We start from the raw sequence: 108,682 nt of genomic DNA on the forward strand, positions 1-108,682 counted from the left end.
AGAACAGCCTGTTCTTCGGAAGCGTGAAAGGAATACAGAACTCCGCAATCTATAATACCTTTATAGAAACCTGCAAACAGGCAGGAGTCTCCTTCAGGGATTACTTCTGCAAGCTGCTCATAGAATTAAAAAAGGGAAGAACGGATTACGAAAACCTGCTTCCCATGACAATATGCAAATAATAATCGTTAAATTTGTGAACTCTTTTTTAGACGGGTGCCTGCTGGCACCCGTCTAAAAGGGGCTACCCTAAAATTGGAAACTTACATGTGGAATTTCTGAGGATGAGCTATGTTCAGAACTTGAAGAGGATATTAGTCTGTTGGCAGAAAATAACGGCATTACGATAGAAGAAACTCATCGGGAGTTGAAGGAATGGTATGACGGTTATCATTTCTCTGAGGATGGTGATGATATCTATAATCCTTTCAGTCTGCTCAATACTTTTGTAAAAATGAAATTCGGAAGTTATTGGTTCGAGACTGGTACTCCTACTTTCCTTGTGGAATTGCTTAAGACTGCCAAATATAATCTTAATAATCTTACAACAGAGGTTGCTTCGTCTGACTCTCTAGCCGGCATTGAGTCGATGTACACTAATCCTGTGCCTATTCTTTATCAGAGCGGTTATTTGACGATAAAGGGATATAATCGTGAGTTTCGTGTATATAATCTTGGCTTTCCGAATAAGGAGGTAGAAGAGGGATTCACAAGGTTTATCCTTCCTCTGATCCAAGGCACTGATAAAGATTGGCGTAAATTTCAATAATGAGATACGCGGTATAGAAAAGTGGATTGTGGAGTAGCCGTCATACCAGTTTATAAACCCCACCCGCCAAAGCACGCACTACACCTTTCATTTCCATTTCGAACAGTATGCCGGTCATCCTGTTTATAGGGATATTGGTATTGACGACAATAGTGTTTATCTGCAGTCCGTCAGGATTCTTTTCCAATTGCGAAGCTACTAGTTCTTCCTCCGGAGTGAGGTCGGGGAACAGCTGGCGCTGTATGCCTTCGCGTGGACTGGACACAGGGGTATAATCCCAGTTCATTGCTTTTACCAGTTCTTCTGCGCTTTGTAGTAGTGTCGCCCTGTTGTTGCGGATAAGGGCATTGCAGCCTATTGAGAATTCGTCGCCTATACGACCGGGGAAAGCGAAACAGTCGCGGTTATAGCTTTCGGCTATGTCGGCAGTGATCAGTGCGCCGCCTTTGGCTGCCGATTCCACTACTATGGTGGCATCGCTCATTCCGGCTACTATCCTGTTGCGCTTTATGAAGTTCTGTCTGTCGGGATTTGTTCCGCTTGGGTATTCGGTCAGCAGTCCGCCATGATTGAGCATTTCGGCTGCCGTACGTCGGTGGACTGCCGGATAGATTCTGTCGAGGCCGTGTGCAAGTACGCCCACTGTGTCCATACCGTATTGGAGTGCTGCTCTATGGGCGTTTATGTCGATGCCGTATGCCAGGCCGCTTACAATAAGCACGTCGGGCATTATTTCATGCAGTTCGCTGATGAAGCGTTGGCAGATGTCTCTGCCGTATTCGGTGGCATGGCGTGTGCCTACCAGATTGATTATATGCAGGCTGTTCAGGTTGGCTGTACCTTTATAGAATAACAGCAATGGCGCGTCGTCACATTCGCGCAGGCGCGACGGATAGTCCTCGTCGTTAAGTGTAAGACATCTGATGCCGTTCTTCTCGGCAAAACGTATCTCTGCTTCACACAGGCGCAGCACATCGCAGTTGACTATCGCGTCAATCACTTTCTGTGATACATCGGGCACGATGTCTTTAAGATTCTTGGCATTGCTGAATATTGTTGTGGCCGAGCCTGCCGCCTCCATCAGACGGTGTGCGCCTATCATGCCGAGTCCGGGCAGACGGGTGAGTGCCATTGTGTAAAGCAGTTCTTCGTTCATGGTGGTGTTATTCGCTGAAATATGGTGAGAAGATAGTGTCGAATACCTCGCTGTCGCCCAAGCGGCCGTTTATCACGCATACGGTTTCCACTGTGGATTTGATTACAGGTTTCATGTCGGGCAGACGGAAGATGTCCTGATAGAACACGTATTTTATTCCTTCCTTCTTGATGTAGAGTTTGGAGATGAATTCGTCGCCACTCTTCAGCGGTGTCTTGAAAGCCATGTTCAGTCTTGCCACTACAGGGTCTATGCCTTCATCGTGAAGGCGTGCGAAACTTACTCCCAGTGAAGAGAGGAATTCGTGGCGGGTGTGCTCGATGTAGTGCTGGTAATTGGCATTGTTCACTATGCCCTGAAGGTCGCATTCGTAGTCGCGCACTTTCATTTGCAGTTCGAAGATATATTTCATTTGAGTTTTAAAATTAGTTACTAGTTGACTAGTTGACAAGTTGACGAGGTTACCATCCGGATGGAGAACCTTGTCAACTTGTAACTGAAGCCTTGTCGCCTTTTATTATCACAAACATACGGAAAAATCCTCTTATATCTATCGTTGCAAGGAATATTCTTCATATTTTTGCATCTATGGATAAGGAACTTAAGATTTTTGCGGCTCCGTTGCAGGGCTTTACGGAGGCTGCATGGCGTGTGGCACATAATGAAGTGTTTGGCGGGGTGGATGCTTATTTCACTCCCTTCATTAGATATGAGAAAGGCGGACTGCGCAATAAGGACAGGCGCGAGGTATTGCCTGAGAATAATCGTGGCATAAGGCTGATTCCTCAGATTATGGCTTCCGAGCCGGAAGAAATGAAGGCTTTGGCAGATTTCATTGTTTCTTTAGGATATAAGGAGATTGACCTCAATATGGGTTGCCCTTTTCCGCTGATAGCGAACAGGGGGAAGGGTAGCGGCATATTGCAATATCCTGAAAAGGTGGCTGCGCTTATGGAGTGCATTAATGCTTATGTGGCTGACGGTATAAGCTTCAGTGTGAAGATGAGGCTTGGACAGGCTTCTGCAGATGAATGGAAAGAGATACTTCCTGCAATAAATGCATCCGAGGTGAAGATGGTTACTCTTCATCCTCGTATTGGCAAGCAGCAGTATAAGGGTGAGGTTGATATGGATGCTTTTGCGGAGTTCTATAATGAATGTAGCAAACCGTTGGTGTATAATGGCAATTTGTGCAGTGTGGCAGATATAAACAGGATTGTCGAACAGTTCCCTGACTTGTATGGAGTGATGATAGGTCGCGGACTGCTTGCCGACGGTGCTTTGGCTGCCGGATATAAATCAGGTTCGGAACTTAAACAGGACGAGCTGTATGTCAAGGTGCGCCGTATGCACTCTCTGATGTATCAAAGATATTCGGAAACTATCGAGGGCGGCGATGCACAGCTTCTTCTTAAAATGAAGTCGATGTGGGAATATTGGCTTCCCGAACTTGACAAGAAGAAAAGGAAAGCCATTCACAAGGCAAACAAGCTGTCAGTCTATCTGAACGAAGTAGAGGGAGTTAGGTAACAAGTAAACAAGTTGACTAGGCCCTCCATCCGGTTGGGATCCTTGTCAACTTGTCAACTGAAGCCTTGTCAACTCTTTTTCAAATACTCAAACCCGATGCGGCAGTACAGGCATTTCTTCGGGTCGCAGTAACTCTTTTTCAGCTGTATCAGAGCCTGGCTGTCGCCTGCATGTGCGGCTTCCACTCCGCATTCTTTCCACATTCGTGTGATGAAATTGTTTTCCGGTTTCAGAGTTTCAAGCATCTCTGATGCGCGGGCTGTAAGGCGGTTTATTCCTCTGTGCTTGCCGTAGGCATAGAGAAACGGTATTACAGTGTTTATAATAAGCAGGTTAATTGATGATGTGCTGAGGCTTTTCTTTACGGGAGTGGATACTTCGCCAAAGGTATAGTGCGTAATCCAGTATTCCGAGGTGTCTGTTTCAAGCATAGGCCTCAGTTGTTCTATCGTTTCTGCTTCGAGAATTCTAGACAGCAGTCCCTGAGATGTGTGATACAGTTTTGCCAGCTGTGCAATCCTTACGTGAGGAAAATTTCCCGGGCGCATGCGCAGCAGTTTCCAGCGGCAGTTGTCCGAGGTTGTGAAACCGAACTTGTGTTTCAGGTATGTATATTCTTTCAGTAATTTGTCGGTATATTCATCGTATGTGGCATCAAGCAGTCCTGCCTGTCCGAAGAAGATGGCCTCTATCTGGAACAGACTGTCGCGATGTTTATCTACTGCCCTTAGCGGAATGGTCTGTGCCCACAGTTCGAATGCTTCGCTGTTGGTCCCGAAGCCGAAATTGCGCGCCAGGGTGATGAAGAACACGTCTTCCCAGTTATTGTTATATTTTTCCATCAGTCTCATTATACGTTCCGTCTTTTCTTCGAAACGCTCTATCTGGAGTGTGTTCAGCCAACTGTGCATCAGTAGTTTGGACAGCGACGGGATGAGCCTGTAGCAGGCAGGATAGTGTGCCGTGCGTATCAGCTCGTTGTAGCTATCTACAAGGTAAGTGGGGTAGTGCAGCTCCATCTGTGGAATCTTCTCGCCGTTCGGTCGGCATGGTTCATAGTCGATGTCGGACGCTATGTGGAGAATTACATTGTCGTAATCGGAATTGGTGTCATGATGATGTAGCTTCCAGTCGGAAGCTTTGAGGTGTATCTCTATGTTTCCCACCCATAACACACCGCCTATCTTTATTTTGGCATTGAAGAAGTCGGGACCGGCGTTGGTGTTCCATAATCCAGGGTCGATGACTTCCACTTCCATGCCGTCGGTGGTACGTAACGGCTTAAGCGGGAAAAGTTTGTGTTTCCATACGTAATGTAAAAGTTGTTCCATGCTAACGAGTGTAAATATTGCCTAAATGTAATGATTTATAATGAAAAGCATTATCTTTGTCGGGAAAATATTTTATTCTTAAGTTGACAAGGCATCAGTTACAAGTTTACAAGGCTTCCGTCCGGACGGAGAACCTTGTCAACTCGTCACTCGTCAACTAGTAACTAAAAAGCTTAAGAACTTACAAACTTACAAATATGAAGATAGCATTAATTGGATATGGAAAAATGGGCAAAGAGATAGAAAAGATTGCCCTTTCACGCGGACATGAGATTGTTAGCATCATAGATATAAACAATACACAGGATTTCGAGTCGGAAGCGTTCCGTTCGGCTGATGTGGCAATAGAGTTTACAGCTCCTTCTGTGGCTTACAACAACTGCTTGTCGGCTTTCAAGAATGGTGTAAAGGTGGTTTCAGGCAGTACAGGATGGATGGGCGAACATGGTGATGAGATGCGCCGCATGTGTGCCGAAGAAGGTGCCACTCTGTTCTGGTCGTCAAACTTCAGCCTTGGCGTGGCTATATTCTCAGCCGTAAACAAATATCTAGCTCGCATAATGAATAATTTCCCGGGATATGATGTGTCAATGGTGGAAACTCATCACATTCACAAGCTTGACGCTCCAAGCGGTACTGCCATTACTTTGGCTGAAGGTATTCTGGAGAACCTTGACCGCAAGGACAAATGGGTGATGGGAACACTTACCGCACCGGACGGAACTGTGACAGGTACCACTGAGTGTGCTCCAAACGAAATGCCGGTGAGCGCTATACGTCGCGACGAGGTGCCTGGTATTCATACAATAACATACGAATCTGAAGCTGATTCTATCATAATCACTCACGATGCAAAGAACCGTAAGGGATTTGCCCTTGGTGCTGTGCTTGCAGCTGAATATACTGCTGAACATACAGGATTCCTGGGTATGAATGATTTGTTTAACTTTTAATTTTCAGTTGACAAGGCTTCAGTTACAAGTTGACAAGGTCTCCGTCCGGATGGTAACCTCGTCAACTCGTCAACTTGTCAACTCGTTAACTAACTTAAAAACTTAAAAACTCAAAATGATACAGGCATCACGCAAACAATGGATAAAGTTCGCCATAGCAATGGTTCTTTATCTGGCATTCATCATCTGGCTGAAGAGCTGGCTTGGTATAGTTGCCATACCGTTTATCTTCGATGTTTATATAACCAAGAAAATACCTTGGACATGGTGGAAGAAATCTACCAATCCGCTTGTCGTAACCGTGATGAGTTGGGTGGATGCCATCGTATTCGCTTTGGTTGCAGTATATTTCGTCAATTTGTATTTCTTCCAGAATTACGTCATTCCTTCGTCTTCGCTGGAGAAGTCGTTGCTTGTGGGAGATTATCTGTTTGTAAGCAAGATGAGCTATGGAGCAAGAATTCCGCAGACTCCGCTTCATATGCCGCTTACTCAGCACACTCTTCCGGTGTTCAACTGCAAGTCGTATCTGGAATGGCCTAAATGGGACTATAAGCGTGTGGAAGCTCTCGGCCATGTGCAGCTTAACGATATCGTGGTGTTCAACTTCCCTGCAGGTGATACTGTGGCTACAGCCATGCCGGCAGAGGATATCTACCGCATAAGCTATCAGGCTGGTAAGGAACTTTCCAAACCTATCGATATGTCAACGCTCACTCCGCTGCAGCAGCGTGATGTGTATGACTATTATTATGCAGTGGGCCGCAGATATATTGATGAAAACAAGTCTATGTTCGGCGAAGTTGTGAGCCGTCCTGTTGACAGACGCGAGAACTATGTGAAACGCTGCGTAGGACTTCCTGGACAGACTCTTGAAATAAAAAACAAGATAGTTTATCTTGACGGTAAGGCAAACAAGGAGCCGGACAATGTACAGTACAGATATTTCGTACAGACCACACGTCAGCTTCCTGATGAACTGTGCAAAGAACTTGGCCTAAGTCAGGAAGACCTTATGGCTTACTATCCGCAAGAATCGGTTTATAACATTCCGCTTACAGAGAAAGCCAAGGCTGCTTTGCTTGCACGCAAGGATCTTGTGAAATCAATAACAGATGTTCCGGGTGATGATGCGGGAGGCTTGTATCCTGTAAATAAGCTCACTGGATGGACAACCGACAACTATGGACCTGTATGGATCCCTAAGAAGGGTGAGACAATAGAACTGACAATAGACAATCTTCCTATATACGAGCGCCCTATACATGTGTACGAAGGCAACAAACTGGAAGTGAAGGACGGCAAAATTTATATCAACGGCGAGGAAACAAACAAATATACCTTCCGTATGGACTATTACTGGATGATGGGTGACAACCGTCATAATTCAGCCGACTCACGTTTCTGGGGATTTGTTCCTGAGGATCATATCGTGGGTAAGCCTATCTTCATCTGGCTGTCGCTCGACAAGGACAGAGGATGGTTTGACGGAAAAGTACGCTGGAACAGATTGTTTAAGTTCGTAGATAATATAAAATAATAGGAACAAGGTTTCAGTTACAAGTTGACAAGGCTTTACCCCCGAATGACGACCATAGGTCAGCGAAGCTAAACCTTGTCAACTTGTTAACTTGTCATCTTGTTAACTAATTAATAATGAAACCCTGGCTGACATATATCAGAGTCATAGTCATAGCCGTACTGGCGGTGATTATAGTCAGAACCCTGTTTGTCACATCATGTTTTATACCTTCTTCAGGCATGGAGAACACACTTTACCGAGGAGAGGGAGTCCTGGTGGGCAAATGGAGTTACGGCTGGCGTGTGCCTCTGCAGTCGGTGTTCGGCTATAAAAGACTGCTTCCTTCGGAAGTCAGACAGGGTGATATAGTGGTATTCAATAATCCTATGCCTGCGGATACGTCATTGTCAATAGACAGGAGAGAACTCTATATCAGCAGATGCATAGGAACTCCGGGTGATACGCTGATGCTGAACAATCAGCTTATTGCTGAGGGAACGGATGTTTTCAGTCCTGATACAAAGGCGCTTTATTCCTATCCTGCAGACAGTGAAGAGGTTATGGACAGTGTGCTTCATTCTCTTGGAATAACGGACAACCAGCTTGCAGGATATACTCCGGAAGGTAATTATATCAGGAGTTTCAGTTATTACGAACATTATCTCATCACACAAAGGCTTGGCAGAAAGGTGAAGCTTGTGCCACTTTATCCGGAGAACAGCCGTAAGGCATATCCTTTCGTGGTTCCACAGAAAGGAACTCCGGTAAAGATATATCCGTGGAATGCAGCTTTGATAGGTAATATGATAACTCTGCATGAGAAACGTAATGCATCCATGAAGGGCGACACGGTGTTTGTGAACGGAAGGCCGGTGAAAGAATATACATTCTCGCAGGATTATTATTGGATGGTGTCCAACGATCCTGTAAACATTAACGATTCGCGCCTGTTTGGCTTCGTGCCGGAAAGTCACATCATAGGCAAGGCATTAAGAATATGGTATCCTTCGAAGAAGGGACGGTTCATGAAAAAAATTCAATAGACACAGAAAATGGAAAGTAAAGATATTATCCTCGGGTCGGCATATCTGGCGCCGGTTTCATATTTCGCAGCATTGTATTCATGCAGGAAAGCTTATATTGAGAGGTACGACCACTACATGAAGCAGACATACCGCAACAGATGTGTTATAGCTTCGGCCGACGGCCCTTTGGCGCTGACCATACCTGTGGAGAAATCGTCCGAAGGCAAGTGTGCCATGAAGGATATAAGGGTGTCGGAACATGGCAACTGGCGTCATGTGCACCGCAATGCGTTTGTGGCGGCATACAAGCAAAGCCCTTTCTTCGATTATTACGCAGATGAGTTCAATGCCTTCTTAGACAGGAAATATGAGTTTCTTTACGATTTCAATATGGAGCTCACACAGTGGCTTTGCGAACAGATAGACATCCAGCCGGAACTTGTTCCAACTGGTGAGTATATGGATTCCGGCGAGGGTATCCTTGACTTGCGTGAGGCTATACATCCAAAGAAATCTGCAGGCGATGCGGTTTCATTCTGTCGTCCGGTACCGTACTATCAGGTATTTGATTACCGTCACGGTTTCCAGCCGGATTTAAGCGTTGTGGATTTGCTCTTCAATATGGGGCCGGAGAGTCTGCTGGTGCTGAGAGATGGAGTCGAATGAGATTTCATGCGGTAAAGTTTCTGCCCAAATATGTAAAAAACTATAACACTTTTCATTATAAAGGAATATAATGTTACTTTTGCAAGTAATTTTCGTACAGATGATAAATTGTCTGTGTATTTGTAAATTAATTGTTTAGAGTATGAATAACAACATTCCACCGATAACGAAAAATCTTCTTATTATTAACGTATTGTGCTTTTTCGGAGCAATAGTAGCAGAAAGATATGGTATAGATGCTGACAAGGTTTTAAGTCTGCACTTCTTTATGGCGTCGGATTTTAATATGGGGCAGCTGGTGACATATATGTTCATGCATGGCGGTTTCACCCATATTTTCTTCAATATGTTTGCTCTTTGGATGTTCGGACGTGTGCTGGAGCAGGTTTGGGGGCCAAAGAGATTTCTAATCTATTATATGGTTTGCGGAATAGGTGCAGGACTTATTCAGGAACTTGTACAATTTATTGAATATGAGACTATTCTTTCTAATTATGATAATGTTCAGACTGCCTTTGGCATAATTCCTATGGAAGAATATCTTAATATGATGCGCACGGTGGGTGCTTCTGGAGCCATATATGGTATTTTGCTTGCATTCGGAATGTTGTTCCCAAACAGCCAGATGTTTGTTTTCCCACTGCCTTTCCCTATAAAAGCGAAGTTTTTTGTGATATTCTATGCTGCTATAGAGTTGTTTATGGGAATGTCTGCAAATGATAATGTGGCACACTTCGCGCATCTTGGAGGTATGTTGTTCGGTTTGATTCTTATTTTATACTGGAGGAAGAAAAATGGCAATGGACAGATTTACTACTGATTTGAAATATAATTTCTTCGGACGTGATATCGTTGGACGACTGATACTGATTAACTGTGTCGTCTTCGTATTTGTGGAACTGGTAAGGATTTTCCTTATGCTTTTCAATGTTCCTTATAATCCTATTGCGTCGTATCTTAGCTTGCCGGCTTCGTTTGTGGCTTTGATGTATCAGCCTTGGTCACTGTTCACGTATATGTTCATGCATGCAGGTATATTGCATTTGCTGTTCAATATGCTGTGGCTTTATTGGTTCGGACGTCTGTTCCTGAATTTTTATTCGTCAAAGCATCTTCGCGGACTTTATGTTCTTGGCGGACTGTGCGGCGGGTTGCTTTATATGATCTCGTATAATGTCTTTCCCTATTTTGAAGGAAGCGTTGAAATAGCAACTCTTGTCGGTGCCTCGGCTTCTGTTCTTGCCATAGTGGTGGCTACAGCAGTGAGAGAACCGGAATTTCCTGTGCAGTTCATGTTTATCGGGACTGTAAGACTGAAATATGTGGCATTGTTTATGGTGCTTTTCGATTTGTTGTTTATGACATCAAGCAATGCAGGCGGACATATAGCACATCTTGGTGGTGCTGCAGCAGGTTTCTGGTTTGCAATGGGACTGGCGAAGGGTACTGATCCTACAAAGTGGATAAACGTCGTTTTGGATTTCTTCTCAAGAGGCTTCAAGATGCCGAAACGAAAACCGAAGATGAAGGTACATTATGGCAACCGTCAGCAACAGTATGATTATAACGCACGCAAGAAAGCTGATGAAGACGAGATAAACCGTATTCTGGAAAAGTTGAGAAAGTCTGGTTACGGAAGCCTTTCGGAAGATGAAAAAAAGAAACTTTTTGATGCAAGCAGAAGATGAAATTCATTAGGAATACATTTAAGTTTGTTTTCTTGGTTGCTAATCTTGTAGTAGGTATTGGCTTTCTGATATGTGCCTATAGTCCTATGCTTTCGCCTGTACAGCATCCGGTGTTGGCTTGTGCAGGGCTTTTCATCCCCATTTTTATTGTTCTCAACATCTGTTTTATTGTGTTCTGGGCTTTCGTGAAATGGCGAGTAATGATAGTTCCGGTATCTTTTTTCCTTTTGGGATGGAACTCACTGATGTCATACAGCCCGATTAATTCTTCGGCAGAAAGTACAGGCGGAGAGACTCTGGAAGTGCTGACATATAACGTTATGCAGATGCTGGATATTAAAGCTGAGGACAGAAAATCGGATAAATCAATTGTGGATTATATAAAGGAGAGTGGGGCAGATATAGTTTGCCTGCAGGAGTATCCTTACAATAATTCCGAACTAAAGAATTCGTTGACGAAGGTATATCCTTATATGAGGGCATGCAGATTTAACAGCAGTAATGCCGTGGCGTGTTTCTCGAAATATCCTGTCAGATTTATAGAGGAGCTGAAGATTAAGAGTAACTTTAACGGAAGCGCTGTGTTTTCGGTAAAGTATAAGGATAATAATATACCGGTGATTGTCAATCATCTTGAGTCGAACAAGCTTGATGCGCACGACAAGGAGGTTTACACTGATATGCTCAAATCGCCTGACGAGAAAAAGGTGAAGAGTGGAAGTAAATATCTGCTGAAGAAACTGGCCGATGCCATGGCTATACGCGGACCGCAGGCTGATGTCATTTCTGGATATATAGAAAAGGAGTATTCTCCGTATATGATTGTTTGTGGCGATTTCAACGATACTCCAGTATCGTATGTGCACGACAAAATATCAGAAAAACTTCAGGATGCTTATATAGAAGCCGGTAACGGACCGGGAATAACATACAACAGCAGTTTCCTTTATTTCAGAATAGACCATATAATGGTGGGTGATGCGTATAAGGTTCTGGAATGTCGGGTGGATGATTCGATAGATGCGTCGGATCATTATCCGCTGAGATGTCGTTTGGAATTGAAAAAATAACTTAAAACTAAATAAACATGAAACAAGTAATGATGGCTTTGGCTTTGGGCGGCATGGTGTGTGCATGCGGCCAGAAACAGGCGGATAATGTAAATCCGTTTATGACAGAGTTCCAGACTCCGTTCGGAACTCCGGACTTCAATAACATTAAGTTGGAACATTATGAACCGGCTTTCCTGAAAGGAATTGAACAGCAGAATGAGGAAATAAAGGCTATTGTGGAAAATCCTGCTAAACCTACATTCGAAAACACTATAGTGGCACTGGATAACAGTGGCGAAATCCTGTCGAGAGTGGCTGGAGTGTTTTATGCTCTTACTGAGGCTGATACAAACGACGGGCTAATGGCTCTTGAAGAGAAAATGGCTCCTGTATTGTCAACTCATAATGACAATATCTATCTTAACATGGATCTTTATCAGCGTGTGGCTGCTGTTCATGATCAGGAAGCCAACGGTGAAATTCAGCTTACTACCGAGCAGCACTATCTGCTTGACAAATACTATAAGAGATTTGTATCGTCAGGTGCATCTCTTGATGCGGAAAGTCAGGAGAAACTGCGTGAGATAAACAGCAAGTTGTCAACTCTGTCAATAGAGTTCGGCAATCACGTATTGGCAGAAAACAATGCTTTCAAGTTGGTTATAGATAATGAAGCTGACCTTGCAGGTCTTCCTGAATCGGTAATAGCAGGTGCTGCTACAGAGGCTAACGGAATGGAAGGGAAGTGGCTTTTCACTCTTCAGGCTTCAAGCAGAACTCCGTTCCTGCAGTATGCACAGAACCGTGAACTGAGAAAGAAAATGTATCTGGCATATACAAACATGGGTAACAACGGTGATGCCAACGATAATAAGGAGGTATTGAAGCAAATCCTTACACTCCGTCTGGAAAAGGCTAAACTGATGGGATTCGACAACTATGCACAGTATGTACTCCAGGACAATATGGCAAAGACTCCTGAAAACGTGATGAGCTTCCTGAATGAACTTTGGAAATATTCTATCAAGAATGCCAAGGTTGAGGCTGCCGAACTGCAAAAGATTATGGATAAGGAAGGAAAAGGAGAGAAGCTTGAAGCATGGGACTGGTGGTATTATGCAGAAAAACTCCGTCAGGAAAAATATAATCTGAATGAGGACGAAATCAAGCCATATTTCAGTCTTGAAGACGTAAGAAGCGGATTGTTCTATGTAGTGAACAAACTGTACGGAATAACTCTTACAAAGGTTGATTCTATCTCAGTATATAACAAGGATGTAGAAACTTTCATCGTGAACGATGCCGACGGTTCATACCTGGGAGTATTCTATTCAGACTTCATGCCACGTGCAAGCAAGAGAAGCGGTGCATGGATGAGCAATTTCCGCGAACAGAAAGAAGGTGTACGTCCTATAATCTATAATGTGGGAAGCTTTACAAAACCTGTAGGTGATGTTCCTTCGCTGTTGTCTATAGATGAGGCACGTACAATGTTCCATGAATTCGGACATGCTCTTCACGGAATGCTTTCACAGTGTAAGTACTATGGAGTTTCAGGAACATCTGTAGCACGCGATTTCGTGGAACTTCCATCTCAGATTATGGAGCACTGGACTGTTGCACCTGAGGTAATGAAGGTTTATGCAAAGCACTATCAGACAAGGGAGGCTATCTCTGACGAGCTTATCGCCAAGATTGAAAATCAGGCATTGTTCAACAGCGGATTTATGACTACCGAACTTCTTGCAGCAGCTATACTTGATATGGAACTTCATCTTCTTACTTCAACAGAAGAACTTGATGTGATGGCATACGAAAAGCAGGTAATGGACAAGCTTGGACTGATACCTCAGATTGCTCCACGTTATCGTGCAACTTACTTCAATCATATCATCGGCGGTTATGCTGCTGGATATTATGCTTATCTGTGGGCAGAAAGACTTGATGCTGATGCTTTCAGTGCATTCGAGGAAAAAGGTCTGTTCGACCAGGCTACTGCTACTGCATTCCGCAAGAATATCCTTGAAAAGGGCGGATCGGACGATCCTATGAAACTTTATGTTACATTCCGCGGACAGGAACCAAGCATTGAACCTATGCTGAAAAACAGAGGGTTAAAGTAATATTGTTTCAATAATAAATGATGAAAAAGGTCGCAAAATAACAATTTTGTGACCTTTTTTGTTCATATTTATCAAAATATCACCGTTCTTTCAGCTATAAACAGAAAAAAAAGCTATATTTGCAACCTTGAAAAAACGTATCTAATCAAAAAGTAAAATAAAATAAATTAAACTAACATGCAAAACAAAGGATTTGTAAAAGTCTTTGCGGTATTATTGACCCTTGCATGTGCCTTTTATCTTTCGTTCTCGTTCGTGACTCGTCATCACATGAAACTTGCGGAACAGGACCCGAAGGGTGTGGCACATTACCTTGATTCTATGCAGAATGAAAAGGTATGGATGGGAGTTTATTCGCTGAAAGACTGCCGTGAGATGGAGATTGGTTTGGGTCTTGACCTGAAGGGTGGTATGAACGTCATTCTTGAAGTGTCTGTTCCTGACGTAGTAAAAACACTTGCTGATAACAAGCCGGACGAAGCTTTCAATGCTGCTGTGGCAGAAGCTGCAAAACAGCAGATTACAAGCCAGGAGGACTTTATCACATTGTTCGTAAGAGAGTACAAGAAACAGGCTCCTGAAGGCAAGCTTGCTGAAATCTTCGCAACTCAGCAATTGAAAGATAAAGTAAACACTCGCAGTACTGACGCTGAAGTAGAAGCTGTTCTTCGCGAAGAGGTTAAGGCTGCAGTAGAAAATTCATATAACGTGTTGCGTACACGTATCGACCGTTTCGGTGTAGTTCAGCCAAACATCCAGACTCTTGAAGGAAAGATGGGACGTATCATGGTCGAACTTCCTGGTATCAAGGAACCTGAACGTGTGAGAAAACTTCTTCAGGGTTCTGCAAATCTTGAGTTCTGGGAAACATACGAAGCTAAGGACATCGTTCCTGTATTGGCTTCTGCCGATAGCCGTGCACGCGATATCCTTTCTGTTTCAGAATCTGCAGACTCAGTAGAGGTTAAGGAAGAAGCAACAGCTGCCGTATCTGCAAAAGACAGTCTTACAGCTGCATTGAAAGGTGAGACTGCTGATGCAAAAGTTGATATGGAACAGTTGAAGAAGGAACATCCTTTGTTGTCTGTTCTTCAGTTGAACCAGAGCGGTGTAGGTTGTATCGTAGGTTATGCAGACTATAACGACACAATACAGATTAATAAGGTCTTGAATATGAAGGAAGTTAAGAATATCCTTCCTCGCGACCTGAAACTTATGTGGGGTGTAAAAGCTTCGGATATGGACAAGACAGGCCGTATTTTCGAACTTTATGCAATCAAATCTACACAGCGTAACGGACGTGCTCCACTTGAAGGTGACGTTATCGTAAATGCACGCGATGAGTTCGACCAGTTCAACAAGCCATGTGTAAGCATGTCTATGAACACTGAAGGTTCTCGCCGTTGGGCGGTTCTTACTAAGCAGAACGTAGGTCGTGAAATCGCTATCGTACTTGACGGATATGTTTACAGTGCTCCACGCGTAAACGGTGAAATCACTGGCGGTAACTCACAGATTACAGGTAACTTCACTCCTGAAGTAACAAAAGACTTGGCTAACGTATTGAAGTCAGGTAAGATGCCTGCTCCTGCACGTATCGTACAGGAAGATATCGTAGGTCCGTCTCTTGGACAGGAATCTATCAACCAGGGTATCATGTCATTCATCGTTGCCTTGATTGTTCTTATGGTTTACATGTGTGCAATGTACGGTTTCATCCCAGGTATGATTGCCAACCTTGCATTGTTCGTAAACTTCTTCTTCACACTTGGTATCCTTACTTCATTCCACGCTGCACTTACTATGTCTGGTATCGCCGGTATGGTATTGTCACTTGGTATGGCTGTGGATGCTAACGTGCTTATCTATGAACGTACTAAAGAAGAGCTTCGCGCTGGTAAGGGTACTCGTCAGGCATTGTCTGAAGGTTACTCAAATGCGTTCTCGGCTATCTTCGACTCTAACTTGACTTCAATCATCACTGGTATCATCCTGTTCAATTTCGGTACAGGTCCTATCCGTGGTTTTGCCACTACATTGATTATCGGTATCCTCTGCTCATTCTTCACTGCAGTGTTCCTGACTCGTATTGTTTACGAACACTATATGAATAAGGATAAGTGGTTGAACCTTACATTTACTACGGGTATATCTAAGAACCTGATGCAGAATGTACACTATAACTTTATGGGTATCACCAAGAGATCATTTACTATCTGGGGTATTGTAATAGCTGTTTGTGTAGTTTCATTCTTTGTTCGCGGTCTTGCACAGAGTATTGACTTTACTGGTGGACGTAACTTCGTAGTTCAGTTTGAACAGGTGGTTCAGCCTGAAACAGTACGCAGCTTGCTCCAGTCTAAGGTTGGTGATGCAAACGTACAGGCTATCGCTCTTGGTACAGACGGTAAGACTATCCGTGTAACTACCAACTACCGTATTGAAGAAGATTCTCCAACTATCGATGCTGAAATCGAAGCATTCCTTTACGAATCTTTGAAAGAAGGCAATTTGCTTGGCGAAGGTACAACTCTTGAAATATTCATCGACCGCGATAATCGTACAGGTGGTTCTATCATCAGTTCTCAGAAGGTAGGTCCTAGTGTGGCTGACGATATCAAGACTTCAGCTATCTGGTCAGTAGTATTGGCTCTTATAGCAATCGGTCTTTACATCCTTATCCGATTCAACAATATCGCATTCAGTATCGGTGCTACTGTGGCATTGACAATAGATACATTGCTCATTATCGGTGCTTACTCATTGTTCCATGGAATCCTGCCATTCTCACTTGAAATTGACCAGACATTCATCGGAGCAATCCTGACAGCTATCGGTTACTCTATCAACGATAAGGTGGTTATCTTCGACCGTGTGCGTGAGTTCTTCGGATTGTATCCACAGCGCAACCGTATGCAGTTGTTCAATGATTCTCTGAATACAACACTTACCCGTACAATCAATACTTCACTCAGTACACTTATCGTATTGTTGAGTATCCTGATTCTTGGTGGTGACAGCATCCGCAGCTTCGCGTTTGCAATGATCCTCGGTGTTGTAATCGGTACACTTTCTTCATTGTTTGTGGCTTCTCCTGTTGCTTATCTTACTATGGGTAACAAGATGCCTGAAGGTGAAAAGAAAGACTAATCATAGATTGATATAAAAGTAAAAATCCCGACCGCTTAATAACGGCCGGGATTTTTTATTTCTGGTATAATTATCTACTAACAACTAAAAACTAACACAACTACTTCCCAAACTTCTCTTTCAACTTGGCAAGCATATCGCGTGTCATCACATCAAGGTTATATTCAGGCTTCCATCCCCATTCTTCGCGTGCACAAGTATCGTCAAGAGAGTTAGGCCATGAATCAGCTATGGCTTGTCTTAGCGGGTCAACTTTGTAAACCATCTTGAAATCAGGCTCGTATTCTTTTATTTTGTTGTATATGATTTCAGGATCGAAACTCATAGATGCTATATTGAATGAATTGCGGTGTATGAATTTGCTTGGGTCTGCTTCCATAATTTCTATTGCAGCACGCAAGGCATCCGGCATATACATCATATCCATAAATGTTCCTTTGGCTATAGGGCATTCGAATGTCTCACCTTTTGCGGCAGAATAATAGATGTCAACAGCGTAGTCTGTTGTACCACCTCCCGGAGGAGTGACATATGAAATAAGTCCCGGAAATCTGACAGAACGGGTGTCAACACCGAATCTTATGTAATAATAATCACTTAGGAGTTCGCCGGAAACTTTTGTTACACCGTACATTGTTCTCGGATTTCGTATAGTGTCTTGCGGAGTGTTATCTTTAGGAGTATTATTGCCGAATACACCGATTGAACTTGGAGTAAATACAGCACAATTCATTGTTCGTGCCACTTCCAGAACATTGAAAAGTCCGCCCATTCCTATTTTCCATGCAAGCTGTGGCTTGGCTTCTGCTACTGCAGACAGTAAGGCTGCCAGATTGTAAATGGTATCAATCTTATATTTTGATACAGTTTCTGCTATTTGTTGTTCGTTCGTTATGTCAACAATTGCACACGGGCCTGATTCTCTGAGTGTTTCGTTTGGTTCTGCACCTGGAATGTAGCCTGCAACGATATTACCGTTATACATCCCTCTAAGTTTCATGGTAAGTTCTGAGCCGATTTGACCCGTAGAACCGATAATGAGAATATTTTTCATAAATATATATTTGGTTAATCATTTATTCCCTACAAAGATAGGGATTTGTCTAAGTATTTAATGAAAAAATATTCGAAATAAATACGATAATTGAAAAAAAAATCGCAACTTTGGACTCATACTCTAATGGTGGTTTTATCGGAGTATGCCGAATAAAGTTATTATTAACCTTATAAATAGATATTATGTACGGAAAATTTAAAGATTTCTTGGCAGAAGAACTTTCGAATATCGAGGCTGCCGGTCTATACAAAAAAGAAAGAATTATCACAACACCCCAACGTGCTGACATAAAGGTAAATGCAGGAGAGGATGTACTTAATTTCTGCGCAAACAATTATTTGGGATTGTCCGACAACAAACGTTTGATTGAGGCTGCCAAGTCTGCTATGGATACACATGGATACGGAATGTCTTCCGTACGTTTCATTTGTGGAACTCAGGATTTGCATAAGCAGTTGGAAGCTGCCATCTCAGATTATTTCAAGACTGAAGACACTATTCTATATGCGGCATGTTTCGATGCCAATGGCGGATTGTTCGAACCTCTTCTGACTGAAGAAGATGCCATTATATCAGATGCCTTGAATCATGCGTCAATTATTGACGGAGTACGTTTGTGTAAGGCTAAACGATATAGATATGCCAATGCGGATATGGCAGACCTGGAACGCTGTCTGCAGGAAGCACAGGCACAAAGATTCCGTATTATAGCTACTGATGGTGTGTTCTCAATGGACGGAAATGTGGCACCTATGGATAAGATCTGTGATTTGGCAGAGAAATACGATGCATTGGTAATGGTGGATGAGTCTCATTCTGCTGGTGTTGTAGGACCTACAGGACATGGTGTGGCTGAACAGTTCGGTGTTTACGGTCGTGTAGATATATTTACAGGCACACTTGGTAAGGCATTCGGAGGTGCGATGGGTGGTTTCACTACTGGTCGCAAAGAAATTATTGATATGCTTCGTCAGCGTTCACGTCCTTATCTGTTCTCTAATTCAGTGGCTCCTGCTATTATCGGAGCAAGCCTTGAAATGTTCAAGATGCTGAAGGAAAGCGATGCCTTGCATGATAAATTGATGGAAAATGTAAATTACTTCCGTGATAATATGCTTGCTGCGGGATTTGATATCAAGCCTACACAGAGTGCCATTTGCGCTGTTATGCTTTACGATGCCAAATTGTCTCAGGATTTTGCTGCACGCATGCAGGAAGAAGGTATATATGTCACAGGATTCTACTATCCGGTAGTTCCTAAAGGACAGGCACGCATACGTGTACAATTGTCGGCAGGTCATGAGCGTGCTCATCTTGACAAGGCTATCTCTGCATTTATAAAAGTAGGAAAGGAATTGGGAGTCATCAAATAGGTTACATAAAAAAAGAAGCACAACATAATGCATTTCTCAATGTATTAGATGTGCTTCTTTTTTTATGCATATAATGCATTCATTTATTGGACTTTCTTTGTACCCTCGAGGGGAATCGAACCCCTATCTAAAGTTTAGGAAACTTCTATTCTATCCGTTGAACTACAAGGGCAGTTTGAACTCATGCATTTTTTAATGCTTTGCAAAAATACATCTTTTTACTGATTTTGCAATAATTTATATCAAAAAAAACTCCTTTATATCCTTTTTGTAAAAAATAGCCCTGTTTTATTGTTTTTTTGAAAGAAGTTTTTCATTTTTGCAGACATTAATATTTTTGAAAATTTAAAATAACAACATTATGGCAGAAGAAATAACAGTCAAGGAGATTGATGAAGTGGTAGTACGCTTCTCAGGTGACTCTGGCGATGGTATGCAATTGGCCGGAAATATGTTTTCCAATATATCAGCAACAGAGGGAAATGACATCAGTACATTCCCTGATTATCCTGCAGATATACGTGCCCCGCAAGGTTCGCTTACCGGTGTGTCAGGATTTCAGGTACATATCGGCTCAGGAAAGGTCTATACTCCGGGCGACAAGTGTGATGTGCTTGTTGCGATGAATCCTGCAGCTTTGAAAACACAATATAAATTCTGTAAGCCGCAGTCTGTAATAATTATAGATACAGACTCGTTTACCAAACGTGATCTTGAGAAGGCGCAGTTCCAGTTGGAAAATCCTTTCTCAGAACTTGGTATAAAGAATGAAGTGGTAGAGGCATCTATTACCACAATGTGTAAAGAGTGTCTGAAAGACAGTGGCCTGGACAATAAATCCATTCTGCGTACTAAGAATATGTTCGCTCTCGGACTTGTTTGTTGGCTGTTCCAGCGCGATGTGAAAGTTGGCGAAAAGATCTTGCGTGAGAAATTTGCCAAGAAGCCGGAAATAGCTGAAGCAAACGTACAGGTGTTGTATGCCGGTTATCAGTTCGGTGCGAATACCCATGCTTCTGTTTCCATGAGCTACAGAGTTCCTTCGAAGAATCAGAAAGCTCACGGACGCTATATGGATATCAACGGTAACAAGGCTACTTCATATGGTCTTATTGCTGCTGCCGAGAAGGCCGGACTTCAACTCTATCTGGGGTCATATCCTATCACTCCTGCCACTGATATTCTTCACGAACTGGCAAAACACAAATCATTGGGTGTTAAGACCGTGCAGTGTGAAGATGAAATTGCCGGATGTGCTTCTGCCGTAGGTGCTGCATTTGCCGGAGCTTTGGCTGTTACAACTACTTCAGGACCAGGTATCTGTCTTAAAAGCGAAGCTATGAATCTGGCTGTTATAACAGAGTTGCCTCTGGTTATTGTCGATGTACAGCGTGGTGGCCCTTCTACAGGTTTGCCGACAAAATCTGAGCAGACAGACCTGCTTCAGGCACTTTATGGACGTAATGGTGAGAGTCCTATGCCTGTTATCGCCGCATCTTCACCGACCGACTGTTTTGATGCCGCATTTACAGCATGTAAGATTGCTTTGGAACATATGACTCCGGTAGTGCTTCTTACTGACGCTTATATAGCAAATGGTTCTGCCGCATGGAAACTTCCTGATTTGAATGAATATCCGTCAATCAATCCTCCGTACGTTACTCCGGAAATGGCTTCATACTGGACTCCGTTCCTACGTAACTATGAGACAGGCGTCCGTTATTGGGCAAAACCGGGTACTGAAGGATTTATGCACCGTATAGGTGGTCTTGAAAAGAGCAGCGAGACAGGAGCAATTTCTACTGAACCGGAAAACCATCACCTGATGACTAAGTTGCGTGCAGAAAAAGTAGCTAAAATTGCCGACTCACTTCCATTGTTGGAAGTTGAAGGGGATGAAAATGCCGATTTGTTGATAGTAGGTTTTGGTGGAACATACGGACATTTGCATTCAGCAATGGATGTTCTTAATGCTAATGGCAAGAAAGCAGCTTTGGCACATTTCCGTTTTATCAATCCGCTTCCTAAGAATACTGAAGAAGTTCTTCGCAAATATAAGAAGATTGTCGTTGCAGAACAGAACATGGGACAGTTTGCAGGCTATCTGCGTATGAAGATAGAAGGATTGCATTTACATCAGTTTAATCAGGTTAAAGGTCAGCCGTTTGTAGTACAGGAATTGGTTGATGCTTTCACAAAAATAATGGAGGAATAATCTATGAGCGAATCAAAATATACAGCAGCCGATTATAAAGCAGGACAGCCTCGCTGGTGTCCGGGATGTGGTGACCATGCTTTTTTGAATTCATTCCACAAAGCATTGGCAGAAATAGGTACAGCACCTAAGGATATAGCCGTTATATCTGGTATCGGCTGTTCTTCACGTCTGCCTTACTATATGAATACATACGGAATGCACACTATTCACGGACGTGCAGCGGCAATTGCTACAGGAGTGAAAGTTGCCAACCCGCATCTTACTGTATGGCAGATTTCAGGTGACGGTGACGGTCTTGCAATCGGTGGTAATCATTTCATACACGCTATCCGCCGTAATGTGGATATAAATATTATCCTTCTGAACAACCGTATCTATGGACTTACAAAGGGACAGTATTCTCCTACTTCAGAGAGAGGTTTTGTCAGCAAGTCATCTCCTTACGGAACAGTGGAAGATCCGTTCCATCCGGCAGAACTTTGTTTCGGAGCACGCGGACGTTTCTTCGCACGTTGTGCGGCCGTTGACGGAAATCCTTCTGTAGAAGTGCTTAAAGCTGCAGAAAAGCATAAAGGAACTTCTGTAGTTGAAGTCCTTCAGAACTGTGTAATCTTCAACGATGGAACTCATAATTCAATCGCTAAGAAAGAAGACCGTGAGCGTAATGCCATCTATCTGGAGCATGGAAAACCAATGTTGTTCGGTCCTAACAAGGAATTCGGATTGATGCAGGAAGGTTTCGGGCTTAAAGTTGTAAAACTGGGAGAGAACGGAATAACAGAAAAGGATATCCTCGTGCATGACGCACACTGTATGGATAATACCTTGCAGTTGAAACTGGCTATGATGGAAGGTCCTGACTTCCCTATAGCTTTAGGTGTAATTCGCGATGTTGAGGCTCCTACATATGAACAAGCTGTAGAGGACCAGATAAAAGAAGTTTCAGAAAAGAAGAAATACCACAATTTTGCGGAACTCCTTGATACAAACGATACTTGGGAAATTTAATTTTTAATCAGCGGAAAAACGCTCTGTCGTTTTAATTAAGACTCTTTGTCATTTAAAGTAAAGATGGCAAAGAGTTTTTTTATTGCCTTATTCGAGGTTTGAAGTGTACTGTATATATGGGCTTCTTTGTTAATTAGTATTAATAGTTTAAGTGTGAGACATACAATAAAAGAGAATGCTTATTTTTGTATTATAAACTACAATTTAATACTTAATACTTATGAACAAACATCTTTTATTTTGTGCGTTTGCACTGTCCATTTCTTCGGCTTTTGCCCAACAGGCTACTGTTAAAGGTCCGGACTCAAATCTTAAAGTTGATATCTCTGTAAAAGGAGGAAAACCGCTTTATACCGTTACTTATAAAGATAAGATTATTCTGGAAGATTCTCCTTTAGGCTTTGTTACCAGTATTGGCGATTTCAGCCAGAATGTATCTTATGTGGAACAGAAATCATCGTCTGTAAAGAAAACTTATGTACAGGACAGGATTAAGCAATCTTCTGTAAATTATAATGCCAACGAACTGAGAGTTACATTCTCTAATGCCGATAAGAATCCTTTTGATGTCGTATTCAGGGTGAGCAATAACGATATAGCTTTCCGTTATGAATTACCTCAGTATGGTGAGACGGCTTCTATAGTGATGAAGTCGGAAGCTACAGGCTTTGATTTCCCTGAAAATACCACTACATTTATTTGTCCTCAGAGTGATCCTATGATAGGGTGGAAGAGGACCAAACCAAGTTATGAGGAGGAATATGTAGCAGATGCGGCCATATCAACTACATCGAAGTATGGTGAGGGATATACTTTCCCTTGTCTTTTCCGTGTGGGTGGAAATTGGGCATTGGTGTCCGAAACAGGCGTAAGAAGTAAGTATTGTGCTTCTCATCTGAGTAATGCTACCGAGGGAGGTCTTTATACCATCGCTTTTCCTAATGAGGGTGAGTTGAACGGACTGGGTGCATCAACTCCGGGACTTGCACTTCCTGGAGAAACACCGTGGCGTACTATAACAGTGGGGGATAATCTGAAATCAATAGTAGAGACTACTGTACCTTTTGACGTTGTAGAACCGTTGTATGAGCCTTCGCAGGAATATAAATTCGGTCGTTCCACATGGAGTTGGATAGTATGGCAGGATCCAAGTATCAATTATGAGGATCAGATAAAATACATTGACCTGGCTGCTGAAATGGGATATGAATTTACATTGATAGACGGCGGATGGGAAACTAACATTGGCCGTGAGCGTATGGAGGAACTTTTCAAATATGCCAAGAGTAAAGGTGTGGGAGTGTTTGTATGGTATAACTCCAACGGATATTGGAATGATGCTCCTCAGTGTGCAAAACAGTGCATGAGTAATTCGATTGACCGTAAGCGTGAGATGAAATGGCTTCAGGAATGTGGAGTGAAAGGTTTGAAGGTGGATTTCTTCGGTAGTGACAAGCAACAGATGATGGGACTTTACGAGGATATTCTGAGTGATGCCAACGATTATGGTCTTATGATAATATTCCATGGATGTACAATTCCTCGCGGATGGGAACGTATGTATCCTAACTATGTGGGAAGTGAGGCCGTACTTGCTTCAGAGAACTTGATTTTCAGTCAGCATGCCGATGATATGGAGGCATTTAATGCAACTCTTCATCCGTTCATCCGTAACACCGTGGGAAGCATGGAGTTTGGAGGTACAATTCTGAATAAGAGACTTAACAGGACAAATGATGGAGGAATGATACGACGTACTACTGATGTGTTCCAGATTGCCACAGCAGTACTCTTCCAGAATCCGATACAGAATTTTGCCATAACTCCGAATAATCTTTACGATGCTCCGTCGTCAATGATAGAGTTTATGAAAGAAGTTCCTACTACATGGGACGAGACAAGGTTTATTGATGGCTATCCCGGAAAGTATTGCGTCTTGGCGCGCCGACATAACGGACACTGGTATATTGCCGGAGTAAGTGCGCTGAAAGAACCTTTAAAACTTGAGCTGAACCTCCCTATGCTGTCTGATGGTGACGAATGTACATATTATTATGACAACAAAAAGCGTGAACCTCAGAAAGAAACACTAAAGATAAAGAAATCATCGTCAGTTTCAGTAGTCTTGCAGCCTGAAGGCGGAGTGGTTATTGTGAAGTAATACAGTGTATTATATTGATGTATTGAAAGAAAATTACCGGTAGTTTATGTCTGTCATGGAATTTATTTATAACTTTGCAGTCTAACATAGTTTTATGCATTATGGAAAATAAACTCTTAATCTACAATACACTGAGCCGCACGAAAGAGCTTTTCAAACCGGCTCACGCACCTCATGTGGGTATGTATGTGTGCGGACCTACCGTGTATGGCGATGCTCATCTGGGACATGCACGTCCGGCAATCACTTTCGATATTCTTTTCCGTTATCTTACTCATCTGGGATATAAGGTACGCTATGTACGCAATATCACTGATGTCGGTCATCTTGAACATGATGCCGATGATGGTGAGGACAAGATTGCAAAGAAAGCACGTCTTGAACAGCTTGAACCGATGGAGGTAGTGCAGTATTATCTGAACCGTTACCACAAGGCAATGGAAGCACTTAACGTTCTTCCTCCAAGCATAGAACCTCATGCTTCGGGACATATCATCGAACAGATACAGCTGGTAGAAGAAATCCTAAAGAACGGATATGCATACGAGAGCCAGGGATCAGTATATTTCGATGTAGCCAAATATAACAAAGACCATCATTACGGAAAATTGTCAGGAAGAAATCTTGACGATGTAATCAATACTACACGTGAGCTTGACGGACAGCAGGAAAAACATAATCCTGCCGATTTTGCTCTCTGGAAGTGTGCACAGCCTGAACATATTATGCGTTGGCCTTCACCATGGAGTGACGGTTTCCCTGGATGGCACTGCGAATGTACCGCCATGGGTAAGAAATATCTTGGTGAGACATTCGATATTCACGGTGGAGGTATGGATCTTGTGTTCCCTCACCATGAATGTGAGATAGCACAGAGTGTGGCTTCGCAGGGACATGACATGGTACGTTATTGGATGCACAATAATATGATTACCATCAACGGTCAGAAGATGGGTAAGTCTTTGGGTAATTTCATTACTCTTGACGAGTTCTTCACAGGTAGCAATAAGTTGCTGGCACAGGCATATTCGCCAATGACAATCCGTTTCTTCATCCTTCAGGCACATTACCGTAGTACTGTTGACTTCAGTAACGAAGCTCTTCAGGCAGCCGAAAAGGGTCTTGAACGTCTGATGGAAGGTGTGAAGAACCTCGAACGTATCACTCCTTCTAAGACTACCAGCGGTATTGAACCGGCAGGACTCCGTGAGAAATGTTACGATGCTATGAACGATGACCTTAATACACCTATCGTTATATCACATCTCTTCGATGCTACACGTATGATAAATACTGTAATCGACAAGAAGGCTACTATCAGCGAGGCTGATCTTGAAGAGTTGAAGCAGGTATTCAATCTGTTTGTATTCGACATTCTTGGTCTTAAAGCAGACTCTGAAAATAATGCTGCACGTGAGGAAGCATACGGTAAGGTCGTTGATATGCTTTTGGAACAGCGTATGGTGGCTAAGGCCAACAAGGATTGGGCTACAAGCGATAAGATTCGTGACAATCTTGCAGCCTTGGGATTTGAAGTAAAAGATACCAAGGATGGATTTACGTGGAAGCTGAATAAGTAATTTAAAATAGTATATTTATTCGAACGTCTGCTGAATATAGTTTAAATACTATTTAAATGGTGTTTAAACATTATTGGGCAGACCTTTGTTTTATATTTGATAATTCGGGATTGAAGTGTATTTGTTTTATTTGCAAATATAAAATCTTAAGAAAAAGCTTGTTTTTTAATATTAAACTATTATTTTTGCCATTGTAAATTTTAAAAATAGAACAATTATGAAGAAGATTTTTTCAACTTTAGTCATTATGGCGTGTCTGTTGCTGGCTGTTCCTGCACAGGCTCAAGTAAAATTCGGTCTGAAGGGTGGTTTGGATGTTTCTAAGTTAGATAATAAAGTAGGAGATAATACAACCGGTTTCTTTGTAGGTCCTATGGTTGATGTTACTCTGCCTATTATCGGTTTAGGAATAGATGTGGCAGCTCTTTATTCACAATCAGGTTTGGATGTTAATAATAAGAATTCCGAGAAGCTGAAATCTGTAGAAATTCCGGTAAACCTTAAATGGACATTAGGACTTGGAAGCACACTTGGAGTATATGTTGCAGCCGGTCCACAATTCGGTTTCAGCATAAATGACGGATGGAAGCAGTTAATGGAAGAATCAAACAAAAGTTTTGTCAGTGTCAATGTAGGAGCCGGTTTAAAATTGCTTCGTCATCTTCAGGTTGGAGTTAACTATAATATCGGAGCAAGTAAACTTGGAGACATGATTGTTGAATCTTCTGACGGTAACTTGCGTTCAAGCATTAGAAAAAATTCATGGCAGGTTTCTCTGGCATATATGTTCTGATATAAATAATAAGATATAGACTTTGTCCCACAGACTTCAATATCAAGAAGTTTGTGGGATTTTTTTTGTTTTAATGTGTAACTAAAATAACGATTATAGTTAAGGCCTTGAACTTTTTTCTATCGTTTTGTTATTGATTTAAATCAATATAAGCATGTGTTTTAATATTATTATGAACAAATGGGTATTTAATATTGTCTTGTAATCTGTGAAACATTAGATAAATAATAATTTGATAGGTATAGTTTATGAAACAAGAATTGAAAAAAGTTGAGGTAAAAGAATTGTATGTTGCACCTGTTTGCGAATGTATTGAGATGTTGTCCGAAGGAATTCTTTGTGGTAGTGGAAATGGTAGCAATTCATCTACAGGAGTTTTCGGAGCAGAGGGAGATAGATTTGTTGGTGAATGGTAATCTTTGATGATATTATGAATAAAGTAAGCAGATTTTTCCTTTTAACAGCATTGCTGTTTAGCTTTTTTTCTTGCGGAAAGACTGATGTTTCGGATAATGGAGTAGTGGATAATCCGACGGGAGGCGATATTGGAGCAGGAAATACTGAAGATGAAGATATTGCCAATTTTAAAATATCAATGAATGTTACGGAAGCGTCTAAATATAGCAGGGCTTCTATTGATGAAAATCTACCGGCAAAGGATGAACAGCTTCAGGTAAGATGGGATAGTGGAGATAAGGTTCGCATGATGGTAGGAAGTGCTGCAGATGATGTAACAGTATGTGATTTCACCCTTGTTGGTGGCCCTTCGATAGGTTCCGGTAATTTTGAGTATGTTGGCAACAGGGTGGAGACAAATTATTATTACGGTATATATCCACCTATGGAAATAGGAACAAATGGTGAAGTACAATTGAATGTGCCGATAGACGGAACTATAAGTCAGGCTGCGGCAGATGATTCACGACATTTGGGACAGTTCAGACCAATGTATGCACCACCAGTACGCAATGAGGAAGGTGGCAATGTGCTGACAGGTGTGGTATTCAAACATCTCACATCACTTGTCATCTTTAAGGTGACAAACAGTACAGATGAGGCATTCAATCTTAACTCAATAGAAATGTCAACAGCGGATGGAAATGCAGTGTTTTATTCGTCTGCATCCTTCAATCCCCAGAATCAGACAGAAGCGGTGGTGAAAGGAAGTCCTAATGTATCGATAGCTTTGGCTTTTGATAATAATGGTATGCAGGTCGCTTCTCAGGAAATGAAAAAAGCATATCTGCCGATACTTCCTTCAGGGGATTTCACCAAATCACAGTTAAGGGTAAGAGCTATTACGGATAAAGGTGAATTCATCACAGAGCTTCCTATTGCAGCAAGTGAGACATTGAAAAAGTTCCAGGCAGGTAGCTATTGTATCTTTAACCTGAAGAAAACGACAACAGGCTTTACTGTGGAAATGGAGATACAGGGATGGGAAGATGGTGAGATAGTGGATGTCCCTATATTGTAAATCAAATGATATATTAGTAGAAATATTTTCCATTAAAACGGTGAAGTGCCGTAATTCAGGATGGAAAAAGAAATAACGCTATTGAAAACTTCAATACAGGCGTAAAACAAATTGTTTTTTTCAAGAAAATAACTGTAAACCACAGTGCTGTTTGTGCAAATCACAGTGTTGTTTCTATAAACCACACTGTGGTTTTTACAAATCACACTGTGGTTTATAGATATCATAAGGACAAAAACAGTTTTCCAACAAGATAAGAACTGATTTTTTCTATTGTATCAATTTATATACCTTCACCCAGTCCGTTATCATCCGTACGGGCAGTTCTTCAGGATTTACCTTGCCTACCCATGCTCCTTCTATCTGCATGTCTATTAGTATATAGTAAGGAGTACCAAACGGGAATTCTCCTTCCTTGTCAGTTTCAATTTTGGGATAGGTATGTGTCGTTTTTCCGTTTACGGAGAAAACTATTTTGTCTGGTAGTATCTCTACGCCATATACATTGTACCCATCGCTGTCAATAGCGGCTTTAGCAGTATGTGGAGGGTTTTGTTTTTCATTCAATGTATGAGTATAGTGCGTATGTATTGTCTGATGGACAAAATCATCGTGATTAAGCCTTTCCATTATGTCTATTTCTCCACCTTTAGGCCATTCTCCTTTCTCAGGCAACATCCATATAGCCGGCCATGCTCCCTGTGCAGCTTCAAGTTTTGCCTTAACCTCAACTTTTCCGTAACATATAGAGAATTTTCCTTTCGTGGATATTCCACCCGTTAGAAATCGAGCAGTGTCGTTTGGTGCGATTCCTTTGTTTTCAACTCCGTGAAGTATGAGTTTACCTTTTTTTACTTCATACAAAGTTTCATTGTCCGACATGTATTTTCTCCAGTCAGGTTTCCCTCTTGTGATTTTACTCCATTTTCCGGTATTGATAGATTTTCCTTTGAAATCTTCTTTCCAGATCAGTTCATAATCATTCTTTCCTCCCCGGGCATAAGTCACGGGGAGAGAAAGAAGATAAAGAAATATAATCAATAACCCTTTTATTTTATTCATGTTAGTTCTTGCTTCCTTTTAGATGTATCTTTCAGTTCTGCTGTATTATTTATTTTCAGTATGTCTGTACGAAATATTCTTGATATCACCTTTGAAACCCATGTATTCGTCACCAATTGTTTCGAGTGGGAATATCAGTGTCTCTACATACCAGAATTTGTCTTTTCTGTTATGCTTGAAGTTATATACCTCGCGTGTACGTCCTTCCAGTCTTTCAATCTTTTTTCCATTAACAAAGAGTGTAGTACCTTTCACATCGCCTTCAATGCGTATTTTCGTCCATTCACTGGCAGGCAGACGATAATCGTGGAATACGAACTCATAACCATCGCGTCTGAAAGCAAATTTGCCTGTGTTCTGCCAGTTTGTTACAAATTCAGAGTGAGGCCCCTTGAAAAGTATTCCATCTATGGCAGGCACACTGTCAGTGCGTATATCAAATTCTACAGCATATGGATAACCTATTTCATTTATTTTTGTGGCAACTTTAGTCTTTCCGTCTATTGACAGAATTTTATTATTTTCTATAAGGTTACCGCCTTTCTCTACTTTTGCCATCAAATTTACTCCCGGGGCTTCCGGAGTAGTTTGGCACAATTTCTCAAATTCCTTGTAAGAAACATTTTTGCTATTCTCGCCTTTCCATAACTTATCAGAAACAAGCTGTATTGCAGGGAAGCATCTGAAATGTACATCCTGTTGGCTTACACCGTTACCAACCCTGTCGTTCCATACTGCCAGCATCGCTCCGAGGAAGTTAGGGTTACCTTCTTCTATAGTTTCGTCTTTTCTCATCATTTCAGGACGCCAGTTATTGTATAGCCATTCATATTCCAAAAAGTCATGGTAATAGTTTACTGCAGGAACTAAATACAAGAACCAGTCGCAAAGGTTGACTACTTTTGCTCCTGTAGCAAGTGAAGTCTTTACATCCATCCAGTTGGCGTTCCATGCACTGATTACACAGTCTTCAAGGTTTACTTTTGTTTCACCTTTCATTATTTTCAAACTGCCCCAAACTCTCGGAGTCTTACCGTATTTTTTTATCAGCTTTACATAATGATTTGTAAAATGCCTGAACTGTTCTGCTTCTTTTAAATTGTATTCGTCGGTACCGATATGTACTTCAGGACCAATGAATACAGGATTTTCTCCACTAAGATATTCGTCGAAAAGTGAATCGACAAAGTCATAAACTTCTTTTTTATAAAGATCAAGATGGTCGGCTCCATATTCCTTATTGTCGGCTGCAAGTCGTGGATCGTAGTGAGTGAAAGCCAAAGAATGCGCAGGGACATCGATTTCAGGGATAATGGTTATACCATATTTTGCTGCCATTTTCTGAAGTTCGCGGAACTCTTCCTTTGTGTATGATCCGTCTTTTGCCGTAAGTCCTGGATATCTGTCACTTTCCAGACGGAAAGCCGAATATGTCTTGTTCCAGTCGTTGTCTGAAAATTCAACAAATCCGTTGTCGTTCAGGTGAATCTGTAATTCGTTCATTTTGTAGAAAGAAAGAATCTTCACGTAGTTTTTAAGAAAATCCATAGAGAAGAACTTTCTTGCTACGTCTATCATAAATCCGCGATTGCTGTATTTCGGGAAGTCTATTGCTTTTCCCTTTTGAAGACCGTCGGGCTGGTTATATATCATCTGCAGTAGCGTTCTGGTTCCCCAAAATACGCCCTTTGCCGTATTGGCTTCGATTTCTATCTTATCACCTATTGAACATTCATAACCTTCGCAGCCCAGACGGTCTTTCTCTTTTCCTATTGATAAAGAAATGTCACCTTTACCGGCTTTAAGTCCAGTAGTAACGCTATATTCGTATCCCATCATCTCTTTCAAGTCATCTTTTAGTATAAGAGCCGTCTGCATCAGCATTCCAGAGTCTTTTTTACTTACGACTATTGTTCCGGTTTGTTTTGGAATAAATTTCCCGTTTTGTTTTTTCCAACTTTGCAGAGCTGGAATTACTTTTGGAATGTCGTTTCCAGCAAAGCAAGAGATGCCGAAAAGACACGTTATAACTATTATCAATGTTTTCTTTATCATGGTATTAGTGAAATTTATTGTTTACTTTATAATTATCTCATCAAAACAGAATTTTGAAATCTGACCTGGTCGCATGAAATGATCTTTAGGTATCAGTCCGGCATGTTTGGCAGTAATCTTGACGTATGTGGCACTGGTTTTTTCTCCTTCGAAAACTATATCTTCTACGAAGTTCCCTTCATGGAATATTTCTTGTTCAGAAAATTCTCTTTCTCCGTACAGTTTGAATGATTTGTTATCATCAGAGATCTCTACTTTGATACTTTTAGGCTTATGCACTCCCATGCCGTAGTTTGTGAGGCATCCTATTCCGATACTTTCTATTTCTTCTGTACCTTTAAGGTCTATGGTAAACACTGCGTCAGAGTTTGCCCATGTGCACCATTCAAAGTCCGATTGTCTTTTACTTCCTCTGACACCGTTAGTTAGCAAAAATATATCTTTATTTCCATTTTCTACAGTTTTTCCGGTTGCCTTGTTGAAATCAATCTTTAAAGAAAGAGTCTCACCCATCTGTTTGCCGTTCTTGAAAGAAGCTACATTGATAACAGTACTTTCTTTTACAGGAAAATCTGATGACACTAAATTTGATTTTGCATTAGGGTCAGTGCCGTCTGTGGTATATCTTTTTTCCACGTCAGTACGTTCGCATTGCAGATTGACGTTGACACAACCATCGGCAGGTGTGCATTTATGCTGGATATTATACATAGACTTTGCATATCGTACACCTTTTACATCAAGATGAGTCAGGAAGTTATCCAATCCTTTTTGAAAGTTTTCCCAGTCGGATGTACCTTTCTTTCTCCATGCCATGTCAGCCAGGGCTGCAAGACGAGGGAAAATCATGTAAGTTACATCTTCTGCACTGTTACAGAACTCTGTCCACATTGAGGCTTGTACTCCCATCAACAGATCTTCATAGCCTTTTTCCCAGTTATCCTGTACAGGTTCGTATGCATAGATATCTTTCATAAGGTTGTTCCCGAAATAAGTTACCGGCTCGAACCATTGAGGTCCCTGATATCTGATGAGATAAAGTAATCTGGCTGGAGTGAGTATGAATTTGTGTCCCTCAGCGGCAGCTTTCAGTGCGGCATTTCCGTATCCCTGCCATCCGAATATCACGGTTCCGTCTGGTACTCTGCTGTTTGTCAGCTCGTCCCATCCCATCATTTTCTTTCCGTTAGCTTTTACGTAATCGCTCATCCTCTGCATGAAATATCCCTGCAGGTCTTCTACGTGGGCAATTCCTTCCTGTTTCATTCTTTTTTTACATAGCGGACATGTTTGCCAATAGAACTTGTTGGCTTCATCTCCACCCATGTGGATATATTCCGAAGGGAACAGTTCGGCTACCTCTTTAATCACATCGCTCAAAAAATCGAAAGTTTTTTCATTGCCGGCACAGTATATTATTTCAGTGTCGCGTCCACCAAGGCCAGGAAGAACATTTATTTCCTTTTTTACATTAGGACATGCCAATTTCGGATATGATGCCAATGCTGCACATGAGTGAGCCGGAACGTCAATCTCAGGAATGATTTCTATCTGTCTTTCTGATGCATATCTGATAATTTCCTTCAAATCTTCCTGAGTGTAGAAGCCACCTACAGTACAACTCTCGCCCTCTTGTCTGTTTCTTCTTCCGTAGAAAGGAGTATCACCTCTGTCAGGACGCCATGCTCCAACTTCTGTCAGACGTGGATATTTCTTTATTTCAAGTCTCCAGCCTGTATCGTCTGTAAGGTGCAGATGAAGCTTGTTTAGCTTCAGCATAGCCATACAGTCTATCGTTTTTATCAAATCATCTTTTGGTAAAAAATAGCGGGCAACGTCTATCATCAGCCCTCTGTAACCGAATCTGGGTCCGTCGTTTATATCCATTGCCTGTACATACCATTCCTGGCTTGAGCTTGCTTCAGAGGCTTCAATTTGTGGTGGAAGTACCATTCTAAGAGTTTGTACAGCATAAAAGAAACCGCTTCGGTCTGAAGCCGAAATAATTATGCCCTTGTCGTCCACTTTCATCCTGTACGACTCTTTCTCTACAGTGCTGTCTGCTATGAAGCGGATTGCTGCGTTTTTATCTTCTGTTACTTTTATTTTGAAGCCTGCAGCGGATTCGAAAAGCGAAGAAAGATATTCAGCTACAGTTTTCTGATCATTCCCGGTTGCATATATTGAAGTTCGGGAAGTAATGCAGTAGCCTTTGCCTTCCGTCACAGCCGATTCTACCGGTGAGGGGATGATTACCCGTTCTTCGGCTTGCCTGCATCCTGTTGCGGCTAAACATATTGCCATGGCTATTAGTGCACCGGAAAATAAATTCTTTTTCATTATCATAAAAAAAATTTCTTTGTATTAAATGAAAATGAGCCGGTGAACCTGCAGCCAAGTCCGCCGACTCATTTTCTATATATGACAATCAATTACACATTTTGTGTACTTAGGCATTAATAACCGAAGTTATTTTCGGTAATACCAGGATTGTTGTCTCTTTCTGTATCAGGAATAGGAAGTAACAGATTCTTTTTCAAGAATTCTTCTGTAAGGTTACCTTCGTTGTAAATACGGTCAGTCCATTTTTGTGATGACGATTTATAGTAAGCATCTGAAACTTTTGTTATTTCATGATTGTTGTGGTATTCTAGTGCCTTCTTAAGGAATTCTGTACCGCGTATTCTCATCATTTCGTACATATCAGGTTCGCCAAACAGCTCGATTATACGTTCGAAATAAAGTTTTTCACGTACTTGATCTTTGGTCAGATTTTTTGACCAGTCAGCAGGTTCAGTAGCAGGAGCTGCTGTCTGTGCTGAGCGTCGTGCACGGGCTAATACTTTATTTGCCAGTTCAATAGCTTTGTCTTTCTGATCGAGTTCGTTATATACATCAGCCATTAATAACAGCATTTCTGCATATCTGTACACCATCAGATTCTTATGTGAAGCTGTACCCTGCTGGTTTTGGTCGTATAGTTTTGCATGTGCCGGCCATGCGTTCTGATTTCCGTTTTCTGCAAAAGTTTTTCTAATACCTTTCAAAGCTTGAATTTCAGCCTTTTCTCTAGGAGATGCATTTTCTGGAATTTGTAGTCCTTCCATATATTCCAAGCTTGGGTTTGCAGGATTATCAAACTTGTCATATGGTAGTACTCCTACATAGATTTTATCTTCCACGTCTTTTCCATCTTTCTGAATCTTTTCATAAATAGGCTTCTTATCATTATCTTCTCCAATCTGAATCTTATATGTGAAATAAGGATAGTAGTAAACGCTGTCGTTTGCAGATGGTTTGTCGCCTACCTGAGGTTTTGGATTAGCCTGGTTGTTTCCGGTTCTTTTTCTGTGTACAGTAAGGAATGTTGCGTCGATACGTGGATCACCCGGATACATGCTTTGGTGCATATCGTATGCTGATTTTGTAGCACGGTAAGTACTCCAGTTTACACCTGTAGTAGAAGATGTAGGTGAGAAACGGTTACTTGCACGGTTGAAACAGTTTGTTGAAGTAACACTGAAGTTTATTTGGAAAATAGATTCTTTGGAACTTGAAACCCAATCGCCGAACAAATCTGCAAAATTATTTTCAAGGTCATAGATATTGTTGTCATATACTTCATCAAACTTAGTTTTAGCGTTAGTCCAGTTTTCCTGAGGATTGATGCCTGTAGCAGCCATACGGTAATATACTTTACCCATGAATGCTTTTACTGCCCATGAATTTGCACGACCTACGCTTGATTTTGGATCAATGCTTTCTGCATCTTTAAGATCGTCTATTACATGTCCAAGAACTTCAGCAGCAGGTGTACGTCCTATTGTGATACCTTCTGAAGTTGATGCAGAAGTCTTGAAAGGAACGTCACCAAATAAAGATACCAGATTATAGTATGCCATAGCACGTAAGAATTTAGCTTCTCCGCTGTACTGTTTCTTTATGTCATCAGAAAGACCGCTATTATTCAGATTTTCCAAATAAGCGTTAACCTCTGAAATAACCTTGTACATGGCATTCCATGTAGTTGATATAAGACCGTCACTTGATAGGGACTGCAGGCTTACTATTCCATCGCTACCACTTCTTTGTGACCATCCAAAGCCGGAACCGCTTATTGGAATTTCCTGCCAGTGTTGGCCGTATGCCGCAGTTGTACTCATGTAAGAATAGCATCCTAGCAATGCTAATTCAGCGTTACTGCCATTAGAGAACACTATTTTATTGTTCTGCGTATATAGCGGATTTTCGTCCAGACATGACGACATGCAGCATGCCGCAGAAAGTGATAATATCAGATATTTAATATTTTTCATGACTTATGTTCTTTGTAGGTTATTGTTATATTATTAATTTAGAATGTCACGTTCAGTCCGAATATGAACTGGCGTGGAGTAGGATAAGAGTTCATATCGACTCCAGGACGCAAACCGTCGAATGCGAAGCTGTTTACTTCAGGATCGTATCCGCTATAGTCTGTAATGATGAATGCGTTCTTTACAGATGCGAATATTGAAGTATTCTGGAATCCAATCTTGTTCATCCAAGATTTAGGAAGAACATAGTTCAGAGTGATGTCTGAGCAGCGCAAATAGCTTCCGTCTTCCACATAGCGATCCATAACCATGTTTTGTACTATGAAGTTAGATGAAGGATATAGGTTAGACTTGTTTTCTGGAGTCCACATGCCTTCGAATGCTTTCTTTGATACTGTACCAGCTTTTGATCCAGGAGTGTTGATATAACGGTTGTTTACATTTATGATGTCACGACCGTGTACACCGTTGAATGCAGCAGACAGGCTTAAACCTTTCCATGAAAGTGAAGTCTGGAATCCGTATGTGAAGTCAGGATTAGGATTACCAATGATATTACGGTCTGAAGTATCAATGCTTCCGTTGCCGTCGAAATCTACAAATTTCACGTCACCAGCCACAGGTTTCTGTCCTAAAACGTCATTATAATATCCTGTAGTACCGTCAGGTTTTGTATATCTTACTCCTTGGTCTGTGATGTCTTCAGCCTGTACTATACCTTGAGTTGCATAACCTAAGAACAATCCTGGTTCTTCTCCCTGAAGGAATATATGTCCAACTCCGAAGTGGTCGCCAAGTGAATTACCATAATATCCTATTCTTTCGCCCAAGCATCCGAATTCTGTAGGAATAAGTCCCAGATTTACGATTTTGCTCTTATTCTTTCCGAAGTTACCTGTCAAACTCCATTTCCAGTCTTTAGTGTCAATAATTTGAGCTGTCAATGTAAGTTCCACACCTTTGTTATCCAATGATCCTTGATTATAATATGTAGAAGAGAAACCGGCTGATCCTGGAAGATTTCTAGATATAAGCAAGTCGTTTGTTCTCTTTACATAGAAATCCAAAGTACCGCTAAGTCTTGAACGGAACAATCCGAAGTCAAATCCGGCATTCCATGAAGAAGTCTTTTCCCACGTCAAACCATTGTTAGGAAGGTTAGTAATAGTCAGTGTAGCCAACTGGTTTCCAGAACCGTCTGCATAGTGATTTGTACCACCACCGTACATAGAGAATGTAGAGTAAGGATTGATACTCTGGTTACCTGTTACACCGTAGCTTACTCTTAACTTTAACTGATTCATCCATTCCACATCTTTCAGGAATTCTTCCTGTTCCATACGCCAAGCTAATGAAGCTGACGGGAAATACCCCCAACGGTTACCCTTTGTAAACTTACTTGATCCATCGGCACGTATTGATGCTGTGATAAGATATTTGTCAAGGAATGACAGATTGATACGTCCAAGGTATGACAGCAACTGATAGTCGCGCTGTATAGGTTCCTGGTGTTGTACGTTACCTGCCATGTGAATACCGTTTTCACGCAGATCGAACATAGTGAATTGTGAACCGATAGTATTCTGGTTTAGGAATTTGTATGCATCGTATGTAACACCGGCAGTAGCATCCAATGTTGCTATGTCACCGAATTTAGTATTATAGTTTAATACATTTTCTACAGAATAGTTGCTCTTATTAAGATTAGATATAGCCAAATATCCGTTATTGTTCATACCCTGATATAATTGCAGACCATACCAGCGGCTACGATCGTTGATATTCATGTTACCACCTACACGGAGGTTATATTGTAATCCTTTCACGATCTTCCATGAAAGATCCATACTCATATTGAATGTCTTATCGTTTGCTACATCTTCGTAGTCGTTAAGCCAACTGAAAATTGTTGTTTTGTTCTCAGCTTGGAATGAAGGGTCACCTTCCGGCATTTCAAATGGAGCATAGTCTAGAGCTGTACGAGAGATTGCTGTAGTTGATCCACCCAAGGTGCTACCTCCTGCCATCATGTTATTCTGTCTGAGCGAACCGCTCATAGTCATGTTAAGATGAACTGTTTTTGAAAGGTCCATGCCAAGATTGGCACGTAAGTCACCTTGTTTGAGACCTGTCTGTTTTACTGTACCATTGATATCCTTGAAATTGGCAGAAATATAATAAGTCATCTTATCACTACCACCATTTACTGATACTGAATAAGTTTGAGAAAATGCTGAACGGTAGATTTCTTTCTGCCAGTTGCGATACTGAATAAGGTTATATGTTTCAGGATTGTTAGGATCATAATTAGCTAGAGCGTCATTGAATACATATCTAACTTCGTCGCCTACTACATAGAAAGGATATTGTCCGTTAGAAACGCGTGAGTTAATATAAGCTGCGTGTTCCTGCAGATTTGTCATCTCCATAAGGCGTGTAGGGTCTGCTATAGTAAAGTTTGCACTTACGTTGACTTTTGCTTTTCCTTGTTTACCTTTCTTTGTAGTAATAAGGATTACACCGTTTGCACCACGAGAACCGTAAATAGCAGTTGAAGAAGCATCTTTCAAGATAGTGATATCTTCAATGTCGGCAGGGTTAAGTGCTGCCAGAGGGTCCTGATTGATCTGGAAGTCTCCACTGATACCTGATGATGCAAATTCACCAGCTGAAGCCTGAGGTACGTTGTCGATGACATAGAGAGGCTGGTTGTCACCACGCAATGAGCTTGCACCACGGATCGTGATTGATGAAGCAGCTCCTACTGCTGATGATGCTGAGCTAACCACAAGTCCTGCAACTTTACCTGACAACAAATTATCCAGTGATGTTGCTTTGGAAGCATCGTTCGCATCCGGACGCATAGTGGTAAGAGCACCTGTAAGGTCTCCTTTACGTGCTGTACCATAACCTACAACAACAACTTCTTCAAGAGCCTGTGCATCTTCTTTCATTTCTACATTTATCACAGTCTTGTTTCCAACAGTAACTTCTTGAGTAGAGAAACCGATAAAAGTAAATACCAATACAGACTTCGGGCTATTTACCTTGATTGAGTAGTTTCCGTCGAAATCAGTAATAGTTCCCACCGTACTACCCTTGACTTGAACGTTAACTCCGGGCATTCCTTCTTTTAGTTGAGTGTCCAATACTTTACCCGTAACGATTTGTTCTTGGGCCAATGCTTCAAAAGAGAATATAAGCATTGAAACCATAAACAGGCAGAAATACTTTAATTGTCCTTTCATTAATACTAAATTTTAGTTAAACATTAAATTGAAAATAGTGTTTTTTGCAATTGATATTATTAGGCTCAATCATTAAATCACGCTGCAAATCTAGATTTTATGTCTTTTCTTTATGTTCACAAATAACTATTTTATTTCCAAATTTGATTATATAGCTATTTTTAGAATATCCTTATCTATTATTGTAAATCTTTATATCAACAGGGCTTAATTAAAAATTTTATTATTGAAAATCTTCCAATATTTTTTTTACCTTTGTCTTATAAAGGAATAATATATGAAAAATACATTACAAAATATTCTTTTGCTTATTATAGTAAGTATCTCTATTTGTAATAAATTAAGTGGAAGAAATAGTTACAGCTTTACTCAGATAGGCTTAAGGCAAGGAATGCCATCTTATGTTAATTATGTTTTTGAGGAAAGTAACGGTGTTGTTTGGCTTGATACCTCAAATGGAATTATTAGATACGATGGTCTTGAGCTAAAGCATTATTTTGTCCCTTCTTTAGAGACAGGAGTATCAAATCAAAGAATTTTCCAAATTGTAGAAGATAATGAAAGGCAGCTTTGGTTTCTTACTACTAATGGAGTATTGCTTTATTCAAAGCAAAAAGATGATTTTTTGCCATATTATTTCGAGAATAAACAATCGATGGTGGCTGGAGCAGTCTGTAAAACAGAGGATGGACTATTATTTGGCGTAAATAACAAGTTGTATAAATATAGTTATAAAACCAAATCTTTAGAACTTTTCTCCGAAATAAGCAATAAGGCTGATTTTTCAATAAAAAGAATGATATTTTGGGATAATAATACATTGGTTTGTTCAAATCGTAATAACAAAGTTATATTATATGATATAAAAAAGAACGAAATAATAAAAAATCCATCTTTGGAAAAGAATAATTATTCTGATTTATGTGTTGATAATGAAGGATTTCTGTGGGTTACAGATTATAATAACGGCGTAAAGAAAATTGCTAAAGATGGAACTCTGGTTTCAGAATATACGCCTCAAAACTCCACTTTTAGTAGCGAGTTGGTATTGTGTATGACTTTAATTAATGATAGAATTTGGGTCGGAACTGATGGTGGTGGAGTGAATATTATAAATCCTAAAAACGGAAATATTCAAGTCTTAAAGCATGAATCAGGTAATATACATACACTGCCAGTTAATACAATTCTTAATATACACGGTAGCGGAAATGGTAATAATATATGGCTTGCTACTACTCGAGGTGGATTGGTTAATGCACGATTGAGTTATATGATAACATATTCAAGCGTTGCATTAGGCAATAACAATGGTTTAAGTGAGAATACTGTACTTACATTGTTTCAAGAAGCTGATTCTGACTATATATGGATAGGTACAGATGGTGGTGGTATAAACAGGTTAGACGAAAAAAATAATACCATTAAGCATTATCCTACTACTTGGGGAGATAAGATTGTATCTATTTGTAAGTATTCATCTACTGAATTATTAGTATCGATTTTCTCTAAAGGCCTGTTTTTCTTTAACAAAGAGACAGGAGTAAAGCGCTCGTTTAAGTTAACTCAGGATAAATTGAGTGATTATATAAAGTACAGCAGGCTTTCGACTAATCTTTATAATGAAACAGAAAGCTCTATCCTTTTATTGACAAACCCAGTGGTAAGATATAATATTCCAACAGGGAAATCTGAGGAATTAATAAACGCTAATCCTAAAATACCGCTTAGGATGATGTGTTATATAGGTAGAGATAGTCTATATTCTTATTTTTATAATACTCAGACTATTTTTAGAATACAGAAAGATGGCAAACATATTCATTCTGTATTTCACTCTGATACTACTTATTTTATTAATTCTGCATCAATAGCTTGTAATGGAGTTCTGTGGATTGTAGGAAGAAAAGGACTTTATACATTTAAAAATGGAGAATTATCACAAATTAAAAGCTCACTTTTTAAAGAGGCTAAGTCTGTTTTATGTGATGAAAGAGGGCGTGTCTGGATTGGTCCGGACAGGAACTTTTCGCTTATTATCCTTCAGATCAGAAGTTTATATTGTATGGTGAGTCTGATGGCTTGCTTAAAAACGAATACTTGCAAAAACCTAAACTTTTATCTAATTCGGAACGGATTTATTTGGGAGGAGTCAATGGCTTATTAAGTGTTGAATCTGAGGCTTTTAATCTGAGACCTGATGAGATGAAAGAAGCTAATGTTACTGTTTTGGAATTCTCTGTTGGTGGGATAAATATGATGAATAGTATAAAAGATGGAGAAGTTACGTTGCCATGGAATTCCCGTAACATTAAGATACGTTTTTTAGTTGAAGGAGATGATATACTTCGTCCACGTCAGTTCCATTATATATTGGATAGTCATTCAGAAAACGCCTTTACAAGTTATAATAGTGAGTTGAGCATTCCTTCGCTTGCATCCGGAAAATATCCTATAATGGTTAGTTACACAAAAAAAGATGGAGGATGGGCACAAAATAGAAATGTATTGACCCTTGTAATACTTCCGCCTTGGTATAAATCTTGGTGGTTTATTATGATTTTGTCTATTTTGTTTTTGTGTCTTGTTGTCTTGGTAATAGTTGCAGCATTGCGTAAAAAGGACCGTCGTATTAAATGGATGTTGAAAGAACATGAACAAAAGATTTATGAAGAGAAAGTAAGATTTCTAATAAATATAAGTCATGAACTTAGAACACCGTTGACATTGATTTATGCACCATTAAAGAAAATAATTGATTCGATACAGCCTACAGACCGTTATTTTAAACAGTTAAATATAGCATTCCATCAGGCACAAAGAATGAAAGATCTTATTAGTATGGTTTTGGATGCCAGGAAAATGGAGATGACTATGACTCATCTTAATATTCAAAACTATGATTTGAATAATTGGATTGAGGACGTTAGTTCTAATTTTGTAGATGGTGATGGTAGAACTGGCAGAATAGAGCTTCAACTTGATCAAAATATAGGTAAAGTAGCTTTTGATAAAGAAAAATGTATGGTTATTTTGTCTAATCTTCTGATGAATGCTATTAAACATAGCCCTGAAGATGCTAAAATAATTATAAGAACAGAGTTTACGGAAGATGGAAAGAATATAAGAATTTCTGTATCAGATCAGGGTATTGGACTCAAAAATGTAGATACAGAGAAGCTGTTTGTTCGTTTTTATCAGGGAAATACAGAACATGAGGGAACAGGAATCGGATTGTCTTATTCTAAGATCCTTGTAGAGTTGCATAAAGGAAAAATAGGCGCATATAATAATCCTGATAAAGGAGCTACATTTTATTTTGAATTGCCTAAAGTCCAAAGTATTTCTGGGGAGATACCGCAAAATAATAATTATTTAAATGAGTTGCTATCATCGCAATCGTCTATTGAAATAGCAATGCCTGATAAAGATAAGATTAACAGTGTAAATCTGAAGGACTATGTGATATTGATAGTTGATGATAACTCTACTTTGGTTGACTATCTGGCTGAAGATTTGAAGGAACAGTTTAAACGCGTATTGGTGGCCTATGATGGAGAACAGGCTTATAAAATAGCATGTAAGGAGTTTCCTGACATAATTGTGAGTGATGTTATGATGCCTGTAATGAATGGGTACGAATTATGTAAGGCTGTAAAAGAGAATATATCAGTAAGTCATATTCCTTTTATTCTCCTTACTGCCAGAAACGATGATGATAGTCGTCAGTATGGTTATATGATGGGCGCAGACAGCTATTTAGAGAAACCTTTTGAAATGGAAGAATTGCTGGCAAAGATTGTAAATAAACTTTATAATAGGATTCAGACTAAATTGCATTACCAGCAGATAGGAAATAATTTATCTGTTACGGTGGATAGTGATTTGAGCAGAAAGGATACACTCTTTATGGAGAAACTAAATCAAACAATAATAGAAAATCTTGACAATACTGAACTTGACATACCTTATATATGTAAACAAATAGGGATGAGTCGTGCTTCATTGTATAATAAATTAAAGGCTATAACTGATATGGGAGCCAATGATTATATTAACAAGATAAGAATTGAGCAAGCAATGAAATTAATAAAAGAGAGCGATTTGAATTTTAATGAAATTTCTGATAAGGTAGGTTTTGCTTCGGCACGATATTTTAGTACATCGTTTAAACAATATACCGGACTTACTCCTACACAATATAAAAAGCATCAAGTTGATGGTAATTAAAGGTAATATTTCTTTCAAACTTGTGTAATTTTGTAGAATTTTGTTTTCTAATGTTTTTTTTATTCAGTTTGTTTTATATTAATGCCATTATTATTGGATTAGTTTTATATATTTGCAGAGTAGAATTAAATAACGGCAAATAATAACCTTAAATTATTAATTTGATTATATATCTTTTTATCTGATATTTGCTGCTCTCTCTTTGGAAATTCCAAAACTATATATAAATATGAACTGTAAAAAAATTATTAGGACAATAGCATTGTGTCCTATCTTGTCTTTTTGTTCTTGTACAACAGGTGAAGGATATTATACAAAGCACCTGGAATTTCCGGAGGGTATAACCATCGAGCAGAAAGTTGATATGGCATCTCGTTTGGTTCCTACACCACAGCAGTTGGAGTGGCAAAAAATGGAACTGACAGCTTTTCTTCATTTTGGAATAAATACTTTCACCGGACGTGAATGGGGTGATGGAAACGAGGACCCCGCTTTATTTAACCCAACAGAACTCGATGCAGAGCAATGGGTCCGTACTCTTAAAGATGCCGGATTCAAAATGGTTATAATTACAGCAAAACATCATGATGGTTTTTGCTTATGGCCAACGAAGACTACTAAGCACTCTGTAGAATCCTCGCCTTGGAAAGATGGTAAGGGAGATGTAGTGAAGGAACTTCGTAATGCCTGTGATAAATATGGTATGAAGTTCGGTGTATATCTTTCTCCATGGGATAGGAATGCTGCTTGTTATGGTGATTCTCCTGCTTATAATAAATTCTTTATAGAACAACTCACCGAATTGTTGACTAATTATGGTGAAGTGCATGAAGTATGGTTTGATGGAGCAAACGGTGAAGGTCCTAACGGTAAAAAACAGGTATATGACTGGGACGCTTTTTATTCAACAATACGTACTCTACAACCAAAGGCGGTTACTGCTATAATGGGTGATGATGTACGTTGGGTTGGTAATGAAAAAGGTATAGGACGTGAAACTGAATGGAGTGCAACAGTACTTACTCCAGGAGTATATGCCCGTGCTGAAGAAAATAATAAAGCACTTGGTGTATATGGAAAGGCAGAAGATCTTGGAGGAAGAGATATTCTTGCTAAAGCAAAAGAACTGTTCTGGTATCCTTCTGAAGTGGATGTATCAATTCGTCCGGGATGGTTCTATCATGAGGATCAGGATAGTAATGTGAAATCTCTAAAACATCTTACTGACATTTATTTTCAGTCTGTAGGTTATAATTCAGTTTTACTTCTGAATATACCTCCTGATACCAGAGGGCTCATTAATGAAGCAGACGTAAACAGACTTAAAGAATTCAGAGCTTATCTTGATGAGGCTTTTGCTGATAATAAAGTTGTTGATGGTAATAGGTTGTGGAAAGCAGCTCAGGGAGAACAGAAAGAGTATGCCATAGAAGATAACTCTGAGATAAATGTGATAATGCTTCAGGAAGATATATCTAAAGGACAAAGAGTTGAAGGACTCGATGTAGAAACCCTTACTGACGGACAGTGGAAACTTGTTGCACAAGGAACTACAGTTGGATATAAGAGAATATTCAGATTCCCGGCAGTGAAGGCTGAAAAAATACGTGTCACTCTTACTGCTTCAAGAAACAAGGCTAATATATGTAATGTGTCTGCGTATTATGCAGAACCGCTTACTGATGATGTTGCTAGTCAGGAATGGAATAATCTGTCACGTGACGGATGGAAAGTAATTTCAAAATCTCCATTGGTAATTGATCTAGGTCAGAAGGTCTCTCTTTCTGCATTTACATATGCTCCTGCCAAGGCTGAAGCAAAGCCTGATATGGCTTTCAAGTATTCGTTTGCAGTAAGTACAGATGGAAAGAATTGGAAAACAATTAAGAAGGACAGTGAATTCAGTAATATAATGAATAACCCTATTCCTCAGACTGTATCTATTGATGGAGCTGAAAATATTAGGTTTATTCGTTTGGAGGCAGTTTCTGTAAATGGAAATCCTGCTAAGGTTGATATCAACGAATTTGGTATAAATGTTCAAAAGTAGAATCTAATATAATACAAAGTGCAAAAGATTATTATTACTGCAATATCATGTGGAGTGTTTGTGCCTTTTGATTTAATGGCAAGTCAGAAGCAGCCTAATATTATAATGTTCCTTGTTGATGATATGGGATGGCAGGATACTTCTGTCCCCTTTTATAATAATGAGCAGACCCCATTGAATAAGCGTTTCAATACCCCGAACATGGTGAGATTGGCAAAGATGGGAGTGAAATTTACTCAGGCCTATGCTTGTGCGATTTCTTCACCTACCAGATGTAGTCTTATGTCCGGTATGAATGCTTCAAGACATCGTGTAACTAACTGGACATTGGAATTTAATCAGAAAACAGATCGTGAAAGTAGTGTGATTGAGCTGCCGGAATGGAACTTCAACGGAATTCAGCCTGCAGCAGAAAAGGGTAAAATAAATAATTCTACAGCAATAACACCTTTACCTCAGATTCTTAAAGACAATGGCTATAGAACAATACATTGTGGAAAAGCACACTTCGGAGCACGAACAACTCCTGGTGCTGATCCTTCTAATATGGGATTTGAAGTAAATATTGCAGGAGGAGCTAATGGGGCACCAGGAAGTTATCTTGGTACTAAGAATTTTGGCGAAGGAACTCGTTTTGCTGTTTATGGACTTGAAAAATATAATGGACAGGATATATTTTTGACTGAAGCTCTAACTATTGAGGCTATCAGAGAAATGAAAGAGTCTGTAAAGATGAATAAACCTTTCTATCTTTATATGTCACATTATGCAGTTCATAGTCCGTATGACGAAGATAAACGTTTTACCGGGAAGTACAGAGGTAAATATGATGAACAGCTGAAATCAGCGATGAATGAAAATGAGTCCAGATATGCTGCACTGGTCGAAGGTATGGATAAGAGTCTTGGTGATATTATGGATTATCTTGAACAAAATCCAGAAGTAGCTGCAAATACAATTCTGCTATTTATGTCTGACAATGGTGGCCAGGGACTTAATAATGTACGTCAAGGAATTGCCAATCGGGACCAAAATTATCCAGCACGTGGAGGCAAGGGCTCTGCTTTTATGGGAGGAGTCAGGGAACCAATGATGGTATATTGGCCTGGAGTGACGAAACCGGATACGGAATGTGATCAGAAAGTTATCATAGAGGATTTCTTTCCGACGATTCTTGAAATGGCTGGAGTAAGGAAGTATGAAACAATACAGAGAATAGACGGAAAGAGTTTTGTGAAGTCTTTGAAGAAAGGAAAAGCTATGGACAAAGATAAGATTGTTGTATGGCATTTCCCTAACCTGTGGGGGGAGACTCAGAATAAAGAGGAAGGATATGGAGCATACTCGGCTATTCTAAAAGGTGATTATCACCTTATATATACATGGGAAACAGGAGTATTGCGTCTGTTTAACATTAAAGATGATATAGGTGAACAGAATGATTTGGCTGTAAAGATGCCAAATAAAGTAAAAGAACTTGCTGCAGAATTATCTGATTATCTTAGAGAGAGAGACGCACAGAGACCGTCAATGAAAACTACGGGAAAGATTATTCCATTCCCTGATGAGATTTTGTAATTCACAGCTAATTTATAATTCTTAATTTTTAATTATTAATAATATCATGAAAATCATGTATAATAGATTGCCGGTTTATATTGCAGGAACAGCAGCTGTAGTAGCGGCAACTTCATGTTCCGAAGAAAAAAAAGAAAAGGAACAACAGTATAACATTGTATATATAATGACTGACGATCATACATCGCAGATGATGAGCTGTTATGACAATCGTTTTGTGGAAACTCCCAATCTTGACCGTATTGCGGCAGACGGCGTGAAGTTTACAAATAGTTTTGTTGCCAATTCACTCAGTGGACCGAGCCGTGCATGTATGTTTACAGGAAAGCATAGTCATGCTAACGGATTTTATGATAATACAACATGTGTTTTCGACGGTTCACAGCAGACGATGCCAAAATTGCTTCAAAAAGCGGGCTATCAAACTGCAATCATAGGTAAATGGCACCTTGAAAGTCTGCCAACAGGCTTTGACTATTGGGAAATACTTCCCGGACAAGGCGACTACTATAATCCTCGCTTTATAGAAATGAATAACGATACTATTGAGGAGAAAGGTTATCTGACCAATATTATTACTGAAAAGAGTATTAATTGGTTGGAAAATCAAAGAGATAAGAATAAACCTTTCTGTCTGTTTGTTCATCATAAGGCTTGTCATCGCAACTGGTTGCCTGAATTGAAATACCTGTCTCTCTATGAAGACAAGACTTTTGAGATGCCTGATAATTTCTATGATGATTATGAAGGTCGTGAAGCTGCAAAAACTCAGGAAATGAGCATCCTTAAGGATATGGATATCATGTATGATACAAAGATGTATAGAGCCGATAAAGATAGCCGTCTGAAGTCAACGTACGAGGCTATGATTAACAGGCTTGATCCTGAAGACCGTAAGGTTTATGAAGATTTCTATCAGCCTATCATTGATGAGTTCTATAAAAAGAATCCAAAGGGAAAAGAGCTGGCAGAATGGAAATATCAGAGATATATGCGCGATTATGCAAAGGTGCTGAAATCTTTCGATGACAATGTTGGCCAGTTGCTTGATTATCTGGAACAGAAAGGTTTATTGAAGAATACTCTCGTAGTTTATACTTCAGATCAAGGATTCTATATGGGAGAACACGGATGGTTCGACAAACGTTTCATGTACGAAGAATCTATGCGTACTCCACTTGTAATGCGTATCCCGGATGATTTCAAGACTAAAGCAAAAGGAGAAATTCCTCAGATGGTACAGAATATAGACCATGCCGCAACATTCCTTGATTTGGCGGGTGCTGAGATACCGGAAGATATACAAGGTGTATCGCTACTTCCTTTATTGAAAGGTGAGAAACCAGCCGACTGGCGAAAGTCTCTTTACTATCATTTTTATGAATATCCTGCAGAACATATGGTAAAACGCCATTATGGTGTTCGTACGGAGAGATACAAGCTTATTCATTTTTATAATGATATTGATTCCTGGGAACTTTATGATTTACAGGAAGATCCAAAGGAAATGAATAATCTTTACGGTAAGGAAGGTTATGAACAGATAACTGAAGACATGATGAAAGAACTCAGAAAACTTCAGGCTCAGTATAAAGACCCTATTGAAGAGAAACTTAAAGAGAAATTATAAATTTGTATAATCAGGAAGTGACATTGCCATGAAATTGACTTTGCCACTTCTTTTAAACTTTTTATTACCATGAGAAATCGTTTATTATTTATTCTTGCTACGTTGGCATTTGCTTTTATGTTTGCGGGGCTTAATGCACAGAAACGTTTCGACAGTAAGAAATTGTATTCAGTAAGCTCCGTAAAGTATAAGGGTAAGGTTTGGACTTACGCTGGAGTAGCTCCTAAAATCAAACTTTCTGCAGCCAATGAAGCAGACAAGGCACAACTTTGGTCTATTGCAGACTTGTCCGGCAGTTACAGATTGGTCAATCCGTTTGACAATCTGGCGATACAGGCAGGAGATAACGGCTTTGTCCAGGCTGTAGAGACAAACGGCTCAGACGAAATGCAGCTTTGGCTTATTCAGCCGGAAGGAAAATATGTACGTTTGATTCCATCGAACAAGGCTAATTGGATGGCTGTATGTAAGGACGATGGCAGTGTAGTTATGATGGATGCCGATAAAGCAAAAAATGATGAGGCAGCACTTTTCATAATTACCGAAACAAAGGTTGCAGCACCAGCATCTTCCCAGACTGCTGCACGTGAAAAAGTATATTGGGAAGACGAAACCATGTTTGCTGAAAACAAGGAAAAAGGTCATGCCACTTATACTCCTTATGAAAGCGAGGCAGAGATGGTAGCTGACAGGGAGTTTTATGCTACACCATGGGTTTATGCCAAGAGTAAATCTGTGGAATTGCTTAACGGTGACTGGTTTTTTAATTTTGTATCGCAGCCTTCGGAACGTCCTCTTGATTTCTATAAAGAGGATTATGATGTAAGAAGCTGGGCTACTATCCCTGTTCCGTCAAACTGGGAAATGCACGGATATGACAGACCTATATATTGTAATGTAGAGTATCCTCATTCTAACACTCCTCCTTATATTGATGCCCGCAAAGGTTTCAATGACGGTGGAAAGAATTACGGTATAAATCCGGTCGGATCGTATGTGAGATATTTCGATTTGCCTGATAACTGGAACGGAAAACGTACTTTTATTCAGTTTGGAGGTATATACAGTGCTGCATTGGTTTATTTAAACGGTAAATACGTTGGATACACACAAGGAGCTAATAATGTTGCAGAATTTGATATCACGAAGTTTGTTAGAGAGAAAGACAATAAGCTTGCAGTACAGGTGTTCCGCTGGAGCGACGGTTCTTATCTGGAATGTCAGGATATGTTCCGTATGAGCGGTATTTTCAGAGATGTATTCATTTATTCCACTCCTTTGGTAAGTGTGAGAGATCATTATATAACTTCCGAACTGACTCCTGAATCAGGTTATAAGGATGGAAAGATGAATGTAGAGCTTACTCTTGACAACCGTGACGGAAAGACCGGTGAGAAGGATATAGTGGTAAGACTCTCTGATCCTTCAGGAAAAACTGTTGCAGAAGAGACTATTTCTGTAAGTTTCACAGGAAAGAAACGTACTGATAAGTTGAATGTAAGTTTTAATCTGAAGAATTTGTTGCTTTGGACTGCAGAGACTCCTGATCTCTATACAGTTTCTGTCATACAACGTAACGGAGGTAAGGATGAAATGGCATTCTCTACAAAATATGGATTCCGTGATATAGAAATACGCGGCTCTTTGGTTTATATCAACGGAAAACGTGTTTTCTTCAAGGGAGTGAACAGACACGACACTCATCCGTTGTACGGACGTGCTGTTACTACTGAGTCAATGCTTGAGGATGTGTTGCTGATGAAGAGAAACAATATCAACACAATCCGTACATCGCATTATCCTAATGCTGCCAAGATGTATGCCATGTTCGATTATTACGGACTTTATACTATGGATGAGGCTGACCTTGAAGACCATGCAAATCAGTCGATAAGCGATATGCCTTCGTGGATTCCTGCTTTTGTTGACCGTATTGACCGTATGGTATTGCGCGACCGTAATCATCCTAGTGTGATATTCTGGAGTCTTGGTAATGAGTGTGGAGGCGGTAATAACTTCCAGGCTTGTTATGATGCCGCAAAACGTCTTGACCCACGCCCTGTACATCACGAAAGTACACGCGACGGTAAGGAATACGGTGGAAACAGATTCAGCGACCTTTATTCCAAGATGTATCCTAGTATGGAGTGGATGGATCAGTATGTCAATTCGTTCGACAAACCAATGTTTATCTGCGAGTATGCCCATGCTATGGGTAATGCCATCGGTAACTTGAAAGAGTACTGGGAAAGTATTGAAAGCAGTAGTTCCACTATCGGTGGAGCTATATGGGACTGGGTGGATCAGGCTATATATGAACCTAAAGACATATTGAACGGCACTTATGAAGGACGTCTCCATACGGGATATGATTTCCCTGGTCCTCATCAGGGTAACTTCTGTTCTAACGGTATAGTTCCTGCCACTCGTCATGAGTCGCCTAAGCTGAAGGAAGTTAAGGCTATTTATCAGTATGTTAAGTTTGCTCTTGCAGAAAAGAATGTAAAGAAGAACACAGTATCGGTTAATATAAACAATACATACGATTTCATTACATTGAACGGTTATGAACTGATTTGGGAAACTGTAGAGAACGGAAATATAGTAGGAAAAGACAGTATGCTTCTGCCTGCTATTGCTCCAGATATGTCTCAGGATTTCGCATTGAAACTTTCGGGAACAAACTTGCGTAACGCAGAAAAGAATGGAAGTGAAGTCATGCTGAATCTTTATGTTCGCAATACCAGACCGACAGAATGGTCGGATGCCGGACATTTGGTGGCACAGAAACAGTTCGAACTCTCTTCAAGAAGCATGCTTCCTGCTCTTAGATCGAACAGCAAAGTAGGAAAACTGAATGTCGAAAAGAATGAGAAGGAAATAACAGTGGGCAATGCTTTTGTCTTTGCCGCTTTTGACACTTCTACAGGTCGTATGACAGAGTTGCGTATAAACGGTCTTGATGTGATATACGGAAAACAAGGATTCCTGTATGATAATCATCGTTACATAGAAAACGATCGTGGTCCTTCTGTTACAGACAACGGTCTTGAACCGACAGGAACATGCAACGTGGTAGAGGAGTCTGACGGAAGGGTAGTGGTCACTACAATGCGTGGCGGATCGCTTTGTGATTCTGAAATCATATATACATTCCTTCCTAATGGTATAGTTGATATGGATGTCAAGCTTACTCCTAAGACTAAGGAACTTTATCGTGCCGGATTGGTATGCGCCGTAAATGCAGGCCTTGATAATGTAGATTACTATGCTTACGGACCTTGGGAAAATTATATTGACCGTAAGGATGGATGTATGATAGGACGTTATTCTACTACTGTTGACGAAATGGTGGAAAGATATGTGAAACCGCAGAGTATGGGTAACCGTGAGTCTTTGCGTGAATTGAAGCTGACAGGAAAAGACGGTTGCGGAATATGTATAGAAACTGAAGGTTCAGTTTCATTCTCAGCCTTAAGATATACTGATGCCGATCTTTTGAATGCCAAACATATGTGGGAATTGCAGAAGCGTCCGTATATAGTACTTCATCTTGATGCACAGGTGAGAGGTCTCGGAAACGGAAGTTGCGGACCGACTACTTTGGATACTTATAAGATTGCTCCTATGCCTTTCAGTTATAAATTGAGAATATCATACACAGACTGATAAAATCAGAAAATGCCACAAACTGACAATCGGTTTGTGGCATTTTTATATTAATCACAAGGGTATTTCACTCCCCATTCTTTTCGCAGTGCATCCATCTGATGCATTAGTCTTATAGTTTCCTTGTGTGGCATATAAGGCGATTCTTTCCATCCTTTTTCGATAGCCTCGATGGAAGCTCTTACCTGATATTCAAAACCTGTAATCTGTTCAGGTGCCTTGTATTCAGCTTTCAATTTATAGTCCTTGCCGAAAATTTTTATACATTCAGGATTGTTGATATTTTCTATTACCATGAAACCTTTATCCCCCGAGATAACCCCCATTCTGTCTGTCTGGGCATAAACGGATGATTGCAGAGATGCCATCTTGCCATCGTTATAGAACAGAGTGATATTTTCCTGTCCGTCAACTCCGGTGTCGGTCAGCTGGCATGCTGAATGTACTTCCTTTATATCGCTCCCGAAAGCCATTGCGGCAAAATTCAGAGTATAAACACCTATATCAAGCAGTGCACCTCCTGCAAGTTCAGGCCTGGCAATCCTTTCTTTACCTGCAATTACATATCCAAGATTGGCTGATAGGGTATAAGGCTTTCCGATAACTCCCTCGTCCAGCAGTTCCTTCATTTTCACGGACAATGGCATGTAGCGTGTCCAAATGGCTTCAGTTATGAATACGTTCTTTTCTTCTGCCAGACGTATAAGTTCTTCTGCCTGACGTGCATTGGCGGTAAATGATTTTTCACACAATACAGGCTTGCCGTTCAGAATACACAGGCGTGCATGTTCGTAATGGTGCGAGTGCGGTGTAGCTATATAAACCAGATCGATTTCACTGTAGGCAACCAATTCCTCATAACTACCGTAAGCCTTGCTGAAATTCCATTTTGAGGCAAAAGCTTGTGCCTTTTCAATACTTCTTGATGCTACGGCATAGCTTTCGGTTTCCTGCATTTCATTGATGGTGGCAGCCATCTTCTCGGCTATATGGCCGCAACCGATTATACCTATCTTATATTTTTTCATTATTTATAGATTTAGTTTTTGCAAAGCTATAAAAGTTTGGGAATATTTAGAGACAACGGCATGTCCTTTTTTGTACCTTTGCGGTATGAAAAAGTTCGTCGATGTCATAGTGCCGCTTCCCATTGCAAATACGTTTACATACTCTTTACCTGAGTCGCTTGAGGAACAGGTAGAGACAGGATGTCGTGTAGTAGTTCCTTTCGGAGTCAAGAAGTATTATACTGCCATCGTAGTGAAAATACATTATTCTGCACCTGAGAATTACGAGACAAAAGATATTTCCGAGGTACTTGACAAAACACCTGTAATGCTGGACCGCCAGTTGGCCTTCTGGAAATGGATGGCAGAATATTATCTGTGTACGCTTGGTGATGTCTATAAGGCCGCTCTTCCTTCAGGCTTGAAGCTGGAGAGTGAGACTGTGGTGGAATATAATCCAGATTTTGTGGCAGATGAACCTCTTTCACCTAAGGAACAGCGCATACTTGATATTCTGAGTGTTGACACAGAGCAGTGTATAACACAGATAGAGCGTGCCGGAAATATCAGGAATATACTGCCGGCAATAAAATCGCTGATGGAGAAAGATGCTATCCGTGTGAAGGAAGAACTGAAACGTAACTATAAACCGAAGACAGAAATCCGTGTACGCTTGCAGGACAGCATGCGCGATGAGGCTGTCCTTCAGAAACAGTTTGATTTTCTGGCCCGTGCTCCCAAGCAACTTGCTCTGCTGATGAAGTATATAGAGTTGTCCGGATGGATGCAGGAAGGAAAACTCCTGACTGAAGTCTCAAAGAAGACACTTCTGGAGGCTTCCGGTGCATCATCATCAATTCTGAACGGCCTTATTGACAAACATATTTTCGAAACCTATAACTACGAGATAGGACGTCTTACTGCCGGAAAGACAGAGACAGTTCCTTTGAATCCGCTTAATGAAATTCAGCAAAATGCATTCCGCTCGATTATGTCTTCATTCCATCAGAAAAATATCTGTCTTCTTCATGGAGTTACAGCCAGCGGGAAGACAGAGGTATATATACATCTTATAGAAGAAGTAATCAAGGCAGGAAAGCAGGTGCTTTATCTCCTTCCTGAGATTGCCCTTACCACGCAGATAACCGAACGGTTGAAGAGAATCTTCGGTTCACGTCTTGGAGTATATCATTCAAAATTTCCTGATGCGGAACGTGTGGAGATATGGCAGAAGCAGCTTACTGAAAATGACTATGACGTGATACTCGGTGTACGCTCGTCAGTCTTTCTTCCTTTCCGCAGACTCGGACTGGTGATAGTAGATGAGGAACATGAAACATCGTATAAACAGCAGGATCCGGCTCCACGCTATCATGCCCGTAGTGCGGCAATAATGCTTGCATCACTATATGGTGCTAAAACTCTTCTCGGTACTGCTACACCTAGTATGGAGTCATATTATAATGCTACTCATGGAAAGTATTCTCTGGTAGAAATGAAGGAAAGATACCAGCAGATACAGTTGCCGGAAATAGAGGTCGTTGATATAAAGGAACTGGCGCGTAAAAGGCGTATGTCGGGGCATTTTTCTCCTTTTCTTTTGCAGAAGATGAGAGAAGCACTGGAGAATAAGGAACAGATTATCCTTTTCCAAAACCGTCGCGGTTTTGCGCCTATGATAGAGTGCCGTACTTGCGGATGGGTGCCGAAATGCAAGAACTGTGACGTGAGTCTTACTTATCATAAAGGACTTAATCAGCTGACGTGTCATTATTGCGGATATACATACAGTGTACCCAAGTCATGTCCGGCTTGTGGAGGAGTGGAACTTGTGAACCGCGGCTTCGGAACAGAAAAGGTAGAGGACGATATAAAACAGATATTCCCCGATGCTGCTGTGGCACGTATGGATATGGATACCACCCGCACTCGTACTGCTTATGAAAGGATTATCAACGATTTTCAGGATGGAAAGACAGATATACTTATCGGTACGCAGATGGTTTCCAAGGGACTGGATTTCGACAGAGTGAGTGTAGTAGGTATTCTGAATGCCGATTCCATGCTCAACTATCCCGACTTCCGTTCGTACGAGAGAGCATTCCAGCTTATGGCTCAGGTGTCGGGTAGGGCAGGCCGTAAGAACAAACGCGGTCTGGTGGTACTTCAGACCAAATCGCCTGACATCCCGCTCATACATCAGGTAGTGACCAATGATTACAATGCGCTATATGATGAACAGTGTGCCGAACGAAGTATGTTCCGTTATCCTCCGTTCTACAGATTGATATATGTATATCTCAAGCATCGTAAGGAAGATGTACTGGAACAGGCTGCCGACTGTATGGCGTCCTATCTGAGAAACGGACTAGGTGACAGAATCCTTGGTCCTGACCGTCCTCCGGTGGGAAGAATACAGACACTGTTTATCAAGAAGATAGTAATAAAAGTTGAACAGCAGGCATCAATGTCGAAAATACGCACATACCTCCAGCAGGTGCAGAGGGCTATAATGGAAGATGAGCGTTTCAAGTCGTTGATGGTGTATTATGATGTAGATCCGTATTAGAATTGACAAGGTATCAGTTACAAGAAAACAGTTACAAGGCTTCAGTTACAAGTTAATAGAAAGGTTCTCCATCCAGACGGCAAACCTCGTCAACTTGTCATCTAGTCAACTCGTTACCTAATATTAACAAACAACTAAGAATATGAATATAGAATTAGACGTACATACCCATACCATAGCAAGCGGACATGCCTTCAGTACATTGCAGGAAATGGCACAGGCGGCTGCAGCAAAGGGATTGAAACTATTGGGAATAACAGAACATTCATCCGGTATTCCCGGAACATGTGATCCTATTTATTTCCGAAACCTGCATGTCGTACCAAGACAGATGTACGGTATAGAACTCCTTCTTGGTGCGGAGATAAATATAACCGATTTCGACGGTAATATAGACATGGATGAGTTTTATCTCCGTATGTTGGATATTCGTATTGCGGGAATACACTCGCTATGTTATACCCACGGAACTAAGGAGCAGAACACTCATGGCATGGTTAATGTGATTTCAAATCCATACATCAATATCATAAGTCATCCGGGAGACGGAACCGCAAGTCTTGATTTTGAACCTCTGGTTTTGGCATCGAAAGAACATCACACACTTCTGGAGATAAACAATAGCTCATTGAAACCATGCCGTAACAAGCCGGAGGCAAGAAGCAATAACTTGGAAATTCTGCGATTGTGCAAGAAATACGAAGTTCCGGTCATCCTTGGAAGCGATGCACATATTTCTTTCGATATAGCTGAGTATGGCTATGCCATGCAACTGTTGGCAGAGACGGAATTCCCTGAAGAACTGATAATGAACACTGATGTAGAACGATTTAAACAGTATATAGGAAAATGAAAATACTTTTTGTGTGCCTCGGTAATATATGCCGTTCTGCTACAGCAGACGAAGTTATGCGTACTCTTTTGAGAAAAGAAGGGCTTGATAAGGAAGTAGAAGTTGATTCTGCCGGAACAAGTTCATACCATCGTGGCGAGCTGCCCGACGAGCGTATGCGCATGCACGCAGCACGCAGGGGTTATAGACTTACCCATCTGTCACGTCCGGTATGTACAGATGATTTCTATAATTTCGATCTCATTCTTGGTATGGACGACCGCAATATAGCAAATCTTCGTGATATGGCTCCGGACATTGAATCGGAAAAGAAGATTGGCCGTATGACAGACTATTGCCGTACTAAGGTGGTTGATTATGTTCCAGACCCTTACTATGGCGGGGCACAAGGCTTCGAGAATGTATTGGATATACTGGAAGATGCCTGTCAGGGGTTGTTGGAGGAAATTAAAGGGAAATTGTAATTATATATAATCTCTACTATAAGAGTGTATATTTATAAATAATGATTATATAAAAAGTATTTTCCAATAGGATTTCTTTGTTCTCTTACATAAATAAAATATCAAAATATTATTTGCACATACTCTCATATTTCAGTTCCTTTGCATCATTAGTAAGATAAAAACAATATTATACACCATGAAACAAACATTTGCACCTTTTGCCAAACCGTTGTATGTGATGACAAAACCTGTCGGAGCGGTATGTAATCTGGCTTGCGATTATTGCTATTACCTGGAAAAATCGAATTTATATAAGGACACTTCGAAGCACGTGATGAGTGATGAACTACTTGAGCGCTTCATAAAGGAATATATCGGTTCGCAGACTATGCCTCAAGTGCTTTTCACATGGCATGGCGGAGAAACATTGATGCGTCCGCTAAGTTTCTACAAGAAGGCTGTGGAACTTCAGAAACAGTATGCCGGCGGAAGAACTATTGACAACTGCATTCAGACTAACGGTACATTGCTTACCGATGAGTGGTGTCAGTTCTTCAAGGAAAACAACTGGCTTGTGGGGGTGTCTATAGACGGTCCTCAGGAGTTTCATGATGAATACCGCAGAAACAAGCAGGGGTTGCCTTCATTCGTAAAGGTTATGCGTGGTATTGAGTTGCTTAACAAACATGGAGTGGAATGGAATGCCATGGCTGTGGTGAACGACTATAATGCCGATTATCCGGTGGAGTTCTATAACTTCTTCAAGTCAATAGGCTGCCATTATATCCAGTTCGCACCAATCGTAGAGAGAATATTCAAGCATAGTGACGGTCGCCATCTTGCATCTCCTATGCAGGAAGGAGATAAGCTGGCGGATTTTTCTGTTACACCTGAGCAGTGGGGAAACTTCCTTTGCAGACTTTTTGATGAATGGGTGAAGAACGATGTTGGACAGTACTTCATACAGATATTCGATTCCACACTTGCCAACTGGGTAGGGGAGCAACCGGGCGTATGTTCTATGGCTAAGACATGCGGACATGCCGGAGTGATGGAGTTCAACGGTGATGTCTATTCGTGCGACCATTATGTATTCCCTGAATATAAGTTGGGTAATATCTACCAGAAGACTCTGGTGGAGATGATGTACAGCGAAAGACAGCAGGAGTTCGGACTGATGAAACAGAAATCATTGCCTACACAGTGTAAGGAGTGTGAGTTCCTGTTCGCATGCAATGGTGACTGCCCTAAGAACCGCTTTGCGAAGACAGCAACCGGAGAGCCGGGACTAAACTACCTATGTAAGGGATATTACCAGTTCTTCAAGCATGTGGCTCCTTATATGGACTATATGAAGAAAGAACTGCTTGCACAGCGTGCCCCTGCAAATGTTATGGAGGCAATACGTAATGGAGAAATCGTACAAGAATAGATACAGTGACACGTTCGTGTGACGATCGTTACACGTTCGTGTCACACTTGTTACACGTTCGTGTTACTACCGTCACACGTACGTGTGACTCAAACTATTTCTTTAGTTCCGGATAACTTATTCGGGTGTGATACATTGTTTTCAGCTTTTCTTTGAACACACTCTTTACAGTAGCGATATCCTTGAATGTGATAGGGCATTCCTTGAAGTAGCCTTCCTGTACCTGCGAGTCTATAATCTTATCTACCAAGGCGGAAATACTCTCTTCTGTGTATTCAGGCAAACTTCTTGAAGCCGCTTCCACCGAGTCTGCCATCATAAGTATAGCCTGTTCCTTTGTGAAAGGATTAGGTCCAGGATATTGGAAAACTGTCTTGTCAACTTCCTCGTCAGGATGCTCGTTCTGATACGAAATATAGAAATATTTTGTAAGCCCGTTGCCGTGGTGAGTGCTGATGAATTCCTTTATCACCTTTGGTAGGTTATACTTGTCCGCAAGTTTCAGTCCGTCTGTGATATGGCTTATCACAATCTGTGCACTCTGTTTGTAGTTTAGCTGGTCGTGCGGATTGACTCCAGACTGGTTTTCTGTGAAAAATGCAGGATTCAACATCTTGCCTATGTCATGGTACATTGCTCCTGTACGTACCAATTGGCTGTTAGCACCTATGCGGTTGGCGGCAGCAGCGGTAAGGTTGGCAAGCTGCAGTGAATGTTGGAATGTACCGGGGGCCGTTTCTGACATTTCCCTCATCAGCTTCGTGTTTATGTTCGAAAGTTCTACAAGAGTAACATTCGATGTAAATCCGAAGGTCTTTTCCAGTATGAACAGTAACGGATATGTGAACAGCAGTAGCAGACCGTTTATTATGAAGTTCATATATACATAAGTGCTCAGCTGTGCTATTTCGCTTACGTGTACAAGGTCAAGAGCAAGATATAGCAGTGAGTATGTCAGCGTCACTATCAGTGCACTGTTAAGCAACTGTGAGCGTTGCGACAGTTCCCTCAGACTGTATATCGCCGCCATACCGGCTACGGCCTGCAAAAGAATGAACTCATGCGGTGTTCTCAGTGCTATTGATGTAAGCAATATTGTCACTATATGCGCCATGAATGCCGTGCGCGAGTCGAGGAAAATCTTGATAAGCATAGGTATCATAGCGAACGGTACTATATATACACTTAAGAATGCATGTTCCACCATAACGAATGCTATGACCGGAAATACAGTGATGATACTGAACAGGAGATATAGTTTACCCCTTACTTTATAGAAATCGCAACGGAATATCTCAAGATATACCATAAACAAAGCTATCATTATAGACACAAACAGAATTTGTCCCAATAGCGTGAGTCGTTTTTCCGTTACAGTCTCGCTTCTGCTGTTCCATTCTTTCTGCATGGATTTCAGAATGTCAAACTTCTTCTGGTCTATAATCTCTCCACGGTCGATTATTTTCTGTCCGTTCATGACGAATCCGGTAGCCCATGAAATGTTCGACAGAAGTTCCTGTCTGGCTGTCATGGATTTCTCCGAGTCATAAATAAGGTTTGGAGTGATATAATCGTTCAGATTACATTGCTGCAACAGAATTCTGTTGAAATGTATGGTATCAGAATTTATAAGCTTCTCGTATGCTCCTTTTATGGTGTAAAGTTCGTCAACACTCCTTTGTACAGCCGTATTATGACTGATGGCCTGTATCGTTGTTGCTCCCTCATTTTTGAGCTCTTCAAGGTCTGTAGGCGAGATGACTCCTGTTTCATATATCTCCTTCAGTGTGTTTTCCACATGTCTGCGATAATTGGCATAATCCTTTATTATCATACCTTTCTCGCTATAGTCTTTTTTCAGCTTTGAGATCATTTCTTGCGATGTCTCAGTATTCAGCTGATAATAAGGAGTATAAAACTTCAGGATACTGTCCTGTTCTGCTTTTACCTGTTCTTCTCCTTTATATATCGGGAAATCGAATGAAGCCTGTAGCAAACCATATTTCCACGGTTTGTTCAATTCGAACTGATAGTTGAATTTGCCTTCCTTAGGCATGAAATAGACTATGACGGAAACAGTGACAATGAAGATTGCACATTTGAATAATAGTTCTTTGTATGAGAAAGTATTGTCTTTCAGTGAAGTTTTCATAACCAAAGTATATTTTTGGCTGCAAAATAAGCAAAAAACGGGAAATTTAGATTACTTTTGCAAAACATTTTTAGTTGAAAATCAATATGTCAGAAAGAAAAGTAAGAGTTCGTTTCGCGCCTAGCCCTACAGGTGCGTTGCATATCGGCGGTGTGCGTACTGCCTTGTACAATTATCTCTTTGCCCGTCAGCATGGCGGAGACCTTATTTTCCGTATAGAGGATACTGACTCAAACCGTTTCGTTCCCGGTGCGGAGGAGTATATCATCGAATCGTTCAAATGGTTGGGTATCAAATTCGATGAAGGCGTAAGTTTTGGTGGAAACTACGGACCTTACCGCCAGTCGGAACGTCGTGATATATATAAGAAATATGTTCAGGTTTTGCTTGATAGCGGTAAAGCCTATATTGCTTTCGATACTCCTGAGGAACTTGATGCCAAGAGAAAGGAAATCCCTAACTTCCAGTATGATGCCTCTACACGTCTTTCAATGCGCAACTCATTGTCAATGAGTAAGGAAGAGGTTGATGCACTTATTGCTGAAGGAAAACAGTATGTAGTACGTTTCAAGATAGAACCTAACGAAGATGTACATGTAAATGATATTATCCGTGGTGATGTGGTTATCAATTCGTCTATCCTTGATGATAAAGTGCTGTATAAATCGGCCGACGAGCTTCCTACATACCATCTTGCAAATATCGTTGACGACCACTTGATGGAAGTTACTCACGTAATCCGTGGTGAAGAATGGTTGCCTTCTGCTCCTCTTCATGTACTTCTTTACAGAGCATTCGGTTGGGCAGACACTATGCCTGAGTTCGCTCATTTGCCTTTGCTTCTTAAACCGGACGGAAACGGTAAGTTGAGCAAGCGTGACGGCGACCGCCTTGGTTTCCCTGTATTCCCATTGGAATGGCATGATCCTAAGACAGGTGAAGTGTCTTCCGGTTATCGCGAATCAGGTTATCTTCCTGAAGCTGTTATAAACTTCCTTGCTCTATTGGGCTGGAACCCGGGTAACGATCAGGAAATCATGTCGCTTGACGAATTGGTAAAACTCTTCGATTTGCACCGTTGTAGCAAAGCCGGAGCTAAATTCGACTACGAAAAAGCTCGTTGGTTTAACCATGAGTATATAATAATGAAGGACGACAAGGAACTTGCCGAACTGTTTATGCCTGTGATAAAAGAACATGGTATTGATGTTCCGATGGAAACAGTGGTTACAGTAGTCGGACTGATGAAGGGTCGTGTAAGTTTCGTAAAAGAACTTTGGGACACTTGTAAGTTCTTCTTCGTTGCTCCTGAAGAATACGACGAAAAGACAGTGAAGAAACGCTGGAAAGAAGATTCAGCCAAGTGTATGACTGAACTTGCTGACTTGCTTGAGTCTTTGGATGATTTCTCTCTGACTCATCAGGAAGAAGTCGTTATGAAGTGGATTGAAGATATGGGCTACCATACCGGTAATATTATGAACGCTTTCCGTCTTACATTGGTAGGCGAGGGTAAGGGTCCTCATATGTTCGACATCTCATCTGTTCTTGGAAAAGAAGAAACAGTAAGACGTATGCGCAGGGCTGTTGAAGTTCTGAAGTGATTTTCATAATAATAAAACAAATATGGCATGCTTCGAGGGTGATAAATCCTTGGGGCATGCCATATTTTTGTTTTCGAATGAGATTAAATCTTTCTTATATCCTCTTCTGATAGCCCGGTGACTGTAGATATTGTGCCTAAGTCCATACCAATTTTCTTCATGTTACGGGCAATTTCCATTTGTTTTAGTTTTTCACCTTCTGCTATTCCCTCTGCCCTTCCCTCTGCTCTTCCCTCTGCTCTTCCCTCTGCTCTTCCCTCTGCTCTACCTTCCGCTCTTTCGGTGTTGATATTGTCTCTCAGAATCACGATATTGTCAAGATGTCTGTAGTATGCTTCTTTCTCTACTTTAGTCATATTGTCTATTTTGAGTTTTTCTCTAACCACGTCAAGTCCCGGGGCATTTGCTCCTTCCGGTATTTCGCCTGTATTCAGGTAGTAAATCCATTCTTCTAACGGAGTTTTTGCCACTTTGTTGAAGTCGTTTACTTTCAGGATATAATATTCCGGATAAAGTTGGCTTACTTCATTCACCTTGAATGTCTGTTTTTGGAAGGGACTCAGTTCCAGTACATCGTTAGTATGAATTCCTCTGAATTCAGTCTTTCCATGATAAACAATGTCTTTTCCGTGTCCTAGAGTGAAATAGACAATATTTATACTGTATATTTTTCTTACCTTGTCGTATCCTTCTCCTCTGTTTATGTATTCAGTCACCAGTTTCGATGTACCGAAAAGCATTCTTTGGAAGTAGGCATATTCGTTGTTGTTCTGCACCTCAATCAGGATAAGGTTTCCTTTTGAGTTTTCCGCCAGCATATCCACACGGTTATACTTTTCGAATTCCTCTTCCTGATTGCTTTCGCTCTCCAGCAGGTTCTTTATGGTTATTTTTTCGTTCAGTAGGGTAGTGAGCAGTCCTTCCAGTACCTGAAAGTTAGCCTTGTCCCTAAGCAGGCGTTTCATTGCCCAGTCGAATCTGATATAATTTCCCATAATTACAAAATTTAGGTTTTTGCAAATGTAAGTATAAGATTTTGTTTTTCAAAGTGTTTGGGGAGTGAACGAAAAAAACGAGGATGAGTCATTGGCTCATCCTCGTTTAGAGATATCTTTTATATTAGATTATTCTGCTACGTAAGGTTCCATCTTAACGTCTGAGATGTAGATTGTGGCTGTGTTTGATAAATCTTCACCTTCAGGAGTAGTCTTTACAGGATTATTTGTATAGACGCGTAAATCAAATTTAGTAAAGTCTGTAGAGTCTGAATCTGTCATTTCTACATTGCCACCAGGCGCTTTTTCACTCTTTTTTGCAAAATTAATATATAAAACAAGATCTTCCCAAGTTTTGTTTGCTTCGGGAATTATAGTTACTGTAGTTGCTGTGAAAGTCCCTTCGCTTGTACTTTTAGAGATAGCAAACGAAGCGTTATTTTTAGCATTTCTACAAGTAAATACAAGTTTTGACATTTCATTATATTGAGTATCTAATTCCCCTTTTATTTTTAATGACACTTTATAAATACCTTGATTAACAGGAACTTCAGTAGAACAGTGGTAATATCCAATAGTCCCTATATACCAGCTATCAGTGAATTTCTTTCCTTTTGGTTTTGGATTTCCACCTGTGTCATTACCGTTATCATAATCGTAGTCCCAAGTTGAAGTGTATTTTAAACAAATAGCTTTTTTCCAATCTGTAGAGCCATCATCTTGAATGCTATATTCGACTCCCGGAGTATTGGCATTTTGTTTTAGACCAAACCAAATATCTTCTTCGAAATTTGGGGCATTAATAACATCAGCTAAAGTACTACCAATAGGATTAATATATGTTGGTACTATTTCTTCTGTGTTACCTTCTCCTCCCTCAACAGTACTACCATCTTCCCAATTTGAGATTGTTCCTTCATCTATTTCAATAGTTGTTTTATCAGGTGTAGCTCCTAAAGTGACATTGAACTGACGTAATTTCCCACTTTCGTATGGAACATCTACACTGTAAGTAAATTTATAGTTTTTACCGTTTGAAGAGGTTGTCAATATTCCATTGTCTTTAGTAATAGTCTGTGCCGGTACGATAGCACGATAATTAAAAGGGGTTGAACAAGCCTTCATTGCTACTGTTCCTAATGCTCCTGCTGCTTCTTTAATTATACTATCCTTAAGATTAATGGCAGCTGTAGGATACACATTCTGCAAAGTTACTGTAGCATCTTTAGCGGCCAAATCGCCTTTTAAAGTAACCTGCACCAAAGCAAATGCATGTGAGTATTTCAATGGAACAGTTGTTGTCCCGGCAGCAACATTTACAGATCTGGCCATTAAGGCGTCACTACCTGTATAACCGGTAGTTTGGTCGCCAGCTACAGTCAGGCTAACAGAAGTTGCGTCAGTTGCTTCTGCATTGTAAGGATAATATGCATAATAGCTGTATGAAACACCTTTTTCAGCAGTGATAGCTTCACCTTGTGCTACCCATTTTCCGTCTGCATTAAGTTTGTAATGAGCATTTTTTACAACAGGAGTTTCACCGTTATAAACAAATATACCAACCTCGTCACCTTCTACAAATGTAGTAGCATATCCATCGTCCGGAGTGTTAGTTCTGGATACAGAATTAACTCCCATTTCAAATTCCACCGGTGTACCTTTCTTATCACCGCTGTTTAAGTTCTCTTCCTTTACGCAAGAGTTCATGGCCAGCATCGCTACGGCTGCCATAGCCAAAAGTCTAAAGTTTGTAGTCATCTCAGTATTAATTTTAGTAAATTAGACAAATTAAGTTTTATATTTAGTAAAAAGGTCTTGTTTTATTATTCGGATATGTATGGTTCCATAACCAAATCGGATATATAAATCTTTGAAACAACTTTCTGCACTTCAGCTGATGCATTATTGTTTGTATAGAACCTTAAATCAAATTTTGAGTAATCGTCTGAAGTCGTATTTACCCAACTCTTTTCACCTGATGCAGGAACTGTACCGACTGACGTACTTTTTTTACTGAAATCTATATATACGGTAAAATCAAGCCAATTATTGTCTTCAGGTTTTTTGGATACAGATGTTGCTGTAAAGTTCTGATTTGCAGATGCTGCAAATGAAGAGGAACTGTCAGCATTTCTACAAGTTATCACAATCTTTGAGGCTCCGTTTGGCGTAAGCTCACCGTCAGCAGTAGCTGACTGGCTTAATTCCGTCTTTAATTTCATCGACAACTTGTATATTGTTGTCTTCGACATATCCAGTTGTGAGGCATGATAATATGAAAGTGCAGCCTTGTAATAACTGTTAGAGGAAAGCTCATCACCGAAAATTGATGTATATTGCAATGACGCGTATTTACCCCATTCAGTGGTTTCGTCTTCCTGTATTTCGAATGCCGCCACAGTATTGTAGTCTGTATTGTCAATGTATTTCACCCATGTGTCGGAACCCAAATCAAATTTCTTGATTACTTCCGTAAGCTGGTCGCCCAGTGGTAATATCAGAGGAACAATAACCTCTTCTACTGATGAGTCTCCATCGTTTTCAGTACCTTCCGTCCAATCATTTATGTTTGAGTCTAAATTGATGGTTATTTCAGGTTCTCCTTTTTCATTTAATGTTATTGTCAATGACAGATATTTTCCCTGTTCAAATTTTATTTCGCCTGAATACTGAGCATGATAAGTCTTTCCTGCAGCAGTTATCTTGAATACAGGAGTAGAAGCGGCAATCGTCTGTGCAGGAATGATGGCACGATATTTCAATGGAGTTGCCAATGCATCCATTGTGATATAGGCTTTGCTAGTTCCTGTTGTTATGCTTTGTGTACTCAGGTCAATAGTAGCGTCTGTTGCGATATCCAGCATTTCCACTGTCGCGCCTTCTGTAACACCGAAATCCACCAGTTCTACTTCAACCAATGATAATGCGTGGTTATAGGATAAAGAAACATTGCTTTCGCTGCTTGTGGCCGTGCTGTACAGAAAATCGTTCTTTATAAATCCTTCAGCATCCTGGTTCGTTGAAACAGAGTAATTTATAGATGTTGTTGCATTTTCCATGTATGGATAGTATGCATAATAAGTGTATTCCGTTCCTTCTGGAATTTTTATCGCGGCTCCGCTCCAGGATGTTCCGTCTGTAGTGGTATATTTGATGTTTGAGTATGAAGCTACGTCTTTTACGAATATACCTACAGCGTCGTTTGCTGTGAATGCTGCAGTGTGGCTGTCGTCAGCCATCGATGTTCTTGATGACTGTGTAGTGACAATTCCCATAGAGAAATTGACGTAGCCATTATCTGACGGATGTTCGTCTTTATTACATGCTGTCATAGCAGACATCGCTATGGCTGTAATGAATATCTTATTTAATATTCTGGTCATAATGGTTTAATATTTATTCGTTCTTATATTGTTCAATTTTTACGTCGCTGATGTATATCACCGGTTGCAGGCTGGAATTGTTGGTATAAACCCTTAAATCAAATCCGCTATAATCTTCCGGTGTAGCATCAACAAAGAATTTTTTATCATCCGTTCCATTTATTCCGCTACCGACAGTTGAACTTAACTGCTTGAAGTTTATGTAGAAGATAAATTCTTCCCATGTCCCTGCGCTGGCCGGCTTCTTGCTTACTGTAGTTGCGGTGAATGTGTCAGGTTTGGTACTTGCAGCAAATGAATAAGTATATCTCTCACTGCTTTTAGCTTTGCATGTGAACACTAGTGTAGAAACTGTAGAACCTCCATCACAAACATCTGCTTTGACTTTGGCAGTGACTTTATAAATATGTGTATCGTCTGTAACGTACATAGGTTCTGCGTGGTTATATCCTATAGTAGCCTTGTACCAACTGTTGTTTATTTCCTCATTGTTTATATTGTATGTCAACTTTATGGCTTTGCCCCATGTAGTTGCATTATCTTCTACAATTTCAAAAGCGGATCTTGCTCTTTCGGCATCACTTTGAACCATCTTGAACCAGGACTCTTCTGTGAAGTTTCTTGTGTCGGCAATTACTTCCGGAAGTTCTGTTCCTATGGCTTTTATCAATGGTATTTCTATAACTTCACTTTCTCCTGGGTTTTCTCCGTTGCCCCAATCATTGATTGCTCCACCTATAGTAATCTGTTCTCCTTCAGGCAGAGGAACAAGGCTGTTTACAGTTATTTGTAGAGCCTGACCTTTATTAAGAGATATTTCTGAGGGAGCATTTACATCGTATGTTTTTCCGTCTGCTGTTATTGACATAAATCTAGAGCCTGCCACTATGACCTGTGCCGGAATAATGGCCCTGTATTCCATCTTTTGTTCTGATTTCTTCATCTCTATGGAAACAGTTTCTCCGCTTGCAGCTGAAATCTCTCCTGTTTTTGCATTTACAGTTACAGCTGGTAAAATGTTTTCAAGTGTAATAGTTGCGTTGGCATCAGCTGTTACACCGTCTTTTATACCAACTTGTATCATGCTCAATGAGTGTGAGAAGTTAAGCGAAATGTTTTCAGCTCCGGCAGCAGAAGTTTCATTTCTTGCAGTAAGGAAATCTTCATTACTGATGCCTGCTGTCTGGTCTTCACTTACGTTTACACTAATGGCTGTGATGTCTGCCACTCCATTTCTGTAAGGATAGTACGCGTAGTACTTGTATTGAACACCATCTTTTGCTGTTAATGGATTTTCTGAAGTCCAGCTGCTTCCGTTATAAACGTATTTCACATTTTTTGCAATTATATCATCTCCTTCATATACGAATATACCTATTGAGTCATTGGCTGTAAATGAAGTGTTCAAATTGCCGTCTGCAATACTTGTACGTGACAAGCTGTTAATCCCTGTTGTAAAGTTTATTATATTCTCCTTATTGGAGTCATTGTTATATTCTCCTTCAATATCCTTATTGCAGGAAGTGAAACAATTGACGCCTATTAAGGCTAATATCAGAGTCTTATAAATTTTTTTCATGAGATTATAGTGTTTTTAAAGGCCGTTATTTATTTTATACTTTCATTACCGTCAACTTCAATTCCGCCTCCGTTGTTTATCCAGTCATCAATAGTGAAGTTGGTGTTTGTAACCTTGATATCAGGTTCGCCGTTTTCATTTATTGTAATACTGAAATTAGTATTTGTGGCACTTTCAATTGCTGATATATGATTGGCAAGGCTTACAGGGATTTCTTTTGTTTCTGTTTCTCCAGCTTCGTTTGTCTTAGTGATTTTGATGACTATTGTTATGTTGTCAGCCTGTATATTATTGTCCGTGCTTCCTTCACTTCCCTGGTTATTTATAATTACAGGGAAGACAAGTGTATAAAATCTTACGGTATTGGTGGCTCTGGACAATGAACTGCCGCTAGCCATAGTTAATTGGCCAAATTCTGTTGCTGTAAATTTACCATTATATATATTCATATTCCCTTTTATCGGTGTTTCCTGAATAGTGGCATTAATATCGGTATTATCTGCAAATGCGGATGGGTCAATATCCATTGTTATCAATGAAAGGGCATTTTTCATTTTCAGCTCGGCTTTTCTGTTTTCTTTGTTTAGACCGTTTATTCTGCCGAATTGAAGTTTTGCTCCGAATTCCTGATTGGCAGTAAGGTCAATAGCTACATCTGTTGTGATTTCATTTACTTTAGGGAAATATGTAGCCAAGTCCATACTTTCTCCGGTACTAGGCAAGTATATAGTAGAATCGTTGTTTGCCGCATTTAAGTAGGATCCTACACCATCAGATATATATCTGATATTAGTATAAGGAGTCACAACATTATCGGTGCCGTTTTCTAGCATTGAAACACCTAGGCTTTCACCCTTTAGATATGATTCCGGTGCCTGGTCTGTTTCGAAACCAAGACTTCTTGCTGTTATTATGACCGGATATGCTTTGTCATAAATATTACTGGAACTATCTTCTTTTTTACATGAAGACAGTGACGCTGTGAAAAACACAAGAATGAAAAAATAAAAAAGTTTATTTATCATATTAATTAAGATTAGATTTCTAATGATTTTGTTCATTGTATGAAACAAAAATAACAAAGTACTACGCGAACTTTTCTAAATATTATATTTCGTTCCAATTGCAAATATAATAATAAAAAATGTATTTTTATATACACAAATAATTCAAAATTAGTGCAATAATAGTACATTTTTAAGAAATACTTACTTTTTGGGCTATATATTTACTCTTAATATATATTTTGAGTATAACCATCATTAAAATATATTCAACCATGTTTATATAGTAGCAATCATTTACTTTATTTCGGGAATAAAATATTAGCATATTTGAAAAAACTTTATTAACTTGCGCTCAATTATGATAAAAATCAAATAAAGGGTTGGAGAGGAGAGGTTTTTTGTATAAAACTATATTGTTATATATTAAATATGTGTATCCTATAGTATTTAATAAAAAAATATATCTTTGTGGCGTTATTTGTAAGATTGTTTGTATTATTTTGTACTAATCATGAATTATTTTATCAAATATTAGAAGTTAGTTTTTAATATATTTGCAGAAATAAACCTTGAAAATAAACTTAATGTAATTTTATTTTATGAAAACTGGATTCCAAGAATTTTTAAAATGGAAGAGGACTTTCAGTGTATTGCTGTTAACCTTAGTTGCAGTCACCGGAGCGGTGGCGCAAAGTCTTGTCAGAGGTACGGTGATCGATGATACCGGATTGGAGGTCATCGGAGCGAGTATTCTGGTAAAAGGAACTAATCAAGGAACTATAACAGACATGGAGGGAAAGTTCTCATTAACTGTGCCGGATGCAAATGCCGTGATAGTAGTTTCTTATATTGGTTATCAGACACTTGAAATCAAAGTGGATGTTACTAAACCAATGTCTATAGTGCTTAAAGAAGACGCGGAGGTTTTGGAGGAAGTGGTAGTTGTTGGTTACCAGGAGGTGAAGAAAAAAGATTTGACCGGATCGGTTGCTAAAGCTGATATGAATGATTTGCTTAATACGCCGGTTGGCTCTTTTGATCAGACTCTAGGAGGACGTGTAGCCGGGGTGAACGTAACATCTTCTGAAGGTACTCCTGGTGGAAGCATGAATATTGTGATTCGTGGTAATAACTCTTTGACACAGGATAACTCGCCTCTGTATGTCATAGACGGATTCCCAGTTGAAGATGCAGCAATGGCGAGTACAATAAACCCTTCGGATATTGAATCGCTTGATATATTGAAGGATGCTTCGGCAACGGCTATTTATGGTGCACGTGGAGCGAATGGTGTAGTTATAATTACAACTAAAAAGGGTACAATAGGAAAACCGCAGATTACATACGATGGAAGTGTGACTATGCATAACGCTTCACGTAAAATTCCGATGATGGATGCATACGAGTTTGTTAAATTACAGGCTGAAATGTATCCTACACAGGTGACATCCGAGAATGGAGGTTATCTGATGATGTATGAAGGAAAGCAATGGACGCTTGACGATTATAAGAATATAGAACAGTATAACTGGCAGGATGAAATTTTCCGTACTGCATTCCAGCATAATCATAGTCTTCGTCTGACCGGAGGAACAGAGGGGGTGAGATATAATGCCTCTACTTCATATTATGACCAACAGGGTGTGCTGTTGAATACCGGATTTGAGCGTTTTCAGATGAGAGCAAATACTGTGGTAAAGCGAGATAAACTGGATATCAGTCTTACTACTAACTATTCCAGAAGCATACAGACTGGCTCGACACCTTCAGAAAATTCATATAGTGGTATGAATAACTTGTTCTATAGTGTGTGGGGTTACAGACCTGTTACATTCCCTAACAAACCTCTTAGCTCATTGATGGATAATGTAATGGATGATGCCGTAGATAATAGTAATGACTACCGTTTCAACCCTATATTATCTTTGAAAAATGAATATAGGAAAAATTATATCAACAATCTGCAGATAAACGGTTATGTGGCTTATGAGATAATGAAAGGACTTAAACTGAAGATTTCTGGCGGCTATACTTACGACTCGCGTAAGAATGACCAGTTTAACAATTCCAAGACTCGTTATGGTGGCCCGACATCAACTGATAAAGTAAATGCACAGGTGATACGTAATGAACGCCTTACATGGTTGAATGAAAATACGTTGACATATCAGACAAATATTAAAAGAAAGCATTTTTTCAATGCTTTAGTTGGTGTTACTTTCCAGAATTCAGATTATGAGTATTATTCGTTCCGTACTACACATATTCCAAATGAATCATTGGGTATGGCAGGAATGTATGAAGGACAGGCAAATACAACTAATTCGTATAAGACTTCATGGTCAATGATGTCTTATTTGGGACGATTGAACTATAATTACAAGTCAAAATATTATGCTACCGCTTCATTCCGTGCCGACGGTTCTTCTAAATTCAGTAAAGGTAACAGATACGGCTATTTCCCTTCTGCTTCTTTGGCATGGAACTTTATGGAAGAGGATTTTATGAAACCTCTTGGAAAGGTGCTTGACTCCGGTAAGTTGCGTGCCAGTTGGGGATTGACCGGTAATAACCGTATTGGTGAATATGATTATTATGCATTGATGCAGGCATTGAAATCAAAGTTAGGTGATTATATTTCAAACGGTAGTGTCCCTAGTGGCGTATATCCTATTAATGGTGATAATACTACAGTGGGAACAGTGCCTATAGCTATAGGTAATGATAACCTTAAATGGGAAACTACAGAACAGTGGAATGTGGGTATAGACTTGAGCTTCTTCAGAGAAAGAATCAACTTTACCGCAGATGTTTATCGTAAGGTCACACGTGATCTTCTGCTCAATGCCTCTGTGCCTTTGTCGTCTGGTTTCTATAGTGCAACAAAGAATATCGGAAAGGTGAAGAATGATGGTTTGGAATTGAGCTTGAGTACTAAGAATATTACTACCAAGAATTTTACGTGGACAACTGATTTCAATATTGCGTTCAATAAGAATGAAGTATTGGAATTGGCGGAAAATCAGACAAGCCTGTTGACAGCAGCTACATTCGACCAGGATTATAATTCGCAGACAAGTTATATAGCAAAGGTTGGATTGCCTATGGGGATGATGTACGGATATGTGTATGAGGGCACTTATAAATATGATGACTTCAACAAGTCCGGTGAAACTTATACTCTGAAGAACGGAATACCTCATTTCTCTACAGAGAACAATACTCAACCGGGTATGCCTAAATATAAGGACTTGAATGGTGATGGAACTATTGACTCAAATGACCGTACTATAATAGGACGCGGACTTCCTATACATACCGGTGGTTTTACGAATAATTTTACATATAAAGGTTTTGACTTGAGTATATTCTTCCAATGGTCGTATGGCAATGATATTATGAATGCCAATCGTCTGTTCTTTGAAAGCTCAAACAATAGGGCACGCGAGCTGAACCAATATGCAAGTTATGCTGACCGTTGGACTCCGGAAAATCCTGACAGTGATATCCCGGCTGCTACAACTTCAAGTTCGAACAGAGTGATCTCATCAAGAATAGTGGAGGATGGCTCGTTCCTAAGACTTAAGACTCTTACTTTGGGATATACATTCCCAAAAGCTATGATTGCCAAGGCTGGATTGAGTAATGTCCGCCTATATTTAGCTGGACAGAACTTGTGGACATTGACAAGTTATTCGGGCTACGATCCTGAAGTATCAGTACGTAACAGTGCCTTGACACCTGGATTGGACTTCTCATCATATCCGAGATCATATACAATCAGTTTCGGTGTGAATTTGGGATTCTAAAAATACAGTAAAACAGATAAAATAAAAGAAGTTTATGAAAATACTAAAATATACACTTTTTACATTGGCTCTTGGAAGTTTGTCCGTATCATGCAATTTTTTGGACAAAGAGCCGTATAAGGTGACTATAGATACTTATTTCAATACGGCGGATGAGGCAACATCTTTTGTTACCGGTATTTATGCCATATTAGGACAGTCGTCTTTCTATGGGGCTGACTATATGTATCTTAACGCAGGTGATGACCTTGCGCATTATGGAGGTTCGGGACGTGCTCCTGCAACTAGAGGGTTGGTATGTAATAATGCTACTGTGAGTGATGCTGCAGTGACTGGGTTTTGGTACACTCTGTATTCAGGAATAAATCGTGCGAATATTTTCCTTGAGAATATTGACAGAGTGGCAGATATAGATGCAAAACTGAAAGCTCAGTATATATCTGAGGTCAGATTTCTTAGGGCATTTTACTATTTTAATCTTGTTCAGTGTTGGGGTGATGTACCATTCAAAACAGAATCAACAAAAGATGTAATAGGGCTTGATATACCCCGTACAGATAAACAGGAAATTTATAATTTCATAGTGAAGGAGATGGCAGAAGTTTCTGACGATGAAACTGGCGGACTTCTTTCTGCAAAAGAACTTGGATATAAACCTGGTAGAATCTCTAAATCTGCGGCATGGGGAATGTTGGCTAGAATATATCTTTTCCGTGCCGGTGAGTTTCATCGTGATAATAGACCTGCGACAGAGGAAGAAAATAAGACTTATTATGAGGAAGCTTTGAAATATGCAAAACTGGTTGAAACTAAAGGAGGACATGATCTGGCTCCGGATTATTGGGATTACTTTATAGATTTGTGCTCTGACAGATACAATACTAAGGCCAATGAAAGTATCTGGGAAGTGGAATTCTCTGGTAACAATACAACAGACGTGAAGGCTGAAGGTAGAATCGGTAACATTATAGGTCTTGCTGCTCCTGACATGTCTTCGAAATCGAATGTTGTTGGCTCTGCGGATCCGGGTTATTCATATGAATTTATTTTTGCAACTCCTAAGTTGTATAGATTGTATTGCACAAATGCTCCCAGTACACAAAACCTGATGTCTATGGAAGTTAAATTCACACAGGCAATATATGATAAGAAGGATGAAACTGACCCGATATGGCAGACATATCTGACTAAGATGAAGGATGCGCGATTCCTGTGGAACATTGCACCTTTCGCTTATATGGAAAGTGATGGAAAGAACACCGGAGTGACTGGACGAAAATTTTATGAACTTGGTTTCAGAGATGCTTTCCTTGCACATGATAATGGCAGGTCTTTCTCTTATGGAAATGTTAATTGGGAAAAGAATACTGATGAACCTAAGGATGGCGACTACGATTATAATGGAGTATTTACCAATAACATAGCCCGTGCGTGCGCAAAATACCGTCGTGAATACGAAGCTGACAAGAAAGACAAGAATAATACAGCCATTAATTTCCCTATCTTGAGATATTCGGATGTACTACTTATGATTGCAGAAGCCGAGAATGAATTGAACGGTCCTACAAATGCATACGCTTATCTTAACGAAGTAAGAGAACGTGCCGGGGCAGACAAGGTGGAGGAAGGCTCGCTTGACAAGATCAGCTTCCGGCAGATGGTAAAGGATGAAAGAGGACGTGAATTGTGTTTCGAATATACCCGCCGTTTCGACCTGATACGTTGGGGAGAATATGTTGAAAACATGAACGCTCTTTACAACTCTGCGCGTGCGGGAGGTGAGTGGAATCAAGGACCAACAAACGTATATACTTATTTCAATATTTCGGATACGTATAATTATTATCCGATACCTGATGCAGAGACTGCCGTAAACAAGGCAATCACTGATAATAATCCGGGATGGTAATTTATTGATAAAGAATAAAACCTATATTAAATGAAAACATATAGCATATATACAATTCTAATTTCAGCATTGGTCATGACTTCATGCAACAAGGAAATGACTAAGGGACTTGAGGACGTTAGTGTAAGTGTTACACCTGGTGCCAATGTTACTGTGGACGGACTGACGGTTACAGTGAATAGGGGTGAACCTGTGGTGTTCAATATAAACGGAGAACCTGATTTCGTTACTTTTTACAGTGGAGAGACAGGTCATCAATATACATATAAAGACAGGTATGAGACTCAAGTGGAAGATATTTTATCATCGAAGCTGAAGTTTAATATCTATCAGGAAGGTGCATCGTATTCCGATGAAAGATATAACAATACAATTGATGTGTTCTATACATTTACAGACGCAGCTTTAGGTCAGGAAGGTTTCCCGGGATTGTCAAAAACTGATTTTAATGCGGATTCCACTTTGGTGGCTGATTTCTATAAGAATGGTAAATGGATTCCGGTGAGGGATCATACAGATTATGACAATCTTGCGCTTAACGTGGTTGAGGCGTTGAAAGTAGAGCTAGATGTGAAGAATATGATTGGTAAGAATCTGGTGGTTGCTGTGGCGTATAATGCTGATGAGCGTAAAAACCCTTCTACTGCCGGAGCTTCTGCAACAAACCAACCTAAGTATTATTTTGACTCGATGTGTATAGAGAATGTATTGAGAAATAATTCTGTTACTACACAATATGCAGGTAATTTCATGTTTACCGCACTGAACTTCAATCACAATTATCTTTATGAGAAATCAATAAAGAATGAAGAAACAGATGAAAAGGGAAATGACTGGACTAGTGTTTCAACCTATTTACCAGAGAATTTGGCTTATGGAACGGTAACGGCTAATGTCCCTGGCTTGTGGAATATGTCTAGTGTGGCAAATGGCGGCTTCTTCATACAGGGTACAGGTAGTACCTATGAATGGAAAACAGCTTGGCTTGTGTCGGATCCAATCAATATTCAGGCGTGTCAGCCTGATAAAGGCGAAAATGTGAAGAATTTGTCACAGGATTTGCCGACATATACTTATACTTACAATAATGTAGGTACTTATAAGGCAACATTTGTATTTAATAATGTAAACTATAAGCATGATGTAAATAAAATCATCAATGTGGTTATAAATGTAAAATAATAAAAAATATATATTATGAAAACCTTTAAATTTTTAATGCCTTTCATGCTGGCAGTTTTGGCTCTCGCCAGCTGTAATACTGACGATTTGAGAAACGACATTGATGAATTGAAGAATCGTGTCGAGAGTCTTGAAGCCCAAGTCGCTTCTATTAATGAAAACATGAATGCGCTAAGGGTTCTTATTGATGGAAATAAAACAATTTCTTCATATACATATGATGAAACTACGGGTACATATAAATTGACATTGAGTGATGGAAGTGAAATAACTCTTACTCAAGGTAAAACAGGTTCGGTAAATTATCCGTCTATAGGTATAGATGAAAACGGAAATTGGACTGTAAATGGAGAATCTTTAGGTCAGCCGGCTGTAGGTCAGAACGGAGCTACTCCGGAATTCAGAATTGAAGAAGGTACAAATTACTGGCAGGTAAAGTTTGGTGCAGGTGAATGGCAGTATGTTGTTAATTCAAACGGTGATAAGGTTCAGGCTACTACAGAGACAATAAACAACGGTGATCAGTTCTTTAAAAGCGTAGAGGTAAAAGACGGTTATCTGGTAGTGGTTTTGAATGATGAGAATTCTCAAACATTGAAAATGCCTATTGTTGACGGACTGACATGCGAAATTATAACAGAAGGTGTATCAGGCTTTGACGGCAATGTTCTTTTTGTTGCTGCAGGAGCTACTGTTAAACTTAATGTAAACATAAGCGGAGACAATTCTATAGTAACTGCACCTAATGGATGGATTGCCACTTTAAGCGAACCGGTTGATGGTAAAGCTGAACTGTCACTGACAGCTCCGGTTTCTGCTTCTGCTTCAACATTTACAAGAGCGACCGCTGACAATACCAAGGATGTTGTCGTTCAGGCAAATAAAGGAATCAATTGGGCTGTAGATAAGATTCAGGTTGAGATAGGCGATGGTGAACAAGGTGATGATGGTGATGCAGATGAGGTTACAAGTTATTATGAGAAGTATAATAATGGCGAGACATTTGAGATTGCAGGAGTACAGATTAATAATCAACTTTATCCGGATGCCATATATGTTGAAGGAAATGTTGATCTTACTAGTGATAATACTATCTATTTTGTAAAGCCTGGTCAGGATATTAAGCTTAATTATGTTTCTACAAGTTCTAATTTGGGTAATACTATCATTATTGGTGATAATTCATCGCAGAAGTCTTCTTTCGTAATAAATGGTCAGTATATAAAGCTAAAAGAAGTAGATGCTGAGAATAAATCTTTATTCTTATGTTATAACGTTGAAATTACGGCTAATCAGGCTAATTATTCAATGATAAACTATGGACATATGAAGAAAGTTATTTTTGATAAGTGTGTTTTTAAATTGAATCCCACTCAGCCATTTTATTCGAATGGTTCTTCAAAGCCTGAGCAAATAGATAGGTACATAGATGAATTTGTTATATCTAATTCTGTGTTGGATTTTGCTGGATGTACCAAGAGCTTTTTTGTTGCTGATGGTCTTGCTTATCCACAATTTGGAATTATACTTAAAAATAACATCTTTTATAGTAGTGGTGAAGATTATATAACGAGATTGTTTTCGTTAAAACTTTCAACAGCTAGCTTTACGATGGAAAATAATACGTTCTATAAGGTGACATCTGCTACTAATGCATACTTTTTTTCTGCTAAATTGTCAAGCGTTATAGCTAAAAATAATATTTTCTATTCAGAAAAATTTACGGCAAATAATTTGATACTTAAAGCTAGTACAAGTGATTCTAAATTTGATTTTACTGGAGTTGCTTGTCAAGTGGAAAATAATGTTGGCGTTAAAGGTGAATTTGCATCAGGAAGCGAGACTAAAACAAGTATCTGGCAAGTATTTTATGGTGGAAGCAAACCTGATGGATGTACAGAAATTACTAATCTGAAAGTTGGAGAGTCGCCTTTCGATGTAGTTGATGTGCAATCTTTGACTTTCAAGCCTAAGGCTGAGTATTCCGGTTATGGAGCAACAATAAAATAAGAGATTGAACCATGAAGAAATTATTTATTTACATATTAAGTCTATTTTCTGTCGTCGCATTTTATTCTTGCGACGACAGAGAAGACCTCCGCAATGATATCAACGACCTGATATCACGTTTGGATAAATTGCAGCCGGAACTGGATAAACTGAATGCTTACGTAGCCAATTATCAGGATCTGTTGAATGGACAAATCCTAATTTTGGGTTACAGTGTGAATGAAGAAACCGGTGATTACGTTCTTGACCTGAGCAATGGAGAAAGAATGACAGTATATAGTGGTAAACCATCAGAACCGCTTCCTATAGTATCAATAGGTGAAGACGGATTCTGGTATTATACCATGAATGGTGAAGAAACCCAACCACTGGTTGATAGTGAAGGTAAGCAAGTAAGCTCTAAGCCTGAAAACGGAATGACTCCTGAGTTCAGAATCAATTCGGAAGGAATGTGGGAATATCGATTCGGTGATGGTGAATGGACTGGTGGTATTGGTATGGCAGATCCTTCTCTTGTAGATTTTAGCTATTCTTTGTTTGATGAGGTTGTCGTAAACGGTTCAGAAACACTTACATTGAAGTGGAAGAATAACGGAGAGACAATGGAATGTAATATTCCTTTGTATGGAGGATTGTCGTTGACTATTGAGCGTAATATTCTCGAGACTGATCCGGAAGAGTTCCATCTGAATGAAACAAGAATATTTGATATTGAGCAGGTAGGAGTAGAAAACATTGCCATTGAAACTATCGGTTGGAAAATAAAGATAGATGATGATTTGCTTACCATACAGGCTCCTTCGACTAATAACAGAAACGAGGCATATACTGAGAACATAATTATAAAGATATTCTCAAAAGAAGGATATTGCAGACTGGTTACTTTGCCTGTCAAACTCCTTACCACAGAAATGTACAATGGAGCGGCCAAGGCATGGAATGATTTCGTAAATCAATCTGCTGATAACGTGCTCCTTGATTTTTCATACGCAGGATATATGCATGGTGAAGTAGCACCACCGGATATTAATATTGATTTTAATAATCCTCAGACCGATAATAATGGTAATAAGTATTATACTGCCAATATATCAGGAGGTGCGCAAAAGAGCGCTACTTATAAAGTTTATAATGTGGTGGACTATGGGGCAAACGGAGATGATGAACTCTCGGACAGAGCGGCTTTGATAAAAATATTGAAAGATGTAATGGGAGCTGAAGAAGGATTGGCAGATGAAAATAAGACTTTGAGGTATTCTATCAAAGGTAATAATGCCAATGCTATAATATATTTTCCGGAAGGTAAATATATTTTACGAGGTGGTGATGAAAATGAGACTGTAACAACCCTGCGTCTCACTATGGGAAATATAATATTCAAAGGAGCAGGCCGAGACAAGACAATTATTGAAATGGCTGTAGCAAATGGTCCGACTAATCCAGATCAAATGTGGTCATCGCCCAATATGCTAGAGTTCAAGCATAACAGTGGACTGACTGACCTGTGTAACGTGACAGGAAATGCAGAAAAAGGAACATTTTCGGTAGAAGTAAGTTCAACAAGTGGCATTAACGTTGGAGACTGGGTTTGTCTTTCATTGAAAAACAACTCAACAGAACTTATAGCAGAGGAACTCGCTCCTCACAGCTTAGATCCGGCATGGACTGAACTGGTTAATAACGGAGTTCAGGTCGTTGATTATCATCAGGTAAAGTCGATATCTTCAAATACCTTGACTTTTCATGAGCCTATAATGCGAAAGGTAGATTCCAAATGGGGATGGAAAATACAGAAATATCCTCATTATGAGAATGTAGGGGTAGAAGACCTAAAATTTCTAGGCCATTCAAAGGAGGATTTCAAACATCATGGAAGTGCATATGATGATGGAGGTTTCAAGCCGGTACAGATGATTAGGCTTACTAATTCGTGGATGAGAAGAGTTGATTTTGAGAGTGTTAGTGAGGCTCATTCGTTTGTTAACAGTGCAAATTCTTCAGCTTACGATATTGAAATTTCGGGTAATAGAGGGCATTCCGCTATTCGTTCACAAGCTTCTTCGCGTATATTTATAGGAAAGGTTTACGACCACAGTAATGGAAGAATAGCTACTGATAGTGGTGGACAGAATCTTGGTGACTATATGGAAAGTGCAGGTCAGTATCACGGATGCGGTGTGTCCAAGCAAAGCATGGGAGCCGTTATCTGGAACGTGAAATGGGGTGATGATTCTTGCTTTGAATCGCATGCCACACAGCCGCGCGCTACTTTGATTGATATGTGCGAGGGTGGTTTTGTGGCATGGAGAGAAGGTGGAGATATTAACCAGCTTCCGAACCATCTGAATGACCTGACGATATGGAACATGAAGGCTACCAGAGTGGTTTGTGAAACAACTTGGAACGGTAAATGGCTCTGGTGGGATGACAATAACATATGGTGGAAGAACATGCCGCCAATCATTGTTGGTTGGAATGGTACTCAGGTCCCATTTGATACGTCCGAAGGCCAGATTAAGTATTACGAAAGCTTGAACGCTCCTGTATCTCCATTATCTTTGTATGAAGCACAGCTGTATAAAAGATTAGGGTATGTTCCGACATGGCTCAATGCATTGAAATAATTAAACTAATAATCTATAGTCATGAAACTTAAAAGAAATATCATTTTTACTATCTTGTTGGGAGCCGGAATGACTGCTGCCTATTTGCCGGCTATGGCAATGGTGGATATGGAAAACGTGCAGTCCGCACAGCAGTCTATAGACGAGGTGAAGCTTAGAGAACTTCAGGACTTTAGAAAGAAGTATAAGCTATCAGAACCGAAAGCTTCTAACAATGAGTTGAAATCTGCACAGATGGCTCTCAAGATGCTTATGCTGCAGCGTACGGGAGACTATACTGTAACAGGAGCCGATCTTTGGGGTGATAAGGTGACAAATCAGCATCTTAGAGACGTAGCCAAGAATGTCCGTATATTGTCGTATGGAGCATTGACATTGGGAAAATCAGGTAAGGCTGACTTAGACTTATATCTTGATTTTCTGTTCACTCATAATTTTTTCATGAGGATGCCAAAACTGGTATATAGTAATTACAGCGATGTGAGAAAAATACCGACGGACCTGATGAGTGCACTTCCAGTTCTGGATGATGTACGTAAGGCAAAAGTAATAGCAGCCGTACAGAAACTGCTTGAAGTGGATATTATACGTAAGGGGGATAAGGCAATCCTTAACTGGATAAGTTCCGACTATATTTTCAATGTTGTACCATACGTATTTAATCTGGCTATTGCCAATCCGGACGATCAGCAGGCGATACAGGACTTGCAGTTATTGTCGGGCTTTTTGAGGGTGTGTACAAGATATAATGTCGGTAACAAGGATATATTGAAGCCTGATGGTACAGGATTCCATCATAATGCACATTATAATGGATATATGTACTCGTATAGAACTTGGGTGGAATATTTCTATCGTTTCAAAGGTACATCGTTAAAGATAGACAGAAAATCATACGAAAGATTGAAGTTTGCAATTGAAACCATTTATATGACTGCTGTCCGCGCGGATGGAGATAAAGACCGTATTTATGCTTGCAGTATGGCAGGACGTCATCCTTTCTACAGCATTGAAGTGCCCTTTACGCAAAAACTTTTTGAACAGTTGATTGAAATAGGTGCTGATGTTTATGGAACTGAAATAGATGAGGAACTCGCTGCATATTATAACTATTTCTTTAAGTCAGATAAGTATAAGCTCCCGGCAAAAGATGCCAATGGCTTTTATCAGTATAACTATAGTGCTGCCGGTGTGTACAGACAACCGGGATGGGTGGCTGTGATGAGATGTCCAACACAGATGCTGTGGACCGGCGAGGTATATAACAAGACTAACCGTTTCGGAAGATATCAGGGACACGGTACGTTGGAGGTATTGTACGAGGGGGGACTTGAAGCTACAGGATATCCTTCAAAAAATGAAAATAAGGGAGCAGGATGGGACTGGAATATGATGCCTGGAAGTACTACTGTGCATTATACCGATTGGGCAGAGATGATGCCTTATAAGAACGATAAGGATAGATTCGACCAAAAGGCGAAGACTACTAACTTTGCAGGTGCGGTATCGATGAAAGAGTATGGTTTGTATGCGGCTGCCTTCGATCAGGGTGATCATTGGGGAAGCCAAAGGTTTGTACCTACTAATCTTACTTTCTGTAAGTCTGTTCTTGCTATTGACGGAATGTTGTTCAGTGTAGGTAATGGTATCTCTGCAAAGGGAGATTATTCGGATGATATGATAACGGCAACTAATCTTTTCCAGACTATAGTAACTAAGAAATATAACAAACTCATGGTGAATGGTAAGTCTTTGTCGAACGGAAGCAATAAGACTATACCTTCCGGTGAACCGCTGACCCTCATCAATCCTGTATCTACAGGTTTCTTTGTTCCTGCCGGACATGATGAAGTTAAGGTTGTATATGATAAGCAGGAGACACCCTCTTCGCAAGGACTTGCTGCAAAGCCGGCTACTGAGGTCGCTGCAAAGGCTTATATTAACCATGGAGTAAAACCTGAAAAGAAATCTTATTCTTTCGTTGTAGTGCCTGCGGCAGATGAGGATAAGATGAAGGAAGTGGCAGATAAGCAAACAAAAGGCGAATTGTTCAGTATTGTTGAAATGCAGGATTCACTGCATATAATTAAATATGCTCCGAAGAATGTACTGGCTTATTCGTTCTTTACTCCTGCCAAGGGGTTGAATGCCGGTGAGGTTATTTCATCTGCTACTGAACTTTTGTTGATAGAGGAGAAACAATCAGACGGTAGTCTGGTACTTGCTATCTCAAATCCTAATTTACGCCCGAAGATGCTTAATAAGAAAGATTGGAGAGAAATGCCTACTCCTGCTTTCATCGAGCTGAAAGGAACCTGGGAGGCTGAAGGTAACGTACAAGGTGTTTTCTTGAAAACTATGGAAAATGGTAATACAGAACTTTCATGCTTGTTGCGTAATGGCTTGCCTGTGCATGTGAAATTGAAAAAAATGTAGCAATAAAACGATATTGAATATCGAATAAATAAGTGCTTTTAAAAACGCCTTGACATTTAAAAAACGTCAAGGTGTTTTTTTATGTATCAAACTTCATTTTTCGTCTTTCCCTTTTCTATAAGTTAGTGGACTTATATTATAGATATCCTTAAAACATTTTGAAAAATACCTTGGTGAACTGAAACCTATTTTTTCTGCAATCTCTGTTATGTTTAGCTCAGGATTATTCCGTAGAAGATAGGCTCCTTTCTTTAGACGTATACTAATTATAAAGTCATTCGGTGTCTGTCCTGAAATAGCTTTTATTTTAGCAAATAAGTTAGTTCTGGCCATGCCCATTTCTCTGGCAAATGTGTTCATGTTAAAATCTGTATTGCTAATGTTTGCTTCAATAATAGATATTGCTTTGTCAAGTATCTCTTTATCTATTTTATTGTTGGCAAGCATTTGTACTGTCGTTTCCGGCTTATGGCTGAATTTTTCCTGAAGAAGAATACGTGAGTTGACAAGATTGTTACACCTTGATATCAGCAACTGGGTATTGAACGGCTTTGTGATATAGTCGTCGGCTCCAGTCCTAAGACCTTCTATGTATTGGTCTATCGCATTCTGTGCGGTTAATAGGACTACAGGTATATGACTTGTGGCAGGATTGGACTTGATTCTCTTGCATAGCTCTTTTCCATCCATTCCCGGCATCATTACGTCGGTTATTACAATGTCCGGCATAGTAACTTCTATTTCAGATATCGCGCTTTCTGCTGTAGCAAATGAACGGATGTAATAGAACGGAGACAGAATTTCTTTCAGCATGGCACGTATTTGTTCATTGTCCTCGACGATGAACATTTGTGGCTTGCTTTGTAGTTTTGATGAAATTTCAGCTATCTCTGTTGTGCTTTCCGATTGATCTGACTGAATAATAGGGGTAGGAGAGTTAAATACAGGAGGAGAGTAATCAGTAGGTTGTGAGAAAATGATTTCACTTTTTGAAAAATGAGCTTTACCTAGTGGAAGGCTAATACTGAAAGTTGAGCCTTCTCCTTCCTTACTGTTTACTTTAATATTTCCATGGTGCATGTCTATAATAGTCTTCACAAAGGCCAGACCTATACCAGAACCTGTTGTTCCAGGTATTGAGCTGTTAGAATCTTCTACCTGATAAAAGATATCAAATATCTTGTCAATATCTTTAGCAGGTATTCCTTTACCGTTGTCTGATATTGATATTATAGCGTTTTTATTGTCTTTCTTTACTTCTATAGATATCTTGCCTCCATTGCCGGTACTTTTAATTGCGTTGAAAAGGAGGTTGTTTATAACTTTCTGAAAATGTTTGGGGTCGAACCATAGATCCAGACTTTCATAATCTGTATTGAACTCAATGGTTATATTGTTCTTGGAAGCATAATCGCTGAACAGAATATAATTTTCTCTAACGAAATGTATGATGTCGTTATGGCATACCTGTAGTTTTAGATGTCCCATCTCATGCTTCCTGTAGTCGAGCAGTTCGGTGATTAGTTCACGCAGTTGCATGCAGTTGTGGTATGCTATTGAAAGTTTGTTGTATGTTTGATTGGTAAATCTGTTGTTTTGTATAAGAGTTTCTATTTGTGATATTATAAGTGTAAGCGGTGTGCGGAATTCATGCGATATGTTAGTGAAGAGTTTAAGTTGTGCCTGATTTTCTTTTTTTATGTTTTCGGCATGCTTTTGTTCTAATTTCAATGATTCGGACAGGCGTAAACGAGTTATATAAATACTGATGATATACCATAATAACAATGCAGCCGATAGTGTGTAGATTATATATGCTATCGGTGTTTTATAGAATGGAGTCTTGATTTTTATATCAATTCTTATAGGTTTACATATGGATGTATCTTCGTTCTGAGCTTTTATTACCAGTGTATATGAGCCAGGGTTCAGGTTAGTATATGTTATTTCATTGGAATTTCTGACTTCGTTCCATTGTTCGGAAAATCCTTCAAGTTTGTATATTATTTTATCTTTGTTTTCCGGTATATGATTGGTTACGGCAAAATCAATGCTGAATATATTTTCCTTGTGCGACAATGTAATTTGTCTGGTATAATTCAGTGATTCTTTAAGAATACCGGTTTTATCTCCTACATTTATGTAGTTACCGTTAACAACTAGGCCGGTGAGTATAATGCTGTATGGCTTATGCTTAAGAAACAGGTCTTTCTCATAAAACGATACCATATTTCGTATTCCTCCTAAGAATACTTCACCATCTGAGGCTATATATAATGCGTTTTCATTGACAGCATCAATAGGAAAACCATTTTGGGAATTATAATTGTAGAATATCTTTTTTTCTTTGTCGAAGATTGAGAAACCATCAGTCGTGATAAGCAATAAGTTTCCGGTTACCGGCGATTCACAGGCCTGGTATATGCAATCATTTGCCAGATTGTTGTTTTGTTTGTCGAAATTCCTGAAGCTGTCAGTTTCGGGTATATACAAGTCAAGACCACAACCGGATGTACATATCCATATATTGTTCTTGCTGTCTGTTATTATGTTATTTATATTATTGCTGCTGATGCTTCCCTCCCGTGTTGTATCATTACGGTAATTCTTTACATTGGATGATGACATGTTATAGACATATACTCCTTCTCCTGTCGCCGCAATCCACAGATTATTGTTTTTATCCAGTGTAATATCGGCTACCATTCCTAAGGATTTCCCGTTAGGAAGATTGCGCAGTATATGCCTGCATTTGCCACTTTCCTTTTCCATAATACATATTCCGTTTTGAGTGGCTATGATCAGACTGTCTGAGGTGTAAGGCTCAATGTCTCTTATGATATTTGACGGGAGAGAGGTTTCGTTACCACTGTGATGCATATATAGGGTTATACGTCCGGTCTTGATGTCGTATTTGTTCAGCCCTCCGGTGTGAGTCCCTATCCAAAGTGTGTTTTGGTCTTCATCGTAATATAATGATTTGACATTATTGTGTGAAAGTGAATTTGATGGACCTGATATTCCTTTCGGCCATTTTATGGTTCTGCTAGTTCTGTCAAGAAGATTTACTCCACCACCTTCGGTTGCAATCCAGATTTTACCGTCTTTGTTTTCTGTCATTCTTCCTATTACCGGACTACTTAATCCTTTTCCTTCTTCTTTTGAGTAGTAGTATCTTCTGTAGATTGAGTATTCGGGATTAACATAGTTGACTCCTCCAAAATATGTTCCAATCCAAAGGGTACCTTGGGCGTCTTTTTCTATACACCATACGGATGAATCTGTTAGGTCATGGTCTGTCTCGCCAGAAGAATAGTGGATAAATTCACTGTTTGTCCTGTCGTATTTGTCTATGCCGTTGGAAGTCCCAATCCAGATATTCCCTTGGTTATCCTGACATATTGCTCTAACAAAGTCAGATGATATTGACCTCTTGATATCGCTGGTTTTATAGTTGTTTATTTCCCCATCCTTTTTTATGGTATAAAGCCCGTTCTCCCAGCTCCCAATCCATAAAGTCTTTTCTTGGTCAATATACATTTTGGTGATATTGCCGTGTTCTATTACGTGTTTTGTTGTAGAATTTTGCGTGTCGTATTTGAATACGCCATATGATGGTGTTCCAATCCACATGTTTCCTTCGTCGTCAACGATGAGGGAGTTTATAGTTTTAATCGAATTGTCTGGAAGTGTATAAAATGTTTCGAATGAACCATTGTCGTTATAGGTTAATATTGAATTACCTATTGTTATATAAAGTTTGTCTCTATAATAAATACAGCCTATTTTGTCTTCTTTTAATATTTTGAATCTTTGTGTCATGATATTCAGTTCACTGACACAGTCGGGGCTCAATATATAAACCTTTCCATCTTTGTTTCCCGTTACTTGTAATATAATATTTGAAGGCAGGCTGTTTGGATCGGACTTTTCTTTATTAATTGTGTGTATTTTTTGACCATCGTATATGTTTAGACCTACTCTTGTTCCAATCCAAAGGATTCCGAATTCATCTACATAAATACTGTTTACGGAAAGTTGTGATAACCCTTCTTTTGTAGTGAGATGATTGAATGCTACAGATTGAGATGATGCTGTAACTGAATAGAACAATGACAGCAGAATAATGTATATATATGGAAGGCTTAAATAATTCATAGGCACTATGTTATATGGCAAATGTAACGATTTTTTTTGTTAGTCGGCATATAACTTTTTATATTCTTTTCTTGTATGGCTATATTATTTGTCATATATTTGTCCTGATATTAATTCTATAAATTATAAATTATCATGGAAAACGAAAATAAAAATAATCAGCTACAGATAGAACTGAAAGAAGATGTAGCAAAAGGTACTTATGCCAATCTGGCTATTATAACACATTCAACTTCAGAATTCATAATAGATTTTGTTTCTGTATTGCCTGGTTTGCCAAAAGCAGGAGTACAATCAAGAATAGTCATGACTCCTGAAAATGCCAAAAGACTCATGTATGCCCTTCAGGATAATATGATTAAATATGAACGCAACTTTGGTACGGTGAAAATGCCGGAAGAGCGTAATGCAAATAATGAAAATGGAGGAAAAACTTTTGTTCCGCCATTGAGTGATTTTAAAGGTGAAGCTTAAAAAAGAATAAAAAATGTTTAATTAGGTCCGATTTGCCGTTATTTATGCAAATCGGGCCTTTTTTATTATTAAAAGTGTTTGTGTATTAAAAACTTATTCGTACCTTTGCAACCCGAAATATGTAGTTTCGCTTTAGGATTGGAATTTGAATAAACAATAATATAAATTTAAAAATCAAACAAAATGCCTACTATTCAACAATTAGTAAGAAAAGGAAGAACGGTTTTGGTTGAGAAAAGTAAATCACCAGCGCTTGATTCATGTCCTCAGAGACGTGGTGTTTGCGTTCGTGTTTATACTACAACTCCGAAAAAACCTAACTCAGCAATGCGTAAAGTTGCTCGTGTGCGTCTGACAAACTCTAAGGAAGTTAACTCTTATATCCCAGGAGAAGGACACAACTTGCAGGAACACTCAATCGTATTGGTACGTGGTGGTCGTGTGAAAGACCTTCCAGGTGTACGTTATCACATCGTTCGCGGTACATTGGATACTGCAGGTGTAGCAGGCCGTACACAGAGACGTTCTAAATATGGTGCAAAACGTCCAAAACCAGGACAAGCTCCAGCAGCTAAAGGTAAAAAATAATATTAGCTGAGTACAATCCTTTTAAGTAAAGACTTTATTAATTTCGTTTTGGTTTGTTGGAAAAGCTTTAAGGTTGAGTAAATATCTCGGAGGAGATGTTGAAGCGAACAGAGGTGCAGCCCCAAACTAAACATAAATTGTCAAACAAAATGAGAAAAGCAAAACCAAAAAAACGTGTGATCCTTCCGGATCCAGTATTTAATGATCAGAAGGTTTCTAAATTCGTTAACCATCTGATGTATGATGGAAAGAAGAATACTTCTTATGAAATCTTTTATGGTGCTCTTAATGTAGTTGGCACTAAATTGCCTGCAGATGAAACTTCTGCTCTAGATGTATGGAAAAAGGCTCTTGATAATGTGACTCCACAGCTTGAAGTTAAATCACGCCGTATCGGTGGTGCAACTTTCCAGGTTCCTACTGAAATTCGTCCTGAACGTAAGGAGTCAATCTCAATGAAGAACTTGATATTGTTTGCTCGTAAACGTGGTGGAAAGTGTATGGCTGATAAATTGGCTGCTGAAATCCTTGATGCTTACAACGAGCAGGGTGGTGCATTCAAGCGTAAAGAAGATATGCATCGTATGGCTGAAGCTAACCGTGCATTTGCGCATTTCAGATTTTAATCAAGTAATAATTTAATAACTAGTAATTAAAATGGCTAAACAAGATTTGCACTTGACCCGTAATATCGGTATCATGGCTCACATCGATGCCGGTAAAACAACAACTTCTGAACGTATATTGTTCTACACAGGTCTGACACACAAAATCGGTGAGGTTCATGACGGTGCTGCAACAATGGACTGGATGGAGCAGGAACAGGAACGTGGTATTACAATTACTTCTGCAGCTACTACAACTCGTTGGAAATATGCAGGTAATACATACAAGATAAACCTTATTGACACTCCGGGACACGTTGACTTCACTGCTGAGGTTGAACGTTCATTGCGTGTTCTTGACGGTGCTGTTGCAGCTTATTGTGCTGTAGGTGGTGTTGAGCCACAGTCAGAAACAGTATGGCGTCAGGCTGATAAGTACAATGTACCACGTATCGGTTATGTTAACAAAATGGACCGTTCTGGTGCTGACTTCTTCGAAGTAGTTCGTCAGATGAAGGATGTATTGGGTGCTAATCCATGTCCGGTGGTTATTCCTATTGGTGCTGAAGAAAACTTTAAAGGTGTAGTTGATCTTATCAAGATGAAAGCTATCTTGTGGCACGATGAAACAATGGGCGCTGACTATGATATAGAAGAAATCCCAGCTAACCTTGTTGATGAAGCTCAGGAATGGAGAGACAAGATGCTTGAAAAAGTAGCAGAGTTCGACGAAGCGCTTATGGAGAAGTATTTTGATGATCCTTCTACTATCACAGAAGAAGAAATCTTACGTGCTCTCCGTGCCGGAACATTGAAAATGGATATCGTTCCTATGTTCTGCGGTTCTTCATTCAAGAATAAAGGTGTACAGACTCTTCTTGACTATGTTTGCGCTTTCTTGCCTTCTCCTCTAGATACTCCAAACATTGTTGGTACAAACCCAACTACTGGTGCTGAAGAAGATCGTAAACCAGATGAAGATGAAAAGACTTCTGCTTTGGCGTTTAAGATTGCAACTGACCCATACGTTGGTCGTTTGACTTTCTTCCGCGTTTACTCAGGTAAGATTGAAGCCGGTTCATATATCTTTAACTCTCGTTCAGGCAAGAAAGAACGTGTATCTCGTCTGTTCCAGATGCACTCAAACAAGCAGAATCCAGTTGAAGTAATCAGCGCTGGTGATATAGGTGCAGGTGTTGGTTTCAAAGATATCCGTACAGGTGATACTTTGTGCGACGAAACTGCTCCAATCGTTCTTGAGTCTATGGACTTCCCTGAACCAGTTATCGGTATCGCAGTAGAACCTAAGACTCAGAAAGACCTTGACAAACTTTCTAACGGTTTGGCTAAACTTGCTGAAGAAGACCCAACATTTACTGTAAGAACTGACGAACAGACAGGTCAGACAGTTATCTCTGGTATGGGTGAGCTTCACTTGGATATCATTATCGACCGTTTGAAACGTGAATTTAAGGTTGAATGTAACCAGGGTCGTCCTCAGGTTAACTACAAGGAAGCTATTACTAAGACTGTAGAGCTTCGTGAAGTTTACAAGAAACAGTCTGGTGGTCGTGGTAAGTTTGCTGATATCATCGTAACTATCGGCCCAGTTGACGAAGATTACAAAGAAGGTGGACTTCAGTTCATCGATGAGGTTAAAGGTGGTAACGTGCCTAAGGAATTTATCCCTTCAGTACAGAAAGGTTTCCAGACTGCAATGAAGAATGGTGTGTTGGCTGGCTTCCCTCTTGATTCTTTGAAAGTAGTGTTGAAAGATGGTTCTTTCCACCCGGTTGACTCAGACCAGTTGTCTTTCGAAATCTGTGCAATCCAGGCATATAAGAATGCATGTGCTAAGGCAGGTCCAGTTTTGATGGAGCCTATCATGAAGCTTGAAGTTGTAACTCCTGAAGAAAACATGGGTGATGTTATCGGTGACTTGAACAAACGTCGTGGTCAGGTTGAAGGTATGGAATCAAGCCGTTCAGGAGCACGTATTGTAAAAGCTATGGTACCACTGGCTGAAATGTTCGGTTATGTTACTGCTTTGCGTACAATCACTTCAGGTCGTGCTACATCATCAATGTCATACGATCACCATGCACAGGTATCAAGCTCAATCGCTAAGACTGTTCTTGAAGAAGTTAAAGGTCGCGTTGATCTAGTTTAATAAATAATATCTTGAAGCCTATGAGGGCTAGCGAATGACTCTTAGCCCTCATGCTTCATCTTATCAATAATAATTAATTAAAAATTTAACAATGAGTCAGAAAATCAGAATTAAACTGAAATCTTACGATCATAACTTGGTTGATAAGTCAGCTGAAAAGATTGTAAGAACTGTGAAGGCAACAGGTGCTATCGTAAGTGGTCCTATTCCATTGCCAACTCACAAAAGAATTTTTACTGTTAACCGTTCGACTTTCGTAAACAAGAAGTCACGTGAACAGTTTGAATTGTCTTCTTATAAGAGACTTATCGACATCTATAGCTCAACTGCTAAGACAGTAGATGCTTTGATGAAGTTAGAGTTACCAAGTGGAGTAGAAGTAGAAATTAAAGTTTAATCAATTAAAATTTAACTGAAATGCCAGGATTATTAGGAAAGAAAATCGGAATGACATCCGTATTCAGTGCTGATGGTAAGAATGTACCATGCACTGTTATCGAAGCTGGTCCTTGTGTAGTTACTCAGATTAAGAGTGTAGAAAAAGATGGTTATGCTGCTGTTCAGGTAGGTTTCCAGGACAAGAAAGAAAAGCATACTACAAAGCCTTTGATGGGACACTTTAAGAAAGCTGGTGTAACTCCAAAGAGACACTTGGCCGAGTTCAAAGATTTCTCACAGGAATTGAATTTAGGAGACACTATTACTGTAGAATTGTTCAATGATTCAGCTTATGTTGACGTTATTGGTACTTCTAAGGGTAAAGGTTTCCAGGGTGTTGTAAAACGTCATGGTTTCGGCGGTGTCGGACAGACTACACACGGTCAGCATAACCGCGCACGTAAACCGGGTTCTATCGGTGCTTGTTCTTACCCAGCAAAAGTATTCAAAGGAATGCGCATGGGCGGACAAATGGGTGGTGATAGAGTGACTACTCACAACTTGCAGGTATTAAAAGTAATTCCTGAACATAACCTTCTTCTTATCAAAGGTTCAGTTCCAGGTTACAAAGGTTCAATCGTAATAATTGAGAAATAATGGAAGTTAACGTATTAAATATTAAAGGTGAAGATACTGGTAGAAAAGTAGCTCTTAACGACGCTATCTTCGGTATTACACCAAACGATCACGCTATCTATCTTGATGTTAAGCAGTACATGGCTAATCAGCGCCAGGGAACTCACAAATCAAAAGAAAGAAGCGAAATTAGCGGTTCTACTCGTAAATTGGGTCGTCAGAAAGGTGGTGGCGGTGCACGTCGCGGTGATATCAACTCTCCACTTTTGGTAGGTGGTGCTCGCGTGTTTGGTCCTAAACCACGTGATTATTGGTTCAAATTAAATAAGAAGGTTAAGGCTTTAGCACGTAAATCTGCTTTAGCTTATAAGGCTCAGAGTAACAACATCGTAGTAGTTGAAGATTTCAGTTTTGAAGCTCCAAAGACTAAAGAATTTATAAATGTTGTGAATAATCTGAAAGTGGCTGGCAAAAAGCTACTTATGGTTTTGCCGGAAGCAAATAAAAACGTATATTTGTCCGCTCGAAACTTAGAGCGTACAAACTTGGCAATTGCTTCTGCGTTAAATACTTACTCTGTATTGAATGCAGAAACTCTTGTTGTAACTGAGAGTGCATTGAAAGCTATCGAGGAAACCTTAGTTAAATAATTAAAGGAGGCTTAGTAAAATGGGAATTATTATTAAACCGTTAGTAACAGAAAAAATGACAGCTATAACTGAAAAGTTCAATCGTTTCGGTTTTATTGTGCGTCCTGATGCTAACAAATTAGAGATTAAGAGTGAAATCGAAGCTTTGTATAACGTAACAGTTCTTAATGTAAACACTATCCGTTATGCTGGTAAGAACAAGAGCCGTTATACTAAATCTGGCCTGATTAAAGGTCGTACTAATGCTTACAAAAAAGCAATAGTGACATTGAAAGAAGGCGATACTATTGATTTTTATAGCAATATTTAATAAATAAGATGGCAGTACGTAAATTTAAGCCCACAACACCGGGGCAGAGACACAAAATTATTGGTACTTTTGAAGAAATTACTGCATCGGTACCAGAAAAATCTCTTGTATGTGGAAAGCGTTCTACTGGTGGTCGTAACCACGTTGGTAAAATGACAATGCGCTATATCGGCGGTGGTCATAAGAGAAAATTCCGTTTCATCGACTTCAAGAGAAATAAAGACGGTGTTCCAGCAGTAGTTAAGACAATAGAGTACGATCCAAACCGTTCGGCTCGTATCGCTTTGTTGTTCTACGCTGATGGAGAAAAGAGATATATTATTGCTCCTAATGGATTGCAAGTTGGCAGCACTTTGATGTCTGGAGCGACTGCAGCGCCTGAGATTGGTAATGCACTTCCGCTTGAAAACATTCCTGTAGGTACAGTTATTCACAATATTGAATTACGTCCAGGACAAGGTGCAGCTTTAGTAAGATCGGCTGGTAATTTTGCTCAGTTGACTTCTCGTGAAGGAAAATATTGTGTAATTAAATTGCCTTCAGGTGAAGTAAGACAAATCTTGAGTGCTTGTAAAGCTACTATCGGTAGTGTAGGTAACTCTGACCACGCACTTGAATCTTCTGGTAAGGCAGGACGTTCTCGTTGGTTAGGTCGTCGTCCACACAACCGTGGTGTTGTAATGAACCCTGTTGATCACCCAATGGGTGGTGGTGAAGGACGTCAGTCTGGAGGTCACCCAAGATCACGTACAGGCTTGTATGCTAAGGGCTTGAAGACTAGAGCACCTAAGAAACAGTCTTCTAAGTATATAATTGAGAGAAGAAAGTAATAACTGATTAATTGAGTAAATTATGAGTCGTTCATTAAAAAAAGGTCCATATATTAATGTAAAACTGGAAAAGAAGGTGCTTGCTATGAATGAAAGCGGCAAGAAATCAGTTGTTAAGACTTGGGCCAGAGCTTCAATGATTTCGCCTGATTTTGTTGGGCATACTATTGCAGTTCATAACGGTAACAAATTTATTCCTGTTTATGTTACAGAAAACATGGTAGGTCACAAGTTGGGAGAATTCGCTCCTACTCGTACATTCCGTGGACACGCCGGTAACAAGAAAAAATAACAGGAAACTTGTTTGAAAAATAATAAAGTAAATAATAATGGGAGCAAGAAAAAAAATATCGGCTGAAAAAAGAAAAGAAGCCCTTAAAACCATGTATTTTGCCAAGTTGCAGAATGTTCCTACATCTCCAAGAAAAATGCGTCTCGTGGCTGACATGATCCGTGGAATGGAAGTGAATAGAGCACTTGGTGTACTGAAGTTTTCTTCTAAAGAAGCTTCTGCAAGAGTGGAAAAATTGTTACGCTCTGCTATTGCTAACTGGGAACAGAAAAACGAACGTAAGGCTGAAAGCGGTGAACTGTTTGTAACTAAGATTTATGTTGATGGTGGTGCAACTCTTAAACGTATGAGACCAGCTCCACAGGGTAGAGGATACAGAATCCGCAAACGCTCAAATCATGTGACTTTGTTCGTTGATTCTAAAAATACTAATGATAATCAAAATTAAGAGTAGATGGGACAGAAAGTTAATCCGATAAGCAACCGTTTAGGAATTATCAGAGGATGGGATTCAAATTGGTACGGTGGCAAAAATTATGGTGACGCTTTGCTCGAAGACAGCAAAATCCGTAAGTACTTGAATGCCAGACTTGCTAAAGCAAGCGTTTCAAGAATTGTAATTGAACGTACTCTGAAATTGGTGACAATCACTGTATGCACTGCTCGTCCAGGTATTATCATAGGTAAAGGTGGTCAGGAAGTTGATAAGTTGAAGGAAGAGTTGAAGAAGATCACTGACAAAGATATTCAGATTAATATCTTCGAAGTTAAAAGACCTGAGTTAGACGCTGTGATTGTTGCTAATAACATTGCACGTCAGGTTGAAGGAAAAATCGCTTACAGACGCGCTATCAAGACTGCAATTGCTAACACAATGCGTATGGGCGCTGAAGGTATAAAGATCCTTATCTCCGGACGTTTGAATGGTGCTGAAATGGCTCGTTCAGAAATGTACAAGGAAGGACGTACTCCACTTCATACATTCCGTGCTGATATCGACTATTGTCATGCAGAAGCATTGACAAAAGTAGGTCTTCTTGGTATTAAGGTATGGATATGCCGTGGCGAAGTTTATGGAAAACGTGAGTTGGCTCCTAACTTCACACAGACTAAGGAAACAGGCCGTGGCAACGGTGCAAACAATGGTGGAAAGAATTTCCGTAAGAAAAGAAACAACAATCGCTAACGAATTTGAATTTTAGGAATTATGTTACAACCGAAAAAGACAAAATTCAGAAGACAGCAGAAAGGTAGCGCTAAAGGTAATGCCCAGAGAGGTCATCAGTTGGCTTTTGGTACATTTGGTATCAAATCTTTACAGACAAAATGGATCACTGGACGTCAGATTGAAGCAGCTCGTATTGCTGTAACAAGATATATGCAGCGTCAGGGACAGATTTGGATACGTATATTCCCTGATAAACCTATTACTCGTAAACCTGCCGATGTACGTATGGGTAAAGGTAAAGGTTCTCCAGAAGGATTTGTTGCTCCGGTAACTCCAGGACGTATCCTGATTGAAGTTGAAGGAGTTCCTTTTGATATTGCTAAAGAAGCTCTGCGCCTTGCAGCTCAGAAACTTCCAGTTACTACTAAGTTTATTGTTAGACGTGATTACGACGCAAGTCAAAATGCTTAATTGAGATATGAAGATAGCAGAAATAAGAGAAATAGCTACTAGCGAATTAGCTGAAAGAATACAGACTGAAGAAGCTAATTACAAACAGATGGTTTTGAATCATTCAATCTCTCCTTTGGCTAATCCTGCTCAGATTAAACAGTTGCGTAAAACTATCGCAAGAATGAAGACAGAATTGCGTCAGAGAGAACTTAACAAATAATAATGGTCCACATGGAAGTTAGAAATTTAAGAAAAGAAAGAACTGGTGTTGTTATTAGCAACAAGATGGATAAGACCATTACTGTTGCTGCTAAGTTTAAAGAGAAACACCCTATTTATGGTAAGTTCGTTAGCAAAACGAAGAAATACCATGCTCACGATGAGAAGAACGAATGTCTTCCAGGCGATACAGTTCGTATCATGGAAACTCGTCCATTGAGCAAAACTAAGAGATGGAGATTAGTTGAAATTATTGAAAGAGCTAAGTAATCATGATACAGACAGAATCAAGACTTACAGTGTGTGACAACAGTGGTGCTAAGGAAGCTCTTTGTATCCGTGTTTTAGGCGGTACAAAAAGACGTTATGCCTCTGTTGGGGATGTTATTGTAGTTTCAATAAAGAGTGTAATCCCTTCAAGTGATGTTAAAAAAGGTGCCGTATCAAAAGCCCTGATCGTACGTACTAAGAAAGAAATTCGTCGTGCTGACGGTTCTTATATTCGTTTTGATGATAATGCTTGCGTATTGCTTAACAACGCTGGCGAAATTAGAGGAAGTCGTATCTTTGGTCCGGTTGCAAGAGAATTGCGTAATGCAAACATGAAAGTAGTTTCTTTGGCACCTGAAGTACTTTAATTTTGTAAAAGATTTAAGTAATGAGTAAATTACATATTAAAAAAGGCGATACAGTTTACGTTAACTCTGGTGAAGATAAAGGTAAGACTGGACGTGTGTTGAAAGTTCTTGTTAAAGAAGGACGCGCTTTGGTAGAAGGTATCAATATGGTATCTAAGAGTACTAAGCCTAATGCTAAGAACCCTCAGGGAGGTATTGTGAAACAGGAAGCTCCTATTCACATCTCAAACCTTAACCCTGTTGATCCTAAAACAGGCAAACCAACACGAATTGGTAGAAGAGAAAGTTCTGACGGAAGAACATTTGTTCGTTATGCAAAAAAATCAGGAGAGGAGATCTAATAAATGAGTAATACTACAAGCCTAAAGAAAGAATATGCTGAGCGTATAGCTCCAGCATTGAAGAATCAATTCCAGTATTCTTCAACAATGCAGATTCCGGTTCTCAAGAAGATTGTTATCAATCAAGGTTTGGGAATGGCTGTAGCTGACAAGAAGATCATTGATGTTGCAATAAACGAGTTGACTGCAATTACTGGTCAGAAAGCTGTTGCGACTGTATCTCGTAAGGATATCGCAAACTTTAAGTTACGTAAAAAAATGCCTATCGGTGTTATGGTAACTTTGCGTCGTGAAAGAATGTATGAATTCCTTGAAAAACTTGTTCGTGTAGCTTTGCCACGAATCCGTGACTTCAAAGGTATTGAAAGCAAGTTTGATGGTAGAGGTAATTATACTCTTGGTATCCAAGAGCAGATTATCTTCCCTGAAATCAATATAGATAGCATCACAAAAATCTTAGGTATGAATATCACTTTCGTGACTTCTGCTAAGACTGATGAAGAAGGTTATGCTCTTTTGAAAGAATTCGGTTTACCGTTTAAAAACGCTAAAAAAGATTGATAAGCTATGGCAAAAGAATCAATGAAAGCTCGTGAAGTAAAGAGAGCTAAACTTGTTGCAAAATATGCTGAGAAGCGTGCTGCACTCAAGAAAATCGTTAATACAGGTGATCCTGTTGAAGCTTTTGAAGCTGCACAGAAATTGCAAGATCTTCCTAAAAACTCAAATCCGATTCGTTTGCACAACCGTTGCAAACTTACTGGCCGTCCAAAAGGTTATATGCGTCAGTTCGGAATTTCACGTATTCAGTTCCGTGAAATGGCATCTAACGGTTTGATCCCGGGTGTAAAGAAAGCTAGCTGGTAAGATTTTTTATTATTAAATATTGTCAGGGTAGTCCTGATTAATTTAACAATTTTATTTTATGACAGATCCAATAGCAGATTATCTCACTAGATTGAGAAATGCAATTAGTGCTAAGCACAGAGTAGTAGAAGTGCCTGCATCAAATTTGAAAAAAGAGATTACAAAAATCTTGTTTGACAAAGGTTACATTCTGAACTACAAATTTGTAGAAGATGGTCCTCAGGGAACTATCAAAGTGGCTTTGAAGTATGATGCCGTTAACAAGGTTAACGCCATTAAGAAACTTATTAGAGTTTCAACTCCAGGTATGCGTAAATACACTGGATACAAAGACATGCCGAGAGTAATTAATGGATTAGGTATTGCAATCATATCTACTTCCAAAGGTGTAATGACAAACAAGGAAGCTGCTGAATTGAAAATAGGTGGTGAAGTTCTTTGTTATGTATATTAATTAGGAGGATAAACTATGTCAAGAATTGGTAAATTGCCTATTTCTATACCTTCAGGAGTTACAGTAACTCTTAAGGATAATGTAGTTAGCGTTAAGGGACCTAAAGGAGAATTGAGTCAGTTTGTTGATCCTTCTATCAATGTTGAAATAGCTGATGGTCACGTTGTATTGACTGAGAATGAAAATGCTTTGCTTGATAACCCAAAACAGCGTCACGCTTTCCACGGTTTGTATCGTGCATTGATCAACAACATGGTTGTTGGTGTTTCTCAGGGTTACAAGAAAGAGTTGGAACTTGTCGGTGTAGGTTATCGTGCTTCAAATAATGGAAATATAATCGATTTCGCATTAGGTTATACACACAATATATTTTTGCAGTTGCCACCTGAAGTAAAAGTTGAAACTAAGTCTGAAAGAAATAAGAACCCACTTATAATTTTGGAATCTTGTGACAAACAGCTGCTCGGTCAGGTTTGTTCAAAAATACGTTCTTTCCGTAAGCCTGAACCTTACAAAGGAAAAGGTATTAAGTTTGTTGGCGAAGAAATTCGTAGAAAGTCTGGTAAGTCAGCTGGTGCTAAATAATTCACTTAAATACGTATAATTATGACAACAAAAATAGAAAGACGAATTAAGATCAAATATAGAGTACGCAATAAAATTTCAGGTACTCCTGAACGTCCGCGTATGAGTGTATTTAGAAGTAACAAGCAGATTTACGTTCAAGTAATCGACGACTTGAATGGTAAAACACTTGCAGCAGCTTCATCTCTTGGTATGGAAGCATGTCCAAAGAAAGAACAGGCAGCTAAAGTTGGTGAATTGATCGCTAAGAAAGCTCAGGAAGCTGGTATTACGACTGTCGTATTCGACCGTAATGGTTACTTGTATCATGGGAGAGTAAAAGAAGTAGCTGATGCTGCTCGTAACGGTGGACTTAAATTTTAATGAATTATGGCAGTTAATAATAGAGTTAAGATCACTAACGATATAGAGTTAAAAGATAGACTGGTTGCTATCAACCGTGTTACTAAAGTTACAAAAGGTGGTAGAACATTCAGCTTTTCTGCTATTGTTGTAGTAGGAAATGAAGATGGTATCATCGGTTGGGGGCTTGGTAAAGCTGGTGAAGTTACAGCAGCAATCGCTAAAGGTGTAGAAGCTGCTAAGAAAAACCTTACTCGCGTTCCTGTATTGAAAGGAACTGTTCCTCACGAACAGTCTGCTAAATTTGGCGGTGCTGAAGTTTTCATCAAGCCTGCTTCTACAGGTACAGGAGTTGTTGCTGGAGGTGCAATGCGTGCAGTACTTGAAAGTGTTGGTGTAACTGACGTTTTGGCTAAGTCAAAAGGTTCTTCAAACCCTCACAATTTGGTTAAAGCTACTATCAAAGCTTTGGGCGAAATGAGAGATGCAAGAATGGTTGCACAGAACAGAGGTGTAAGTTTGGATAAAGTATTTAGAGGATAAGGAGGAAAACATGTCAACTATAAAGATTAAGCAAATTAAGAGTAGAATTGGTGCTCCTGCTGACCAAAAAAGAACATTGGATGCACTTGGTCTTCGTAAGATGAATCGTGTGGTTGAACACGAAGAAACTCCATCAATCCTTGGTATGATTGAGAAGGTAAAGCACCTTGTACAAATCGTTAAGTAATATATTGTTAATAATAAAGATTTTACAATATGAATTTAAATAGTTTAACTCCAGCAGAAGGCTCTGTAAAGACTAGAAAAAGAATTGGTCGTGGACCAGGTTCTGGTTTAGGTGGAACTTCTACAAGAGGACATAAAGGAGCAAAGTCTAGATCTGGTTATTCAAAGAAGATCGGATTCGAAGGTGGTCAGATGCCTCTTCAGCGTCGTGTTCCGAAATTTGGTTTTAAGAATATCAACCGTGTAGAATATAAAGCAATTAACCTTGATACAATTCAGGCTTTGGCTGATGCTAAAAACTTGACAAAAGTTGGTATCAATGATTTGATTGAAGCTGGTTATATTTCTTCAAAACAGTTAGTGAAAGTTCTTGGTAACGGTAGTTTAACTACTAAACTTGATGTTGAAGCAAATGCTTTCTCAAAAAGTGCAGTAGCTGCAATCGAAGCCGTTGGTGGTAATGCAGTAAAACTCTGATTAAATGAGAAAATCTATTGAAACATTAAAAAATATATGGAATATTGAGGATCTGAGAAAACGGATCCTCATTACCATATTGTTTGTCGCAATTTACCGTTTAGGTTCGTATGTGGTTCTTCCAGGTATCAACCCTGAAATGTTGTCAAAATTGCATGAGCAGACAAGTGAAGGTCTTCTTGCTTTGTTGAATATGTTTTCTGGTGGTGCTTTCTCTAATGCATCTATATTCGCATTGGGAATTATGCCATACATCTCAGCATCAATCGTGATTCAGTTGTTGGCTATTGCTGTTCCATATTTCCAGAAATTACAGCGCGAAGGTGAAAGTGGAAGAAGAAAAATCAATCAATATACACGTATATTGACATTATTGATTCTTATTTTCCAGGCACCGTCTTACTTGATCAACTTAAAGTTTCAAGCTGGACCAGCTCTTAATGCTTCATTAGATTGGACTTTCTTTATAATTACATCTACAATAATACTGGCAGCTGGTAGTATGTTTGTTCTTTGGTTAGGTGAACGTATTACAGACAAAGGTATTGGTAATGGTATCTCATTGATCATTATGGTGGGAATTATAGCTCGTCTTCCTCAAGCATTTGGAGGTGAGTTAGTATCTCGCTTGACATTGGCAGAAACTGGTGGTGTCATAATGTTCATTATTGAAATTGTTGCCTTGCTTGCAGTTATCGCAGCTGCTATTATGTTGGTTCAGGGAGTTCGTAAAGTTCCAGTACAATATGCAAAACGTATTGTTGGAAACAAACAATATGGTGGCGCTAGACAGTATATACCATTGAAAGTAAATGCTGCGAATGTAATGCCTATCATCTTTGCTCAGGCAATCATGTTTATTCCTATTACATTCATCGGTTTTTCTAATACAGAAAATGCCAGTGGTATAATGAGATCTTTAATTGATCATACTAGCTTTGCATACAATTTGGTCTTTGCAGTTTTGATTATTGTCTTTACTTATTTCTATACAGCAATTACAATAAATCCTAACCAGATGGCTGAAGACATGAAGAGAAATAATGGTTTTATTCCTGGTATAAAACCTGGTAAACAAACTTCTGATTACTTGGATACAATTATGACAAGAATCACATTGCCGGGTTCTATTTTCCTTGCCATTATTGCAGTTCTTCCTGCTTTCGCTGGTTATTTTGGTATTCAAGCTGAATTTGCTCAATTCTTCGGAGGTACATCTTTGTTGATCTTGGTTGGAGTTGTACTTGATACTCTTCAGCAAGTTGAAAGCCATTTGTTGATGAGACATTACGATGGCTTGTTAAGCTCAGGAAGAATTAGAGGACGTTCTGGAAACGTTGCTGCTTACTAATTACTCTATGATAATTCTTAAAACTGATGATGAGATAGAGCTACTTCGTCAAAGTAACCTTCTTGTTGGAAGGACTTTGGCTGAAGTAGCCAAATTAATAAAACCTGGAGTTACTACCAGACAACTTGATAAGGTTGCAGAAGAGTTTATACGTGATAATGGAGCGATACCAACTTTTAAAGGTTTTCCTAATCCGTATGGTTCTCCTTTCCCTGCTTCAATTTGTACGTCAGTAAATAGTCAGGTCGTGCATGGAATACCGAATGATGAGCCATTGAAAGATGGCGATATCGTCTCAGTAGATTGCGGAACTTTTTTAAATGGTTTTTGCGGTGATTCAGCGTACACATTTTGTGTTGGAGAAGTAAGTCCGGAAGTTCGCCAATTATTAAAAGTAACAAAAGAAGCATTGTACAAAGGTATTGAGAATGCAGTTCATGGAAGGCGATTGGGTGACATTGGATATGCAGTCCAGAGTCATTGCGAATCTTATCATTACGGCGTAGTTAGAGAATTTGTTGGGCATGGCATTGGAAGAGATATGCACGAAGATCCGGCTGTTCCTAATTATGGTAAGCGTGGTAGTGGTACACTCTTAAAGAAAGGTATGTGCCTTGCAATAGAACCTATGATAACTTTGGGAGACAGGAAGATTTATCTTGAGAAAGATAATTGGTCTGTCAGAACCCGAGACAATAGTTTTGCCGCTCATTTCGAACATACGGTGGCAGTAGGTATAGGAAAGGCTGATATCTTATCATCTTTTGAATTTATAGAACAAGTATTAGAAGAAAAGTAAATAATAAATATGGCAAAACAATCTGCAATAGAACAAGATGGTGTAATAGTTGAAGCATTGTCAAATGCAATGTTTCGAGTTGAACTTGAGAACGGACATGAGATAACAGCTCATATCTCTGGAAAGATGAGAATGCATTACATTAAGATACTTCCTGGTGATAAGGTGAGAGTTGAAATGTCTCCATATGATTTATCAAAAGGAAGAATTGTTTTCCGATATAAATAATAGAAATTAAGATATGAAAGTAAGAGCTTCATTAAAGAAACGTACGCCAGAATGTAAGATCGTTAGACGTAATGGCCGTTTGTATGTTATTAACAAGAAAAATCCTAAGTATAAACAACGTCAAGGATAATTTATTATTTTTGCAAAAAAAATAATTTAGTTTATGGCTATAAGAATAGTTGGTGTAGATTTGCCTCAGAATAAAAGAGGTGAGATTGCGTTAACATACGTATATGGTATAGGACGCAGTAGTTCAGCAAAAATTTTGGATAAGGCAGGTGTTGACCGTGACCTGAAAGTAAAGGATTGGTCAGATGATCAGGCTGCAAAAATCCGTGAAATCATCGCTGCTGAATATAAAGTAGAAGGTGATCTTCGTTCAGAAATCCAGTTAAACATTAAGAGATTAATGGATATTGGTTGCTATCGTGGTGTTCGTCACCGTTTGGGACTTCCTGTAAGAGGACAGAGTACTAAGAACAATGCTCGTACACGTAAGGGAAGAAAGAAAACTGTTGCAAATAAGAAAAAAGCTACTAAATAATAATTGTTGATATGGCAAAAAAAACAGTCGCAGCTAAAAAAAGAAATGTGAAGGTTGATGCTAACGGACAGTTGCATGTTCATTCATCATTCAATAACATCATTGTTTCTTTAGCAAATAGTGAAGGTCAGATTATTTCTTGGTCTTCTGCAGGTAAAATGGGATTTAGAGGTTCAAAGAAGAACACTCCATACGCAGCACAGATGGCTGCACAGGATTGTGCAAAGGTAGCATTTGACCTCGGATTGAGAAAGGTTAAAGCATACGTTAAGGGTCCAGGTAACGGACGTGAGTCTGCTATTAGAACCGTACACGGAGCCGGAATCGAAGTTACTGAAATTATCGATGTAACACCATTGCCTCATAACGGTTGTCGTCCTCCTAAGAGAAGAAGAGTATAATATTAGACACCTGTATTAATAACAATTAAAATTTCAAATAAAAATGGCTAGATATACTGGACCAAAAAGTAGAATTGCACGTAAATTCGGTGAAGCTATCTTCGGAGCAGATAAAGTTTTAGCAAAAAGAAATTATCCTCCTGGACAGCATGGAAATACTCGCCGTAGAAAAACATCTGAATACGGTGTCATGTTGGCTGAAAAACAGAAAGCTAAATATACTTACGGTGTACTTGAAAAACAGTTCCGTAATATGTTTGAAAAAGCAGCAAGTCAGAATGGTATTACTGGTGAACTTTTGTTACAGGCACTTGAATGTCGTCTTGATAATGTTGTGTTCCGTTTGGGTATCGCCCCAACTCGTGCTGCAGCTCGTCAGTTGGTAGGTCACAAGCATATTGTTGTTGATGGTAAAGTTGTTAACATCCCATCATATGCTGTAAAACCTGGTCAGTTGGTAGGTGTACGTGAAAAATCTAAGTCACTCGAAGTTATTGAAAATGCGTTGACTGGATTCAACCACAGCAAATACCCTTGGTTAGAATGGGATCAGAACTCTAAGACTGGTAAGATGTTGCACATACCACAGAGAGCTGACATTCCAGAAAACATAAAAGAACACTTAATCGTTGAATTGTACTCTAAATAATAATTAATTTCATGGCGATATTAGCATTTCAAAAACCAGATAAAGTATTAATGTTAGAAGCGGATTCTAAATTCGGTAAATTTGAATTCCGTCCGCTTGAACCCGGTTTCGGTATTACCGTAGGTAATGCTTTACGCCGTATTCTTCTTTCTTCTTTGGAAGGTTATGCAATCAACACTATCCGTATTGAAGGTGTAGAACATGAATTTGCAACTATTCCTGGTGTAAAAGAAGATGTGACTAACATTATCTTGAATCTGAAGCAAGTAAGATTCAAGCAGATAGTTGACGAATACGAAAATGAAAGTGTCAGCATAACTGTTGAGAATTCAACTGAATTCAAGGCAGGTGACATTGGAAAGCATTTGACCGGATTTGAAGTGTTAAATCCTGAATTGGTTATTTGCCATTTAGACTCAAAAGCAACTATGCAAATAGACATTACAATTAACAAAGGTCGCGGATACGTTCCAGCCGATGAAAATCGTGTGTATTGCACTGATGTTAATGTAATTCCTATTGATTCTATTTATACTCCGATACGTAATGTCAAGTATTCTGTTGAAAACTTCCGTGTTGAACAGAAAACAGACTTTGAAAAGCTTGTACTTGAAATTAGTACGGATGGTTCCATTCATCCAAAGGAAGCGCTTAAAGAAGCTGCAAAAATATTGATTCATCACTTTATGTTGTTCTCTGATGAAAAGATCACACTTGAAGCATCAGATGCAGACAGCAACGAAGAATTCGATGAAGAAGTATTGCACATGAGACAATTGCTCAAGACTAAGTTAGTCGATATGGACCTTTCGGTTCGTGCGCTTAATTGTCTTAAGGCTGCAGATGTTGAGACACTTGGTGATCTCGTTCAGTTCAATAAGACTGATCTTCTTAAGTTCAGAAACTTTGGAAAGAAATCGCTCACTGAGCTTGATGATTTGCTCGAGAGTCTGAATCTTACGTTTGGAACAGATATTTCTAAATATAAATTAGATAAAGAATAAAAAATGAGACATAATAAAAAATTTAACCATTTAGGTCGTACTGCTTCTCATAGAAACGCAATGTTGTCAAACATGGCATGTTCTTTGATCAAGCACAAAAGAATCACTACGACTGTTGCGAAGGCTAAAGCTTTGAAAAAGTTCGTTGAACCTTTGATTACTAAATCTAAGGAAGATACAACAAACTCACGTCGTGTAGTATTCAGTAACTTGCAGGATAAGTTTGCTGTAACAGAACTTTTCAAAGAAATCTCTGTTAAGGTTGCTGATCGTCCAGGCGGTTATACTCGTATAATTAAGACTGGTAACCGTTTAGGTGATAACGCTGAAATGTGTTTCATCGAGTTGGTTGACTACAACGAAAACATGGCTAAGAGCGTTGCCAAGAAGACAACTCGTACACGTCGTTCTAAAAAATCTGCTGCAACTGAAGCACCGGCAGAAACTACTACTGAAGCAACAACAGAGGAAGCCCCTAAAGCTGAATAATTCTGTAAATGCTATATATAAAAATGCTGTCTCAAGATTTCTTGGGACAGCATTTTTTATTTCTTCCTATTTCCTGTATGTACCCTTATTGTAGGTTTACTGCATTATACTTTTCTATCTTTCCTTTCTTCTACAATTTTTCTTGCATAGACTTCTTCTTCCTTATTAACCAATACTAGTACGGCTCCACCCATACCAGAATATGGTGAAGTAACAGCTGACAATGTTTCGTCTTTTATCATAGCTTGAACACCTTCAGATTCTAATAAGCCTTTTACTAATTCAGCCTCCCAAAGATTGCCTTTGAAAACTTCTACTAATGAGTCATAATTGATTTCTGCCATAGCTATAATCTTTTAATGGTTAATAATAATCGGTTAACACTCTCTGTTATTTTCAAAGTTAAGTTTTTTTCTTCTTAAAAGCAAATAAATCATAGTTAAACAAACAGTACGGTAATGATTTTCACTTAATATTGTTTTTTTACCAATAAATTATCATATTTCAAAATTTAATCCTAATTTTGCGAATATTGGATTGAAAAACGTGAAATTATGAGTCTAAATGAAACTTTAGAAGTCGTAAGACTAGCTTCCCGTAAGTTAGCTCTTCTTGATACAAAGAAAATCAATGAGATCCTTATTGCTGTAGCTGATGCAGCTATTGATAACATTGAAAGGATTTTGACAGCAAACGCTATGGATCTTCAAAAGATGGAAGTTTCTAATCCCAAGTATGATCGTTTGAAGCTAACCAGAGAGAGAATATGTGATATAGCTTCAGACATACGTAATGTAGCCTCCTTACCATCACCTTTAGGTAATGTCCTGTATGAAGACGTACGTCCGAACGGTTTGAAAATAAAGAAGGTCAGTGTGCCGTTTGGAGTAATAGGAGTTATTTATGAAGCACGTCCAAACGTTAGCTTTGATGTTTTTTCTCTCTGCATGAAAAGCGGTAGTACTTGTGTGTTGAAAGGTGGAAGTGATGCATATAATTCCAATATGGCTATCGTAGAAATAATCCGCGAAGTGCTTGTAAAATTTGCAGTTGATGAAAATATAGTAACCTTATTGCCAACAGACAGAGAAACTACTACCGAACTTCTACATGCGAATGGATATGTAGATTTGATAATACCACGTGGCAGCAGTAACCTTATCAATTATGTGCGTACTGAAGCTACCGTGCCTGTAATTGAAACCGGAGCGGGAATTTGTCATACTTATTTTGATTTGGCAGGTGATGTCAATAAAGGCGCTCGAATAGTCAATAACGCCAAGACAAGGAGAGTCAGTGTATGCAATGCTTTGGACTGCCTTCTGATACACTCCGACAGACTCTCAGATTTGCCCCAGATTTGCTCGGAATTATCTTCCAGCAATGTTATCATATACGCAGATAAATCCTCATACGATGCCTTAAAAGGCACTTATCCGGCAGAATTATTGCAACCAGCCACAAAAGATAGTTACGGAACAGAATTTCTTGATTATAAAATGGCAATAAAAACCGTGAGCAATATAGATGAAGCCATCAATCATATATTCAAATACAGTTCAAAACACAGTGAGTGTATAGTGACAGAAGATAAAAATGCAGCAGAGTATTTCAGACGAGCTGTCGATGCTGCCTGTGTTTATGTGAATGCTCCGACTTCGTTTACTGACGGTGCACAGTTTGGCTTGGGTGCAGAGATAGGGATCAGTACCCAGAAACTCCATGCCCGTGGCCCGATGGGACTGAAAGAGATAACCACTTACAAGTGGATTATAGAGGGAAACGGTCAGATAAGGAAGTAAACATTAATATTTATGTAATAATATTCGTTGTTATAGCGTATAATTGTATTTTTATTGTATTTTTGCTATCGAAAACTAATTAATATACATACATCTTATGAAAACATATACTAACGTATTCGACTTGGGTGACTTGAAAACAGCTTTGGCTGAAGCTTTCGAGATAAAGAATGACAGATATAAATATGAATCATTGGGAAAGCACAAAACATGCTTGCTGATATTTTTCAATAATAGTCTTCGTACACGTTTAAGCACACAGAAGGCAGCGCGTAATTTAGGAATGGATGTGATAGTGTTGGACGTTAATCAGGGAGCATGGAAGCTTGAAACAGAACGTGGAGTTGTTATGGATGGTGATAAGAGCGAACATCTTCTGGAGGCAATACCGGTGATGGCTTCTTATTGTGACATAATCGGTGTCCGTTCGTTTGCACAATTTGAGAGTCGCACAGACGATTATACCGAGAAAATTCTTAATCAGTTCATCAAATATTCAGGCAAGCCTGTATTTTCTATGGAAGCTGCTACAGGACACCCTCTTCAGGCGTTTGCAGATCTTATCACTATAGAAGAATATAAGA

Annotated in this window: 89 protein-coding genes, 1 tRNA gene and 2 pseudogenes; 73 read left to right on the top strand and 19 right to left on the bottom strand. The window is 39.6% G+C overall.

The window, feature by feature from the left end; all coding sequences use genetic code 11:
- Together NW213_RS11170 and NW213_RS11175 are read left to right on the top strand one after the other, a co-directional pair.
- A pseudogene (locus NW213_RS11170) lies at positions 1-182 on the top strand (IS66 family transposase); the annotation flags it as partial.
- Between the two features lie 92 nt (positions 183-274).
- Positions 275-769, top strand: coding sequence for an AAA family ATPase (locus tag NW213_RS11175; protein WP_375338139.1), 495 nt, complete (start codon positions 275-277; stop codon positions 767-769).
- Between the two features lie 40 nt (positions 770-809).
- Here NW213_RS11175 and dprA read toward each other — a convergent pair whose 3' ends face one another.
- Both dprA and NW213_RS11185 read right to left on the bottom strand, forming a co-directional pair.
- Positions 810-1,925: a DNA-processing protein DprA gene (dprA, locus tag NW213_RS11180; RefSeq protein WP_258322823.1), complete on the bottom strand. Its 1,116-nt coding sequence runs from the start codon at positions 1,923-1,925 to the stop codon at positions 810-812.
- A 7-nt stretch (positions 1,926-1,932) separates the two neighbouring features.
- Positions 1,933-2,337: a thioesterase family protein gene (locus NW213_RS11185; protein ID WP_258322824.1), complete on the bottom strand. Its 405-nt coding sequence runs from the start codon at positions 2,335-2,337 to the stop codon at positions 1,933-1,935.
- Between the two features lie 176 nt (positions 2,338-2,513).
- On the opposite strand from NW213_RS11185, the gene NW213_RS11190 reads away from it, so the two are divergent.
- Positions 2,514-3,455 carry a tRNA-dihydrouridine synthase family protein gene (locus NW213_RS11190; RefSeq protein WP_258322825.1) on the top strand — a complete coding sequence of 314 codons (942 nt, stop codon included), beginning with the start codon at positions 2,514-2,516 and terminating at the stop codon, positions 3,453-3,455.
- A 68-nt stretch (positions 3,456-3,523) separates the two neighbouring features.
- On the opposite strand, the gene NW213_RS11195 is transcribed toward NW213_RS11190, so the two are convergent.
- A complete protein-coding gene (locus NW213_RS11195) occupies positions 3,524-4,786 on the bottom strand; it encodes a DUF2851 family protein (protein WP_258322826.1) in 1,263 nt (420 codons plus the stop codon).
- A 197-nt stretch (positions 4,787-4,983) separates the two neighbouring features.
- Here NW213_RS11195 and dapB point away from each other — a divergent pair, with 197 nt between their 5' ends.
- The 9 genes from dapB (at position 4,984) to secDF (ending at position 16,965) form a co-directional block, all read left to right on the top strand.
- On the top strand, positions 4,984-5,739 hold the full coding sequence (gene dapB, locus NW213_RS11200; RefSeq protein ID WP_154043557.1) for a 4-hydroxy-tetrahydrodipicolinate reductase: 756 nt from the start codon (positions 4,984-4,986) through the stop codon (positions 5,737-5,739).
- Between the two features lie 115 nt (positions 5,740-5,854).
- Positions 5,855-7,279: a signal peptidase I gene (gene lepB, locus NW213_RS11205; protein WP_204392417.1), complete on the top strand. Its 1,425-nt coding sequence runs from the start codon at positions 5,855-5,857 to the stop codon at positions 7,277-7,279.
- A gap of 116 nt (positions 7,280-7,395) precedes the next feature.
- Positions 7,396-8,304 carry a signal peptidase I gene (lepB, locus tag NW213_RS11210; protein ID WP_258322827.1) on the top strand — a complete coding sequence of 303 codons (909 nt, stop codon included), beginning with the start codon at positions 7,396-7,398 and terminating at the stop codon, positions 8,302-8,304.
- Between the two features lie 9 nt (positions 8,305-8,313).
- Positions 8,314-8,952 (top strand): WbqC family protein, encoded by a 639-nt coding sequence (locus tag NW213_RS11215; protein WP_258322828.1) that lies wholly within the window; start codon positions 8,314-8,316, stop codon positions 8,950-8,952.
- Between the two features lie 142 nt (positions 8,953-9,094).
- Positions 9,095-9,772, top strand: a complete 678-nt coding sequence (locus NW213_RS11220) for a rhomboid family intramembrane serine protease (protein ID WP_154043554.1) — start codon at positions 9,095-9,097, stop codon at positions 9,770-9,772.
- Positions 9,753-10,640: a rhomboid family intramembrane serine protease gene (locus tag NW213_RS11225; protein ID WP_258322829.1), complete on the top strand. Its 888-nt coding sequence runs from the start codon at positions 9,753-9,755 to the stop codon at positions 10,638-10,640. The genes NW213_RS11220 and NW213_RS11225 overlap by 20 nt, the downstream gene beginning before the upstream one ends.
- Entirely contained in the window at positions 10,637-11,710 is a 1,074-nt protein-coding gene (locus NW213_RS11230; protein WP_258322830.1) for an endonuclease/exonuclease/phosphatase family protein, read from the top strand. Before NW213_RS11225 ends, NW213_RS11230 begins: the two co-directional genes overlap by 4 nt.
- A gap of 17 nt (positions 11,711-11,727) precedes the next feature.
- Positions 11,728-13,815: a M3 family metallopeptidase gene (locus NW213_RS11235; RefSeq protein ID WP_258322831.1), complete on the top strand. Its 2,088-nt coding sequence runs from the start codon at positions 11,728-11,730 to the stop codon at positions 13,813-13,815.
- 177 nt (positions 13,816-13,992) lie between these two features.
- Complete coding sequence (gene secDF / locus NW213_RS11240; RefSeq protein ID WP_154043550.1) at positions 13,993-16,965, top strand: protein translocase subunit SecDF; 2,973 nt, start codon at positions 13,993-13,995, stop codon at positions 16,963-16,965.
- Positions 16,966-17,065: 100 nt separating this feature from the next.
- Here secDF and NW213_RS11245 read toward each other — a convergent pair whose 3' ends face one another.
- Entirely contained in the window at positions 17,066-18,019 is a 954-nt protein-coding gene (locus NW213_RS11245) for an NAD-dependent epimerase/dehydratase family protein (protein WP_258322832.1), read from the bottom strand.
- Positions 18,020-18,204: 185 nt separating this feature from the next.
- Here NW213_RS11245 and kbl point away from each other — a divergent pair, with 185 nt between their 5' ends.
- Positions 18,205-19,395: a glycine C-acetyltransferase gene (kbl, locus tag NW213_RS11250; protein ID WP_204392431.1), complete on the top strand. Its 1,191-nt coding sequence runs from the start codon at positions 18,205-18,207 to the stop codon at positions 19,393-19,395.
- A 100-nt stretch (positions 19,396-19,495) separates the two neighbouring features.
- Here kbl and NW213_RS11255 read toward each other — a convergent pair.
- Positions 19,496-19,567 (bottom strand) — tRNA-Arg (locus NW213_RS11255).
- Between the two features lie 189 nt (positions 19,568-19,756).
- On the opposite strand from NW213_RS11255, the gene NW213_RS11260 reads away from it, so the two are divergent.
- The 7 genes from NW213_RS11260 (at position 19,757) to NW213_RS11290 (ending at position 28,632) form a co-directional block, all read left to right on the top strand.
- Complete coding sequence (locus NW213_RS11260) at positions 19,757-21,610, top strand: 2-oxoacid:acceptor oxidoreductase subunit alpha (protein WP_204392433.1); 1,854 nt, start codon at positions 19,757-19,759, stop codon at positions 21,608-21,610.
- A gap of 3 nt (positions 21,611-21,613) precedes the next feature.
- Positions 21,614-22,621: a 2-oxoacid:ferredoxin oxidoreductase subunit beta gene (locus tag NW213_RS11265; protein WP_258322833.1), complete on the top strand. Its 1,008-nt coding sequence runs from the start codon at positions 21,614-21,616 to the stop codon at positions 22,619-22,621.
- A gap of 220 nt (positions 22,622-22,841) precedes the next feature.
- A complete protein-coding gene (locus NW213_RS11270; protein ID WP_258322834.1) occupies positions 22,842-24,782 on the top strand; it encodes a glycoside hydrolase family 97 protein in 1,941 nt (646 codons plus the stop codon).
- Between the two features lie 101 nt (positions 24,783-24,883).
- Positions 24,884-26,362: a cysteine--tRNA ligase gene (gene cysS / locus NW213_RS11275; protein ID WP_258322835.1), complete on the top strand. Its 1,479-nt coding sequence runs from the start codon at positions 24,884-24,886 to the stop codon at positions 26,360-26,362.
- Positions 26,363-26,579: 217 nt separating this feature from the next.
- Positions 26,580-27,155 carry a porin family protein gene (locus NW213_RS11280; RefSeq protein WP_154043534.1) on the top strand — a complete coding sequence of 192 codons (576 nt, stop codon included), beginning with the start codon at positions 26,580-26,582 and terminating at the stop codon, positions 27,153-27,155.
- A 248-nt stretch (positions 27,156-27,403) separates the two neighbouring features.
- Complete coding sequence (locus tag NW213_RS11285) at positions 27,404-27,571, top strand: hypothetical protein (RefSeq protein WP_258322836.1); 168 nt, start codon at positions 27,404-27,406, stop codon at positions 27,569-27,571.
- Positions 27,572-27,585: 14 nt separating this feature from the next.
- On the top strand, positions 27,586-28,632 hold the full coding sequence (locus NW213_RS11290) for a fimbrillin family protein (protein WP_258322837.1): 1,047 nt from the start codon (positions 27,586-27,588) through the stop codon (positions 28,630-28,632).
- Between the two features lie 270 nt (positions 28,633-28,902).
- On the opposite strand, the gene NW213_RS11295 is transcribed toward NW213_RS11290, so the two are convergent.
- The 5 genes from NW213_RS11295 to NW213_RS11315 all read right to left on the bottom strand — a co-directional run bounded on the left by NW213_RS11295 (position 28,903) and on the right by NW213_RS11315 (position 39,313).
- A complete protein-coding gene (locus NW213_RS11295; protein ID WP_258322838.1) occupies positions 28,903-29,694 on the bottom strand; it encodes a glycoside hydrolase family 16 protein in 792 nt (263 codons plus the stop codon).
- Positions 29,695-29,739: 45 nt separating this feature from the next.
- Positions 29,740-31,749 (bottom strand): family 20 glycosylhydrolase, encoded by a 2,010-nt coding sequence (locus NW213_RS11300; protein WP_258322839.1) that lies wholly within the window; start codon positions 31,747-31,749, stop codon positions 29,740-29,742.
- A 21-nt stretch (positions 31,750-31,770) separates the two neighbouring features.
- Positions 31,771-34,089, bottom strand: coding sequence for a glycoside hydrolase family 20 protein (locus tag NW213_RS11305; RefSeq protein WP_258322840.1), 2,319 nt, complete (start codon positions 34,087-34,089; stop codon positions 31,771-31,773).
- Between the two features lie 116 nt (positions 34,090-34,205).
- A complete protein-coding gene (locus tag NW213_RS11310) occupies positions 34,206-36,065 on the bottom strand; it encodes a RagB/SusD family nutrient uptake outer membrane protein (RefSeq protein WP_258322841.1) in 1,860 nt (619 codons plus the stop codon).
- 38 nt (positions 36,066-36,103) lie between these two features.
- Positions 36,104-39,313 carry a TonB-dependent receptor gene (locus NW213_RS11315; protein WP_258322842.1) on the bottom strand — a complete coding sequence of 1,070 codons (3,210 nt, stop codon included), beginning with the start codon at positions 39,311-39,313 and terminating at the stop codon, positions 36,104-36,106.
- Positions 39,314-39,590: 277 nt separating this feature from the next.
- Between NW213_RS11315 and NW213_RS11320 the strand changes: the two genes are divergently transcribed.
- From NW213_RS11320 to NW213_RS11345, 6 genes are all read left to right on the top strand, one after another.
- A complete protein-coding gene (locus NW213_RS11320; protein ID WP_258322843.1) occupies positions 39,591-41,480 on the top strand; it encodes a hypothetical protein in 1,890 nt (629 codons plus the stop codon).
- A complete protein-coding gene (locus tag NW213_RS11325) occupies positions 41,456-43,543 on the top strand; it encodes a response regulator (RefSeq protein ID WP_258322844.1) in 2,088 nt (695 codons plus the stop codon). The genes NW213_RS11320 and NW213_RS11325 overlap by 25 nt, the downstream gene beginning before the upstream one ends.
- 229 nt (positions 43,544-43,772) lie before the next feature.
- Complete coding sequence (locus NW213_RS11330; protein ID WP_258322845.1) at positions 43,773-45,593, top strand: alpha-L-fucosidase; 1,821 nt, start codon at positions 43,773-43,775, stop codon at positions 45,591-45,593.
- A 75-nt stretch (positions 45,594-45,668) separates the two neighbouring features.
- Complete coding sequence (locus NW213_RS11335) at positions 45,669-47,171, top strand: sulfatase (RefSeq protein ID WP_375338140.1); 1,503 nt, start codon at positions 45,669-45,671, stop codon at positions 47,169-47,171.
- A 46-nt stretch (positions 47,172-47,217) separates the two neighbouring features.
- Entirely contained in the window at positions 47,218-48,801 is a 1,584-nt protein-coding gene (locus NW213_RS11340) for a sulfatase (protein WP_258322847.1), read from the top strand.
- A 69-nt stretch (positions 48,802-48,870) separates the two neighbouring features.
- Positions 48,871-52,470, top strand: coding sequence for a glycoside hydrolase family 2 TIM barrel-domain containing protein (locus NW213_RS11345; RefSeq protein WP_258322848.1), 3,600 nt, complete (start codon positions 48,871-48,873; stop codon positions 52,468-52,470).
- A 50-nt stretch (positions 52,471-52,520) separates the two neighbouring features.
- Here NW213_RS11345 and NW213_RS11350 read toward each other — a convergent pair whose 3' ends face one another.
- Positions 52,521-53,498, bottom strand: a complete 978-nt coding sequence (locus tag NW213_RS11350; RefSeq protein ID WP_258322849.1) for a Gfo/Idh/MocA family protein — start codon at positions 53,496-53,498, stop codon at positions 52,521-52,523.
- Between the two features lie 85 nt (positions 53,499-53,583).
- On the opposite strand from NW213_RS11350, the gene priA reads away from it, so the two are divergent.
- From priA to NW213_RS11370, 4 genes are all read left to right on the top strand, one after another.
- On the top strand, positions 53,584-56,046 hold the full coding sequence (gene priA, locus NW213_RS11355) for a primosomal protein N' (RefSeq protein ID WP_258322850.1): 2,463 nt from the start codon (positions 53,584-53,586) through the stop codon (positions 56,044-56,046).
- 142 nt (positions 56,047-56,188) lie between these two features.
- Positions 56,189-56,899, top strand: a complete 711-nt coding sequence (locus tag NW213_RS11360) for a phosphatase (protein WP_258322851.1) — start codon at positions 56,189-56,191, stop codon at positions 56,897-56,899.
- Positions 56,896-57,363 (top strand): low molecular weight protein-tyrosine-phosphatase, encoded by a 468-nt coding sequence (locus NW213_RS11365; protein ID WP_258322852.1) that lies wholly within the window; start codon positions 56,896-56,898, stop codon positions 57,361-57,363. The genes NW213_RS11360 and NW213_RS11365 overlap by 4 nt, the downstream gene beginning before the upstream one ends.
- 178 nt (positions 57,364-57,541) lie before the next feature.
- Positions 57,542-58,777 carry an anaerobic sulfatase-maturation protein gene (locus tag NW213_RS11370; RefSeq protein ID WP_258322853.1) on the top strand — a complete coding sequence of 412 codons (1,236 nt, stop codon included), beginning with the start codon at positions 57,542-57,544 and terminating at the stop codon, positions 58,775-58,777.
- Between the two features lie 94 nt (positions 58,778-58,871).
- On the opposite strand, the gene NW213_RS11375 is transcribed toward NW213_RS11370, so the two are convergent.
- Complete coding sequence (locus NW213_RS11375; RefSeq protein WP_258322854.1) at positions 58,872-60,929, bottom strand: HD family phosphohydrolase; 2,058 nt, start codon at positions 60,927-60,929, stop codon at positions 58,872-58,874.
- Positions 60,930-61,015: 86 nt separating this feature from the next.
- Here NW213_RS11375 and gltX point away from each other — a divergent pair, with 86 nt between their 5' ends.
- A complete protein-coding gene (gltX, locus tag NW213_RS11380; protein WP_154043516.1) occupies positions 61,016-62,533 on the top strand; it encodes a glutamate--tRNA ligase in 1,518 nt (505 codons plus the stop codon).
- A gap of 83 nt (positions 62,534-62,616) precedes the next feature.
- Here the strand turns inward: gltX and NW213_RS11385 are convergent, their stop codons facing one another.
- The 5 genes from NW213_RS11385 to NW213_RS11405 all read right to left on the bottom strand — a co-directional run bounded on the left by NW213_RS11385 (position 62,617) and on the right by NW213_RS11405 (position 69,515).
- The gene (locus NW213_RS11385) at positions 62,617-63,528 is read right to left on the bottom strand and encodes an Rpn family recombination-promoting nuclease/putative transposase (protein WP_258322855.1); all 912 of its coding nucleotides are present in this window, start codon (positions 63,526-63,528) and stop codon (positions 62,617-62,619) included.
- Positions 63,529-63,657: 129 nt separating this feature from the next.
- The gene (locus tag NW213_RS11390) at positions 63,658-65,286 is read right to left on the bottom strand and encodes a fimbrillin family protein (protein ID WP_258322856.1); all 1,629 of its coding nucleotides are present in this window, start codon (positions 65,284-65,286) and stop codon (positions 63,658-63,660) included.
- Positions 65,287-65,351: 65 nt separating this feature from the next.
- On the bottom strand, positions 65,352-66,911 hold the full coding sequence (locus tag NW213_RS11395; RefSeq protein ID WP_258322857.1) for a fimbrillin family protein: 1,560 nt from the start codon (positions 66,909-66,911) through the stop codon (positions 65,352-65,354).
- 13 nt (positions 66,912-66,924) lie between these two features.
- Positions 66,925-68,490 (bottom strand): fimbrillin family protein, encoded by a 1,566-nt coding sequence (locus NW213_RS11400; protein ID WP_258322858.1) that lies wholly within the window; start codon positions 68,488-68,490, stop codon positions 66,925-66,927.
- Positions 68,491-68,519: 29 nt separating this feature from the next.
- On the bottom strand, positions 68,520-69,515 hold the full coding sequence (locus NW213_RS11405) for a fimbrillin family protein (RefSeq protein ID WP_258322859.1): 996 nt from the start codon (positions 69,513-69,515) through the stop codon (positions 68,520-68,522).
- A gap of 581 nt (positions 69,516-70,096) precedes the next feature.
- On the opposite strand from NW213_RS11405, the gene NW213_RS11410 reads away from it, so the two are divergent.
- Genes NW213_RS11410 through NW213_RS11435 form a run of 6 tightly spaced genes read left to right on the top strand, consistent with a single transcriptional unit; the run spans position 70,097 to position 83,467 of the window.
- Positions 70,097-73,306, top strand: a complete 3,210-nt coding sequence (locus tag NW213_RS11410) for a TonB-dependent receptor (protein ID WP_258322860.1) — start codon at positions 70,097-70,099, stop codon at positions 73,304-73,306.
- 34 nt (positions 73,307-73,340) lie between these two features.
- Positions 73,341-75,215, top strand: a complete 1,875-nt coding sequence (locus tag NW213_RS11415) for a RagB/SusD family nutrient uptake outer membrane protein (RefSeq protein WP_258322861.1) — start codon at positions 73,341-73,343, stop codon at positions 75,213-75,215.
- Positions 75,216-75,245: 30 nt separating this feature from the next.
- Positions 75,246-76,397 carry a DUF5017 domain-containing protein gene (locus NW213_RS11420; RefSeq protein ID WP_258322862.1) on the top strand — a complete coding sequence of 384 codons (1,152 nt, stop codon included), beginning with the start codon at positions 75,246-75,248 and terminating at the stop codon, positions 76,395-76,397.
- Positions 76,398-76,412: 15 nt separating this feature from the next.
- Complete coding sequence (locus NW213_RS11425) at positions 76,413-78,407, top strand: DUF4988 domain-containing protein (protein WP_258322863.1); 1,995 nt, start codon at positions 76,413-76,415, stop codon at positions 78,405-78,407.
- Positions 78,408-78,418: 11 nt separating this feature from the next.
- On the top strand, positions 78,419-81,031 hold the full coding sequence (locus NW213_RS11430) for a DUF4955 domain-containing protein (protein WP_258322864.1): 2,613 nt from the start codon (positions 78,419-78,421) through the stop codon (positions 81,029-81,031).
- Between the two features lie 21 nt (positions 81,032-81,052).
- Positions 81,053-83,467, top strand: a complete 2,415-nt coding sequence (locus NW213_RS11435; protein WP_258322865.1) for a polysaccharide lyase family 8 super-sandwich domain-containing protein — start codon at positions 81,053-81,055, stop codon at positions 83,465-83,467.
- Positions 83,468-83,560: 93 nt separating this feature from the next.
- Here the strand turns inward: NW213_RS11435 and NW213_RS11440 are convergent, their stop codons facing one another.
- On the bottom strand, positions 83,561-87,625 hold the full coding sequence (locus tag NW213_RS11440) for a hybrid sensor histidine kinase/response regulator transcription factor (RefSeq protein WP_258322866.1): 4,065 nt from the start codon (positions 87,623-87,625) through the stop codon (positions 83,561-83,563).
- Positions 87,626-87,760: 135 nt separating this feature from the next.
- On the opposite strand from NW213_RS11440, the gene NW213_RS11445 reads away from it, so the two are divergent.
- The 34 genes from NW213_RS11445 (at position 87,761) to rplQ (ending at position 106,296) form a co-directional block, all read left to right on the top strand.
- Positions 87,761-88,099 (top strand): DUF3467 domain-containing protein, encoded by a 339-nt coding sequence (locus tag NW213_RS11445; RefSeq protein WP_154043501.1) that lies wholly within the window; start codon positions 87,761-87,763, stop codon positions 88,097-88,099.
- A 183-nt stretch (positions 88,100-88,282) separates the two neighbouring features.
- Complete coding sequence (gene rpsL, locus NW213_RS11450) at positions 88,283-88,687, top strand: 30S ribosomal protein S12 (RefSeq protein WP_154043500.1); 405 nt, start codon at positions 88,283-88,285, stop codon at positions 88,685-88,687.
- Between the two features lie 149 nt (positions 88,688-88,836).
- Entirely contained in the window at positions 88,837-89,313 is a 477-nt protein-coding gene (gene rpsG, locus NW213_RS11455) for a 30S ribosomal protein S7 (protein ID WP_154043499.1), read from the top strand.
- A 31-nt stretch (positions 89,314-89,344) separates the two neighbouring features.
- On the top strand, positions 89,345-91,462 hold the full coding sequence (gene fusA / locus NW213_RS11460) for an elongation factor G (protein WP_154043498.1): 2,118 nt from the start codon (positions 89,345-89,347) through the stop codon (positions 91,460-91,462).
- Between the two features lie 91 nt (positions 91,463-91,553).
- Positions 91,554-91,859, top strand: a complete 306-nt coding sequence (gene rpsJ / locus NW213_RS11465; protein WP_002558075.1) for a 30S ribosomal protein S10 — start codon at positions 91,554-91,556, stop codon at positions 91,857-91,859.
- 20 nt (positions 91,860-91,879) lie between these two features.
- The gene (rplC, locus tag NW213_RS11470; protein ID WP_154043497.1) at positions 91,880-92,497 is read left to right on the top strand and encodes a 50S ribosomal protein L3; all 618 of its coding nucleotides are present in this window, start codon (positions 91,880-91,882) and stop codon (positions 92,495-92,497) included.
- Positions 92,497-93,126 (top strand): 50S ribosomal protein L4, encoded by a 630-nt coding sequence (rplD, locus tag NW213_RS11475; RefSeq protein WP_154043496.1) that lies wholly within the window; start codon positions 92,497-92,499, stop codon positions 93,124-93,126. The genes rplC and rplD overlap by 1 nt, the downstream gene beginning before the upstream one ends.
- Positions 93,127-93,145: 19 nt before the next feature.
- Positions 93,146-93,436, top strand: a complete 291-nt coding sequence (rplW, locus tag NW213_RS11480) for a 50S ribosomal protein L23 (RefSeq protein WP_154043495.1) — start codon at positions 93,146-93,148, stop codon at positions 93,434-93,436.
- An 8-nt stretch (positions 93,437-93,444) separates the two neighbouring features.
- Positions 93,445-94,266 (top strand): 50S ribosomal protein L2, encoded by an 822-nt coding sequence (gene rplB / locus NW213_RS11485; RefSeq protein ID WP_154043494.1) that lies wholly within the window; start codon positions 93,445-93,447, stop codon positions 94,264-94,266.
- A 22-nt stretch (positions 94,267-94,288) separates the two neighbouring features.
- Positions 94,289-94,558 carry a 30S ribosomal protein S19 gene (gene rpsS / locus NW213_RS11490; protein ID WP_013618002.1) on the top strand — a complete coding sequence of 90 codons (270 nt, stop codon included), beginning with the start codon at positions 94,289-94,291 and terminating at the stop codon, positions 94,556-94,558.
- 37 nt (positions 94,559-94,595) lie between these two features.
- On the top strand, positions 94,596-95,006 hold the full coding sequence (rplV, locus tag NW213_RS11495) for a 50S ribosomal protein L22 (protein ID WP_154043493.1): 411 nt from the start codon (positions 94,596-94,598) through the stop codon (positions 95,004-95,006).
- A gap of 6 nt (positions 95,007-95,012) precedes the next feature.
- A complete protein-coding gene (gene rpsC / locus NW213_RS11500) occupies positions 95,013-95,744 on the top strand; it encodes a 30S ribosomal protein S3 (RefSeq protein ID WP_258322867.1) in 732 nt (243 codons plus the stop codon).
- Positions 95,745-95,765: 21 nt separating this feature from the next.
- Positions 95,766-96,197, top strand: coding sequence for a 50S ribosomal protein L16 (rplP, locus tag NW213_RS11505; protein WP_154043491.1), 432 nt, complete (start codon positions 95,766-95,768; stop codon positions 96,195-96,197).
- A 7-nt stretch (positions 96,198-96,204) separates the two neighbouring features.
- Positions 96,205-96,399, top strand: a complete 195-nt coding sequence (rpmC, locus tag NW213_RS11510) for a 50S ribosomal protein L29 (protein WP_154043490.1) — start codon at positions 96,205-96,207, stop codon at positions 96,397-96,399.
- A gap of 11 nt (positions 96,400-96,410) precedes the next feature.
- Positions 96,411-96,668 (top strand): 30S ribosomal protein S17, encoded by a 258-nt coding sequence (gene rpsQ / locus NW213_RS11515; protein ID WP_154043489.1) that lies wholly within the window; start codon positions 96,411-96,413, stop codon positions 96,666-96,668.
- 2 nt (positions 96,669-96,670) lie between these two features.
- Positions 96,671-97,036, top strand: a complete 366-nt coding sequence (gene rplN, locus NW213_RS11520; RefSeq protein WP_154043488.1) for a 50S ribosomal protein L14 — start codon at positions 96,671-96,673, stop codon at positions 97,034-97,036.
- A 20-nt stretch (positions 97,037-97,056) separates the two neighbouring features.
- On the top strand, positions 97,057-97,377 hold the full coding sequence (gene rplX, locus NW213_RS11525; protein WP_154043487.1) for a 50S ribosomal protein L24: 321 nt from the start codon (positions 97,057-97,059) through the stop codon (positions 97,375-97,377).
- A gap of 3 nt (positions 97,378-97,380) precedes the next feature.
- Complete coding sequence (rplE, locus tag NW213_RS11530; RefSeq protein ID WP_154043486.1) at positions 97,381-97,938, top strand: 50S ribosomal protein L5; 558 nt, start codon at positions 97,381-97,383, stop codon at positions 97,936-97,938.
- Between the two features lie 6 nt (positions 97,939-97,944).
- Complete coding sequence (gene rpsN / locus NW213_RS11535; RefSeq protein WP_154043485.1) at positions 97,945-98,244, top strand: 30S ribosomal protein S14; 300 nt, start codon at positions 97,945-97,947, stop codon at positions 98,242-98,244.
- A 58-nt stretch (positions 98,245-98,302) separates the two neighbouring features.
- On the top strand, positions 98,303-98,698 hold the full coding sequence (gene rpsH, locus NW213_RS11540; RefSeq protein WP_154043484.1) for a 30S ribosomal protein S8: 396 nt from the start codon (positions 98,303-98,305) through the stop codon (positions 98,696-98,698).
- A 15-nt stretch (positions 98,699-98,713) separates the two neighbouring features.
- Entirely contained in the window at positions 98,714-99,283 is a 570-nt protein-coding gene (rplF, locus tag NW213_RS11545) for a 50S ribosomal protein L6 (RefSeq protein ID WP_154043483.1), read from the top strand.
- Positions 99,284-99,304: 21 nt separating this feature from the next.
- Positions 99,305-99,646, top strand: a complete 342-nt coding sequence (gene rplR, locus NW213_RS11550) for a 50S ribosomal protein L18 (protein WP_154043482.1) — start codon at positions 99,305-99,307, stop codon at positions 99,644-99,646.
- Between the two features lie 6 nt (positions 99,647-99,652).
- Complete coding sequence (gene rpsE / locus NW213_RS11555; RefSeq protein WP_204390357.1) at positions 99,653-100,168, top strand: 30S ribosomal protein S5; 516 nt, start codon at positions 99,653-99,655, stop codon at positions 100,166-100,168.
- A 10-nt stretch (positions 100,169-100,178) separates the two neighbouring features.
- A complete protein-coding gene (gene rpmD, locus NW213_RS11560; RefSeq protein ID WP_154043480.1) occupies positions 100,179-100,355 on the top strand; it encodes a 50S ribosomal protein L30 in 177 nt (58 codons plus the stop codon).
- Between the two features lie 29 nt (positions 100,356-100,384).
- Positions 100,385-100,831, top strand: coding sequence for a 50S ribosomal protein L15 (rplO, locus tag NW213_RS11565; protein WP_154043479.1), 447 nt, complete (start codon positions 100,385-100,387; stop codon positions 100,829-100,831).
- Positions 100,832-100,835: 4 nt separating this feature from the next.
- Entirely contained in the window at positions 100,836-102,182 is a 1,347-nt protein-coding gene (secY, locus tag NW213_RS11570; RefSeq protein ID WP_154043478.1) for a preprotein translocase subunit SecY, read from the top strand.
- Positions 102,183-102,189: 7 nt separating this feature from the next.
- Positions 102,190-102,981, top strand: a complete 792-nt coding sequence (map, locus tag NW213_RS11575; protein ID WP_235339975.1) for a type I methionyl aminopeptidase — start codon at positions 102,190-102,192, stop codon at positions 102,979-102,981.
- Between the two features lie 9 nt (positions 102,982-102,990).
- Positions 102,991-103,209: a translation initiation factor IF-1 gene (gene infA / locus NW213_RS11580; RefSeq protein ID WP_002558052.1), complete on the top strand. Its 219-nt coding sequence runs from the start codon at positions 102,991-102,993 to the stop codon at positions 103,207-103,209.
- A 13-nt stretch (positions 103,210-103,222) separates the two neighbouring features.
- Entirely contained in the window at positions 103,223-103,339 is a 117-nt protein-coding gene (gene ykgO, locus NW213_RS11585; RefSeq protein WP_002558051.1) for a type B 50S ribosomal protein L36, read from the top strand.
- A gap of 33 nt (positions 103,340-103,372) precedes the next feature.
- Positions 103,373-103,753, top strand: a complete 381-nt coding sequence (rpsM, locus tag NW213_RS11590; protein ID WP_154043476.1) for a 30S ribosomal protein S13 — start codon at positions 103,373-103,375, stop codon at positions 103,751-103,753.
- Positions 103,754-103,764: 11 nt separating this feature from the next.
- Positions 103,765-104,154 (top strand): 30S ribosomal protein S11, encoded by a 390-nt coding sequence (gene rpsK / locus NW213_RS11595; RefSeq protein WP_005844897.1) that lies wholly within the window; start codon positions 103,765-103,767, stop codon positions 104,152-104,154.
- 43 nt (positions 104,155-104,197) lie between these two features.
- Positions 104,198-104,803, top strand: a complete 606-nt coding sequence (gene rpsD / locus NW213_RS11600; RefSeq protein WP_154043475.1) for a 30S ribosomal protein S4 — start codon at positions 104,198-104,200, stop codon at positions 104,801-104,803.
- 11 nt (positions 104,804-104,814) lie between these two features.
- The gene (locus tag NW213_RS11605; protein WP_154043474.1) at positions 104,815-105,807 is read left to right on the top strand and encodes a DNA-directed RNA polymerase subunit alpha; all 993 of its coding nucleotides are present in this window, start codon (positions 104,815-104,817) and stop codon (positions 105,805-105,807) included.
- A gap of 3 nt (positions 105,808-105,810) precedes the next feature.
- Positions 105,811-106,296 carry a 50S ribosomal protein L17 gene (rplQ, locus tag NW213_RS11610; RefSeq protein WP_258322868.1) on the top strand — a complete coding sequence of 162 codons (486 nt, stop codon included), beginning with the start codon at positions 105,811-105,813 and terminating at the stop codon, positions 106,294-106,296.
- 104 nt (positions 106,297-106,400) lie between these two features.
- Here rplQ and NW213_RS11615 read toward each other — a convergent pair whose 3' ends face one another.
- A complete protein-coding gene (locus tag NW213_RS11615) occupies positions 106,401-106,640 on the bottom strand; it encodes a DUF2007-related protein (RefSeq protein ID WP_154043472.1) in 240 nt (79 codons plus the stop codon).
- Between the two features lie 210 nt (positions 106,641-106,850).
- Between NW213_RS11615 and NW213_RS11620 the strand changes: the two genes are divergently transcribed.
- A complete protein-coding gene (locus NW213_RS11620) occupies positions 106,851-108,098 on the top strand; it encodes a glutamate-5-semialdehyde dehydrogenase (RefSeq protein ID WP_258322869.1) in 1,248 nt (415 codons plus the stop codon).
- A gap of 97 nt (positions 108,099-108,195) precedes the next feature.
- Positions 108,196-108,682 (top strand): annotated as a pseudogene (locus tag NW213_RS11625) (acetylornithine carbamoyltransferase); the annotation flags it as partial.

It is taken from the genome of Bacteroides sp. ET336 (assembly GCF_024733815.1).
GTDB lineage: Bacteria > Bacteroidota > Bacteroidia > Bacteroidales > Bacteroidaceae > Phocaeicola > Phocaeicola cellulolyticus.

Coding starts and splice junctions, on each gene's coding strand:
- NW213_RS11280 (WP_154043534.1), top strand. CDS start 26,580: ATGAAGAAGATTTTTTCAACTTTAGTCATTATGGCGTGTCTGTTGCTG.
- NW213_RS11435 (WP_258322865.1), top strand. CDS start 81,053: ATGAAACTTAAAAGAAATATCATTTTTACTATCTTGTTGGGAGCCGGA.
- NW213_RS11290 (WP_258322837.1), top strand. CDS start 27,586: ATGAATAAAGTAAGCAGATTTTTCCTTTTAACAGCATTGCTGTTTAGC.
- NW213_RS11615 (WP_154043472.1), bottom strand. CDS start 106,640: ATGGCAGAAATCAATTATGACTCATTAGTAGAAGTTTTCAAAGGCAAT.
- rpsL (WP_154043500.1), top strand. CDS start 88,283: ATGCCTACTATTCAACAATTAGTAAGAAAAGGAAGAACGGTTTTGGTT.
- NW213_RS11195 (WP_258322826.1), bottom strand. CDS start 4,786: ATGGAACAACTTTTACATTACGTATGGAAACACAAACTTTTCCCGCTT.
- NW213_RS11350 (WP_258322849.1), bottom strand. CDS start 53,498: ATGAAAAAATATAAGATAGGTATAATCGGTTGCGGCCATATAGCCGAG.
- NW213_RS11185 (WP_258322824.1), bottom strand. CDS start 2,337: ATGAAATATATCTTCGAACTGCAAATGAAAGTGCGCGACTACGAATGC.
- NW213_RS11235 (WP_258322831.1), top strand. CDS start 11,728: ATGAAACAAGTAATGATGGCTTTGGCTTTGGGCGGCATGGTGTGTGCA.
- NW213_RS11385 (WP_258322855.1), bottom strand. CDS start 63,528: ATGGGAAATTATATCAGATTCGACTGGGCAATGAAACGCCTGCTTAGG.
- NW213_RS11400 (WP_258322858.1), bottom strand. CDS start 68,490: ATGAAAAAAATTTATAAGACTCTGATATTAGCCTTAATAGGCGTCAAT.
- NW213_RS11410 (WP_258322860.1), top strand. CDS start 70,097: ATGAAAACTGGATTCCAAGAATTTTTAAAATGGAAGAGGACTTTCAGT.
- rplC (WP_154043497.1), top strand. CDS start 91,880: ATGCCAGGATTATTAGGAAAGAAAATCGGAATGACATCCGTATTCAGT.
- rpsC (WP_258322867.1), top strand. CDS start 95,013: ATGGGACAGAAAGTTAATCCGATAAGCAACCGTTTAGGAATTATCAGA.
- NW213_RS11285 (WP_258322836.1), top strand. CDS start 27,404: ATGAAACAAGAATTGAAAAAAGTTGAGGTAAAAGAATTGTATGTTGCA.
- NW213_RS11370 (WP_258322853.1), top strand. CDS start 57,542: ATGAAACAAACATTTGCACCTTTTGCCAAACCGTTGTATGTGATGACA.
- NW213_RS11445 (WP_154043501.1), top strand. CDS start 87,761: ATGGAAAACGAAAATAAAAATAATCAGCTACAGATAGAACTGAAAGAA.
- NW213_RS11310 (WP_258322841.1), bottom strand. CDS start 36,065: ATGAAAAATATTAAATATCTGATATTATCACTTTCTGCGGCATGCTGC.
- NW213_RS11390 (WP_258322856.1), bottom strand. CDS start 65,286: ATGACTACAAACTTTAGACTTTTGGCTATGGCAGCCGTAGCGATGCTG.
- ykgO (WP_002558051.1), top strand. CDS start 103,223: ATGAAAGTAAGAGCTTCATTAAAGAAACGTACGCCAGAATGTAAGATC.
- NW213_RS11220 (WP_154043554.1), top strand. CDS start 9,095: ATGAATAACAACATTCCACCGATAACGAAAAATCTTCTTATTATTAAC.
- rpsH (WP_154043484.1), top strand. CDS start 98,303: ATGACAGATCCAATAGCAGATTATCTCACTAGATTGAGAAATGCAATT.
- secDF (WP_154043550.1), top strand. CDS start 13,993: ATGCAAAACAAAGGATTTGTAAAAGTCTTTGCGGTATTATTGACCCTT.
- rpsJ (WP_002558075.1), top strand. CDS start 91,554: ATGAGTCAGAAAATCAGAATTAAACTGAAATCTTACGATCATAACTTG.
- NW213_RS11335 (WP_375338140.1), top strand. CDS start 45,669: ATGGCAAGTCAGAAGCAGCCTAATATTATAATGTTCCTTGTTGATGAT.
- NW213_RS11340 (WP_258322847.1), top strand. CDS start 47,218: ATGAAAATCATGTATAATAGATTGCCGGTTTATATTGCAGGAACAGCA.
- NW213_RS11300 (WP_258322839.1), bottom strand. CDS start 31,749: ATGATAAAGAAAACATTGATAATAGTTATAACGTGTCTTTTCGGCATC.
- NW213_RS11265 (WP_258322833.1), top strand. CDS start 21,614: ATGAGCGAATCAAAATATACAGCAGCCGATTATAAAGCAGGACAGCCT.
- kbl (WP_204392431.1), top strand. CDS start 18,205: ATGTACGGAAAATTTAAAGATTTCTTGGCAGAAGAACTTTCGAATATC.
- rplQ (WP_258322868.1), top strand. CDS start 105,811: ATGAGACATAATAAAAAATTTAACCATTTAGGTCGTACTGCTTCTCAT.
- rpsS (WP_013618002.1), top strand. CDS start 94,289: ATGAGTCGTTCATTAAAAAAAGGTCCATATATTAATGTAAAACTGGAA.
- NW213_RS11425 (WP_258322863.1), top strand. CDS start 76,413: ATGAAAACCTTTAAATTTTTAATGCCTTTCATGCTGGCAGTTTTGGCT.
- rpmD (WP_154043480.1), top strand. CDS start 100,179: ATGTCAACTATAAAGATTAAGCAAATTAAGAGTAGAATTGGTGCTCCT.
- rpsM (WP_154043476.1), top strand. CDS start 103,373: ATGGCTATAAGAATAGTTGGTGTAGATTTGCCTCAGAATAAAAGAGGT.
- NW213_RS11295 (WP_258322838.1), bottom strand. CDS start 29,694: ATGAATAAAATAAAAGGGTTATTGATTATATTTCTTTATCTTCTTTCT.
- NW213_RS11360 (WP_258322851.1), top strand. CDS start 56,189: ATGAATATAGAATTAGACGTACATACCCATACCATAGCAAGCGGACAT.
- rpmC (WP_154043490.1), top strand. CDS start 96,205: ATGAAGATAGCAGAAATAAGAGAAATAGCTACTAGCGAATTAGCTGAA.
- secY (WP_154043478.1), top strand. CDS start 100,836: ATGAGAAAATCTATTGAAACATTAAAAAATATATGGAATATTGAGGAT.
- rplW (WP_154043495.1), top strand. CDS start 93,146: ATGGGAATTATTATTAAACCGTTAGTAACAGAAAAAATGACAGCTATA.
- map (WP_235339975.1), top strand. CDS start 102,190: ATGATAATTCTTAAAACTGATGATGAGATAGAGCTACTTCGTCAAAGT.
- rplX (WP_154043487.1), top strand. CDS start 97,057: ATGAGTAAATTACATATTAAAAAAGGCGATACAGTTTACGTTAACTCT.
- NW213_RS11230 (WP_258322830.1), top strand. CDS start 10,637: ATGAAATTCATTAGGAATACATTTAAGTTTGTTTTCTTGGTTGCTAAT.
- priA (WP_258322850.1), top strand. CDS start 53,584: ATGAAAAAGTTCGTCGATGTCATAGTGCCGCTTCCCATTGCAAATACG.
- rpsK (WP_005844897.1), top strand. CDS start 103,765: ATGGCAAAAAAAACAGTCGCAGCTAAAAAAAGAAATGTGAAGGTTGAT.
- infA (WP_002558052.1), top strand. CDS start 102,991: ATGGCAAAACAATCTGCAATAGAACAAGATGGTGTAATAGTTGAAGCA.
- rpsG (WP_154043499.1), top strand. CDS start 88,837: ATGAGAAAAGCAAAACCAAAAAAACGTGTGATCCTTCCGGATCCAGTA.
- NW213_RS11245 (WP_258322832.1), bottom strand. CDS start 18,019: ATGAAAAATATTCTCATTATCGGTTCTACGGGTCAAATCGGCTCAGAA.
- NW213_RS11260 (WP_204392433.1), top strand. CDS start 19,757: ATGGCAGAAGAAATAACAGTCAAGGAGATTGATGAAGTGGTAGTACGC.
- NW213_RS11395 (WP_258322857.1), bottom strand. CDS start 66,911: ATGACCAGAATATTAAATAAGATATTCATTACAGCCATAGCGATGTCT.
- NW213_RS11415 (WP_258322861.1), top strand. CDS start 73,341: ATGAAAATACTAAAATATACACTTTTTACATTGGCTCTTGGAAGTTTG.
- rpsQ (WP_154043489.1), top strand. CDS start 96,411: ATGGAAGTTAGAAATTTAAGAAAAGAAAGAACTGGTGTTGTTATTAGC.
- rplE (WP_154043486.1), top strand. CDS start 97,381: ATGAGTAATACTACAAGCCTAAAGAAAGAATATGCTGAGCGTATAGCT.
- rplV (WP_154043493.1), top strand. CDS start 94,596: ATGGGAGCAAGAAAAAAAATATCGGCTGAAAAAAGAAAAGAAGCCCTT.
- rplN (WP_154043488.1), top strand. CDS start 96,671: ATGATACAGACAGAATCAAGACTTACAGTGTGTGACAACAGTGGTGCT.
- rplD (WP_154043496.1), top strand. CDS start 92,497: ATGGAAGTTAACGTATTAAATATTAAAGGTGAAGATACTGGTAGAAAA.
- NW213_RS11430 (WP_258322864.1), top strand. CDS start 78,419: ATGAAGAAATTATTTATTTACATATTAAGTCTATTTTCTGTCGTCGCA.
- cysS (WP_258322835.1), top strand. CDS start 24,884: ATGGAAAATAAACTCTTAATCTACAATACACTGAGCCGCACGAAAGAG.
- NW213_RS11345 (WP_258322848.1), top strand. CDS start 48,871: ATGAGAAATCGTTTATTATTTATTCTTGCTACGTTGGCATTTGCTTTT.
- fusA (WP_154043498.1), top strand. CDS start 89,345: ATGGCTAAACAAGATTTGCACTTGACCCGTAATATCGGTATCATGGCT.
- dapB (WP_154043557.1), top strand. CDS start 4,984: ATGAAGATAGCATTAATTGGATATGGAAAAATGGGCAAAGAGATAGAA.
- NW213_RS11440 (WP_258322866.1), bottom strand. CDS start 87,625: ATGAATTATTTAAGCCTTCCATATATATACATTATTCTGCTGTCATTG.
- rpsN (WP_154043485.1), top strand. CDS start 97,945: ATGGCAAAAGAATCAATGAAAGCTCGTGAAGTAAAGAGAGCTAAACTT.
- NW213_RS11375 (WP_258322854.1), bottom strand. CDS start 60,929: ATGAAAACTTCACTGAAAGACAATACTTTCTCATACAAAGAACTATTA.
- NW213_RS11315 (WP_258322842.1), bottom strand. CDS start 39,313: ATGAAAGGACAATTAAAGTATTTCTGCCTGTTTATGGTTTCAATGCTT.
- rplP (WP_154043491.1), top strand. CDS start 95,766: ATGTTACAACCGAAAAAGACAAAATTCAGAAGACAGCAGAAAGGTAGC.
- rplB (WP_154043494.1), top strand. CDS start 93,445: ATGGCAGTACGTAAATTTAAGCCCACAACACCGGGGCAGAGACACAAA.
- rpsE (WP_204390357.1), top strand. CDS start 99,653: ATGGCAGTTAATAATAGAGTTAAGATCACTAACGATATAGAGTTAAAA.
- NW213_RS11620 (WP_258322869.1), top strand. CDS start 106,851: ATGAGTCTAAATGAAACTTTAGAAGTCGTAAGACTAGCTTCCCGTAAG.
- NW213_RS11605 (WP_154043474.1), top strand. CDS start 104,815: ATGGCGATATTAGCATTTCAAAAACCAGATAAAGTATTAATGTTAGAA.
- NW213_RS11225 (WP_258322829.1), top strand. CDS start 9,753: ATGGACAGATTTACTACTGATTTGAAATATAATTTCTTCGGACGTGAT.
- rpsD (WP_154043475.1), top strand. CDS start 104,198: ATGGCTAGATATACTGGACCAAAAAGTAGAATTGCACGTAAATTCGGT.
- NW213_RS11405 (WP_258322859.1), bottom strand. CDS start 69,515: ATGATAAATAAACTTTTTTATTTTTTCATTCTTGTGTTTTTCACAGCG.
- gltX (WP_154043516.1), top strand. CDS start 61,016: ATGTCAGAAAGAAAAGTAAGAGTTCGTTTCGCGCCTAGCCCTACAGGT.
- rplF (WP_154043483.1), top strand. CDS start 98,714: ATGTCAAGAATTGGTAAATTGCCTATTTCTATACCTTCAGGAGTTACA.
- NW213_RS11330 (WP_258322845.1), top strand. CDS start 43,773: ATGAACTGTAAAAAAATTATTAGGACAATAGCATTGTGTCCTATCTTG.
- NW213_RS11270 (WP_258322834.1), top strand. CDS start 22,842: ATGAACAAACATCTTTTATTTTGTGCGTTTGCACTGTCCATTTCTTCG.
- rplR (WP_154043482.1), top strand. CDS start 99,305: ATGACAACAAAAATAGAAAGACGAATTAAGATCAAATATAGAGTACGC.
- dprA (WP_258322823.1), bottom strand. CDS start 1,925: ATGAACGAAGAACTGCTTTACACAATGGCACTCACCCGTCTGCCCGGA.
- lepB (WP_258322827.1), top strand. CDS start 7,396: ATGAAACCCTGGCTGACATATATCAGAGTCATAGTCATAGCCGTACTG.
- NW213_RS11305 (WP_258322840.1), bottom strand. CDS start 34,089: ATGAAAAAGAATTTATTTTCCGGTGCACTAATAGCCATGGCAATATGT.
- NW213_RS11190 (WP_258322825.1), top strand. CDS start 2,514: ATGGATAAGGAACTTAAGATTTTTGCGGCTCCGTTGCAGGGCTTTACG.
- NW213_RS11365 (WP_258322852.1), top strand. CDS start 56,896: ATGAAAATACTTTTTGTGTGCCTCGGTAATATATGCCGTTCTGCTACA.
- rplO (WP_154043479.1), top strand. CDS start 100,385: ATGAATTTAAATAGTTTAACTCCAGCAGAAGGCTCTGTAAAGACTAGA.
- NW213_RS11320 (WP_258322843.1), top strand. CDS start 39,591: ATGAAAAATACATTACAAAATATTCTTTTGCTTATTATAGTAAGTATC.
- NW213_RS11215 (WP_258322828.1), top strand. CDS start 8,314: ATGGAAAGTAAAGATATTATCCTCGGGTCGGCATATCTGGCGCCGGTT.
- lepB (WP_204392417.1), top strand. CDS start 5,855: ATGATACAGGCATCACGCAAACAATGGATAAAGTTCGCCATAGCAATG.
- NW213_RS11420 (WP_258322862.1), top strand. CDS start 75,246: ATGAAAACATATAGCATATATACAATTCTAATTTCAGCATTGGTCATG.